We start from the raw sequence: 87,761 nt of genomic DNA, 5'->3' as shown, positions 1-87,761 counted from the left end.
CCCCCGCCCCTCTCCCGCAAGCGGGAGAGGGGAGAAACACCACGCCCCCCTTCCCGCCGACGCTCTTCCGATGAGGACCGCATGACCGACCTGTCCACGCCTACCGTCGAGTCGCTGAGCGCCGCGTCGTTGCCGCGCCCGGCGGCATTGCCTTTCACCATCGAGGCAGCCACCGCCGGGGAACCGCTGATCGAAGCACTGCCGCGCCTGCGCGCCGAGGTCGAGGCCCAACTGCGCACCACCGGCGGCGTGCTGTTCCGCTCGTTCGCCGTCGACGGTGCCGAAGGCTTTCGGGCCTTCGCCGCCGCCTTCGGGCATCCGCTGCTGAGCTACGAGTTCGGCTCGACCCCACGCAGCAAGGTGACGGGCGGCATCTATACCTCGACCGAGTACCCTGCACACCAGTCGATCCCGCTGCACAACGAGCAGGCCTATACGCGCGAATGGCCGATGAAGATCTGGTTCTATTGCGAACGGGCTGCGCCGCAGGGCGGCGAAACGCCGATTGCCGACAGCCGCGCGATCTACCGCGCGATCGATGCCGGCACACGGGAGCGTTTTGCCACGCGGGGGCTTTGCTACGTGCGCAATTTCGGCAACGGCATGGACGTGCCCTGGCAACAGGTGTTCAACACCGAGGACCGCCGCGAGGTCGAAGCCTACTGCGCGCGGCATGGCATCGTCTGCGAATGGAAGGACGACGGCGAGCTGCGTACGCGCCAGCGGGTGCAGGGCATCGCCCATCATCCGCATACCGGCGATCCGGTGTGGTTCAACCAGGCCCACCTGTTCCACCTGTCGGCGCTGGCGCCCGAGATGCGCGAGGTGCTGCTCGATACCGTCGGCGAAGAAGACCTGCCGCGCAACGTCTACTACGGTGACGGCGCGCCGATTGCCGACGAGGAACTCGACGCGGTCCGTGCGGTGCTGGACGCGCACAAGATCGTGTTTCCCTGGCGCGAGGGCGATGTGCTGATGCTCGACAACATGCTGACTGCGCACGCGCGGGAACCGTTCAGCGGACCGCGCAAGGTGGTGGTGGCGATGGCAGAGCCCCACGGCATGTCCACCTAGCGAGACCGGGCCGGCCACCGAGCCGGCCCTGAATCACTAACCAGCGCCTACTTCAGGTCCGCGAACTTGCGCCCCTGCGCCACGAGGTCCTCGAGCAGCCTGGCCGGCTTGAAGTCGGCGCCGAAGCTGTCCTCGTAGCGCCGCAGCGTCTCCAGCACCTTGTCGAGTCCGATGGTGTCGGCATAGAACATCGGGCCGCCGCGGTAGACCGGCCAGCCATAACCGTTGACCCAGATCACGTCGATGTCCGAGGCGCGGATCGCCTTGCCCTCCTCCAGGATCCTGGCGCCCTCGTTGATCATCGGATAGATGCAGCGCTCCAGGATCTCCTGCTCCGAGACGACCCGGCTGGTTCGGCCCTGCTTCGCCGCGAAATCGCGGATCACTTGCTCGACCACCGGCGAGGGCCTGGCGTTGCGCTTCTCGTCATAGTCGTAGTAGCCGGCGCCGGTCTTCTGGCCGCGCCGGTCCATTTCGCAGAGGATCTCGCGCAGCGTCGAGCTGCTCGACTTTTCCCTGATCCAGCCGAGATCCAGGCCGGCCAGATCGCTCATCGCGAACGGCCCCATCGGGAAGCCGAAGTCGTACAGCACGCGATCGACGTCCCACGGCAGCGCGCCTTCCAGCACCAGCTTCTGGGCCTCGCGCTGCCGCTGCGCCAGCATCCGGTTGCCGACGAACCCCGGGCAGACTCCCACCAGCGCGGCGATCTTGCCGATCTTGCGGGCCAGTTCCATCGAGGTGCGGATCACCGGCTTGGCGGTCTTCGCGCCCCGCACTACCTCCAGCAGCTTCATCACGTTGGCCGGCGAGAAGAAATGCAGGCCAATGACGGCCTCGGGCCGCGACGTGGCGGCGGCGATCTCGTCGACGTCCAGTGCCGAGGTATTGGTCGCGAGGATCGCGCCCGGCTTCGCGATGCGGTCCAGCCTGCCGAACACGTCCTTCTTGACATCCATGGTCTCGAACACGGCCTCGATCACCAGATCGGCATCGGCCAGGCTCTCCATCTCCAGCGTCGGCGTCAGCAGCGCCATGCGGCGCTCGATGTCGGTGGCGGTGATGCGGCCCTTCTTCGCCGTGTTCTCGTAGTTGGTGCGGATCGTGCGGACCCCGCGGTCCAGCGCCTGCTGCGAGGTCTCGACGATGGTGACCGGATAACCGGCGTTCAGGAAGTTCATCGCGATGCCGCCGCCCATCGTGCCGGCGCCGATGATGCCGACCTGCTTGACCGGCAGCAGCGGCGTATCGGCACCGATATCGGGCAACTGCCAGACCTGGCGCGAGGCGAAGAAATAGTAGCGCTGCGCCGCCGACTGCGTGCCGTTCAGCAGCTCGACGAACATTGCGCGCTCGCGCTTGAGCCCCTCGTCGAACGGCAGCTCGACCGCCGCCTCGATGCAGCGGATGTTGTATTCGGGCGCATCGAAGCCGCGGAACCGGCGTGCGTTGGCGCGGCGGAACTCGGCGAAGATCTCCGGCCTGCCGCGCGCTGGGGCGATCTTGTCGTCGAGATCGCGAACCTTGCGCAGCGGCCGGCCTTCGGCCACCACCTGCCGGGCGAACGCGATCGCATCGGCGCGCAGGCTGGCGTCGTCCGTCAGCAGATCGACCAGCCCCATCTCGGCCGCGGCCGGCGCGGGCACATGGGTGCCCGAGGTGACCATTTCCAGCGCCTTCTCGACGCCCACGATGCGGGGCAGCCGCTGTGTGCCGCCCGCGCCCGGCAACAGGCCGAGATTGACTTCGGGCAGGCCGCATTTGGCCGAGCGCGCCGCGACGCGGTAGTGGCAGACGAGCGCCACTTCGAGTCCGCCGCCGAGCGCCGTCCCGTGGATGGCGGCGATCACCGGCTTCGGTGCGTTCTCGATGGCCGCCTGCACCTCGGGCAGCGACGGGCCGGTCGGCGGCTTGCCGAACTCGGTGATATCGGCGCCTGCGATAAAGGTCTTGCCGGCGCAGATCAGCACGATGGCCTTGACCGCGTCATTGGCGACGGCCTGCTGCACGCCCGCCAGGATGCCGGCGCGGACATTGGCCGACAGCGCGTTGACCGGCGGCGAGTCGATCGTCAGCACGGCAATGCCGGCGTCCACGGTGAGGTCGGTGACCGGATTGATGGTCGTCATCGGTTTGTCTCCATTGAAGCGAAAGCGAATTTGGGTTCGGGATCGGCAACGCCGTGCGGATCGCCGGCAGTTAGCCGGTCCGGTCGCTGACGTCGCGGGCGATCGCCAGGAAGCGATCCAGCTCGTCGCGGATGCGCTTCTTGTTGTATTTGCCGACGCTGGTCTTCGGAATGTCGCGCGTGATCGCCACCAGCTTCGGCAGCATCCATTTGGTAATGCGGCCCGTGTCGACACCGTGGGTCTTCAGGAAGTCGATCACCGCATATTCGTCGGCCTCGAAGCCGGTACGCACGCTGACCAGCGCCATCGGCCGCTCGCCCCAGACCGGGTCGGGCACGCCGACCACGGTAGCCTCCTGCACGAAGTCGGCCATCGCGATCAGGTTCTCCAGCAGCACGGTCGGCACCATCTCGGCGCCGCTGCGGATCACGTCCTTGATGCGGTCCGCGATCGTGATGTAGCCGTGCGCATCGACCTTGGCCAGATCGCCGGTATGCAGCCAGCCGCCCCGCCACAGCTCGGCGCTTTTCTCGGGGTCGCGAAAGTATCGTTCGGTGGTCCACGGTGCGCGCACGACGATTTCGCCGACGGTCTGGTCGTCGCGCGGCACCGGATGGCCGTCGTCGCCCACGACCTCGACATCGACGCCGAGGATCGGCAGACCCGCCTTGACCAGCAGCGCATCGGTCTGCTCGCGGTCCAGGTCGACCAGATCCTTCTTGATGAATGAGGTGACGATGGTCGGGGCGGTTTCGGTCATGCCATAGCCGGAGCTCATCCGGAACGACGGGATCAGCGCTTCCAGCTTCTTCTTCAGACCGAGCGGCAGCGCGCCGCCGCCGACATTGACGCGCACCAGGCTGCTCAGGTCGTACTTGTGCAGATCGGGGTATTCCAGCAGCATCGCCGCGATGGTGGCGACGATGCCGACCGACGTCACCTTTTCGCGCTCGACCAGTTCACAGAACCCCTGCACGGTGAAGGTGCCGTGCAGCACGACCTTCTGCGCACTGTAGACCGCGATAAAGGGCGCGCCCCAGGCGTGGATGTGGTACATCGGCGTATTGAGCAGCGGCACCGCCGATTCGCCGAGCCGCACACCGAGGCCGTCCTCGATATCGATCGACGGCGTGTTGGCGATGGCGATCTGCGCCATCACATGCACCGTCATCAGATAGAGCTGACGGTGCGTGAAGGTCGCGCCCTTGGGCTGGCCCGTGGTGCCGGTGGTGTAGCACAGCGTCGCGTTGACGTCCTCGTGCAGGGCCGGCCAGTCGAACTGCTCGGGCTGCCGTGCCAGCAGATCCTCGTAGTGGATCAGATTGGCGATGCGCGTTTCGGGGAGACCGGGCTTGTCCGACAGGTAGACGAAACGCTCGACGACGTCCTTGATATGGTCGTAGATGCCCTCGACCAGCGGCAGCAGCGTGTCGTCGAAGAACAGCACCCGGTCCTGCGCATGGCGGATCGTGTAGACGATATGCTCGGGCGACAGGCGGACGTTGACCGGGTGTAGCGTCGCGCCGATGCCCGGCACGCCGAAGTACAACTCGAGATGACGGTGCGTGTTCAGCGCCATGGTGGCGATGCGGTCGCCCGGCTCCCCCGGCGTTCCCGCCACGACGCCGAGCTCGGACGACAGCGCGTTCGCCAGCTGACAGACACGGCGATACCACTGGTCCCAGGTAAAGCGGAAATACTCGCCGCTGAGGTGATTGCGGTAGACGACGCCGATCTGGTCGGGATACATCCGCACCGGCCGCCGCATGATGGTGGTCAACAGCAGCGGATAGTGGGTGCTGAACTCGGGATAGGTTCTCGCTTCCATCTCGTCTCCTGGTTCGTCGTTCTTATCCTTTGTCCTTCTCCCGTGTCGCGCTCGCGGGAGAGGGGGAGCAAACAGTCGCGCAAGCGTCAGCGTCCGGGCTCGGCAGCCGCCAATCACGACGTCATCGGGTCGCCCTGGTTCGGCGGCAACGGGCCGGGCCGCCGTCGCGGGTCCTTCATCGCCAGGGCCATCGCGAATGCCAGGCACTTGACCGCAATGGCCAATGCGAACACCAGCCAGAAGCGCACGCCCTGCGCCAGCATGCCGCCCAGCACCGGGCCGATCGCCATCATGGCGTAGGTGCCGGTGCCCGCGACCGCGAGCAGCATCGGCCGGTCCTTGCGTGCGCCGAATTCCATCACCAGGTTGTCGGCCGAGATGAAGAAGCCGCCGAAGCCCGCGCCCAGTCCGCAGAAGGCCAGCACGAACCAGCCCAGCGAGCCGCAGCACAGCAGCAGCGCGGTAGCGGCGATCCATAGCGCGATGCTGGCCAGAAATACCAGCCGGTAGCCGTGGCGGTCGGCAAGCCGGCCCCACAGCAGATTGCTGGCCGTCTGCGCCAGCAGATAGGCCAGGCTCAGATAGCCGAGGGTCGCGCCGGAGAGGTCGATATGCTGGCCGGCATAGATTGCATAGAACGGCATCGCCATCATGCCGAGCGCCACCAGCGCGCGGGCGACGAAGAAGCGGACGAAATCTGGCTGCGCCCGCAGCAGCGCCGGCACTTCGCCGATGCGGCGCCGAAAGCCGATCGGCAGCCGGACATCCTGCAAGGCGGGCTCGCGCATGCCGGCCAGCGCCGAGATGCCGAGGCTGGTCAGCACGAAGGCGGCCAGGAAGGTCGCGGCGTAGCCGTTGCCCAGCACGTCGTTGCCCACCAGATAGCGGCCGCCGAGCCATGCCACCGCCGCCGCGGTCAGCCCGCCGAAGAAGTTGCGCAGCGCACTGAGGCCGCCGCGGCGATGCAGCGGAATGATCTTCGAGGTCAGGTATTGAAAGGCGACGTTCTGCACGCCGTTGAGCAGCCCGAACAGCAGCAGGAAGACGGCCGCGGCCGTCAGTGCCGCCGCACCGGACAACCACAGCGCCGACAGCGCAAGCCCCAGCACTTGCAGCCGTACCAGCCAGCCGACGCGGTACAGCATCGGCATCACCTGTTGCCGATGCTCGATCAGCGTCGCGCCCCACAGCGACGACGCGGCCATGCCGGCGTACTGGGCCGACAGCACCAGACCGACGGTCAGCTTCGACCCGGACAGCAGGTATAGATAGGCCGGCACAAAGGTCGGCGCGGTGACCAGCCGGAAACCGGTCATGCCCAGCATGCCGTGGGCCAGGAAGGCCATCGCATTGCGGCGAAAGTGCCGCGACACATGATCCCGATAGCCGCGCTCGGCCTCGTCGTCCGCATCGCACGCAAGACCGCCGGCACCGGCGGCGGCGTCGGCGGCTGCGCGCGCGGACGACAGCGCGGGCCTCATGTCCGCTCCGGCTCCGCACGCACGCCGGTCGGCGCGGCCGAGGCGTACTGTTGCAACGCGTGCTCCAGCGCGACCCGCTCCAGCGACAGCAGCTCCATCACCGCGGCGAGCCACGGCGGACGCTCGCAGGCACAGACCGAAACCGGCGTATCGAGGTCGGAATGCTGCGAGGCCAGCATGGCGAAGCTCGACGCATAGCCCGGCGGACGCACGTCATTGGCGAGCTCCGCAATCGCGAAGGGGTCGGGGGGCGCCAGCTGGTTCCGGTCCGGCACGGGAATATAGGGACTGCGCGCGGTACTGCCACCGCCGGCCAGGCCCGGGCCGTCACGGACGATGGCGCCACGCACCTCGTCGGGACGCGCCCCCGCCAGCAGCAGCGCGACATAGCCGCCGATGCCGCGGCCGGCCACCGTGCAGGGCCCGAGATGGGCCAGCGCGATGTCGGCATCGGCCATCAGGAATTCGCAGCTGTAGCCGCCGCCGCGCGGCAGCTCGGACGCGCCGTGACCGGTGAAGTCCAGCGCGTGGACGGGGCCGGGCCAGCTTGCGTACTCCGCCGGCAGCGTGGCCGGCGAGCGCTCGCCGAGCCCGTGCAGCAACAACAGTGGATGACCGTCGCCATCCTTGAGCCGATGCAGCGCGAGCTGCAGTCGATGGTGGCGCAGATAGTGGGTCGAGGACATGGTCATGCGCCGAAGGTCATGCGCCAAAAAACTGCAGAATGCGGCTCGCCGTTTCCTGCGGCCGTTCGATATGGATGAAGTGGCCGACGTCCTGCATGCGATGCACCTCGGTCGTCGTCGGGAAAAACGGCATCAGATCGTCGGCGGTCGCATCCCATCCCATCGGTTCCTTCTCCGAGCCGAAGATCGCCAGCATCGGAATCGGGAAGCCGGGCAGCCTGTCGGTCATCCAGCGCACACGCATCGGTCCGAAGCCGCCCACGCCGATGGCGGGATCCAGCTTCCAGCGCCAGCCCTGCGCGTCGCGGCGCGCGCCGTGCGAGGCGATATAGCACAGCCATTCGTGGCTCAGACGCGGATTCATCCGGGCCCGCCGGCTCGCCAGCTCCTCCAGCGTGCCGGGGCGACGTTCCAGTTCTGCGCTGCGCCGGCGGGCATCGAGCCAGCGCGCGATCACCGGGCCGGTCAGCGAAGACTTGCGCTCGCGCACCGCGCTGTCGGCATGCGGGCTGCGAAACGGCAGGCCGTCGATGGCCGCAAACCGTGTGAACCGGTGCGGCAACGCCTGGATCGCCTGCACCAGCAGCGAGCCGCCCTTGCTGTGGCCGACCGCGAGCAAGGGCGCCCGCGTGATCGAATCCGCCACGGCAAGCATGTCGCGCACGTCGGCGACCCAGTTGTAGAGATCCGCGTGATCGGAATCGCCGTGTCCGCGATGGTCGTAGGAGACCACGCGATATCCGGCGTCGGCCAGCAGCGGCGCGAATCCATCGAAGGTACGGGCAAAATCCAGCGCTCCATGGACCAGCAGTACGGGCGGCGCATCGGGCTCGCCCCATTCGTAGACGGCCAGCCGGAGGCCGCTGGCATCGACCCAGCCGCGGCGGTCGGGCGCACGGGCGCCGGGGAAGGTCCACACCGCTTCGTCCGTCGAAGCCTCGCTGGTCTGCATGTCTCCACCTCGAGCCGGCCTGGCACCGCGTGCCGCCGGCCTGTTTCGTAATCCTGGTATGTTCCCGGCGATCCTAGCACAAGGCCGCCTCTCCGCCATATTGCCTTCTTTGCTGCGCTGCGTGCGGCATAGCCTGTATGCGCCGTTTGCATGGTCGATGCCGTTTTCGTAAATGGCGTATTGACGATGGCCGGCGCACGCTTGTATAACGGCCCTGCACGCCCTTGATTGCCGCATTCGGCATGACGCGGCGCACGGTACCAGCAAAGACGACGGCCCGCAGAGGCCGGCCACCGCGACAGGAGACCACCGTGGAAGACCTGGAGACGTTCCGGCAGCAGACGCACACCTGGCTGCAGGACAATTGCCCGCCCGAGATGCGGCAGCCGGTGCAGGACGACGAGGACATCTGCTGGGGCGGACGCAAGTTCCGCTTCCGCTCGGAGGCGCAGCGCCAGTGGCTCGAACGGATGGCCGAGCGCGGCTGGACCGTGCCCGAGTGGCCGCGCGAATACGGTGGCGGCGGCCTGAGCCGCGAGCAGGCCAAGGTCCTGCGCGAGGAAATGCAGCGGCTCGGCTGCCGGGTGCCGCTGCAGAGCTTCGGCATCTCGATGCTCGGACCGGCCTTGCTGAAGTACGGCACCGAGGCACAGAAGCGCGAGCACCTGCCGAAGATTGCGCGCGGCGAGATCCGCTGGTGCCAGGGCTATTCCGAGCCGAACGCCGGCTCCGATCTGGCGGCGCTGCAGACCCGCGCCGAAGACCGCGGCGACCACTTCGTCGTCAACGGCCAGAAGATCTGGACCTCGTATGCCGACAAGGCCGACTGGATCTTCTGCCTGGTGCGCACCGATTTCTCCGCGCAGAAGCACACCGGCATCAGCTTCCTGCTGTTCGACATGGAGACGCCCGGCGTCAGCACCCGCCCGATCGTGCTGATCTCCGGCAAGTCGCCGTTCTGCGAGACCTTCTTCGACGACGTGGTGGTGCCGCGCGACCAGCTGGTCGGCGAGCTCAACGGCGGCTGGGAGATCGCCAAGTATCTGCTGACCCATGAGCGCGACATGATCAGCGCGATCGGCAGCCGCGGCTTCCGCCAGCCGCTGGGGCGCCATGCCGCCAAGGCGATCGGCACCGATGCGGCCGGCCGGCTCGACGATCCGATGCTGCGCGCGCAACTGGCCCGCTTCGAGATCGACGAGGCCGCCTTCGGCTTCGCCGGCGAGCGGGTGCGCGATCTGGCCAGACAGGGCGAAGGCATCGCCGCCTTCTCGTCGGTGCTGAAGTACTACGGCGCCGAGCTCAACAAGCGGCGCTACGAACTCCTGATGTCGATCGGCGGCAGCGATGCGCTCGAATGGGAAAGCGAGCGCAGCCATCAGGGCGCCACGGCGCGCGCGTGGCTGCGCACCAAGGCCAATTCGATCGAGGGCGGCACCAGCGAGGTCCAGCTGAACATCGTCGCCAAGCGGATCCTCGGCCTGCCCGGGGCCTGACGCCCTTCCCTCCCTTTACCGTGCCGCGGCCGCGCGATCGCTCGGCTCGCCGGCTACCTTCGCGGACACCGACATGGCCATCGTATTGAACGACACCCAGGACATGCTGCGCGACAGCGCGCTGACCTTCCTGCGCGAGAACGCGCCGATCTCCGCGCTGCGCGCGATGCGCGACAGCGGCGACCCGATCGGCTTTTCGCGCGAGCTGTGGCAACGCTTTGCCGATCTTGGCCTGGCCGGCGTGCTGGTGCCTGAAGCCTACGGGGGCAGCGGACTCGGCGTGGTCGAGGCCGGCGTCATCATGGAGGCGATCGGCCGCACGCTGGCGCCCTCGCCCCTTCTTTCGACCGCGGTGCTCGGCGCCTCGCTGCTGACGCACTACGGCAGCGATGCGCAACGCGACGCGCTGCTGCCCGCGATCGCCGGCGGCAGGCACCTGATCGCGCTGGCGCTCGACGAAGCGGGCAAGCATCGCCCATTCCGCCTGAACACGCGCGCCGTCCCGCATGCCGGCGGCTACCGGATCGACGGCACCAAGCAGCTGGTCGTCGACGGGCACGTCGCCGATACGCTGATCGTCGCGGCGCGCACCGCCGATGCCAGGCCGGACCAGCGCGACGATGCCGACGACACGCAAGGCATCACGCTGCTGCTGGTGCCGCGCACCACGCCGGGCGTGCGGATCGAACGGGTGGTATTGGCCGACGCCACGCAGGCCGCGCGCATCGTCTTCGACGGCGTGCAGGTGCCGGCGGACGCGGTATTGGGCGAGGTGGAGGCCGGCGGCGCCATGCTGGAGCGCGTGCTCGACATCGGCCGGGCGGTGCTGTCGTCCGAACTGCTCGGCATCGCCGACGAGGCCTTCGCGCGCACGCTGGCTTATCTGAAGGAGCGCCGCCAGTTCGGCAAGATCATCGGCGAATTCCAGGCCCTGCAGCATCGCGCCGCGCATCTGTTCACCGAGCTTGAGCTGACACGCGCCATCGTGCTGCGCTGCCAGCAACGGCTCGACGAGTCCGCGGCGGACGGCCCCGAGCCGCTGGTGTCGGCCGCCAAGGCGAAGGCCGGCAAGACCGCGACGCTGGCCGTACAGGAAGGCGTGCAGATGCACGGCGGCATCGGCATGACCGACGAGTTCGAGATCGGCTTCTTCATGAAGCGCGCGCGCACCGCGCAGGAGTGGCTCGGCGACGCGAACTTCCACGCCGATCGCTGGGCCCGGCTGCGCGGCTACTGACCACCAACATGGGCCGCGCCGCGGCCCGCCCCCCCGGGAAATTCACTAGAACACAGGGCGTCCTTCCGGGTTGTCATCGCTTAGAACGATGAGTATGCTGGGATCGCGACCGGCGCAAAGCCGGTCCCTGCATCGTTCCCGCACAAAAACTGCATTCCGCGTGCCGAAATACCGCCACAGGCAATGACCTGCGGACGGAAACAGGAGACAGCATGGCCGGAGCATCAGCAGAAATCGTGTCGCCGGTATCCCCGCCGGCGTTGTCGCGCCCGGCAACCGGCGCCACCTGCCACGCGAGGCAGCCATGAGCGCCTACCTGATGCGCCGGCTGCTGGCGCTGCTTCCGACGCTGCTGTTCGCCAGCATGATCGTGTTCTCCATCGTGCGGCTGGTGCCGGGCGACGTGGTCGACCTGATGCTGAGCCAGAACGACATCAGCGCCGACGTGCGCAGCCGCGAGGAACTGATGCAGCTGCTGGGCCTCGACCGGCCGATGTGGCAGCAATACCTGCACTGGATCGGCAATATCGTGCTGCACGGCGATCTCGGCGTGTCGCTGTGGCAGGGCGAGCCGGTGCTGAAGATGGTGATGGCGCGCATCCCGGTGACGCTGTCGCTGGGCGCGATTGCGCTGGTGGTCGCGTTGTCGGTGGCGCTGCCGATCGGCGTTCTCGCGGCGATCCGGCAGGACAGCGCGGCGGACTACGTGGCGCGCTCGTTCTCGATCCTGATGCTCGCGGTGCCGAGTTTCTGGCTGGGCACGATGGTGATGGTGTTTCCGTCGGTCTGGTGGGGCTGGTCACCGGAGGTTCGCTACGTGCCCTTCCGTGAGAATCCGCTGCAGCATCTGCAGCAGATGCTGGTGCCGGCGATCGTGCTCGGCATGGCATTGTCGGCGATCACGATGCGCATGACCCGCACGATGATGCTCGAGGTGCTGCGCCAGGACTACATCCGCACCGCGTGGGCCAAGGGGCTGAACGAGCGGATGGTGATCCTGCGGCATGCGCTGCGCAACGCGCTGATCCCGGTGGTGACGCTGGTTGGCCTGCAGGCGCCGCTGCTGATCGGCGGCGCGGTGATCATCGAGCAGATCTTCGCGCTGCCGGGCATGGGGCTGCTGCTGCTCGACGCGGTGCATCAACGCGACTATCCGGTGATCACCGGCGTCTTTCTGGTGGTCGGCGTGGCGGTAATGCTGATCAATCTGCTGGTCGACCTGAGCTACGGATTGTTCGATCCGAAAGTGAGGCATCGCTGATGGCACGTTCCGCGACTCCCCTGACCCCTGTCACGCCAGTTGCTGCGGACGCAGCGGCGGTCGCAGCAACCTCGGCATCGGCGTCCGCAGCAGCATCGGCAGCGCCGCGCCACTGGCCCGGCTTCGGCCTGCTGCGCCGCCTGTTCCGCGACAAGCCGCTCGGCGCCGCCGGCGCGGTGATCTGCGCGATCTTCCTGTTCTGCGGCGTCTTCGCCGATGTGCTGGCGCCTTACGGCGTCAACGAGATCAGCATGCTGCATCGGCTGCAGCCGCCGTCGTGGGCGCACCCGTTCGGCACCGACAACCTCGGCCGCGACATGCTGTCGCGCTGCCTGTACGGCGCCCAGCTGTCCGTGGTGATCGGCCTGTCGGCCGCGACGCTCGCCACCGCGGTATCGGTGCTGCTCGGCATCCTGACCGGCTATCTCGGCGGCAAGTTCGACCTGGTGGTGCAGCGCTTCGTCGATGCGTGGATGAGCTTTCCCGATCTGGTGATCCTGATCGTGGTGGTGTCGGTGCTCGGGCCGGGCAGCTGGCAGATCGTGGTGACGCTGGGCCTGCTGCTCGGCATCGGCGGCTCCCGGATCGTGCGCAGCGCGGTGGTGTCGGTGCGCGAGAACATGTACGTCCATGCGGCGCAGTCGATGGGCGCGTCGACGCCGCGCATCCTGTGGCGCCACATCCTGCCCAACGTGCTGCCGCCGGTGATCGTGCTGTTCACCACGCGCGTCGGCACCGCGATCCTCGCCGAGTCGGGACTGTCTTTCCTTGGGCTGGGCGTGCCGCCGCCCGCGCCGACCTGGGGCGGCATGCTGTCCGGCGACGGCCGCACCTTCATGTTCCAGGGCCCGTGGCTGGCGCTGGCGCCCGGCGCCTGCCTGACCGTGGTGGTCTACGCGATCAACGTCTACGGCGATGCGCTGCGCGACCTGCTGGACCCGCGCATGCGGGGCACCCGGTAATTGGCACCAGTTGCTCCTACCCGATAGCGCGGCACGGATCCATCCCAGACAAGAACAGAGACAGGAGACAGCGATGATCGACAACGACAAGGCGGTCCACCACGCGGCAAAACGGGGAGCGGCCCTCGCCGCAGGTGTCGCGCTCGCCGTGGCTGCCGGCGGCGCCCTCGCGCAAGCGGAGGCGCCGAAGTACGGCGGCACCGTGGAGATCGGCTCGGTCTATCCGACCATCTCGGCGCTGTCGTGGGACCTCGCCGACTGGAACTGGAAGCAGAACTACGACACCGGCCAGGTCTACGAGCAGCTGTTCGTCGCCGACCTCAGCAAGGCCAAGCGCAACGGCGGCAAGTACGCCTTCCAGGCCGATGCCTGGCTGCCCGAGGACGCGATCCGCGGCGAGCTGGCCGAGTCCTGGAAGTGGATCGACCCGCTGACGCTGGAAATCAAGCTGCGCAAGGGGGTCAAGTTCCCCGCCAAGCCCGGCGTGATGGAGGAGCGTGAGCTGGTCGCCGAGGACGTGGTATTCAGCTACGGCCGGCAGGAAGCCAGCGCCAAGAAGATCCCGACCTATTTCGATCACGTCAGCAAGGTCGAGGCGCGCGACAAGCACACCGTGCTGTTCCGCTTCAAGGAGTTCAACGCCGAGTGGGACTACCGCTTCGGCTGGGGCTACTACTCGGGGATCATGCCCAAGGAAGTCGCCACCGCTGGCGCCGCCAACTGGAAGAACGTCAACGGTACGGGCCCGTTCACGCTGACGCAGTTCGTGCAGGGCAACGCCAGCACCTACACGAAGAATCCGCAGTACTGGGACAGCGAGCGCATCGGCAACAAGGACTACAAGCTGCCCTTCGTCGACAAGGTGGTGCTGCGCACGATCAAGGACGAGGCCACGCGCAACACCATGCTGCGCACCGGCAAGATCGACATCATGGAGGGCCTGCGCTGGACCGCGGTCGACGAGCTCAAGCGCAGCGCGCCGCAGCTGCAGTGGTCGCGCTGGCTGTCGTACACCGGCCAGTATCTGGCGATGCGGGTCGATACCAAGCCGTTCAACGATATCCGCGTCCGCCGCGCGCTGAACATGGCGGTCAACAAGCAGGAGATCGTCAAGCAGTACTACGGCGGCAATGCGGAGCTGTTCGCCTATCCGCAGCATCCAGACTATGGCGGCTACTTCGAGCCGCTCAGCGCGATGCCGGACAACGTCAAGGAGCTGTTCACCTACAACCCCGACAAGGCGCGCAAGCTGCTGGCCGAAGCCGGCTATCCGAAGGGCTTTACCTTCAAAGTCCAGGTGTGCGCCTGCAACCCGGACCATATGGAGCTGCTGCCGCTGATCGGCGCCTATCTGGAACAGGTCGGCGTGCGCATCCAGATCCAGCCGATGGAATACGGCGCGTTCCTGTCGGCGATGACGACCAAGACCAACGCCCCGGGCTATCTGATGAACAACGGCCATACCAATCCGACCACGACGATCCGCAAGAGCTTCGTCAGCGGTCAGGTGTGGAACGCCTCGCAGTGGAGCGATCCGAAGTTCGACAAGAAGGTCGAGGAGGCCTTCGAGCTGCGGGACGTCGGCAAGCGGCAGGAAGCGCTGCGCGCGCTGACGCGCGAGATCGTCGCGCAGGCGCCGTATATCTGGCTGCCGACGCAGTACGTCTATACGGCCTGGTGGCCGTGGGTCAAGAACTACGGCGGCGAGCTGCGCGCCGGCGCGGTGCGGCCCGGGCCGATCTATGCCCGCCTGTGGATCGACCAGGAGATGAAGAAGAAGATGGGTTTCTGACCGCTCCCGCGCCAACCCCCGCATCCATAGGAGGCAGCGATGACGCAGCCCATCCTGCAGGTCCGCAACCTGACCACGCGCTTTCGCACCGACCGCGGCGTGGTCACCGCGGTCGATCAGGTCTCGTTCGACGTGGCGCCCGGCGAAACGCTCGCCATCGTCGGCGAATCCGGCTCGGGCAAGAGCGTGACCGCGCTGTCGATCCTCGGCCTGATCCCGCGTCCGCCCGGCTCGATCGACGAAGGCGAGATCCTGTTCGACGGCCAGGACCTGCTGAAGCTCGACGCCGACGCGATGCGCGCGATTCGCGGCAATCGCATCGCGATGATCTTCCAGGAGCCGATGTCGTCGATGAATCCGGCGCTGACGATCGGCAAGCAGATCGCCGAGCCGATCCAGCTGCATCAGAAGCTGCCGTGGAAGACCGCGCTCGGCATGGCCGCCGACCTGCTCGGCCAGGTGCAGATCCCCGAGCCAGCCAGCCGTCTCAATGCCTATCCGCACCAGTTCTCCGGCGGCATGCGGCAGCGCGCGATGATCGCGATGGCGCTGGCCTGCAAGCCGCAGCTGATCATCGCCGACGAGCCGACCACCGCGCTCGACGTCACGGTGCAGGCGCAGATTCTCGATCTGCTGAAGGACCTGGCGCAGCGGCTCGGCACCGCGCTGATCCTCATCACGCACGATCTTGGCGTCGTGGCGCGCTACGCCGATCGCGTCGCGGTGATGTACGGCGGGCGCCTGGTCGAGACGGCGTCGGCCGACGATCTGTACCGCGACCCACGCCATCCCTACACCCGCGGGCTGATGGCCTGCGTGCCGCGGCTCGATGGCGACACCAGCCAGGCGCTGGTGCCGATCGACGGCCAACCGCCGGACCTGACCGGGCTGGGCCCGGGCTGCGCCTTTCAGCCGCGCTGCGCGCTGGCCCAGCCGCAATGCCGGGTCACCCGCCCCGCGCTGCGGATGGCCGCCGACAACCGTGGCGGTCCGGTTCATCTGAATGCGTGCCTGCTGCAGGAGACGCCATGACAGCCACCGCTGCGCTCGAGATGCCATCCGCGAACCACACCGACTTGAAGGGCAACGGCGTGCCTGGGGCCGCGCCGACTCCGGCACCGCGCCCGCGCACCATCGGGCCCGAAATCCTGCGCGTCGAAGACTTGAAGGTGCATTTCCCCGTGACGCGCGGCGTCGTGTTCAAGCGCCAGGTGGGCTCGGTCAAGGCCGTCGACGGCGTGTCGTTCACGCTGCGCCAGGGCGAGACGCTTGGCCTCGTTGGTGAGAGCGGCTGCGGCAAGTCGACCACGGGACTGGCGATCCTGAAGATGCTGGCGGCCAGCGGCGGGCGCATCGACTATGACGGCACCGATCTGGCCCGGATGACGCGCGCGCAGGAGAAGCATTTCCGCCGCAGCGTGCAGATGGTCTACCAGGATCCGTTCGGCTCGCTGAACCCGCGCATGAAGGTGCGCGACATCGTCGCCGAGCCGCTCGAGATCCACGGCATGGCCGGCGATCGCGCGGCCACGCGCTCGCGCGTCGGCGAGCTGCTGGAGATGGTCGGGCTGCTGCCGTATATGGCGGACCGCTATCCGCACGAGTTCTCCGGCGGGCAGCGCCAGCGCATCGGCATCGCGCGTGCGCTGGCGCTCAAGCCCGGCGTGATCGTCTGCGACGAGCCGGTGTCGGCGCTCGACGTCTCGATCCAGGCGCAGGTCGTCAACGTCTTCATGGACCTGCAGCGGCGGCTCGGGCTGTCGTATCTGTTCATCGCGCACGACCTGGCGGTGGTGCGCCATATCAGCGACCGCATCGCGGTGATGTACCTGGGCCGCATCGTCGAGATCGCCGACCGCGACGCGCTCTATGCGCAGCCGCGGCACCCGTACACGCAGGCGCTGCTGTCGGCGGTGCCGGTGGCGAGCGTCGAGGCCGAACGGCAGCGCAAACGCATCGTGCTGCGCGGCGAGGTTCCGAGCCCGATGCATCCGCCGTCGGGCTGCCGTTTCCACACGCGTTGTCCGGTGGCGATGGAGCGCTGCAAGTCGCAGGAGCCGGCGCTGCGCGACAGCGGCAACGGGCAGATGGTGGCGTGCCATCTGTACGAACAGGCGGCCTGATCGTTCCTCGCCACGCCGGAATTGCCGCTATGCCGGCGACAGGATCCCCATCAGCAGCGGCCGCACGAACAGGTCGGCCGCGTTGTCGGCCGAGGCGTCGCGCACCCAGCGCCGCAGCTCGACCGCGGCATTGATCATGCCGTTGATCTGCAGCGCCGCGATCGCCTGATCCATCGGCCGGATCGACCCGTCCTGCATGCCCTGCACCAGGAACCGCACGAAGCGCGCCGACAGCCGGTTCATCGTCAGCATCTTCTCCTTGCGCATTTCCTCGGGCAAGGCGCCGTAGATGGTCAGCCGCAGCAGCGGCCCCTGGCTGGAGAACTGGTAATGCACCAGCGCGCGCGTGGCCGCGCACAACTTGTCCCAGCCGGTGCCCGGGCCGTTCTCGACCAGCGTCTGCGTGCTGCGTATCACATCGAACATCCGGTCGAAGCAGGCGGCGATCAGGTCGTCCTTGTTTTCGTTGTGGTGGTAGAACGAGCCCTTGGTCAGATTGAGCCGCGCCGAGATGCGGTCGGCCGAGGCGCCGCGATAGCCCTGCTCGTTCAGCAGTTCGGTGGCGGCGCGCAGGAAGGCCTGCTGCGTGGTCTCGGGCTGCTCCAGGCAAGGCAGCAGCGCGGCGGTATCGAGCGTCGCGTGCCAACGCGCCGCGCGCGAGCCGATGCCATGCAGCAGCAGATCGATCACCGACTCGGCGACCTTGGGATAGTCCTCGGGCTCGTAGCGCTCGATCCAGACCATCGCGCCGGTCGCCAGCGACAGCAGCAGGTGAGCGCGCGCGCTCAGCACGCTGCGCTCTGCCGCGTCGACCGGGGCCCGCTCGCGCAGCAGCTGGCGGATGCGGCGGAACATGTCGTTGTACGCGCTGAACGCGACCTCGGCGTGGCTGTCTGGCAGCGTGCGGATCTCGCGGAAGCTCATCAGCTCCGGGCGTTCGCCGGTGGCGGTCAACGCCAAGCGCGCGAAGAACAGGCGGATAAAGGCCGCCACCCGTTCGCCGGGCGTCGCCTCCCCGCTGGCCTGCGCCGCGATGCCGACCATCTCGTCGATGGTCCGCAACAGGCAGGCGACCACCAGGTCTTCCTTCTTGCGGTAGTAGTAGGTGATGCTGTTGGTGCTCAGGCCGACGTCCTGCGCGACGTCCGACAGCGTGGTGCCGCGCACGCCCTTGCGATTGAAGCGCATCGCGGCCGCATCGAGAATGGTCTCGCGCTTCTCGACATAGCGGCGCGTCGGGCGGGCTTCGACAGGGTCCTTGAGCATGGAAGGGGTGCGTGGGCGGTCGATCGGTCGGCGGATTATAGCGGGCGGGGTGGCGGCTCATGGCGGGATGCAGACCACCCCCTCTCCCCGGCCCTCTCCCCCTGAGGGGGAGAGGGAGAACACAGTGCGTGTGCTGTCGTGACGCTGGCGGTTTGCCCCCCTTGGGGGAGAGGGAGAACACAGTGCGTGCGCTGTCGTGACGCTGGCGGTTTGCTCCCCTCTCCCGCTCGCGGGAGAGGGGCCGGGGGAGAGGGCACCGGCGCTTGCCCTCGCGAAGACGCTCAATCGAGCCCCCTGCCCCCACGAAACCCATCCCTCAGATCGCGCTTGAGCACCTTGCCGATCGCGCTGCGCGGCAGCTGCGCGCACAGCTCCAGCGCGGCCAGACGCTGCGTCTTGCCGACCTGCGCATTGACCCATTCGCGCAATGTCTCTGCATCCACCGCCGCGCCTTCGCGCAACACCACGAAGGCCACCGGCGTCTCGCCCCAGCTTTGCGACGGCACGCCGACCACCGCGCATTCGACCACGTCGGCATGCTGTTGCAGCACCGCTTCCAGGTCGCTCGGATAGATGTTGAAGCCGCCGCTGATGATCATGTCCTTCTTGCGGTCCATCAGGGTCAGGAAGCCATCCTCGTCGAAGCGACCGACATCGCCCGTGCGGATGAAACGCTTGCCGGTGGCGTCGTACCACTCGGCGGCCGCGGTCTTGTCCGGCTGCTTGTGATAGCCGGCCATGATGGTGTTCGAATGCCCCACCACCTCGCCGATCTGGCCCACCGGCACCTCGTTGCCTTCGTCGTCGATCAGACGGATGTCATGTCCCTCCATCGGCTTGCCGACCGTATGCAGCTTGTCGGGAAACTCGTGCGCGGCCAGCACGCAGCTGCCGCCGCCTTCGGTCATGCCGTAGTACTCGACCAGCCCGCCCGGCCAGCGGCGCAGGATGTCGGCCTTCAGCGCGGCGGACAGCGGCGCGCTGGTCGAGAACTTCATCCGGAACGACGACAGGTCGTAGCGATCGAAATCCTCGCGCGCCAGCAGCCGCTGGTATTGCACCGGCACCAGCATCGCGTGCGTGACGCGGTGCCGCTCGGCCAGTTCGAGGTAGCGCTGCGCGTCGAACTTCGGCATCAGCACCACGGTGCCGCCGAGCGCGAGGGTCGGGATGAAGCTGACCAGCGTGGTGTTCGAATACAGCGGCGTGGCGATCAGCGTCACCGCGTCGGGCCCGTAGCCGCCGCTCTCGTGCGTGCGCCGAATCTGGTTCCAGCGCAGCGCGTGATCGTGCACGATGCCCTTGGGCGCGCCCGTGGTGCCGGACGAATAGATGATGTTGAAGACCTGCCCGTCTCGCAGCGGCATCTCGCGCGGCCGGCTGCCGGTTGGTGCCAGCCATTGCTCGAACGCGTTGCCGGTCGGCGCGCCCCGCAGACCGATGCGCGGCGCCGTGGCTTCGATGCCGGCGCCCTGCAAGGCATCGAGCACCGGCGCGTCGACGAACAGCAGCCTCGCATCCGAGTCGGCGATCATGCCGTCCAGCGCCTGCGGCGTCGATGACGGCGCCAGCGGCGCGATGGCGACGCCGGCGCGCAGCCCACCAAGAAACACCGCCGCATACTCGATCGACGCCGCGGCGCAGATCGCCAGCGCATCGCCCGGCTGCAGGCCATCGCGCTGCAGGGCCGCCGCCACGCGGTCGACCAGCGCGTCGAACTCGCGATACGACAGGCTGTCGCGGTCGTCGATGACGGCGGGATGCTCGGGACGGGCGTTGGCGTGGGCACGGACGCAGTCGGCGAGATTGCCGAGCGGCTGGTCCAGCAGGGATGCGATCTGCATGGCGGAATGTCTCCTGGCGAGGGATGCAGCGACGCGCGCAAGGCAGGCGCGTCGGCCGACTCATTTTTCTAAAAATATCGCTCTCATTGTATTCGGGATGCCGCGCACGCGCGTACACGCTGACGAAGCCAGCCTTTGTCATACCCGAAGCCTGAATCCGGCGCTGCGGCGGTCGGCGCCCGGACGTCGCCCGGAGCTCCATCCCCTACTTGATCCGCTGCTTCTCCAGCTTGCGCGCCAGCGTGCGGCGATGCATGCCGAGCCGGCGTGCCGCCTCGGAGATATTGAAGCCGGTCGCGGCCAGCGTCTCGTGGATGTGTTCCCATTCGAGCGTCTTGATCGAAGTGGGACGGCCGGTAACCTCGACGTCCACATCGCCGGTGGCGCGCTCGAAGGCGGCCTCGATGTCGTCGGTGGTCGAAGGCTTGGCCAGATAGTGGCAGGCGCCGAGTTTGACCGCCTCGACGGCGGTGGCGATGCTGGCATAGCCGGTCAGCACCACGATCAGCATGTCGGCATCGTGGGCATGCAGCGCCTGCACGCAGGCCAGGCCCGAGGCCTCGCCCTTGAGCTTCAGGTCCACCACCGCATAGCCGGGCGAATGCTCCTTCAGCAGTTCGTTCATGCCTTCGAGGCTGGTCGCATGCAGGACCTGGTAGCCGCGCCGTTCGAACGAGCGGCGCAACGTGCGGGCAAAGGCCGCATCGTCCTCGACGATCATCAGCACGCGGCCCTCCGTGGCGGGTTCGTCGGCCGCAGCGGTGTTGTGCTCGGGATCATTTGGCTGCATCTTCGGCCTCCTCTTCCAGCGTGATTGCCGCCAGCGGCAGCTTCATCGTCACCATCGCCCCGCCCTGCGGACGGTTGTGCGCGGACACGCTGCCGCCCAGCGTGCGGGCGACGTTGACGACCAGGAACAAACCCAGTCCGCCGCCCGGCCGGCCCTTGCTCGACTGATAGGGCTTGCCCAGCCGCTCCAGCATCTGCGGCGCAAAACCGGGGCCTTCGTCGAGCACCGACAGCACCAGCGTATCATCCTCGCGCCGCACGTCGAGACCGACCCAGCGCGGCGAGGCTTCCAGCGCGTTGTCGAGTACGTTGCAGACCATCTGCTTGATGGCCGAGTCCGACAGGATCGGCAGGTCCTGGCCGAAGCGGTATTCGTAGGAGAACTCGCCGACCGGCCGCGTCGCGCGCCATTCGGCGACCAGATCGTCGACGAAACGGCGCACCGTGGTTTCCGTCAGCGCCTCGCCGCGCGCCTCGCCCGCCGACAGCAGGATGCCGCTGACGATCGACTTGCAGCGCTGCACCTGCGTCTGCATTTCGCCGAGTTCCTGCAGCAGTTCCGGATCTTTCGAGAACGGCTCCATGCGCCGCCAGTCCGACAGGATCACCGCCAGCGTGGCGAGCGGGGTGCCCAGTTCGTGCGCGGCACCCGAGGCCAGCAGGCCCATGCGGACGATGTGCTCCTCCTCGGCGGCGCGCTGGCGCAGATCGGCCAGATGCTCGTCGCGGGCGCGCAGATTGCGCATGATCCGCGTGATGAAGACCACCAGCAGCGCCGCGTTCAGCACGAAGCAGATCAGCATGCCCTGGATATAAAGGCTGCTCAGCCCCTGCTCGTGATCCGGCGGCAGCGCCAGCGGCTTGCCCACCAGCGCCAGGCCCGCGAAGCACGAGGCCGTGACGACGACGATGACCCAGATCGACCACGCCTGCAGCAGCACCGCGCCAAGGATCACCTGCAGCAGGTACAGAAAGACGAACGGATTGGAGGCGCCGCCGCTCAGATACAGCAGCGCGGTCAGCATGCCGATATCGACCAGCAGCGCGACGAACAGCTGCGTCTGCGAGACCGCGGCGACGAAGCGCAGCCGCAGCAGGCTCAGCGCGTTGAAGGCGATCAGACCGAGCAGCACCGCCAGCATCTGATTGACCGGCAGCGGTACGTCGAGGCCAAAGTGCACCACGCTGATGGTGGCGACCTGGCCGAGCACCGCGATCCAGCGCAGCTCGATCAGCTGCTCCATGTTCTTGCGGGCGGTGGCGTCGAGCGTGCGTTCGCCGCGCCGTTCGGGGGCCGGGGCGCCCTTGGAAGCGGCCAGCGCGGCGCCGGCGGCCTTCGGAGGGGAATCGGTGGAAAGAGGCATCGTCAGGGTCGAAGCGGGATCGAAGCGGCGGGCGGCCCGAGGGCCACTGTCCGCCTGCATCGCAGGTCAATCAAGGGCAGCGCCGAGCGGCATGCCCCGCATTGTCCCTCATCGGCCGCGGCGCAGCCGAAGTTCCTCGCGGCCGACGTACCAGGCGGCGCCCAGCACCATCAGCGCCAACCCGTACCAGGTCAGCGCATAGACCAGATGGCTGTTGTGGAAGGTCACCACGGTCAGCCCGCCGACCGGCCAGCGGCGCGGCGCGTCGGGCGTGCCTGGCACGCTGGAAGTCTCCTGCGGACCGGCATCGGCATCGATGAAGTAAGGCGCGACCCGCTCGAGTCCGCGCGCGGCGGCGATGGCCTGCACATCGCGCGAATACCAGCGCTCCGTTGCGGGATCGTTGCTGCGCAGGAAGCCGCCGCCGGGCTGGCTGATGCGCAGCAGCCCGGTGACCGTGGTCTCTCCCGCCGGCTCGTTGACCGCACGGGTCTCGCGCCCGCGGTACTCCTGCGGCACGAAACCGCGGTTGATCAGCACCACGGTGCCGTCGCGCATCCGCATCGGTGTCATCACCCAGAAGCCGCCGCCGAGCGAGGTGGCGGCCTGCACCAGCGTCTCGCGCTCGTGCAGGAAGATCCCGGTCACGCGGACGTGCCGGTATTCGTCGGCCGCGGCGCTGATCAGCGGCCAGCGCTCCGGCGCCGGCGCGTCGACCGGCGGCGCATGCACGCGCGCCTCGACGCGTTCGATCAGATCGAGCTTCCAGGCGCGGCGTTCGACCTGCCAGGTGCCCAAAGAAAACAGCCCGGCGAAAGCCAGTACCGCCAGCAGCGCCAGCACCGCGAGGGTGGCCGGGCTGCGGGGAACGGGCTTGCGATCCGGGCTGTGTTTTACAGGTCGAGGCGAGGTCAAGGCATCGATTTCATGTCGTGCGTCATCGTCGGCATCATGTTCGTGTTCATGTGATACATGACCCAGAGCGAGCCTGCCAACGTGATGACCACCAGCACGATCGTGAAGATCAGTGCCAGCATGTTCCAGCCGCCTTCCGACTTGGTGTTCATGTGCAGGAAGTAGATCATGTGGACCACGATCTGCACGGCGGCAAAGCCCAGAATCACCAGCGCGGTGGTGTTCTGGTTGTCGATGACCTTGCCCATTACCAGCCAGAACGGGATCGCCGTCAGGATCACCGACAGCACGAAGCCGATCACATAGCTCTTGAGGGTGCCATGCGCGGCGCCGTCGTCGTGATCGTGGTGATCGTCGTGACCATGGCCGTGATCGCCGTGATGGCCGGCCTTGCCCTGGTCGGCCAGGTTCGAGAACGAATAGTCGTGGGCGCTCATACCATGACTCCCATCAGATAGACGAAGGTGAACACGCCGATCCAGACCACATCCAGAAAGTGCCAGAACAGAGACAGGCACATCAGGCGGCGCTTGTTGGCCGCGATCAGGCCGTGCTTGTTCAGCTGGAACATCAGCGTGATCAGCCAGATGATGCCGAAGGTCACGTGCAGGCCGTGGGTGCCGACCAGCGTGAAGAACGACGACAGGAACGCGCTGCGCTGCGGCACCGCGCCTTCATGGATCAGGTGCGAGAACTCGTACAGTTCGAGGCCGACGAAGGCCGCGCCCAGCAGGCCGGTGATGGCCAGCCACACCATCGTGCCCTTGAGCTTGTTGCGCTGCATCTCCAGCATCGCGAAGCCGTAGGTGATCGACGACAGCAGCAGCATCGACGTGTTCAGCGCCACCAGCGGCAGGTCGAACAGGTCGGCGCCCGACGGGCCGGCCGCATAGCTGCGGCCGAGCACGCCATGCACGGCGAACAGGCAGGCGAAGATGAGGCAGTCGCTCATCAGGTACAGCCAGAAGCCCAGCATCGTACCGTTCTGCGGATGATGCTCGGTCGGCAGGTAGAAGCGCAGCTCGTTGGAGCCGCCGCGGACCGGCGCGCCGCTGGCGCCGGCCGGTTGGGTTGCGATGGTGTCAAGCATGTTGTGCAAGCAGGCGGGTGCGTTCTTCCTCGGTGCGGACCACGTGCTCCGCCGGGATGTAGTAATCACGCTGATAGTTGAAGGTGTGGCCGATCGCGACCGCCAGCAGGGCGATGAACGAGACGGCGGCCGGCAGCCACATGTGCCAGATCAGCGCGAAGCCCAGGACCGTCGACAGGCCGGCGAGGATGATGCCCGCACCGGTGTTCTTCGGCATGTGGATCGGCAGGAAGCCCTTCTGCGGACGCTGGTAGCCGCGGTCCTTCATCTGCCACCAGGCGTCGTTGTCGTGCACCACCGGCGTGAACGCGAAGTTGTACGCGGGCGGCGGCGACGAGGTCGACCATTCCAGCGTGCGGCCATCCCACGGATCGCCGGTCACGTCGCGCAGCTGCGCGCGGCGCTTGAAGCTGACCACCAGCTGGATCAGGAAGGCGGCGATGCCGATCGCGATCAGGAACGCACCGAAGGCGGCGACCTGGAACCAGATCTGCAGCGACGGATCGGTGAAGTGGCTGACGCGGCGGGTCACGCCCATCAGGCCCAGCACGTACAGCGGCATGAACGCGGCATAGAAACCGACCAGCCAGAACCAGAACGACACCTTGCCCCAGAATTCGTCGAGCTTGAAGCCGAACGCCTTCGGAAACCAGTAGTTGATGCCGGCGAACAGGCCGAACAGCACGCCACCGATGATCACGTTGTGGAAGTGGGCAATCAGGAACAGGCTGTTATGCAGCACGAAGTCGGCGGGCGGCACGGCGAGCAGCACGCCGGTCATGCCGCCGATCACGAAGGTCACCATGAAGCCAACCGTCCACAGCATCGGCACTTCGAAGCGGATGCGGCCGCGGTACATCGTGAACAGCCAGTTGAAGATCTTCGCCCCGGTCGGGATCGAGATGATCATCGTCGTGATCCCGAAGAACGAGTTGACGCTGGCACCCGACCCCATCGTGAAGAAGTGGTGCAGCCAGACCAGGTACGACAGCACCGTGATCACGACCGTCGCATAGACCATCGACGCATAGCCGAACAGGCGCTTGCGGCAGAAGGTCGACACCACTTCCGAGAAGATGCCGAACGCCGGCAGGATCAGGATGTACACCTCGGGGTGGCCCCAGATCCAGATCAGGTTCACGTACATCATCGGGTTGCCGCCGAAGTCGTTCGTGAAGAAGTTGGTGCCGACGTAGCGGTCCAGCGACAGCAGCGCGAGCACGGCCGTCAGCACCGGGAAGGCGGCGACGATCAGCACGTTGGTGCAGAGCGAGGTCCACGTGAAGACCGGCATCTTCATCATCGTCATGCCCGGGGCGCGCATCTTGACGATGGTCACGAGCAGGTTGACGCCGGAGAGCAGTGTGCCGATCCCCGCTATCTGCAAGGCCCAGATGTAGTAATCCACCCCCACGTCCGGACTCTGCAGGATGCCGGACAGCGGCGGATAGGCCAGCCAGCCCGTCTTGGCGAATTCGCCGACGAACAGCGACACCATCACCAGCACGGCGCCGGCGGTGGTCATCCAGAAGCTGAAGTTGTTCAGGAACGGGAAGGCCACGTCGCGCGCGCCGATCTGCAGCGGCACCACGTAGTTCATCAGGCCCGTGACCAGCGGCATCGCCACGAAGAAGATCATGATCACGCCGTGGGCGGTGAAGATCTGGTCGTAGTGATGCGGCGGCAGATAGCCCATGTTGTCGCCGAAGGCGATCGCCTGCTGCAGACGCATCATGATCGCGTCGGCGAAGCCGCGCAGCAGCATCACCAGACCGAGCACGATGTACATGATGCCGATCTTCTTGTGGTCGATGCTGGTGAACCACTCGTGCCACAGGTAGCCCCAGGCGCGGAAGTACGTCAGCGCGCCCAGAAGCGTCAGGCCGCCGAGCACGACCGCCGCGAAGGTGGCGATCAGGATGGGCTCGTGAAGCGGGATCGCCTCCCAGGAGAGACGGCCGAAAATGAGCTTGGTGAGGTCAAAACTGTCAAGCATGCTGGTCAACGCCGGCTACAGCGCGTTGTGTAAGAGGAAGCTGGGGAAGCGTCACGGCGGCGGATTCGCCGGCCGGCGCAAAGGTGGACGCCGCGGGGCCGAAGGCACCGGAACCGTCCGGATCGGCGACCGTGCACATGCCGCCGACATAGCTGCGCACCGGCGCATCCTGCAGGCCCAGGCGGGCGCGGGTGGCCGGGTCGAGCGTGGCGACGTTGAAGGCGCCGGGCTTGCCCTGGCCGCCCTGCTCGTCGATCGCCATCATTTCGTTCATGCACATGCGGTTCGCTTCGACGCAGCGGTTCAGGATCTTGTCGTACAGACCCTTGTCCACGCTGGCGTAGTAGCGCACCGGTTCGCGTTCGCTCGGCTGTTCCAGCTTCAGATAGTCCTCGCGCGTCAGGGTCTGGCCGCTGGCCTTCGCCTTGGCAATCCAGGCATCGAAGCCCTGCTCGTCCAGGCCGTGGAACTTGAAGCGCATGCCCGAGAAGCCGGCGCCGCTGTAGTTGGCCGACAGGCCCTCGTACTCGCCCGGCTTGTTGATCACGGCGTGCAGCTTGGTCTCCATGCCCGGCATGGCGTAGATCTGCCCTGCCAGCGCCGGCACGAAGAAGGAGTTCATGACCGTCGAGGCGGTGATCTTGAACTGGATCGGGCGGTCGACCGGCGCCGCCATCTCATTGACCGTGGCGATACCGTGCTCCGGATAGAAGAACAGCCACTTCCAGTCCAGCGCCACCACTTCCACCGTCAACGGCTTGACGTTGGTCGGCAGCGAGCGCTTGGCGTCGATCCGCTCCAGCGGCCGGTACGGGTCCAGCGCATGGGTGCTGACCCAGGTGATCGCGCCCAGCGCGATGATGATCAGCAGCGGCGCCGACCAGATCACCAGTTCCAGCGTCGTGGAATGGTCCCAGTCGGGCGAGTAGGTGGCGTTCTTGTTCGACGCCCGATACCGCCAGGCGAAGAACAGCGTCAGCGCGATCACCGGGACGATGATCAGCAGCATCAGCGCCGTGGAGATGTATATTAGGTTACGTTGCTGTACCGCAATGTCACCCGAGGGAGACAACAACACAGCATTACAACCTGTCAATAGGGTAATGGCGGGCAGCAAAATCAACCCGCGAATGGTATTAATGAGGGGCATTGCCGGCAGAGGAAATAGCGTAGCCGTCTTTGGGGAGACTGGTACTACGAATGCTTCGGGTGCGACGGACGCAGCTTTTACAACCGAGGCGAAATGTACTCTATTCGGCAAGCGCGGAGAATTGGACATTTTGTCCCAATGGTCGCGGCGCCTGGCGGGCGCGTCCGTCCGGCGTAGCGCTATCCTGATTTAGCGAGGAAGCATGTCGAGTATCACGCACGATTCGCAAGCGCCTTTCCCTTCACTCGCCACCAGCGACGACCGACCGCATTCGCCGGTCGCCCCGAGCGAGATCGCCACCGGCGTCGTCATCGGCCGGGCCTCCGAGTACTTCGACTTCTTCGTCTACGGCATCGCCTCGGTGCTGGTCTTCCCGTCGGTGTTCTTCCCGTTCGTCGGGCGGCTGGAAGGGACACTCTACGCCTTCACCATCTTTGCGTTCGCCTTTATCGGCCGCCCGCTGGGCACCGCGCTGTTCATGGCGATCCAGCGACGGTGGGGCCGCGGCGTCAAGCTGACCGCCGCGCTGTTCCTGCTCGGCTGCTCGACGGTGGGCATCGCCTTCCTGCCCGGCTATGCCTCGCTGGGCCAGAACGCCATCGTGATGCTGGCGGTCTTCCGCTTCCTGCAAGGGGTGGCCTTCGGCGGCTCCTGGGACGGCCTGCCCTCGCTGCTGGCGCTGAACGCGCCACCCGACCGGCGCGGCTGGTACGCGATGCTGGGCCAGCTGGGCGCGCCGATCGGCTTCCTGGTCGCCAGCGGCCTGTTCCTGTACCTGCACGCCAACCTGGCGGCGGACGACTTCCTGAATTGGGGCTGGCGCTATCCGTTCTACGTGGCCTTCGCCATCAACGTGGTCGCGCTGTTCGCCCGGCTGCGGCTGGTGGTGACCGAGGAATACACCCGGCTGCTGGAGGAAGGCGAGCTGGAGCCGATCAGCACCCGCGAGATGGTGCGCGGCCAGGGCTACAACATCTTCATCGGCGCCTTCGCCTCGCTGGCGAGCTACGCGCTGTTCCACCTGGTGACGGTGTTCCCGCTGTCGTGGCTGGCGCTGCAGGCCACCCAGGGGGTCAACAGTGTGCTGAAGGTGCAGATCGCCGGCGCGCTGGTCGGCATCGTCGGCACCATCCTGTCGGGCTGGATCGCCGACCGCATCGGCCGACGCACCACGCTGGGCCTGCTGGCCACATTGATCGGCGTGTTCAGCCTGTTCACGCCGATGCTGCTCGGCGGCGGCGAGGCGGCGCAGGACCTGTTCATCCTGATCGGCTTCCTGCTGCTCGGCCTGTCCTACGGCCAGGCCTCCGGTACCGTGACCTCGAACTTCGAACGGCGCTTCCGCTATACCGGCGCGGCGCTGACCTCGGACTTCGCCTGGCTGTTCGGCGCGGCCTTCGCGCCCCTGGTCGCCCTCGGCCTGTCGGTCAAGTTCGGCCTGGTCGCGGTCAGCATCTATCTGCTGTCCGGTGTCGCGTGCACGATGCTGGCGCTGCGCATCAACCGCGCGCTCGAAACGCGCGACTGACGACCCGCCACCGAGACGGGCGCGGCGGCGCGAGCCGCCGCGCCGCTCCTCCCAGCCCCCTTCCGGCCTGCCGGCCGTGCCGGGGCGCCACAGCTCTCTCGCCCCGGCGCTCGCCGCTATATATATAGCGGCGGGTCCGCGGCGCCCCCGTGGCCGGGGCGCCGGCATTGGCAAACGCCTTGTCCGCCAGCACAATCTCCCTGTCGCCACTCTCGCTTCACACCATGCCACTCCTGGCAGAACATCACGACTGTTCCGGCTGGCACGGCGAAATGGCCGAGCGCATCGGCGCGTTCGACTGGTCCACCACCGAGCTTGGCCCGATCGACGGCTGGAGCCCCAGCCTGTGCGCCGCGGTCCGGCTTCTGCTTGCCTCGCCGGTGCCGATGGTGATGTTGTGGGGCCGACAGGGCTACATGATCTACAACGATGCCTACGCCGTGTTCGCCGGCGGCCGGCATCCATATCTGCTCGGCTGCCCGGTGGAACTGGGGTGGCCCGAAGTGGCCGACTTCAACCGGCACGTGATGCAGACCTGCCTCGCCGGCGGCACGCTGTCCTTCCGCGACAAGGAACTGGTGCTGCTGCGCAACGGACGTCCCGAGGACGTCTGGATGGACCTCTATTACAGTCCGGTCGCCAATGACGACGGCGTTCCGGCCGGCGTGCTGGCGGTGGTGGTCGAGACCACCGAACGCGTGCTGACCGAGCGCTGGCGGCAGGAAGCCGAGACCGCGCTGCAGCAGGCCAACGAACGGCTGCAACTGGCGCTCAACACCGGCGCGGTGCTCGGCACCTGGGTCTGGGACATCGCCTCGGACACCTTGACCGGCGACGAACGCTTCGCGCGGACCTTCTCGGTCGGGCTGGCGCAAGCGATCCGGGGCGTGCCTCGCGAAATCATCAACGCCGTGATCCACCCGGACGACATCGAGGAGCTGGCCCGCCTGACCGACGAGGCGATCCGCACCGGCGCGCCGTTCCGTGCCGAATACCGGATCCGGCGCGCGCACGACAGCTATCTCTGGGTCCAGGCCAACGGCCAGTGCGAATTCGACTCGCATGGCGAGCCCTACCGCTTCCCGGGCGTGCTGATCGACATCGACGAGCGCAAGCTGGCCGAGCAGGCACTGCGGCAGCTGACAGAGACGCTGGAAAAGCGCGTCGCGGACGCGATCGCGGCGCGCGCGCTGGCCGAGGGCCAGTTGCGACAGGCCCAAAAGATGGAGGCGATCGGCAACCTGACCGGCGGCATCGCTCACGACTTCAACAACGTGCTGCAGGTCATCAGCGGCAATCTGCAGATGCTCGCCGCCGAAGCCGGCGACAACCCGATCGCGCAGGGCCGCATCGCCACCGCCGCCAACGCGGTGCGCCGCGGCGCCAAGCTGGCCTCCCATCTGCTGGCCTTCGCGCGCCGCCAGCCGCTGTCGCCGGCGGTGATCCACCCCGGCCGGCTGATCGGCGGCATGGCGGAGATCCTGCATCGCGCGCTGGGCGAGGCGATCAAGGTCGAAACGCTGACGCCCGGCGATCTGTGGAACGTCAAGGCCGACCGCAACCAGCTCGAGAACGCGCTGCTGAACCTGGCCATCAACAGCCGCGACGCCATGCGGGGCGGCGGCACGCTGACGATCTCGGCCGGCAACGTCGTGCTCGACGGTGTGCCGTCGTCCGACGCGGACACCTGGACCGCCAACGCGCCGGAGCGGCCGGTCGGCGACTACGTGGTCTTCCGGGTGGCCGACACCGGCACCGGCATGACCGCCGACGTGCTGGAACACGCCTTCGAACCGTTCTTCACCACCAAGGCGGATGGCCACGGCACCGGCCTGGGCCTGAGCATGGTGTTCGGCTTCGTCAGGCAGAGCGGCGGCCATATCGCGATCCACAGCACGGTCGGCCGCGGCACCACGGTGCAGATGTTCTTTCCCCGCTGCCTCGAAGCGGAGACGCCCGAGGCCGCCGAGCAGGAGCCCGCGCCGGTTGGCGGCGGGGAGACGATCCTGGTGGTCGAGGACGATCCCGATGTGCGCATCACCGCCGTCGAGATGCTGGCCCAGCTCGGCTATCGTGTGCGCATCGCCCCCAATGGCGACGCCGCCTGGTCGCTGATCGACAGCGGCATCGGCATCGATCTGCTGTTCACCGACGTGATCATGCCGGGCACGATCAAGGGCGGCGAACTGGCGCGTCGCGCGGCGCAGCGCCAGCCGCCGATTCCGGTGCTGTTCGCCTCCGGCTACACGCGCGACGAAATCTTCCACCTCGGCAAGCTCGACCACGGCGTGACGCTGCTGAACAAACCCTATCGGCGCGACGATCTGGCCCGGGCGGTGCGGGCCGTGCTGGACGCGCATCGCCGCAACAGCGGTCCGACGCCGGTCCAGCTCTCCCCGTCTGTGCGGGATGGTGTGGCCGCTGCCGTCCTGCTGGTCGAGGACGACGTGCCGTCGCGCGAGGCGATGCAGGAAGTGCTGCAGGGTTTCGGTCTCGATTGCGCCGCGGCGGGCTCGGCGGAAGAAGCGCTGCAGATCGCGGGCGCGCGGCGCTTCGATGTGCTGCTGACCGATATCACGCTGCCCGGCATGGCTGGCGACGCGCTCGCGGTGGCGCTGCGCGCCCAGCAACCGCATATCGACGTGGTGCTGATGACCGGCTATGGCGCCGGTGCCGATCTGCAGGAGCCGATCGCCGGCGCGCGCGTGCTGGGCAAGCCGATCGATCTGTCGACGCTGCGGCGCGAACTCGGACCGTGGATGGGTGATATCGAAGCGGTGCAATAACGGCGCAACCGCCGGCATCCTGCCGCGACCTAGCGCGGCGGCGGCCGCCGCTTGTACCAGGCATAGCCCGGCTCGACATCGGCCGCTCCGGGATGCCCGACGCTATACGGATTCTCCGACACCATCGTCACGAACCCGACCGGCTCCCCGGCGCGCTGCCGCGCCCGCAGCGCCTCGCAACGCGCCAGCACGGCGGCCAGCTGATCCGAGCCGTAATCCTCTGCATGCGCGGTCGGCACGCCGTCGGCACGCCGTCGGGGTCGTAGGTGGTCCAATAGACTTTGTACATACCGCTCTTGCGGTGGAAACGTCGCGCGCCGGGTCCGCTTGCAAGCGGCACCGCATGCCGAATCTTCGACGGCAATGAGTGCGTTGTCATGCTGCGGTGCGTCCAGCGTAGCGCGCGTGTTCGGATTCGTGCCGGCACTATCGAAAGGCGCGAAGTCCCCTCGCCTTCGATTCGAGGACCGGATGTAACGAGAGCGCCGGGAAGCTAAGATCGGCCGTTGTGCTTGTTGGCACGCATGAATGCGAAAAGGGCGCTTATTAGGCGCCCTTTTCAAATCCCAGCCCCGGAGTCTGAGCACTGACTGTTTGGCACCCCCACTTGCGCGGGTCGTGGCCAGGAGAAGACCTTGCCGGGGATTACTTGGCGAGTATAGCAGGACGAAAATTCCCCATGCAAGGCTTCTACCCTGCGCTCCAGCGTACGTTCTCGGCGACCCGGCTGCATGCCTACCACGATGGCGAACCCGATCCGCCGAAGCTCGACATCACCGCCCGCTATGCGCACAACATGGATGTCGCGATGCGTTTGTCTCCCGCGCTGCATGTGTTGGAGGTATCGCTGCGCAACGCCATGCACAACGCATTTTCGGCCAAGTATGGAACCGGAAGGTGGTACGAAAGGGCGGCATTGCTGGGCCACAAGCAGATCGGCCAGATTGCCGTGGCCAGGACCAACCTGCATAAAGCGCAAAAGACCGAAACGCCGGATCGGCTCATTGCCGAGCTGACGATGGGGTTTTGGGTAGGCTTGTTTGGGGGCTACTACGAGCCCTACTGACGCGCGAATCCGGAGTTGCTAAAAGCGATCTTTCCGCATGCACCCCGCTATCTGCGGCAACGCAACGCAATCAGTGCGCTCCTGCAACCGTTAAGGACCTTGCGCAACCGCGTGTCCCATTGGGAGCGCGTGGCACATTTGCCGGACTTGGCGCAACGAAAGCAGGAAATTGACCGCGTCGTTCGCTCGCTTTGCCCGGCGGCAGCTTGCCTGCTGACGCACTCCGACCCATTTGAGGGAGCACTCGCTCCTGCGGCATTGAACGCATGGCGGACGAAGGTGCAGCCTTGCTTCGAGCCGGAGCAATAAATCATTACCGTTCGTACGAACACTTCGCGCGGAAGCGTGAGCTCACGACGCACTAACTCCTCCAATTGTGAACGACTGCAAAGAGTGCGCTTCGAGTCATGACATTGCCGTAAGCGGCACCTAGAATCCACCCGCACGCTGCGACCTATCGGACGTCGCCCCCGCGTGTCCGTGCGGCGCGCCACATTCAAATCGGGAGAAGGATCCATGCACTTCAAGCGCCCCCTTGCCGAGGCCTTCGGCACGTTCTGGCTCGTATTCGGCGGCTGCGGCTCGGCCGTTCTGGCCGCCGCCTTTCCGCACCTGGGCATCGGCTTTGCCGGCGTCTCGCTGGCCTTCGGCCTGACCGTGCTGACCATGGCCTATGCGGTCGGTCCGGTGTCGGGATGCCACCTGAATCCGGCCGTGACGGTCGGCCTGGCGACCGCGGGCCGCTTCCCGTGGAAGGAAGCGCCGGTCTATATCGTGGCGCAGGTGATCGGCGGCGCGCTCGCAGCGCTGGTGCTGCTGCAGCTGATGGACGCCAAGCCGGGCTTTGACGTTACCGTCAGCGGCCTGGCCGCCAATGGCTTCGACGCCGGCTCGCCGTCGGGCTTCGGCATGATGCCGGTGTTCGCCACCGAGGTGCTGGCCACCTTCTTCTTCGTGCTGATCATCCTGGGTGCGACGTCGCAACGCGCACACGGCGCGCTGGCGCCGCTGGCGATCGGCCTGTGCCTGACGCTGATTCACCTGGTCACGATCCCGGTGTCGAACACCTCGGTCAACCCGGCCCGCTCGACCGGCCCGGCGCTGATGGTCGGCGGCATGGCCATGCATCAGCTGTGGCTGTTCTGGGTGGCGCCGATCGTCGGTGCCATCGCCGCCGGCGTGGTCGGCCGCGTGCTGTACACCGACGACGAATAAGCGACAGGGCCAGCGACAGAGATAGAGCAACAGAAACGGCCCGGCGCCATATGCCGCCGGGCCATTCACCGCCAGCTTCAGGCTGCCAGGCGCTGCTCGCGCCTGGCGACGATTTCGGCCCAGGCCGGCTCCAGGTCCACGTGACCGACGAAGCCGCCAGCCGACTTCACTTCCCCTTCCGCCTCGATCCCATGCGCGAAGCGCACCGCCGGATCGTCCTGCAGTTGCCGATAGAGCCGGTCCAGGTTCGGATAGTCGGCACGGTTCACCACCCCGTGATAGTCCGTCCAGCGCGCAATGCCGGCGAAGTAGGCATCGACCACCGTGCGCCGATCGCCGAGCAGCCACGGACGATCGCCGAGCATCGCGTCCAGCTGCGCATGCGCCTTCTTGACCTTGGTCGTGCCGTATTCACGCAGCACCGCCTTGGTGGTGTCGTCGCTGGCGTGTTCATACAGATGCCACAGCGGCACGAAGGCGTTGAAGAACGTCGTGTTCAGGTAAGCCAGCATCTGATTGAGCCGGTCGAATTCCGGCGTCCCCTGGGCAAAGCCGATCGACGCCTCGATGCCCCGTGCGCCGATCCAGTTCATGATGGCCATGCTTTCCGTCACGATCGCGCCGGCATCGGTGGCCAACGCCGGCGTTTCGCCCACCGGGTTGATGCGGCGGAAGGCTTCGCTGGTGACAACCGCAGGCATTTCGATCCGGCTCAGCCGATACGGCTGACCGAGCCATTCCAGCGCGACGATGGAACCGAACGAGCAGCCCGACGGGACGCCATAGAAAAGGATGGGGGTCATTGTGTTTCTCCGATCAAAGGGCCCGAACGCCGGGCCGACGGAGAGACTATAGATTTGTGGACATTGAAGCGGTAGTCGGTAAAAATTCAACGCAACGTCCATATTCATGGACTTTGATATGGGTTGCCGCCGACTTCGATGCTGAATCTGAACGACCTTTCCCTGTTTGTCGCCGCCGTGGAACATGGCGGCTTTGCGGCCGCCTCGCGGCAGCTCGGCATTCCGAAGTCGACGCTAAGCAAGCGCGTGGCCGAACTCGAGCAGCGGCTGGAGGCGCGGCTGATCCACCGGAGCTCCCGCAGCTTCACGCTGACCGATGTCGGCCGCGCCTTCCACGAGCACGCGCGCGCCGCGCTGATCGAGGCCGAGGCCGCGCATGACGTGGTGCGCCAGCGCGCCGCCGAGCCAAGCGGCACGGTGCGGCTGACTACCTCGGTGCCGGTCGCGCAGCAGACGTTGGCGCCGCGGCTGCCCGAGCTGGCGATCGCTTACCCCAGGCTGCATATCCAGCTGGACGTGTCCGACCGCTTCGTCGATGTCGCGCAGGAGGGCTACGACCTCGCAATCCGCAGCCATTTCACGCCGCTGCCTGACTCCGAGCTGGTGCAGCGGCTGCTGTCGACGGAGCCCATCATCCTCGTCGCCGCACCACGCTATCTCGACGCCGCCGGTCCCTTGCAGACGCCCGAGGCGCTGGCCAGCCACGACGCGCTGCTGACCGGTCCGATGGCGACAAGCTGGCGGCTGGACCGCAATGGCGAGACGGTCACCGTCAATCCGCGCCGACGCATGACCGCCAACGAATCGACCGCGCTGCTGAGCGCGGCCGTGGCCGGTCTGGGCGTGGGCTGCCTGCCGTTGTCGGTCTGCCGCGCGGCCCTGCAGCGCGGCGAGGTGGTGCGCGTACTGCCCGACTGGACCGCGGGCCGCGTGATGACCTCGATCGTGATGCCGCATCGGCGAGGACAGCTGCCGGCGGTACGGGCAGTGGTCGAATTTCTGGTCGAATGCTTTGCCGAGGAGTGAGCTGGACCGATCGGTTTGCCCGTCTCTCTTCTTCTCTTCCTTCTTCTCCCGACTCCCCGCCTCCGCTCAAGTTTTCCCGCCAATTGCCGTTGTCTGACATCGACCCCCGAAGCAATCGTCAGCGAAGGGGCGGCAACACAAAAGCGAACAGAGCGAAATTGCATCTGCGCGCGGCCCGTCCGCGCGCTTTTCGTTTCGCCGCGATTCAATGTCCATCAGGTAGAAGAAATGAAAAACTTGGGAATAGGGGCGCGCCTTGGCATCGGCTTTGGCGTGGTATTGCTGCTGTCCACGCTGATGACCGGACTAGGCGTCCTGCGGCTGCAGCAGGTTGCGGAACGCACGCATGACATGATGCAGCAGCCGCTGGCGAAGGAACGGCTGGTCAGCGACTGGTACCGCTACATGCATACCAGCGTGCGCCGCACCACCGCGGTGGCCAAAAGCTCGGACCCGACGCTCGGCGCGTTCTTCGCGAACGAGACCAAGGCCTCGGTCAAGGCGATTGCCGATCTGCGCGACAAGATCGAGCCGATGCTGACCACCGATGCGGAAAAGCAGGCCTTCCAGACCATCCTGCGCGTGCGCGACCCGTACAACAACTCGCGGGACAAGATCACCAAGCTCAAGCAGGAAGGCCTGACCGACGAAGCGAATGCCGTGCTGGAGAAGGAATTCGTGCCGGCCGGCGACGCCTACCTCGGCGAAATCCAGAAGCTGCTGGACATCCAGCGCGCCAGCATCGACGCCACCGCGCGCGACATCCAGGTCGTCTACCAGACCGCGCGCAGCCGCCTGATCGCGCTGGGCGTGCTGGTGCTGGGCATCGGCATCGCGTTCTCGATCTGGCTGACCCGCGGCATCACGCGTCCGCTGCATCGCGCGGTGAACATCGCCCGTACCGTTGCCGCCGGCGACCTCAGCGCCCGCATCGACGTCGACAGCAAGGATGAGACCGGCCAGCTGCTGCAGGCCCTCGCCGAGATGAACGGCAATCTGCTGCGCATCGTCAACGAGGTGCGCGTCGGCACCGAAGCCATCGCGACGGGCACCAGCCAGATCGCCAGCGGCAACACCGACCTGTCGCAACGTACCGAGGAGCAGGCCGCCTCGCTGCAGGAGACGGCCTCGAGCATGGAGCAGCTGACCAGCATCGTTCGCCAGAACGCCGACAACGCCAAGCAGGCCAGCCGGCTGGCGGTCGACGCCTCCGACATCGCGGTCAAGGGCGGCAATGTGGTCGGCCAGGTGGTGGACACCATGGACGAGATCCACGGCGCGTCGAAGAAGGTCACCGACATCATCGCGGTGATCGAGAGCATCGCCTTCCAGACCAATATCCTGGCGCTGAACGCCGCGGTCGAAGCCGCGCGCGCCGGCGAACAGGGCCGCGGCTTCGCGGTGGTTGCCGGCGAGGTGCGCAGCCTCGCGCAGCGCAGCGCCACCGCGGCCAAGGAGATCAAGTCGCTGATCGATGCTTCGGCCGAGCGCGTCGAGAAGGGGTCGCAGCTGGTCTCCGAAGCGGGCCAGACCATGGACGAGATCGTCGGCGCGGTCAAGCGCGTCACCGACATCATGGGCGAAATCAGCGCGGCCTCGGCCGAGCAGAGCGCCGGCATCGAGCAGGTGAACCAGGCGGTCTCGCAGATGGACACCGTGACGCAGCAGAACGCCGCGCTGGTGGAGCAGGCCGCTGCAGCGGCGGGCTCGCTGGAGGAGCAGGCGCAGCGCCTGAAGCAGGCGGTGTCGACGTTCCGCCTCGGTGCGGCGCAGTTGGCGGCATAACCTCCGCGGGGAACCGGTCGTCCCGCCTACGGGGGACGACCGGGAACAACGTCATGAATACGGGCCGCAATGCGGCCCGTATTCGCTTCTATCGATCGGCGATATCAGCCGCGATCAGCCGTCTACCACCGCCAGCGCGCGCCCAGATTTCCGAATATCGCGTCGCGCTGATTGCCGTCCAGATTGGTCGTATAGCCGACCGTCGCATACAGCGCGCTGTGCCTGCCAAGATTTGCCGCGACGCCGGCGCCAATCTGTCCCGCGGTACCGCGCACGCTCGTGCCGATCGTCGTGGCTCCGAAGTGCGCCTCGTCGCTGCCGCCAAAGGCGCGCAGCAGATTCACGCGCAGCCACGGTTGCCACTGCACGCCGCGCGACTCGAACGACGTTTCGAGACGCGCGCCGAGGCGGCCGAGCCAGCCGCTGGTGCCCTGGAACGACACCGTCGAGATGCCGTCGTCCAGCGAGTCGACCCAGACGCGCTGCCAGATCAATTGCGCTTGCGGCTCCAGCGTCCAGCGGGCCGACAGCGCCAGCGGAACACCCGTCTCCAATGAGGCGGCCAATGCCTTGCCGTCGGTCTCCGCCCCAATGCCGCGGTGCGAACGGGGATCGATCGTCAGCTTGCTGCCCTGAATCACCGCGTCGGTGTACCAGCCGCCGGGGCCCACATGCGTCCAGTAACCGCCCACGCTGTACGCGTCGACGGTCAGCCGGCCAGCGCTGTAATCGGAGAATCCCAAGGCATTGCCGCTGACGTCGCCACGGGCGCGTGCATAGCCGAAGTAGGCGCCATAGTGGTTGCGATGGCCGTCCGGTGCCGCATCCGCGTAGAGATCGTGGCCGACTTGCAGCCCAACCATGTTGCCGTCGAAGCGGGACCGTGCCTCGCCTCCTTGCCGTGCCTCGTTGTGGCCGCCCCAGACGCGTCCCCAGGCGGCGGCTACCCGGCCCTTCTCGGCCAGCAGGGACTGGCGCCCCTGGCGATCATGGAAGGTGCCGAGCTGTTCGATACCGAGTTGGCGCACAACTGCAGGAAGCTCGGCATAGACGGGCACTTCCATGCGGTACAGCGGAATCGGGTCCGCGCCGGCCGCAGGCGCCAGCGGCAGTGGCGGCGTGCCGGGCGCTGCCTGCGGCGGTTGCGAAGGCGGCGGCGGCGGCGGTTCGGGCTGTCCGGGTGCCGGTGCTGGTGCCGGCGCGGGTGCGGGCGCAGGCGCCGGTTGTGGCGGCAGGCTGGAACGCAGATACCAGTTGTCGCCAGTGCCTGCGCTGACCCCGCCCCTGAACAGATAGTAGGTATAAGCACCGGCGCTCAGCGACCCGCCGGCCAGGGCGAAACTGCCAGCGCTGGTCGTCGCGCCATTGGTGGCAAGCACGACCGGAATGCCGTCGCCGCTTGTCAACGCGCCAAGTCCGCCGACATTGGTCACGCCAATGGTCGTGGTGCCGCTGCCGGTGCCCTGCGAGATGGCGAGGGAATCGGACGGGGACCCATCGCCCCCGAGCGCGGTCTGCACGAGCAGGCGTCCCTCGTTGCCGGTGTAGTTGCCGGCGATGGTCAAACGATCGTTGGTGTTGTTGCCTCCGCCGGTCAGATCGATGGTGCCCGCATTGGTGACATTGACCAGTCCGCCGCTATTGGCGCTGGCAATCGTGCTGGCCCCGATGCCGCCTGCCGACAGCCGGCTGGTGGCGTCGATCGACAGCGTGCCGGCACTGGCACTGCCGTCGCCGAGCGTCAACGCCGGATCGATGGTCAGCGCACTGGCATTGGTCAACGCCAGCGTCTCGAAATTGCGGAGCCGGCCGGCACCGGTCAGGATCGTGTTGTCCAGCGTCAGGCTGTCCTCGCCAAGACCGCCGTCCATCGCATTGAGGTTGGCCAGATGGGTATCGCGCAGATTGCGCAGAATCGCGGTATCGGTGCCGCCGCCGAGCGAGACCTGGCCACCGATCGTGCCGCCGCCGTCCCAGGTAAATCGGTCGGTGCCGGTCCCGGTGAAATAGCCCTGCCCGATCGTGCCGCCGGTAACGGTGGCAACGTTGTTGCCATTGCCGAAATCGACCACGCCGCCGACGCTGCCGCCCGACATGATCAGCGTATCGTTGTTGCCCCAGGCAATGATGTCCCGATCGACGGTGCCGCCGGACATCCGCATCACGTTGTTGCCGATATTCAGATCGATCATGCCGATGCGGCCGCCGGTCATCGTGGCGAAATCGCCGTTGGAAAACACGTCGACGATATGGCCATCCGACATCGTGAAGTTGTCCACGCCGTCGGCGGTGCGAATGGCGCCGCGCACCGTGCCGCCGCGCATATCGAAATTGTCCGCGCCATTATTGGTCTGCACCGCGGTGCCGACGCCGGCGATATTGCCGGTATTGACGATGGTCACACCGACGTTCGGCGCGCTGCCGGCCGTGGCGATAGCCGTGCCCGCCGTCGCGGTGATATCGCCGCTATTGACGATGGTGGCCGCGCCGCCGAGCTCGATGCCGCGCGTCCCGCCGACGATGGTGCCGGCGTTGTCGATGCTGACCGGTCCACCGGTCGTCACCACCGCACGGCCCGGCTCGCTGGAAATCGTGGCGCCGGCAGCGTTGGTCAGCGTGGAGTTGGCCCCGAGCGAAACGCCGACGCCGGCCGTCCCTGTGGCGGCCACGCTGCCCTGGTTGGCAACGCGGCTTTGCGCGCCGACCGCAACGGCGGCGGTGTCACCGACGGCAATGCCCCCGCCGGGAACGACATTGACGGTGACGTCGGTGCTGCCTGTCGCAGACACGACAGGCGTGATTTCAGGATTGGGAGTGCCGGTGCCGCACGTGGCGGTCTGCCCGGTGGCTGGATTGAGGATATCGCATGCAGCCAGCGCGGCATCGGGCCGCATCATTGACAACATGAAAACCACTGGCGTCAGCCCGTTCGCCCGAAGCCAATGTTGGACCGCGACCGCTATTGGCCGTAATTGCATGGAAGCCCCCTGTTCGTAAGCAATTCTTATTCATCACATGCCAGGAGGATTAATAGTGCATAAGCCTGCTCATCGCCAGCCTCGGGTATTTCGACTTTTCTTTTTCCGGATTAAGAAATATTGAAAACGGACACGCCGCATCGGCGCGCAATGCTTGTCAAAACTACCCACGGCGTTGCCGGACAAAGCCGTTATCACCGGCCCCTTGAACCGTGGCGCAGATCGTGCGTGGCTCGAAGCCGCAGCCAATCGGACTGGCTGCAACTGGTAACCGGAGGATCTGCAATGAGCATCTTTGGCGAAATCCTGAACAGGCTGCGCGGCAAGGCGCGGCCAGAGCCTTCCACGCAGGCGCAGCAGCCGCAAACCGGCACCGCGGGGCAGCCGCAGACCGGCGCTTCCGGCCAGACGCAGACGGCTGCGCCGCCGGCCACGGCACCGGTCACCGCGGGCGTTGGTGCCGGCGGTGCGGGCACCGCAGGGGCGGCGGCCGGCGGGACGGCCACCACAGCGTCCCAGGCGCCGCTATCCGAGGTCGACGTGGAGAAAATCCTCGATGACCTGGCGCAGCAGAGCGGCCAGAAGCTGAACTGGCGCACCTCGATCGTCGACACGATGAAGGCGCTCGGGCTCGACAGCAGCCTGGAGCATCGCAAGGAGCTCGCGCGCGAGCTGCAGTACAACGGCGACATGAATGACTCGGCCGCCATGAACACGTGGCTGCACAAGCGCGTGATGCAGGAACTGGCCCGGAACGGCGGCAAACTGCCGCCGGAATTGCGCGATTAACGCCGCGCTGCAGTCGGAAGGAAAACGGGCCGCGTTGTCGGCCCGTTCGACTTACGACGAGCGCTTACGACGAGCGCTTACGACCAGCGCGTGTCGGGATCGAGCGGATAGACCGGGCGCGCCACGCGCTGGAACGGGAAGCGCTCGTAGCGCGAGCTGGTCACGCCCTCGCCGTCGCATTCGACCACGGCGCGTGCGATCGGTACGAACACCGGCCGGCAGTACATGCGCGACTTCAGCAGCAGGAAACGCGCGCGATGCGGGTCCACGCCGATATGCGTGAATATGCCGAGATCCCAATGCTCCTGCGGCGTTTCGACGATCACGATCTGCGCCGCGCCGATATCGAGCAGGGCGCTGCGTCCCATGCGGATGCGCTGCCCGGTATAGGTCGGACCGCTGATCACGTATTCGCCGTCGCCGAGCGCGGCGACCTTGCCGGTCAGCGGTTTCGATTGCGGGTAGATGCCGAGCTGGGTCAAGGCCACCTTGTCGCCGACCGGCAGCGTCACCGTGGCGCCAACGCCGGCGGCTACCAATGCCGCCACCGCTTCCTGATCGCACACCGGGCCGACCGCAATGCCTGTCAGGCCCTGCGCCAGGGCTTCGTGCAGCACGGCCATGTTGTCGCAAGTGCCGCCGGACATGCAGTTGTCGCCGTGATCGAGCAACAGCACCGGGCCCTGGCCCGGCGCGTCGGCGAGCTCGGCGGCACGCGCGATGGACTTGGCCAGCGGCTCGCTGTCGTAGACGAAGCCGGCGCGATCGTCCCAGATCTGTTGGGCGATGCGCTGCGCGACCGCGTCGGCCGCTGCTGCGTCGCCGTCGCCGACGACGATCACGCTCAGGCATGGCGCAGCGATATCGGCCAGGCCGAAGCCGGCCAGCACCGACACCCCCAGCATGCCTTCCGCCTCCGCCTGCTTTGCCAGCGCCACCGCGCGCTGCATCGCGCCCTCATCGGTGCGGCTGCACAGCGTATGGGTCAGCAGCGGCAAGCGGCGCCAGGCGACCACCGGCCTGGTGCGGCCCGCGATATGGTCCAGCAGCAGCCGGCCGGCATGCTCGCCTGTCTCGTACATGTCCACGTGCGGATAGGTCTTGAAGCTGACCGCCACGTCGACATGGTCGATCAGCCTCTGCGTGATGTTGCCGTGCAGGTCCAGCGCGACAGCGATCGGCGCGTCGGGCAGCACCGCCCGCAGCCGCTCGAGCAGGTCGCCCTCGCCGTCGTCGCTGTTCTCGGCCACCATCGCGCCGTGCAGGTCCAGCATCACCGCATCGCAGCCCGGCGCGGCCTCGACGATCGCGTCGCACAGCGCGGTATAGGCCTGCGCCGCGACGCGGCCGCTCGGATTGGCGCCGGCGATGACCGGAACGACGATCTCCGCGCCAGCGGCCTCGGCAAGATCGATAAAGGCGCCGGCCGCAGTGCGCGTGCCCCGCGCGGCGCGGTAGCCGTCCTCGCCATAACGCGGATCGAACGACGCCAGCGGCGTGGGCACCGGCGAGAAGGTATTGGTCTCGTGGTTCAGGCGGGCGATCAGGATTTTCATCGCGTCAGTCCGGTTGATGCGGCGGTGGGTCGGGGCCGTGTCAGGCAGAGAGGTCAGCGCCGCCGCGCGGCATCGAGCATCGCGTGCAGCAGCACGTTGGCGCCCGCTTCCAGATGCTCGGGGCGCGCGTCCTCGATCTCGTTATGGCTGATGCCATCCTTGCAGGGCACGAAGATCATCGCGGTCGGCGCGACGCGGGCCAGATAGACGGCATCGTGACCGGCGCCGCTGACCACTTCCATCGCCGACAGCCCCAGCTGCGCAGCGCCGTCGCGCACGGCCTGCACCAGCCGCGGCTCGAAGGGCTGCGGCGGGAAGTAGACGACCTGCCTGACATCGATGTCGATGCCCGAGCGTTCAGACAGCGCTGCGCAGGCCCGATGCAGGGCGGCGTCCATCGCGGACAGCACGGTGTCGTCGGCCGCGCGCAGGTCCACCGTCATCGACACGCGTCCGGGGATCACGTTGCGCGAATCGGGATGAACCGACAGGCAGCCGACCGTGCCGCGTCCGTGCGGAGGATGGTCCAGCGCGATGCGATTGACGATGCCGACCAGTTCGGACGCCGCCAGCAGCGCGTCGCGCCGCAGCGCCATCGGCGTCGGGCCGGCATGCGCCTCCATGCCGGTCAGCACCACGTCATACCAGCGTTGTCCCAGCGCGCCGGTGACCACGCCGATCACCGTGTCGTTCGCTTCGAGCACCGGCCCCTGTTCGATATGGGCTTCGAAATAGGCGCCCACCGCGCGGCCGCCCACCGGTTCCGCACCCGCATAGCCGATCTCGCGCAGCGCATCGCCGACCCGGACACCATCGCGGTCCGTCTGCGCCAGCACGTGGTCGAGCGCGAACTCGCCGATGAAGGCGCCCGAGCCCATCATCACCGGCACGAAGCGCGAGCCTTCCTCGTTGGTCCACACCGCGACCTCGAGCGGCGCCTCGGTGACAATGCCGGCGTCGGCCAGCGTGCGCAACACCTCGAGGCCGGCCAGCACGCCGTAGTTGCCGTCGAACTTGCCGCCGGTCGGCTGCGTATCGATATGGCTGCCGGTCATCACCGGCGGCAGCGTGTCATCGCGGCCGGGCCGGCGGGCGAAGATATTGCCGATCGCATCGACGCGTACCGTGCAGCCGATCGCCTTGGCCTCGGCGACGAAGAAATCGCGGCCCTGTCTGTCGAGGTCGGTCAGCGCGAGCCGGCAGACGCCGCCCTTGGGCGTCGCGCCGATCTGTGCGAGCCGCATCAGTGCGTCCCACAGGCGCGCGCCGTCGATGCGCAGCGTGGCGGTGCCGGCCTGCGTGGTTGTGGTGGGGGTGTCTTCTGCCATGTCCGTCGACTTGCTACGAGTTCGAGATTCCGTGATTCCGTGATTGCGCTGTATCGCCATGCCGCGATTCCGCCATTTCATTCAAGTCGCCAGACCTACGCCAAGGTAGCGGTCCTTGACCGCCTCGTCCGCGATGAACTCGGCGTTGCTGCCGGTGTAGACCACCGCGCCCTGCTCGATGATCACGTGCCGGTCCGCCAGCTGCGTGCAGACTTCCAGGTTCTGTTCGACCAGCAGGATCGGCACGCCGGCCGCGCGGATCGCCTTCAACTGCGCGACGATCTCCTCGACGATCACCGGCGCCAGCCCTTCCACCGGTTCGTCCAGCATCAGCAGGCGGGGATGATTCATCAGCGCACGGGCAATGGCCAACATCTGCTGCTCGCCGCCCGAGAGGTTGGCGCCGCTGTTGCGGCGGCGCTCGCGCAGGCGCGGGAATATCTGGTACACATCGTGGAGTTGCCACGGCGAATCGCGGCGGGCACCGAGCTTGAGATTCTCCTCGACGGTCAGCAGCTTGAAGATGCCGCGATGCTCGGGCACGAAGCAAAGCCCCTGCGCGGCAATGCGATGCGGCGGCAGTCCGGCGATATCGTTGCCGCGAAACAGCACGCGGCCACCGCGCGGCGGCACCACGCCGGCGATCGCCTTCAGCGTGGTCGACTTGCCGGCGCCGTTGCGTCCCAGCAGCGTGACCAGTTCGCCCTCGCCCACCGCGAGCGACACGCCCTGCAGCACGTGGCTCTTGCCGTAGTAGCCGTGGATGCCTTGCACATCGAGCATCGTCATCGCTGGCCTCCGGTGATCATGTTGCCCAGATAGGCGGCGCGCACGCGTGGGTCGCCGCGGACGCTGTCCGGCGGGCCTTCCATCAGCACCTTGCCCTGCTGCATCACCGTGATGGTGTCGGAGATGTCCATCACGATGTCCATATTGTGTTCGATCAGCACGACGGTATGGTCCTCGGCCAGCCCGCGGATCAGCCGCTTCATCGCACCGAGATCGTCGACCCCCATGCCCGAGGTCGGCTCGTCGAGGAAGATCGCGCGCGGCCGCGCGGCCAGCGCCATGCCGACTTCGAGCCGGCGTTGCTGACCGTGCGACAGCGCACCGGCCACCGCATCGGCGACGCGGGTCAGCTCCAGCCGCTGCAGCACACGCTCGACGGTGTCGGTACAAGCGAGCTCGCCCACCGGCCGGCGCCAGCAGTTCATCGCGCGCCGCGGCTGCGTGCCGAGCGCCGCCAGCCGCAGGTTCTCGCGCACCGACAGGTTGGGGAACAGGCTGGTGACCTGGAACGAGCGCGCGATGCCGCGCTGCACGCGCTGATAGTCGGTCTCGCCGGTGACGTCGTGACCGTCGAACACGATGCGTCCGCTGGTGACGCTGCGCGTGCCGGTCAGCATATGGAACAGCGTGGTCTTGCCGGCGCCGTTCGGCCCGATCACCGAATGCACGGTGCCCGGCATCACGCGCAGGTCCACGCCGCCAAGCGCCATGAACTTGCCGTACTGCTTGACCACGCCGGTGGCCTCGAGGATCGGGGCGGTCATGCGCGTTCCTCCCGCGTGGCGACCACTTCCGCGGCGGCTTCCGTGTCGGGGCCGATCGCGGCCGGCTCGCGGCGGATGCCGCGCAGCCGCAGCCAGATCGTCGTGCCCAGTCCCCACAGGCCGCGCTGCATGAACAGGCTGACCGCGATCAGCAGGAAGCCCAGCAGCATCAGCCAGCGCGGCCACAGCGTCGACAGCCAGTCGGCCAGCAACACATAGAACGCCGCGCCGAGCACCGAGGCGAACACGTTGGCGGTGCCGCCGATCACCGTCATGATGAGGATCATCTCGCTGACGTGGTAATCGATATTGGCCAGCGGCGCGATGCCGGTCAGCATCGCGTGCAGGCCGCCTGCCAGGCCCGTCACCGCACCCGAGATCACGAAGGCCAGCAGCTTGAATGCCTTGACGTTGTAGCCGACCGCGAGCGCGCGCTCCTCGTTGTCGCGGATCGCCAGCAGCGTGCGGCCGAACACCGAATCGGTGACGCGCAGCACCAGGAAGAACACCAGCAGGAACAGCACCGCGACGAAGCCGTAGAACTGCCACGGCGAGGCGAGCGACAGCAGTTCGCGGCCGGCAATCGACAGCGCGGGGCGGGGAATGTCCAGCAGGCCGTTGTCGCCGCCAGTCAGCGACGGCACCGAATAGGCCAGGAAATAGAACATCTGCGAGAACGCCAGCGTCAGCATCACGAAGTAGGTGCCGCGCTGCCGGATCGAGAACCAGCCGACCAGCGCCGCCGCGACCGCGCCGATGGCGATCGCCAGGGCCAGCGACAGCGGCACGGGCAGCGCGATGCGGGTCAGGGCCAGCCCCAGCGAATAGCTGCCCAGACCGAAGAAGATGCCCTGGCCGAACGACAGCAGGCCGGTATAGCCCAGCAGCAGATTGCAGGCCATCACGGCCATGGCGTAGATCAGCACCTCGGTCGCCAGCGTGCCGGAGCGCAGCGTGAGCGGCAGCAGCAGCGTGACGGCCAGCGCCAGCCACCAGAATCGATACGCCATCAGCCCCTCCCCAGCAGGCCGTGCGGGCGCAGCAGCAGCACCGCGGCCATCGCGACATAGATCATCAGCCGCGCGCCCTCGGGCCACAGCGTGCTCATCAGGCTTTGCACGACGCCGACCAGCAGGCCGCCGATCAGCGCGCCGGTGAAGCTGCCCATGCCGCCGACCACCACGACGATGAAGGCCACGCCCAGCGCCTCGACCCCCATGAAGGGTTCGGCGCCGCGGATCGGCGCGGCCAGCACGCCGGCGATCGCGGCGGTTGCCGCGCCGAGCGCGAACATCAGGCTGAACAAGCGGAACACGTTGATGCCGAGCAGCGACACCATCTCGGTCGACTCGCTGCCGGCACGCACCGCGCTGCCCAGCCGCGTGCCTTCCAGCAGCCACCACAGCGCCACCGCCAGCAGCGCGGTGAAGGCGATCACGAACAGCCGGTACTTCGGATAGATGAAGTCGCCCCACATCACCACACCCTGCAGCGCGTCGGGCGGCGGCACATCGACGCCCAGCGGGCCCCAGCCGACGATGATCAGCTCCTGCACCGCGAGCGCGAGGCCGACCGTCACCAGGATATGGAACTCATGGGGCTGAGCGTAGACCTGGCGCAGCATCACGCGCTCGATCAGCCAGGCGAGTGCGGCGATCACCAGCGGGGCGAGCACCAGTGCCGCCCAGAAGTTCATGCCGAGCTGCAGCGCCTGGAAGCACAGATAGGCGCCGAGCGCGTAGAAGGCACCGTGCGCGAAATTGACGAAGCGCAGCAGGCCGAAGACGATCGACAGGCCGACGGCCAGCAGGAAATACAGCATGCCGATGCCGATGCCGTTGATGACCTGCAACAGGTAGACGTTCATGAAGCGCTTTTCGCTTTTGCTGTCGCGTTGGATAGCGCCCTCAGACCACCGAAAGGCGCAACTTTCTCCCTCTCCCCCTCAGGGGGAGAGGGTTGGGGAGAGGGGGTGGTTTCAAACCGCGACGGCATGATCACCGCCCCATGCCCTCTCCCCCGCCCCTCTCCCGCGAGCGGGAGAGGGGAGAAACCAAGCAGGATCGCTTACGCCATCTTGCACTGGGTCTGCTCGGGCGGCAGGAAGGCCTTGCCGACGCTGATCACGTCGGCGTAGTCGTCCTTGTCCTTCATCTTGCCCTTGGCCTTGCCCTTGAGCAGGTAGTAGTTCTTCAGCACCTGGTGGTCGGCGGCGCGGATTTCCTCGGGGCCGGTCAGGCCTTCGTACTTGAGCCCTTCCATCGCCGCGATCACGGCCTTGGGGTCGGCGCTGCCGGCCTTGACCATCGCGTCGAGCATCAGCTTGGTGCAGATGTACGAGCCGGCCAGGCTGTAGTTGGGATTGGACTTGAACGTGGTCTTGCAGCGCTGCACCAGATCGCGGTTCAGCGGCGTATCGACGCCGTGCCAGTATTGCGCGCCGAAATAGACCCCGTCGCACAGGTCCGCACCGAGCGATTCGAACTGCTCCAGCCCGGACGCCCACGCCAGCAGGATCGTGGTGTTCTTCTTCATGCCGAAGCTGACCGCCTGGCGCAGCGTGTCGGCCGATTGCGAGCCGAAGTTCAGGATCAGCAGCACGTCGGGCTTGGCCGCGATCGCATTGGTCAGATAGCCGCTGAATTCCTTCTCGTTGAGCGCGTGGTAGCTGTTGCCGACGTGCTCGATGCCCTTCTCCTTGAAGATGTTCTTGGCGGCCGACAGCAGGCCCTCGCCGAACACGTATTGCGGCGTGATGGTGTACCAGCGCTTCGCCTTGGGCATCGACTCGATCAGCGGCCGAACGGTGCGCTCGATCGCGCCGTAGGTCGGCACCGACCAGCGGAAGGTCGCGCGATTGCAGTCCTTGCCGGTGATTTCGTCGGCGCCGGCGGTGGTGACGAAGACCCCGCCGAACTTCTCGGCCTCCTTGCCCATCGCCAGCGATTCCGACGACAGGATGCCGCCGGCGAAGTAGCGCGCATTCTTCTGCTGCGCCAGCTCCTGCATCTTGCGCACCGCGGTGGCGGGCTTGCCTTCGGTGTCGAGCACGCTGTAGCGCAACGGCTTGCCGAGCACCTTGCCGTACTGCTCGACGATCAGCTTCATGCCGAGGTCTGCGAACTTGCCGTTGGCCGCGAACGGGCCGGACATCGGTACCGGGCAACCAAGTTCGATCGCGTCGTCGGCGGCCAGCACGGCGCCGGCACGCAGCAGGGAAGCGGGAACGGCGGCCAGCGCGCCGAGTTTGAGCACGTCACGACGATTCAAAGCTCACTCCTTGGATCTGTGGGGTCCATCGAAAGGGAAGGTCCGGCACGCGACAGGATCGCAACAGCGCTACAGCAAGAATCGAACCCGTTTATTCTATTTATACGTATAAACTGGTTGAAGGCATCATAGGAGCCGGTTTGCGCGACTGTCAATGAAGCGCCGGTCAGGGTTTACCTGCGCCCGCGGACGCGAACCGGATGCGCGATGGCGGTGCCGCGCGCACCGCGATGGACCGCCGCGCGAACTGCACTGCGCCGGCGCAGCGCATGCCGCACCGGCACGGCGTTCAAACGAAAGGAAGGACAATCCATGGTGACGTTTCGCGGCGCGAAGGCGCCGGCTCTGGCGATTCGCAAACAGAAGCGCGCCGATCTGGTCGCAGAGGAACTGAAGCGCCTGATCACCGAGCGCGATCTGAAGCCGGGCGACAAGCTGCCGCAGGAGATCAAGCTGCAGCAGACCTTCGGCGTCAGCAAGAGCACGATTCGCGAAGCGCTGAAGTCGCTCGAGGTGCAGGGGCTGATCAGCGTCAGCACCGGCCCGGCCGGCGGCGGCACCATCGTCGAGGTGCCGCTCGATCGCACCTTCCAGCTGATGCAGAACTATCTGTTCTTCAAGGACGTCGGCATCGCGGACGTCTATACGGTGCGCCGGCTGCTCGAGCCGGAGCTGGCCGCCGGCGCAGTACCGCATCTGACCGAAGACGACTTCCGCGCGCTCGAACACACGATCGACCTGTGCGACCCCACCTCGGCCTCGGCCGCCGCGCTGCTGGACCAGCGCCAGGAGGATCTGAGCTTTCACGACATCCTGGCCGCCGCCAATCCGAATCCGATGCTCCGTTTCTGCTGCGAGCTGATCAACGAGATGCTGCGGCAGCTGGTGGTGTTCGGCAACGACACGCCGGCCTGCGAGCACGAGAAGTTCGGTGCGTCGAATGTCCGCTTCCACAAGAAGATCGTGGCGGCGGCCCGCGCGCGCGATGCCGAGCAGGTCCGCAAGCTGATGGCCGCGCATATGCAGGACTGCACGCGCCATATCACACGGATGAACGGGCGCGTGCATGGGCGCCTGGTGCTCGATTCGGAGCTGCCGCGACGGTCGCTGGTGGTAAAGCCACGGGATCGGGAGCCTTCCGAGACGTCTTGAGCGAAACGATGCCCCGTTGTTTTTATGGAATGGTGCACGACTTCAACATCGCTGCGTCCGCATTGGCGCGCCGTTCCCTGGCTGCCGGTGCCGTGCGACAATCGCCGCCCATCTCCCCTCGATCTTCATACCGACACGATGAAGCAATCTGCAGAAGTCAGCGGACACGACGTCACGGGAACGCGCGAGGCACGGACCCCGTGGACTGACCTCGATGAGCAGGGAACGGACCTGACGGTCGAGGATTTTCTGACCACGATGCTGACGCAGCTGGTCAATGCGCTGCGCCGGACCGTGACCCAGCCCTATGCGGAGCAGTTCGAATTGACCGTGCCGGAATGGCGACTGTTGGCGTTGCTGGCGCATGCCAAAGAATTGCCCTTTGCCGAACTGGTGGTCCAGTCGACCTCGGACAAGGCCCTGGTCAGCCGGACCCTGCGGTTGCTGGAGCAGCGCCGACTGGTGATGCTGACCTCCGCTGGCAAAACACCGCGCAAGAAGTTGATCTGCAGAATCACGAACGAAGGCATGGCCCTGCACGATCAGGTAATTCCACTGGCGCGACGCCATCAGGCCGCCGTGCTGCGGCTATTGGACACCGGCGAGCGCGAGGCGCTGTATCGCGCGCTGAGGCGGTTGCATACGCAATGTGTGATGGGTGCCGGCCTGGACGGAGGCTCGTCCGGGGCCGGAAAAGCGCACTGAGGAGACATGGAGGCCGCGATTGCGGTCTCGCTGGCTGCGGCTCCGGCTCGGTTGCCTCTGTGCCGGAGCCGGATCGAGCGCCGGCCGGCATGCCGGCCGTGCAACGTCATGCGGACGTGTCTTCAAAGACGTCGGACAGCGTGTCGGCACGGAGCAATCGCGCACCCCACGCACTGATTTGCGCCTCGGTCGCGGCTTCGATTCTTGTCAGAACGTACGCCGGCAATTCGCCAAAGCGCTCGATCAGCAGCGTCTTGAGCAGCAGAGCCTCTCCCTCCAACCTTCCTTCAAGCCTGCCTTCAATACGTCCCTTCTCCCTTCCCGCTTCCTCGTATTGGCGCTCCCACACCTTGAAGCTCTCAGCCAGTTTCATCTTCAGCTCCGATGTGTGATGGGTGTCGGCCTGGACGAAGGCTCGTCCGGGGCCGGCAAAGCCCACTGAGCAGACATGGAGGCCGCGATTGCGGCCTCCATGTCTGCGGCTCCGGCTCGGTTGCCTCTGTGCCGGAGCCGGATCGAGCGCCGGCCGGCATGCCGGCCGTGCAACGTCATGCGGACGTGTCTTCAAAGACGTCGGACAGCGTGTCGGCACGGAGCAATCGCGCACCCCACGCGCTGATTTGCGCCTCGGTCGCGGCTTCGATTCTTGTCAGAACGTACGCCGGCAATTCGCCAAAGCGCTCGATCAGCAGCGTCTTGAGCAGCAGCGCCTCGCCCTCCAACCTGCCCTCCAACCTGCCCTCCAACCTTCCTTCAAGCCTGCCTTCAATACGTCCCTTCTCCCTTCCTGCTTCCTCGTATTGGCGCTCCCACACCTTGAAGCTCTCAGCCAGTTTCATTTTCAGCTCCGTGAAGTTTTTCACCATCGGTATGACCAGCGTGTTGCCACTGCGACGACCGATCAGCTCAGGCAGAACGTTGAGAAACGTCCGCGTCAATTCAGGGTCCTCGCCCTTCAGTATCTCGGCCAGTTCGTCCAGCAACGCCTCAACCTCCCCCCGGCTTACCGCCTCCTCCAACTGCATCAGCACGGCGACCGGGTTGCGCATCGCGCGCAACTGATCCTTGTTGAACCGTCCGCTGTCGAGCAGCAGATATTTAAACTTGGGCAGGTACTCGCCGACAAGACCGGGCACCGAGGGCAGCATCGCCGCAATGTCGGTGGGCGCGTCCCACGGAACATCGCCGTTGTACAGAACGATCGGTAGCACCGGCGGAATGCCATTGCGAGGCTTCACATATTGATTACGAATCAGGTTCTGATAAAACAGCCCAAGGTAGGCCATCATCCGCACCGGCATGCCGTAGTCGACCGTGCTCTGGAACTCCATCATCAGATATAGGTAAACCCAATCGTCGTCACCGGCACGGACACGCCACACAAGATCGTTGGCGCGCTGGCGCAGGTCGTCCGAGACATATTGGCAAGCGACGTTTTCCAGCGTGCTGAAGTCCAGCCGCTGAAGCCATCGGTCCGGGATGAAGCCCGAGACCAGTTTGCGGACCATCCCGGGCGAGGAGAATAACTGTTTGTAGCTGGCGTCTTCGAGTTGAACCATGGCGAAACATCGGGAATGTCGAAGCCGACATCTTTCCCGGCATGGCCCGTCGCGGCTTCACAGAAGGACACGCATTTTGCGTTTCATGCCGCCGTGGTCCGACATTGAGAATCGTCTGAGCGGCAGGCCGCCCTGGCCGCCAGCAAGCGCGAACGAAATCGCCGACACTATCCGGCGTTGCAGCAGAACCTCAATCGGCATGCCGCCGGGCTGACCGGCGATGCAAAGGCCCCCAACTCGAAGGAGACATCATGAGCCAAAAGAAAGCCATCCTCGTCATCGGTGCCGGCGACGCGACCGGCGGTGCAATCGCACGACGCTTTGCGCGCGAGGGCTATATCGCCTGCGTGACGCGGCGCAATGCCGACAAGCTCGCGCCGCTGGTTCAGCAGATCGAAGCCGAGGGCGGCATCGCGCATGCGTTTGGCTCGGACGCGCGCAAGGAAGAGGAGATGGCCAGCCTCGTCCAGCAGATCGAAGCCAACATCGCGCCGATCGAGGTGGCGGTGTTCAATATCGGCGCGAACGTCCGCTTCGATGTCGTCGACACGACGGCCCGGGTCTATTTCAAGGTCTGGGAGATGGCCTGCTTCGCGGGCTTCCTGATGGGCCGCGAGACGGCGCGCGTGATGGTACCGCGCGGCCGCGGCTCGATCTTCTTTACCGGGGCGACGGCCAGCCTGCGCGGTCGCGCCGGATTCGCGGCGTTCGCCGGGGCCAAGCACGGCCTGCGCGCGTTGGCCCAGTCGATGGCGAAGGAGCTGGGGCCGCAGGGCATCCATGTCGCCCATCCGATCATCGACGGGGCCATCGACACGGCCTTCATCCGCGAGAACTTCCCCGAGCGCTATGCGCTGAAGGATCGCGACGGCATCCTGAATCCCGAGCATATCGCCGACGCCTACTGGATGCTGCACCAGCAGCCGCGGGACGCATGGACGCACGAGCTCGATCTGCGGCCGTGGATCGAGGCGTGGTGATTGGCTGGGTCGCTGGTCCCCGCCTGCGCGCGGACCAGCGACTGACGCAGCGCGTACCGCTCAGCGTCCCCGGTCGAACATCCCGGCCAGACGTTCGAACGTCAACTGCTCGGCCTCCTGGACGATGCGGTCGATCAGCGTCTTGACGCTCGGGATATCGTGAATCAGCCCGGCAACCATGCCGCAGCTCCATGCCCCCGCCTCGACATCGCCCTCGACCATCACCTTCGGATAGATGCCTGCAACCTGGTCGTAGATATCCGAGATCTTCAGATCGGCGCCCTTCTCGCGCTCGATCTCGAGCAGACGCTCGACGCCGCCATTGTTCAGCACCCGCTCGGTATTGCGCAGCGCCCGCATGATCAGCCGCGTATCGAGCTCGCTCGCCTCGACGATCGCCTGCTTGACGTTGATGTGAACCGGCGCTTCTTCGGTCGCCAGGAAGCGCGTGCCCATATTAATGCCGTCGGCGCCCAGCGCCAGCGCGGCCACCAGGCTGCGGCCATCCGCCATGCCGCCGGAAGCCACGAACGGAATCTTCAGCGTCTCCGCGGCCCCCGGCAGCAGGATCATGTTCGGCACGTCGTCCTCGCCCGGATGGCCGCCGCATTCGAAACCGTCGACACTGGCCGCATCGCAGCCGATCTTCTCCGCCTTCAGCGCGTGGCGCACCGACGTGCATTTGTGAATCACCTTGATGCCGGCCGCCTTCAGTGCCGGCATGTACTGCTCCGGGCTGCGGCCGGCAGTCTCGACGATGCGTACGCCGCCTTCGGCGATGGCAGCGATGTACTCCGCATACGGCGGCTCCGCGAACGTCGGCAGAAAGGTCAGATTGACGCCGAACGGCTGGTCGGTCATCTCGCGGCAACGCGCGATTTCCCTGGCCAGCAGTTCGGGCGTGCGCTGCGTCAGCGCCGTGATGATGCCCAGCCCGCCGGCATTGGAAACGGCCGCTGCCAGATCGGCAAGACCGACGAAATGCATGCCGCCCTGGATGATCGGGTAGCGGATCGAGAACAGTTCCGTGATGCGTGTTTTCATGGGCAAGAAGGCTCCGAATCAGTGAAAAGGCGGCCTCGGTCAGGCGTCGCGCGCCCGCACGATTTCCTCTTCGACGTCGCGCAGGCTGTCCTTGCCGAAGAAGATTTCCTCGTTGACGAAGAAGGTCGGCGCGCCGAAGGCGCCGCGCTCAAAGGCGTGCTGCGTATTGGCCAGCAGCGTCTCCTTGACGGCCGGCTGGTTGATCGCCTCGAGCAGGCCGGCCGCGTCGAGTCCGGCTTCGTTCAAGGCGGTCTCGATCACGGCCGGATCGTCCATCTTCAACCCGCGCTCCCACATCGCGCCGAAGACCGCATCGACATAACGCTCGAAGCTGCCATCATGATTCGCCGCGACCGCGCCCCGCATGATCTGCAGGGTATTGACCGGAAAGTGCGGATTCATTCGAAACGCGGTCAGGCCATGCCGCCTGATAAAGCGCTCCATCTCCAGCCGGCCGTATTCCGGCTTGTTCCGGATTCCCGCAAAGGCCTCCATCGGAGAGCGATTGCCGGTCAGCCGGAACAGGCCGCCAAGCAGAATCGGCACGTATTCGAATTTGATGCCTGTCCGCGCTTCGACAGCAGGAATGACCTTGTGCGCCAGATAGGCGTTGGGACTGCCGAAATCGAACAGGAACTGCACGCTGATGGTACGCATCGGTTGTCTCCACCTCGGATGGTGATATGGCCGGACGATCTCGCCGTCCGGTTCTCCGCAACAATGTACCGTCGCGCCGGTTTTTGGCAAGATTTTCCGCGGTCGTTCCACCATGCAGATCGCAACGACACCCCTGCGACGATCGGCGGGCGACGGCGCTGCGCTATTCGCGGGGCTCTCCGATCGGCGCGCCGCGTTTCGGCACGACCTTCGCCTTGACTACCGAGGTATTGGTCTCCGCCAATTGCGCGACGCGGTCCAGCAACCCATCAAGTTCCTCGATCGAACGCACATACAGCCGCGCGACAAAGCAATCCTCGCCGGTCACCTTGTCGCATTCGCCGATCTCCGGGATTTCGGCAATCAGCTTCTGCACGATATGCAGCTTGCCGGGCATCGGCCGTATGCGAACGATGGCCTGCAGCGGATAACCCAGCGCGGCCGGATCGATATCGATGGTGAAGGCGCGGATGACCTTCCGTTCTTCGAGACGTTTGAGCCGTTCCGACGTGCTCGGCGACGACAGCCCGACGCGAGCGGCCAACTCTTTCAGTGAAATTCGGGCGTCCTCGGCGAGCGCGGCCAGGATGCGTCGATCGACATCGTCCAGCATTTTTTCGATTCCTCGGCAAAGAAGGCGATATGCCTTCCAAATACAGGTAGAGCCGCGATCCTCCCTAACAAAGCCTATAGAATCCGCCCCTACATCGTGCGATTCTAAACACCATTCAGCCTTCAGGAGAAAGACGGTGAATTCCCTACGCGGCACTGCCGAAATGACGGCCTCGATGGTGTTGTCCGGCACCATCGGCTGGTTCGTGGTCAAGTCCGGACAGCCAATCCACGACGTGGTGTTCTGGCGCTGCCTGTTCGGCGCCTTGACGTTGCTCGCGGTCTGCGCGGCCCTGGGCATGCTGCGGCAGCTGACCTGGCGCACGCTGGGCCTGGCGGCGCTGGGCGGCGTCGCCATCGTGATGAACTGGCTGTTGCTGTTTGCCGCCTACCCGCGCGCGTCGATTTCGATCGCGACGGCGGTCTACAACACGCAGCCTTTCATGCTCGTTGCATTGGGCGCGCTGCTGTTCTCCGAGCGGATCACGCTGACCAAGCTGACCTGGCTGCTGATCGCGTTCGCGGGCGTGCTGATGATCGTGCAGGCCAAGCCGGATCACGGGCATGGCGCGACCGACTATCTCGGCGGCATCGCCCTCGCTCTCGGTGCGGCATTCTTCTATGCGGTCGCGGCGATCATCACCAAGCGGCTGTCGGGCGTGCCCCCGCATTTGATCGCACTGATCCAGGCCTGCGTCGGCATGGCGATGCTGGCGCCCTTTGCCAATCTGTCGGACTTCGCGGCCTATGACGGCTCATGGACGATGCTGGTGACGATCGGCGTGGTCCATACCGGGCTGGTCTATATCCTGCTGTACGGCGCGATCCAGAAGCTGTCGACGGCGATGACCGCGGCGCTGTCGTTCATCTATCCGGTCGTGGCGATCGTCGTCGATATGGTGGCCTTCGGGCTGCGGCTCGATTGGGCGCAGTGGGCCGGCGCCGCGGCGATCCTGATTGCGGCGGCGGGCATGACGCTGGGATGGCGGCTGCCGTTCGGGCGCCGGCACGGCGCTGCGACGGCCAAGAGCTGACCCACCCAGCGACATCCAGCCCTCCTGCCATCCCGTTCCGGTATACTTCCGCGCGGGTGCTCACCCTCACGGGGTGGCAGGATTTGCGTCGGTCGGGCCGCCACGCGGCTTTTCCGCGACCGATGCATGCACCACCCTTCTCCAGACCATTCCCCTGGTCGATTCCCCCGTTTCACCGCGCTGTCACGCGGGCTGCCGTTCGCGCCTACCGGTCCTGCGAACCGCCAGCACGCCCGCGTGCGGGGAATTCCATCCGCTTCCATCCCGGTATATCTCCCGCAAGAGGGGCCTCATGGCAATCGTACAAAGAAGACTCTCCAATACGTTCAAGCGCTTTTTCGAGTCGGAAAAGGCTGGCGGCATCCTGCTGATCGTCTGCACCGTCATCTCGCTGATATTGGCCAATTCGGCGCTCGGCGATCCGTACCTCCATATCTGGCATGTGAAAGTCGCGGGTCTCAGCGTCGAGCACTGGATCAATGACGCCCTGATGGCGATCTTCTTCCTGCTGATCGGCCTCGAACTCGAACGCGAGCTGTACAACGGCGAACTGTCCAGCTTCAAGAACGCCCTGCTGCCCATCGTTGCGGCGGCCGGCGGCATTGCCGTTCCCGCACTGATTCACTTCGGATTCAATGGCGGCACGCCGACGCAGGCCGGCATCGGCATCCCGATGGCGACGGACATCGCGTTTGCGCTCGGCGTGCTGGCGCTGCTCGGCAGCCGCGTGCCCGCCTCGCTGAAGATCTTCCTGACCGCGCTTGCCGTGATGGACGACCTTGGCGCCATCATCGTGATCGCGTTGTTCTACACGGCCGAACTGTCGGTCGTTTATCTGGCCGGCGCGCTGGCGGTATTCGGCGTGCTGCTCGTCATGAACCGCGTGCTGCGCGTGATGTCGCTGATCCCGTATCTGCTGGGCGGCGTACTGATGTGGTTCCTGATGCTGAAGTCCGGCGTCCATGCGACCATCGCCGGCGTGCTGCTGGCGTTCGCCATTCCGTTCTCCGCCAGACAGGACGACGAGGCATCGCCGTCGCACCGCCTGGAACATGTTCTGCACCGGCCGGTGGCGTTCGTGATCCTGCCGATCTTTGCGCTGGCCAATACCGGCATCGTCGTCGGCAGCGATTGGGCGCAGGAGCTGGGCTCGTCGAACAGCCTCGGTATCCTGGCCGGTCTGGTGGTCGGCAAACCGCTGGGCATCACGATCCTGAGCTTCCTTGCGGTCGCCATCGGCCTGTGCAAGCTGCCTTTGGATTTGCGCTGGCGCCATGTATTCGGCGCGGGCCTGCTGGGCGGTATCGGCTTCACCATGTCGATCTTCATCACCAACCTCGCCTTTACCGGCGAGCCGGGCGTCATCAACGCGTCGAAGATGGCGATCCTGCTGGCGTCCCTGACCGCGGGCGTGCTCGGCTTCGTCTGGCTGAAGCTGTTCGGCAAGCCGGTGGCGACCGATGTCGATATGGATACGATGGACTTCGAGGCCGATCGCTGAGGGCCCAGAGGGGATGATGCGTCCTGCCCTCTCCCCAACCCTCTCCCGCAAGCGGGAGAGGGAGCCGCGCAGCGGGACACGCGGTTCAGCGATTTGCTCCCCTCTCCCGCATGCGGGAGAGGGGCCGGGGGAGAGGGCAACCCCCACCACAACGCTATCTCGCGTCGTGCGAATGCACCTGCAGCGCCTCCAGAAAGCGCGACACCATGTTGTAAGCCGCGATCGTCGCGGTCAGCTCGACCAGGTGCCGATGCGAGAAGTGCCGCGCGACCTCGGCAAACACCGCCGGTTCGACACGGATATCGCGGGTCATCGCATCGGTGTAGGCGAGTACCGCGCGTTCGACGTCAGTGAAAAGCGCGTGGCGCTGCCACTCCGGCAGCGCATCCAGCTGGGCCTGCGTCATGCCTTCTTTCAGCGCGATCGGCGCATGCTGGTCGGCCTCGTAGGACGCTCCGTTAATGATCGCCACGCGCATGATCACCATTTCGCGCAAGGCCCCGGGCAGGCTCGACTTCTGACGGATGGCGGTCAGATAGGTCAGCCAGCCTTCGGCAACGGGCGGCGAATGCAGCAGCATCTGGTAGAGATGCAGCACGCTGCCGCGCTCGGCGGCAATCCGCTCGGCCAGCGGCTGGATGTCGGGTGCCGACAGATCGGCGTAAGGAATGGCGGCCATATCGAGGTCCTGTCGTGAAGGGATATTCGGGTCTTACTCGGCGACGATCACCTTGCGGCGCACGAGTTCGCCCATCGCCTGCGCGTCCTTGCTGACGCGCGCCGCGAAGGCATCGGGGCTGCTGTTGACGATATCGAACGCATTCTCCGCGAATCGCTTCGCGACCTCCGGATCGTGCATGACCTTCTGCGTCGCGGCCAGCAGCTTGTTGCGGACTTCGGCCGGCAGCCCGTGAGGGGCGACCAGCCCGATCCAGGTCGGATATTCGAAGCCGGGAATCGCTTCGCTCATGGTCGGCACATCGGGCAGCATGGCCGAGCGCTTCGGCGAGCTGACGGCCAGCGCCCGCACCTTGCCCGCCTTGATATGCGGCAGCATCACCGACAAACCCGCAAACGCGTACTGGACATGGCCGCCCAGCAGGTCGGTCAGCAACGGCGCCGCCCCCTTGTACGGGATATGGGTGGTGGCAAGCTGCCTGGCGATCGACAGCTGCGCGCTGTTGACGTGCCCGGCCGACGCCGTCCCGGCCGATCCATAGGACGTGTTCGGATTCGCCTTCAGGTAGGCCACCAGCTGGTCCAGATTATTGGCGGGCAGCCCGTTGTTGACCACCAGCACCTGCGGCGTGGTGACCAGCAGACTGAGGTAATCGAAGGACTTGAAGGTATCGAAACGCAGGTTCTTGACCGTGTAATGGTTCACGGCATGCGAATCCAGCGCCAGCATCAGCGTATAGCCATCGGGCCTCGCGCGCGCCAGATCGGCGGCACCCAGTGATCCGCTGGCGCCCGGCTTGTTCTCGATGACGATGGGCTGTCCGAGTTCACGGCCCAGTGCGCCCGAGATCGTGCGGGCGGTTTGATCGACGGCGCCCCCGGGTGCGAACGGTACGATCAGCCGGATTGGCTGGCTCGGATAGGTCTGGCTCCACGCCGGAACGGCATGCGAGATGGCAGCGGCGGCCAGCGCCGCGGCGCCGAGCAGGCGCCGGGATAGGCGTGTCATCGTTGTCTCCTGTCGTTATCCATGCAAGGCCATCGAGGGCCCTGCGCAATGTCAAAACGCAATGCACACGGCAATGCCATGCCGTCATGCCGCCGCTAGCGGGTGGCGGCAACCAGCCCACCGTCGACGACGATCTCGGTGCCGGTGATATAGCGGCTTTCATCGGCAGCCAGGAACAGCACGGCATGCGCGGTGTCCCAGCCATCGCCCATCCGTTTCATCGGCACCTGCGCATGCCGATGCGCGATGAACGCCTCGGTATCGCCGCCGGCGTACTTGGCCGCCAATCCTTCGATCAGCGGGGTATGCATCAGGCCGGGTACCACGCAGTTCAGGCGGATGTTGTCCGGCGCGTGGATCACCGCCGTGGTGCGCGTGAAATGCATCAGCCCGGCCTTGGCCGCGGCATAGGCGACCTGCGGTTTGCCGACATAACGCAGGCCGGCGACCGACGCAATGTTCACGATGGCGCCTCCGCCCTGCCGCTTCATGATCGGCAGCACGTGCTTGCAGCCAAGAAACGCGCCTTTCAGATTCACCTGCATCTGCGCGTCCCATACCGCTTCGTCCATCTCGATCGGGCCGCCCGGTTGCGACAGGCCGACGTTATTGACCAGGATATCGATCCGGCCATGGCGCGCCATGCATGCCTGCACCGCCCGTTCGACCTGTTCGGCGCGGGTGCTGTCGCAGGCGACGACATCCGCGTCGAAGCCTTCGCCCACAATCAGGTCGCGCGTGCGGATCGCGTGCTCGAGTCGCAGGTCGGTGCCGAACACGCGCGCTCCCTGCCGGGCCATCAGCACCGCCGTGGCGCGGCCGTTGCCCCAGCCTTCGGCGACGGCGCCGCAACCCAGGATCAGCGCCACCTTGCCGTTCAGATCGAGCATCTTGTCTCCATGTGATAGGTCCGCAAAAGCTTGCGCGGCCCATTCTAGGGAGGCTACATTTATTTCGGAAATTCCCTTTGTCTATAGTTTGATAGACCGAAAGAATGAATATCACGCCCCGTCAGCTGCGGATCTTTCTGGCGCTCGCGCAATCGCTGAATTTCAGCCGCACTGCCGAGCAGTTCTTCGTCACGCAACCGTCGCTGAGCAAGACGGTCAAGGAAATGGAGGCGGAGCTCGGCATCGCACTGTTCGAACGCTCGACGCGCAGCGTGCGGCTGACGCCGGCGGGCGAGCAATTGGTGCCGGTGGCGCGGCGCATCGTCGGGGAATTCGATACCGGCCTGCGTCATATGCAGAGCCGCGCGGAACAGGAGGCCCAGCGCTTGTCGATCGCCGCGCTGCCCTCGCTGGCCAACGTGCTGTTGCCTGGTGTCTGCGCAGCGCTCGAACGGCGCTATCCGCATGCGCAGATCGCGGTGCACGACTGCGCCGACCAGGCGGCGGTACAGCGGGTGATCGACTACCAGGTTGACTTCGCGCTCGCCTCGGCCTCGCCGTCGAAGCCCGAACTGGAATTCCGGGAGATCCTGCGTGATCGCTTCGTGTTGCTGGCCGCCGCGGATTGGCCCAGATCGTTGCGCAAGCGGATGCATATGGACGAGCTCGCGGGCCTGCCGCTGATCAGCATGACGGACCGCAGCACGGCGATGAAATACATGAGCGCGGCCTTCCTGCAGCGCGGCGTCCAGTTCCGGCCGAAGCTGCAGCTGGACCAGATCGGCACCATCGCGGGCTTCGTCAAGGAGGGGCTGGGCATCGCCGTCCTGCCCTACCTGGGCATCATGCCGCTGCTGTCGCTCAAGGGGATGCGCGTGGCCGAGATTGTCGACGGACCGGTGCGCTCAGTCGGGTTGGTCAGCCGCAAGACATCGTCGCTGTCCGACATCGCGGCGCAGGCGATGACGGAGGTCGGCATCGTCGCCGACCGGCTGAAGCGGCGGTGGCCGGGCTGGATCTGGCCGCCCGCCGCGTAAGGTGCCCTTGCATCAGCCGCCCTTGCACCAGGGCGGCGACGTGGCCGGCGTCAGCGGTTGAACGCGGCCTGCAGGTCGGCCTGGCTGCTTAGCCCGCTTTGCAGCAGCAGCATCAGCAGAATGCGCGCCTTCGCCGGCTTCAGATCGTCGGCCATGACGGCGCCGGCGTCGAACGTGGTCTTGCCGCCGCCGACGAAGCCGTAGTTCGGCAGCACGCGTCCGTTGTGCACGCGCGTCGAGATCACGACCGGTACGTTCTTCGACAGCGCATATTTGACCGCCTCGAACATCGGCTGATTCATGTTGCCCATGCCCAGCGCCTGCACCACGATGCCCTTGACGCCGCGGTCGACGGCACTGCGCAGGGCCGCCCCATCCGCGCCGCCGTACATCGCCACGATTTCCACTTCGGGCATCTTGTCCGTCCGGATCGGCACGTGCTGGCGGCGCGACGGCGTGCTGACGTAGATCACCCGGTCCGGATACACCTCGCCGATAAAGCCGAAGTCGCCCGAATTGAACGTTTCGACGTTCGCGGTGTGGGTCTTGGTGACATAGCGGGCGGCATTGATCTGGTTGTTCATCGCCAGCATCACGCCCTTGCCTTTCGACTGTTCGTCGACGGCGATGCGCGCGGCATTGAGCAGGTTCCGCGGGCCATCGAAGTCCGGCGACGACGCGTTGCGCTGCGCGCCGATCAGCACCACCGGCTTGTCCGAGCGGACCGTCAGATCCAGCCAGTACGCGGTTTCCTCCAGCGTATCGGTGCCATGCGACACGATGACCCCTGCCACGTCCGGGCGATCCAGCGACGCCTGCACCGCCCTGGTCAGCTGGATCCAGCGCGGCGGATCCATGTAGTCCGACGGCACGTTGGACAGATTGTTGACCTGGATGGTCGCGTACTTGCCGATATCGGGCACCGTGGCAAGCAGGTCGTCGCCCGATATTGCCGGCACCGGCGCTTTCTTGACCGGGTCGATCTTCATGGCGATGGTGCCGCCCGTGGCGATGAACTGCACCACCGGCTTGTCCTGCGCGATGGCGGTGGTGGCCGATGCGAACATCAGCATGCTGAGCAGGGCGCGGCTTGGCTTCATGCGAAGTCTCCTGGGATGTGGTTATCGGAACCGAAGGGTTCGTTGCGCATTGGGCCACATCTTGCCGCCCCACGCCATCCGGTGTTTCCGGAGCGCCGTGCAACACGTCGGCGCCACTGCGCGCGCCGCACGCCGTTCAATGCCAGCGGCTCAGCGCCGTTCGCGTTTCGGTTCCAGATACGGTTCGACCCGCGCCTCCCGCATCGCGTAACCGCTGTCGCCCATCGCCGTTTCGGCGCGCTCGACGCGCAGCACGCCCTCGATCCATACGGTGTCCATCGTGCGGATGCCCTGCAATGGCGCCCTGGCCTGGACGTGAACAACCTGATTGGCCGGGGGCGGCGGCACGTGGATGCACGCGCCGAAGTACGGCACCAGCAGGAACTCCCGGATCGCCTCGCCTTCGCCGCCGAGCGACACCACGAAGCCCGGCAGGCGCACCGGCGAGCCGTCGAGCGACGGTTCGACGGGCGCTTCCTGCCAGTATTGTTTTGCCTTCTCCAGCGCCGCCTTAGCCCGTGGATCGCCATCTTCCATCTGCGCCAGATCGAGACCCTTCAGCGGCGCCAGCGGATCCCATCCTTTGGGCAGCAAGGCGTCCCATTCGATCTCGCGATAGACGGCTGGGGCGGCGGTTGTCGGGGATGTCTTGTGCTCCAGCGATTCGCCGATCGCGTACTTGCGCGGCGCCGCCGATGACGGATGGGCCGATCCGCCATCGCGTCGTATCCACCAGAGGCCCGCAGCGCTCAGCGCGGCCACGCCGCCAGCGCCGAGCAGCCATTTGCGGCGCTGCAAGCTGGTTCGCGTTTCGGTTCCCGTTTGCCTTGTCATGCCTTATGTCCTTGGATTGAGCCCGTCTGCCAGGCTCAGGCGGTAGGCGCGCCATGCGGGCAGCAGGCTCGCTGCAAACCCGGCCAGCACCAGGGCCGCCAGCATCGGCAGTTCCGCCACGCTCGGCCAGGATACCGGCAGCGCCACGCCCAGACGCGCCTCCAGCCAGCCCGCCAGCAGCGCCGAGGTCAGCGAAAGCAGCACCACGCCGGCGACGACGCCCGTCAGCATCAGCATCATGCCTTCGATGGCCAGCAATGCCAGGATGTCGCGCGGCCGCGCCCCGGCCGCTCTGAGGATGGCCAGTTCGCGGCGCCGCTCGCCGAGCGCGGCCAGGATCGACGATGCCAGACCCGCCAGCCCGATCACCGCGACCATCGCCGACACGGCACGCAGTGCGTTCTCGGCGATATCGACCACATCCCACAGCGCGTCGAGCGCCACGCCCGGCAACACCGCCATCAACGGCTCACGCTTGTCCTGGGCGATCTCGCGCTGCAGGGCAAAGACGCGCGAGCGCAGTTTGAGGCCGACCAGCACGGCGGTAACGCTGTCGGGCGTCAGATCGAATCGGCGCAGATGCTCGGGGGCAATCGTGGCGCCGGGCACCCGTGTGCCGCCCTGGAAATCGAGATGAATCGCCTGCATCGCCGCCAGGCCGATATGGATCGTCCGATCGACCGGCGTACCGGTCGGCGCGAGGATGCCGACCACGGTAAAGGGCTTGTCGTCGTGCTCCAGGCGCAGCGCGCCCGGTGCCGCGCCATCGCCGTGCGTCAGCACGATCTGCTGCCCGACGCGATAGCCGAGGCGGCGCGCGACTTCGGCGCCCAGCACTGCATCGAACATGCGGTCGTCCATGCCGTCATGCATCACGCCGAAGGGCCGGCCCTGCGCGAGCCGCAACGCACGGCCGTCGCCATGCCGGAAATGCTCGAAATAGGCGGCCGTGGTGGCCAGCACCGGAAAGCCCCGATGCGAATCGCCGAGCGAAAGCGGGATCGTCCATGCGACCTGCGGATGGGCGGCGAGGCGTTGCACGCTGTCCCAGCTGATGTTGTTGGTCGCGCCGCCGAGCCGGAACACTGCATACAGCACCAGCTGGATCGGGCTGGTGCGGGCGCCGACGATCAGGTCCGTGCCCGACACCGACTGCGCGAAGCTGGCGCGCACCTGATGCCGGACCCGCTCGATGCCCAGCAGCAACGCCGTCGACAACGCGATGGCCAGCACCATCCACACCAGATTGGCCCGGCGGTTCCAGGCGCTGCGCGCGGCGATCGCCATCAGCGCCGTCATGCCGACTCCCCTTCGTCGGCGCCGGGCATCGTAAAGCGCCGGTCGAAGCCCGAGGCCAGGCGTTCGTCGTGGCTGACCATCACCAACCCGGCGCCCGATGCTCGGCACTCCCGCTGCAGCAGCGCCATGAAGGCGGCTTGCCGGGCGGCATCGAGCGCGGACGTGGGCTCGTCTGCGAGGATCAGCGCCGGGCGCCCCAATAGCGCACGTGCTGCCGCCACGCGCTGCTGCTGCCCGACCGACAGCTGCGCTGCAGGCCGCCGCCACAGGCTGGCCGGCATGTCGAGCCGCTCGAGCAGCATGCCGGCAGACTCTTCGGTTCCGCCGGCCTGCTCGCATGCGCGGGCCTTGCGGCTCGCCGAAAAGCGGCACGGCAGCAGCACGTTATCGAGCACGGACAGATAAGGCAGCAGATTCAGCTGCTGAAAGATGATGCCGATATGGTCGGCGCGAAAGCGGTCGCGGCGCGCGGCCGGCAGCGTTGTCAGGTCGGTACCGGCGACCCGGATGGTGCCTTGCCGAGGCGCCACCACGCCGGCCAGCAGCGACAGCAGCGTGGTCTTGCCGCTGCCGCTTGGGCCGGACACGAACAGATGCTCGCCGCGCGCCAGTTCGAACGATGGCAGCGACAGCGCACCGCCATCGCGTCCGGGCCAGCGAAAGACGATGTCCTTGGCGGCGACAAGCGGCTCGCCTCGATTCGCTTGTGAAGTTGCACCAGCCATCGGCCTCACCAACGCAGGCGCGACTGTGCCGGCGTCAGCGTCGCGCCCGACTGGCGCTTGTCGGCGGCAAGCTGCGCGGCGATCCGATTCGCGCCGGGGAACAGACGGAACACGCGCACCTCGATGGCACGCAGTGCCTCGGGACGTGCGCAGCGGAAACGGTAGTCGGCATCGAGATCCGCATGCTGGTGCTCGGCCTGCGGCTTGCCCCGCGGGGCGTCGCCCTCGCCGGTCAAGCCGTGGTGCAGCGCGCCGAAATGGACCTGCGCGGCTTCGAAGCGGCAATCCGCCTCGGGAGAAGGAAGGAACAGCGCCGCGCCATCGCGCAGGCCGGCGATCGCCTGGTGGACCTTCTGCCGCTCGGCGTCGGTCCGCGGCAGGCGTTCGAAGCCGAACACATTGTCGAGCGGCGATGCCAGCGCGATCGACAGCACGTGCCCTTCAACCGCGACATCGAGCGTGGCCTGTCCATGAACGTGCGGTTCGGCGGCCTGGGCGGCGGGACCGGCGGCGGACATCGCGGCGAAAGCGATGGCCAACAGCGGGCGCGAGAGTAGCGAATACATGGGTCGATCGTCCTTCTGCGATGCTGCCCGTTCACCGGACAGGGAGGAAAGACAGCACGCCCGGCGGCGCGCATGGATCGGAAAATGATAACTTATTATCAGTAGCGAGCCCGCTCGCGGCGCTCGGCGCCCGCCGACACCGCTATCGGGACGGCGCCAGAACGGACGCATCGATCGCGTCCAACGTGGGGCAGCCCGTCAGTGCCATCGCAATTTCCAGCTCGGTCTGCAGCAGCGTCAGCATATGCGCGACGCCCGGCATGCCGCCCACCGCCAGCGCGTGGAGCACCGGCTGCCCGAGCAGCACCGCCGTCGCGCCCGAAGCGATCGCCTTGACGATATCCGTTCCGCGTCGGATCCCGCCATCCAGCAATACGGGCACCCTGCCGCCGACTTGCGCCGCGATGGCGGGCAGGCAGTCGATGGTCGCCGGTACGGTGTCCAGCGTTCGCCCGCCATGGTTGGATACCACGATGCCGGCGACCCCGGCGCGCAGTGCGGGCTCGACATCCCGCGGGTTGAGCAGCCCCTTGACCAGCACCGGCAGCGACGTCTGCCGACACAGGGCTTCGATATCGCGCCATGTCGGCGCGTTCTTCAGCATGCCGCGAAAGACCGGGCTGCCGTGGCTGGCGCTGACCGGCGCGACCGGCGGATAGCCGGCGAGATTCACGGCGGTGATGTCGTCGGGCAAGCGGAATCCCGCCCGCTGCTCGATATTGCGCACGCCGCTGACCGCCGCGTCGATCGTCACGACGATGGCCTTGTAGCCGGCCTGCTCCGCGCGGCGCACCAGATCGAGCGTGTCCTGCGTTCGCGGCTGAAAATACAGCTGGAACCACAGCGGCACCGTCGACGCCCGCGCAAGGTCCTCGAGCGTGACGCTCGACTGCGTACTGACCGTCATCCACGTGCGCGTCAGCGACGCCGCCTGCACGGTCGCCAGTTCGCCGTCGGGATGCACCAGCCGATGGAAGGCCGTCGGCGCAATCAGGATCGGATGGTCCAGCACCTCGCCGAACAGCGTACGACGTGCCGATGCCTGCGACATGTCGACCAGCGCCCTCGGCAACAGCCGAAGACGCTCGAAGGCCGCGCCGTTCTCGTGCTGGGTGATGCCATCCGCGGCGGCGCCGGCGACATAGGCGCGAACGCCGGGCTCCATCCGTTCGTGGAACCGCCGCTCATAGTCGCGCAGCGAGACGGTATCGGCAGGGATTTGCCAGCGTGTCACAGCTCGGCCCACCGACGCAGCAGGTTGTGATAGTGATTGACCAGGGCCAGCACCGCGTCCTTGTCATCGCCCAGTTGCTTGCGGATCTCGATGATCGCGAGATCGAGTTCGTAGAGCATGCGGCGCTGACCGTCGTCCTTGACCATCGACTGCGCCCAGAAGAACGAGGCCCAGCGCGTGCCCCGCGTGACCGGCGTCACCTTGTGCAGCGACGAGGCGGGATAGAGCACCAGATGTCCGGCGGGCAGCTTGACCGTGTGGGAACCGTAGAGGTCCTCGATCACCAGCTCGCCGCCGTCGTACTCGTCGGGATCGGACAGGAACAGCGTGCTGGACACGTCCGCGCGAATCCGCATGCCGCCTGTCCCCGGCACGGTGCGGATCGCATTGTCGACATGGGTGCCGAAGGTCATCTCGCTGTCGTAGCGATTGAACATCGGCGGCATCACGCGCAAAGGCAGCGCGGCCGAATGATAGGTAGGGTGGCGCCCCAATGCCGTCAGCACGAGCTCGCCAAGCTCGCGCGCCTCGGCGCTGTCGACCGGGATCTGCAGGTTGTGCTTGGACTTCGCGGCCAGATCGCCGGCAGTCACGCGCCCGTCGACCCATTGCGAGCGCTCCAGGCGTTCCCGGCAGTACCGGATTTCTTCGGGGGTGAGCACATCGGGAATCTGGACCAGCATGGCAGCGATAGCGAGAGGACAAGGCAGCGGGCGGCGGAAGTCCCGATTCTAGCGGCTTCCCAAAAAGCCGAAGGGGCCGCAGACTGCCGGCCCCTTCGTTTCCGCTTAGAACGTCATGCCGACGTTCAGCAGGAACGTCCTGCGCGAGGTGGGCACCGCGCGCACGGCGCCGAACGAGGACTGATAGTTCAGATGGTCCGTCAGGTTGTAGCCGTTCAGCGAAATCCGGTACTTGCCCACCTTGTACGCGATCATCGCGTCCAGCGAGAAGTTGTCCGGCATCTTGGCCGTGTTCGCCGAATCGGCCCAGTAGCCGGTGGCGTACTGCAGGCCGCCGCCGATGGTCAGCTTGCCCGGCACCGGCAGCAGCGTATGGGGGATGTCATAGGCGGTCCACAGCGTGACGTTGTGGCGCGACACGCCCGGCGCCGCATTGCCGACGATGGCGCCATTGGTGGCCGAGGTCACCTCGCCGCTCAGGTAGGCATAGGCGACATTGGCGGTCCAGCCGCCGACGATGCGGCCGCTCAGGCCCACTTCCACGCCGCGGATCTTGCGGCCTTCGCCCGAATCGGAGAAGCCGTTGGTGATGTCGCCGGTCACCGGATCGACCGTGTAGGCGTTGGCCTTCTTGGTCTGGAAGATCGCGCCGGTCAGGCCCAGCCGCTTGTCGAGGAAATCGACCTTGGCGCCCACCTCGATGGTGTCCGAACGCTCGGGCTCGTTGCCGACGCCGTTCTGCGGCACTTCCGACGCCACGCCGCCGACCGCCACCGCGATATCGGTGCCCACCGGCCGGTAAGTGCGCGAGAACGAGGTGTAGAACATCGCGTCCTTGGTCGGCTCCCAGATCGCGCTGATGGCCGGGCTCAGCTTTTTCGAATCGGCCTTGCCGCCCAGCGTCGAGGCGCTGGTGGAGAATTCGCTCTGGAAGTAGTCCCAGCGCAGGCTGCCCAGCAGCGAGAACTTGTCGTTCAGCCAGACGCGGTCGTTGATGAACACGCCGACATTGGTCGCATTGGCGTCGCGCGTGTTGGCGTACGCCACCGTCGCGTTCGGGCTGTTGTCGAAAACCGGATTGACGACGGTCTGGTTGTTGTTGCGGCCGGTCCAGGTACCCATGCTGCGATGGTCGCGCTGGTAGATCGTATCGAGGCCGACCATCGCCTTGTGGCGCAGGCTGCCGGTCATGAACTCGCCCCTGGCGCTCAGCACGTTCTGCACACCCCAGCCATGCTGCAGGTACGTCATGCCGCCGCCGGCGCCGTACGACAGGGCGACGTTGCCCCCAGCCAGCAGCCTCTGGAGATTGGCGTAGCTGACTGCGGCGGGATTGGTCGCCGAGAAGTCGCGCTCGTAGTAGCTGAAGCGCGTGTCGTTGCTGATCGTGATGCCGTTGTCGAGCTTCGTCTTGAAGTTCGACGACACCACGTGCGCGTCGGTCCTGTCACGGTCGGTATTGCGCACGTAGGAGGTCGACGACGAGATGCCCGGCACGCCGTACTCGGTCAGCGGACGGTAGATGCCATCGGCGCCCTGCGCGACCGGAACGCCGAAGTCCGGCGCGCCGGTGCGGCGCAGATACGAATAGTTCAGATGCCATTCGGTGCTGGTGCCCAGCCCGGTACCGAAATCGATGGCAAGACCGCGGCGATCGTCGCCGACGTGGGCGCGATCGGCAACTCGGCCATTCTGGAACATGCCGTTGATGCGCAGCGCCGAGGTGTCGTTCAGGCGGAAGTTGCTGTCGACCGTGGTGCGATAGGTGTCTTCCGTGGCGAAACCCTGATCGATGCTGGTGCTGGTATGCAGGTTCGCCTTCTTGGTGGTCTGATTGATCAGGCCGCCGACATTGCCCACGCCGAAGCTTTCGCCCGACGGTCCCTTGATGACCTCGACGCTTTCGGTATTGAACGCATCGCGCTTGTAGGCGCCGAAATCGCGCAGGCCGTCGACGTAGATGTCGCCCTTGGCGGACAGGCCGCGGATGCGGAACTGGTCGCCGCTCTGGCCGCCGTTGCCCTCGCCCGTCGAGATCGTGATGCCGGGCACGTTCTTCAGGATCTGCTCGAGCGAGGTAGCGTGCTGCTGCTCGATGACCTCCTGCGGCACCACGTTGATCGTCTTCGGCGTTTCCCGCACCGTGTCCGGCAGGCGCGAGATGCCGAGCGGCGCGTCATTGGTGTTCTGGATGGCGTCGCCCGAGACCGTGACCTGCGGCAGCACGTTGCCGCCGGTCCTGGCCGTGCCCGCAGCCTTGTCCCCGTCCGCCGTGGCTTGCGCGTGGGCGGCGAGCGGAATCGTCGAGACAGAGATGACCAGACCCGCGGAAGCGCCTGACACCAGCAGGCGGATGGCGTTCGCTATTTTTCTTTGCTGCACGGAGGACTCCAGAGAAGGACAACGGACATGACGTGCTGCCGAGCCTTCGCTGGAAACAAGAAGCACCCTCCCCGTCAAAGAGGTGAACACCGCATTTCGACGCTCGCCAGGGAACGGCAGGCATCGGCACCCGTCAAAATGCGAATGATTACTATTTGATGTTGCCGGCGTTTGTTGATTTGTGGCGGACTATTGCAGCCAGGGATCCGTTGACACAATTCGCCACAATCGCGCCTGCGCCGGTGGTTCCGGCCCGCGCCCCCGTCGCCGCGCCTAGTTCGGCAGCTCGATAACGGCCCGCAGGCCCCCTTCGGACCGGTTCTGCAGCGTGACGTCGCCGCCGTGGGCACGGATGCAGGAACGGGCGATCGCCAGGCCAAGACCGAGGCCCCCGGTATCCGAACGGCGCGCGGAATCCAGCCGGGTGAACGGTTCGAATACCCGTTCGAGATGGTCGGGATCGATCCCGGGCCCCTCGTCTTCGACTTCGATGCGCAAGGTGTTGCGGACCTTGTCGGTCACCACACGGATACCGACCTGCCCGTAGCGTGCGGCGTTGTCGATGATGTTGCCCAGCCCCCGCTTCAGATGCACGGGGCGGCAACGATAGAACATCCCGGGATCCGGCGGCGATGCGCAGTGCACTTCGCGCCCCTGGATCGTCTGCTGGTCGACGATTTCCTGGATCAGCTCGTCGAGCCGGACGTCCTGCGTGGGCTCCTGCAGCGCATCGTCGCGCGCGAACTGCAGCGCGCCTTCGACCATGACGCTCATGTCGTCCAGCGTCTTGATCATGGCGTCGCGCAACTCGACATCGTCGATCAGTTCGGCCCGGATGCGCAGCGAGGTCAGCGGCGTGCGCAGGTCATGCCCGATGGCCGCGAACATCTGCGTGCGCCCGTTGACGAAGCGGGTCAGGCTCTCCTGCATGTCGTTGAACGCCTGCGTGATTTCGCGCACGCCGCTGAGCCCGTCGGGCGGAGGAAGAATGACCCGCTCGCCGCGGCTGACGCGCTTCGAAGCCTCGGTCAGCAGCCGCAGCGGACGCATGATGCGGCGTCCGAACAGCAGGGCGATCAGCGCCGTGGGCAGCATGCCGACCAGCAGCGAGAAGGTCAGCACACGGGACCAGTGCGCCGGCACCATCGTCGGCCAGTGCCGGCTGCGCAGCCAGCGCCCGTCGGTCAGCTTGACTTCCACATCCAGTGCCCGCGGGTGCGACCCGTTGAACGCGTGCTCCAGCCAGTTGCCGCCGCGTGGACTGCCCCGCTCGGGCTCGGCTTGCTGCAGGCGGACGTGAACCGGCACATTCGGAGCCACATCGAGCAGACTGCGCAGGCGCTGCGCGATCGCGCGCTCCTGCTCGCCCATGCCGAACGGATCCGGCATGGCATGGGCGGCGACCTGAAACGTCGAATCGGGCAGGCTGATGTCCTCGAGCAAGGCATCGGCATCGGCGGACCGGCTGGCCAGCCGATAGGCGGAAAGGATGCGCGTCTCGATGGTCCGGACCGACAGGGGATGGAGCGTGGCATTGTCCGCACGCCACCACGACAGCGCGACCACGGCGAAGACATGGGCAACCAGCATCGCCAGCAGCCACAGGGCCACGAGCTGGCCCGACAGGCTGCGCGGAAACCATTTCATGATGGCAGGACCGACACCTTGGTCGCCAACAGGTAACCGTCGCCGCGGACGGTCTTGAGCATGCCGGGATGGCGTGGATCGGCTTCCAGTTTCTTGCGCAGCCGGCTGACCTGGCTGTCGATGCTGCGGTCGAACGTCATCGTGCCCGAGCGCTGCGTCATGTCCAGCAGCTGGCTGCGGCTCAGTACCCGGTTGGCGTTCTCGACCAGCGCCCGCAGCAGATGAAACTCCGCGGTGCTCAGCGGCACCTCCTCGTCGCGCGGATTGCGCAGCGCCCGTGTCCGCGTATCGAAGGTCCAGCCGCAGAAGGTGAAGCGGTATTCCCGGGGCGCCGGCACCTCGCTCGGCTCGCGCGTTTCCGGCACGCGATTGCGGCGCAGCACGCTGCGAATGCGCGCGACCAGCTCACGCGGATCGAAGGGCTTGACCACATAGTCGGCGGCGCCGATCTCCAGACCGGCGATCCGGTCGGCCTGCTCCGTCACGGCGGTCAACAGGATCACCGGCGTTCCCACGTGCTCGGCCACATAGCGGCACAGCGACAAACCGTCTTCGCCGGGGAGCATGATGTCCAGAATGATCAGGCTGAACCGGCGCTCTTCCAGGCGCTGGCGCATCGCCTTGCCGTCGGCCACGGCTTCTACGTCGAAATCGAAGCGCCTGATATAGGTCGACAACGGATCACGTATGTCCTTGTGATCGTCGACGATCAGGATGCTGGGACGGGGCTCCATTGTGCTCACACTGCTACCAATAAACGAGAATCGTTATCGTATTCTACAGTGAGAGGCTAGCGCTCCGCCCGGCCCCTCCAGGTCTCCCACTTCAGCGTCAGCCCGATGCCAAGGTCACGCAGCGGGCGCGGCGGCAGATAGTTGGCGGTGCCCTGGACCAGGAAATCGTCGGTCAGTGGATGGCGCTCTCCCAGCGCCAGATCGGCGATCAGCATGCCGGCCGCGGTGTGGCGCACCACGCCTGAGCCGTTGCAGCACGACACCGCATAAACGTGGTCGGCGACCTGACCAAACGCCGGCGCGTGGTTCTGCGAGATGGCAAGCCAGCCCATCCAGAAATGCGCCAGTTCGATAGCGCCCAGCTGGGGAAAGCGCCGCAGCAGCAGCTGTCGGTGCATCGCCGCGGCCGCTGCGCGTCTGTGCTCGGTGGTCCTGAGCGTCGGCGAATACTCGAAGCCCTGCCGGATCATCAGGCGCCGGTCCGGCGTGAGGCGAAGCGTCGAACCGGCGACACCGTGCGCCGGCGTGATGCCCCAACTGCTGTCCGAACCCAGCAGGGCCAATTGGGCATCGTTCAACGGCTCGCTCAGGCTGGCGAACAGCAGCATCGGCACCTGCCGCTCACGGTAGATGCCGAACGACTGCGAGAAGGCGTTGACGGCGAGGATCGCCTTGCCGAAGCGGATTCGGCCGTGTTCGGTCCGGACGAACTGCGCGGCCCCGTCGAATTGCGCCTCGACTACCGGCGACCGTTCGAACAGCCGGACCTGCGGCGGCAGACTGTCCGCCAACCCGCGGACGAGCGCGGCCGGATTCATCAGCCACGTTCCCGGCGTATGAATGGCGGCGGCGTAATAGCCAGTGCCCAGGCGTTCCTGCAGGGCGGGGCGCGGCAGCCATTGATAGGGCTCGCCCCACGCATCGAGATTGGCGGCATAGGCCCTGAGCGAACGGTCGGCGCCTTCGCTGGTGACGGCCGCGTGATAGCGGCCATCCTGCCGCCAGCCGCATTCGATGCCATGCTCGGCGATCAGCCGGTCCAGTGCCGCGATGGCGAACCGGTTGACGCGAATCGCATCGCGCCCTCTACCGATCGATGCCGGCGAACTCTCCGGCGCGTGCGGCAGATCGATGGCGAAGCCGGAATTCCTGCCCGAGGCGTTCTCGCCGACGACGCCGGCTTCGACCACGGCGATGGATGCATGGGGCTGTTGCTCGGCCAGTCGACGCGCGGCGGCCAGCCCGGCATAGCCCGCGCCGATGATGACCCAGTCGGCATCCCACTCCCCCGTCAGCGACGGCGTCGGTGGGCGCGGCGGCAGCAAGGCGCTCCAGCCATTGGTGCGGTCGTCGTTGGGGAGGGGGTGTACGCGGTGCGGCATGCGAGAGCGGCCTTCCAGGGTCGGCGTCGTGGCAAAGCCCGCACTATAGCGGCACCGCGCCGGAGATAGCGCGCCGACCCACGTGTGAGCGACGTGCGACACGCCGTCGCACACCGGCCGCCGCGCTTGCCCCGCCTCGGCATTTCGTTCTAAACTTTCACAAATTACTGAAAATTCAAAACAGACAAACATGCAACTCTCGCCCCTGGTCCAGCGCTTCGTCCTCCATTTCGGCGAAATGGGGAGCCGCTGGGGCATCAACCGCACCGTCGGCCAGATCTACGCCCTGCTGTTTACCGCGGCGCGCCCGCTGAATGCCGACGAGATCGCCGAGTCGCTCGGGTTTTCCCGTTCCAACGTCAGCATCGGCCTGAAGGAACTGGAGTCGTGGAACCTGGTACGGCTTTCGCATCAGCCCGGCGACCGCCGCGAATATTTCTCGGCGCCGGACGATGTCTGGGCGATCTTCAGGACGCTGGCCGAGGAGCGCCGCCGGCGCGAGATCGACCCCACTTTGTCGATGTTGCGGGAAGTTCAGCTCGAAAGGCCGAGCCATCCCGACGACAAGCACGCCCAGCGGCGCATGCAGGAGATGTACGAGCTGATCCTGCTGGTGACCGGCTGGTTCAGCGATATCCAGAAGCTCGATGTCGCCACGCTGGAAAAATTGATGCGACTCGGCTCCCGCGTGACTAAGCTGCTGGAAGTGAAGGACAAGCTATCCGGGGCCCTTGGCGGCAAACCCGCCGAAGGCAAGCGCAAGCCGGCTCGCACCCAGAAGGAGTAGTGCCCCATGTTGTCGTCGCTCGACCCGATCCTGCTGGCGCGGATCCAGTTCGCCGCCAATATCACCTTCCACATCCTGTTCCCCACCATCAGCATCGCGCTCGGCTGGGTGCTGCTGTTCTTCAAGCTGCGCTACGGCAAGACCGGCGACGAACGCTGGATGGCGGCCTACCGCTTCTGGGTCAAGGTGTTCGCGCTGACCTTCGCGCTGGGGGTGGTCAGCGGCATCACGATGAGCTTCCAGTTCGGCACCAACTGGCCGGGCTATATGGAGACGGTCGGCAACATCGCCGGACCGCTGCTCGCCTACGAGGTGCTGACGGCGTTCTTCCTGGAAGCGACCTTCCTCGGCATCATGCTGTTCGGCATGCGGCGCGTCAGCAATCGCACGCACACCATCGCGACGCTGCTGGTGGCCGGCGGCACCACGCTGTCGGCGTTCTGGATCCTGGCGCTGAACTCGTGGATGCAGACGCCGGCCGGCTTCGAGATGATCGACGGCAAGGCGCACGTGGTGAGCTGGCTGCAGGTGATCTTCAACCCATCGTTCCCGTTCCGCCTGACCCATATGCTGATCGCCTCGGGGCTGACGGTGTCGTTCCTGCTGGCCGGCATCTCGGCCTACCGCTGGCTGCGCAACGACCGCTCGCCCGAGGTCCGCTCGACCATGCGCACCGGCGTGATGGTGGCCGCGGTGCTGATCCCGCTGCAGATCGTGGTCGGCGACCTGCATGGCCTCAATACGCTGGAACACCAGCCGGCCAAGATCGCGGCAATGGAGGGCATCTGGACCACGGGCAAGAGCGTCCCGGCGGTGCTGTTCGGCTGGCCCAATGCGTTGACGCAGAGCACCGACTGGGAGATCTCGATCCCGAAGCTCGCGTCGTTCTATCTGACCCACACCTTCGACGGCGAGGTCAAGGGCATCGACGCCTTCCCCGGCAAGCATCCGCCGGTGGCCCCGGTGTTCTTCGCCTTCCGCATCATGGTCGGCATCGGCATGCTGATGCTACTGGTCTCGTGGCTCGCGGCCTGGCAGTTCAAGCGCCGCGGCGAGCCGTCCCGGGGCGTGGCGCGCATGCTGCTGGCCATGACCTTCTCGGGCTGGATCGCGCTGGTCGCGGGCTGGTACGTCACCGAGATCGGGCGGCAGCCCTACCTGGTCTACGGCGTGCTGACCACCGCCGAGGCCGCCTCCGACGTGCCGGCGACGATGGTCGGCTCGACGCTGGTGATGTACCTGGCGCTGTATCTGCTGCTGATTGCCGCCTATATCTCGGTGGTGTTCTATCTGGCCCGCCGCGCCGGCACCGATCCGGCTATCGACGAGCCGGAAATCGAAACCCCTCAACCCGTCATCGGCGGCAAGCCACGGAGCGCGCAATGACCGACCTGTCCCAACCCGCCGGCTGGATGCCGCTGGTCTTCCTGGCCCTGATGGGGCTGTCGATGCTGATCTACGTGATCCTGGACGGCTACGACCTGGGCGTCGGCGTGCTGCTGCGGCGCGCCGACGATGCCGACAAGGACACCATGATCGCGTCGATCGGCCCGTTCTGGGATGCCAACGAAACGTGGCTGGTGCTCGGCGTCGGCCTGCTGCTGACCGCCTTCCCGATGGCGCACGGCGTGATCCTGACCAACCTGTACCTGCCGGTCGCGCTGATGCTCGCCGGGCTGATCCTGCGCGGCGTGGCCTTCGACTTCCGCGTCAAGGCGCGCGCGCACCACAAGCCGTGGTGGAACTGGGCCTTCTATGGCGGCTCGCTGCTGGCCTCGTTCTCGCAGGGCCTGATGCTGGGCCTCTACATCACCGGCTTCGAATACGGCTGGCTCGACCTGCTGTTCGCGGTGGTGGTGGGCCTGTGCCTGGTGGCGGGCTACTGCCTGCTCGGCGCCAGCTGGCTGATCATGAAGACCAGCGGCAGCCTGCAGGCGCGGGCGATCTACTGGGCGCGGCGCAGCCTGTGGCTGACCGGCGTGGGCGTGGCGGCCATCTCGGTGGTGACGCCGCTGGTCAGCGAACGGATCTTCGACAAGTGGTTCTCGCTGCCGAACATCATCCTGCTGGCGCCGATTCCCTTGATCACCGTCGCGCTGTTCGTGATCATCGACCGGATGCTGCGCCGCATGGGACCGCTGCAGAAGGCCGGCAACGACCGCTGGGCCTGGGTGCCCTTCGTCGGCACCGCGGTGATCTTCCTGATGGCCTTCAACGGCCTGGCCTACAGCCTGTTCCCCTACCTGGTGGTCGACCGGCTCGACATCTGGCAGGCCGCCAGCGCGCCCGAATCGCTGGCCGTGATCCTGATCGGCGCGGTGATCGTGCTGCCGACCATCCTGGGCTACACGATCTATGCCTACCGCGTGTTCTGGGGCAAGGCCACCGACCTTCGTTACTATTAGGCTGTCCGACCGGCGCTGCAGGGCGCCGGTCGGACGCTGAAACGGCGCCGCGCGCAGCGCCGATCCCACTGAAGGCGGCACGAGGTCGGGCAGGCATGAAGGGCAGTGAAGGAAGCAGGCAGGGGCTGAACGCAACGGCAGCGGGTCGGGGCAACGTGGTCCGGCGCGTGCGCGAACAGGCCGGCGCGCATGTGCGCGCGCTGACCCGCAGCAACTCCGGCCTGACGCTGGACTACGACAATCCCCCGGGAGATCCGGGCCTGTTCGGGCCCGACGCGGTCTGCTGGCGCGTGCATGGCGACTTTCCCGCGATGCTGGCCGGCGGCGTCAGCGCGCTGCTGATGCAGACGATGCACCCGCTGGCGCTGGCCGGCGTCTGGGACCACTCCACCTTCCGTACCGACATGCAGGGCCGCCTGGGCCGCACGGCGCAGTTCATCGCCGGCACCACCTATGGCAACCGCGCCGACGCGATGCGCCTGATCGAACGCGTGCGCCGCATCCACGCCGGCGTGGCCGGCACCGCCCCCGACGGCCGCCCCTATGCCGCCAGCGACCCCGCGCTGCTGACCTGGGTCCATGTGGCCGAGGTCTCGAGCTTTCTGGCCGCCTATCTGCGCTATGTCCGCCCGTTGTCCCACGCCGAACAGGATCGCTATTACGACGAGGTGGCCCTGGTCGCCGAGCTGCTGGGTGCGACCGAGGTGCCGCGTTCGCGCGAGCAGATCGCGGCGTATCTGGACAGGATGCGCCCGCAATTGCTGGTCACCGAGCGCACCCATGAAGTGGTGCGGCTGGTGATGCGGATGCCGGTCGCCAATCCGCTGCTGGTGCCGGCGGTACGGATCATGGCCGACGCCGGCATCGCGCTGCTGCCGGAGTGGGTCCGGCGCGAGCTCGGATTGGCCGGGGCGAGCGTCAGCGCGCTGCGGCGCCCGCTGTCGCTGGCGGGCATGCGCGTGCTGGCGCCGACGCTGCGCTGGTCGCTGGGCGGCGGGCTGGCGGCCCGTGCCCGCCGCCGCGCCGCTACAGCACCGCGCTGAAGCGGCGGCGCACCTGACTCCCAAGGCACCGGCAACACCTACTGCAGCGTCAGTCCCGACTGCTTGACCAGCTTCTCGGTACGCGGAATCTCCGCATCGACCATCGCGCGGAAATCGGCCACGCTGCCGCCGCGCGGCTCGGCGCCCGTCGCGGCCAGCTTGTCGCGGAAGGCGGGGTCCTGCAGTTGCCGGTTGATCGAGGCATTGAGCTTGTCCACGATCTCGGCCGGCGTGCCCTTGGGCGCAACGATGCCGTACCAGGGCGCGATGTCATAGCCCGGATAGCCCTGCTCCGCGATGGTCGGCACATCGGGCGCCATCGCCGAGCGTTTCGCGTTCGACACGCCCAGCGCCCTGAGCTTGCCGGCCTTGACGTACGGCAGCCCCGTCATGATGGTGTCGAAGTACATCGACACCTGGCCCGACAGCAGGGCCGGGATCGCTTCGCCCGCGCCCTTGTATGGCACGTGCACGATGTCGATGCCGGCCATCGCCTTGAGCATTTCGCCGGCCATATGCGAGGTGGTGCCGGCACCGAACGACGCATAGGTCAGTTTGCCGGGATTGGCCTTCGCGTACGCCACCATTTCCGGGAGTGTCCTGAACGGCAGCGACGGATGCGACAGCAGGATATTGGGCGTGTAGGCCACCACCGCGACCTTCTCGAAGGCGTCGGGGTCATAGCTCAGCTTCTTGTACAGAAAACGGTTGGTCACCATCGACGCGGGCCCGGACATCAGCAGCGTATAGCCGTCGCCCGGCGCGCGCGCCACGGCCTCGCAGCCGATCATCGCGGCGGCACCGGGCTTGTTCTCGATCACGAAGCTCTGGCCGTACTCCTTGCCCAGCGCCTGCCCGAGTTGACGCGTGATCAGGTCGGTGGCGGCGCCGGGGTTGAACGGCACCACGATCTTGACCGGCTGCCGCGGCCATGCAGAGTCGGCATGGCTCCACGACGATGCGGCAAGGATGGCAAGCGCGGCGACGGCAACGCCGGCGCGGAGAAGACGGGAACGTAGTGGCATCGACAGACCTCTTTGAGCGAAAGACGGACGGATGGATGGATGCGTGGCAACGGCGATCGCCGCCACGCGCATGGGCAACACACCGCAACTGCCGTGCCATGCGAACCACCGGCGAAATACGCTGAAAAACACCGCGATGCGGACGCGTGTCTCCCGCCGGCGCCATCGGCATGGCGCCAGTTCCTCTGTTGCATCACGGTGCACCATCCTGGTCGAGGTAGTTCACCGTATTGCCGCTTCATGCTCAGCGACGTGGCACGGCGCAACGCTCCGAATCAAGGCAAGAGGAAGGAGAAGCCGGCGCCGCGGCGGTACGCCGTGGCAGCGTCAGCGACAGCCCGGCCCCGACGATCAGGGCGATGCCGGCCATCGCCATGCCGTCCGGCCAGCGGCCGAACCACCACGCGCTGTAGACCAGCGCCAGCAGCAGATGGAAGTAGTTCAGCGGCGCCAGCGTCGAGGCCGGCGCGCGTTGCAGCGCCAGGATCAGCAGCACCTGGGCCAGCGCACTCATGAAGCCCATCGCCAGGATCGTCAGCCAGTCGACCAGATCCGGCCACACCGCGGGCAGGAAGAACGGTGCCGGCAGGCCGGTTGCGATCATGCAGATGACCGCGGCGAAGCCGTACTGCACCGTCGCATCGACCTTGCCGGCCATGCGCCGCGTCAGCAATTGCAGCAGCGCGTATCCGAGCATGGCGGCCACCATCAGCGCCGTGCCGATCCACGATAGCTGCCCGCCCGGCCGCACGATCAGCAGCATGCCGGCAAAGCCGGTCGCCACCGCCAGCCACTGACGCGCGCCGACCCGCTCGGCCAGCAACCAGGGCGACAGCGCCACCACCACCAGCGGCGCCATGAAGTAGATCGCGGTGGCCTCGGCCAGCGGCATCCACAACAGCGCGGTCATGAAGCAGGTGCCCATGACCGCCAGCATCAGGCCGCGCACCAACAGCAAGCCGCGATGGGGCGTGCGCCAGAAGCGCAGCCGCCCCGCGTTTGCCAGCATCGCGATCGCCACGGTGCAGGTCGCCGCATAACGCACCGCGTTGAGGAAGGGCGCCGGATAGCGGCCGACCAGATGCTTGGCGGTCGCATCGACCGTGGCGAACAGCATCACCACGCAGAGGAACAGCAGGCCCCCGCGCCACCAGCCGGCGCCGTTGTCGCGGACCAGCGCGGCGGCCCTCACGTGCCCGCCCGTGCCACCATGGCGCCGAGCAGCACGTTCGCTCCGGCTTCCAGATGTTCGGGCCTGGCGTCTTCGATCTCGTTGTGGCTGATGCCGTCCTTGCAAGGCACGAAGATCATCGCGGTGGGCGCGACGGTGGCCATGTAGACCGCGTCATGCCCGGCGCCGGTGACGATGTCCTGATGCCGGTAGCCGCGCGCCTGGGCTTCGTTGCGCACGTGGGCGATCAGTTCCGGCGCGAACGGCGTCGGCGGGAAATACTGCACGTCACGTACATCGACCTCCAGCGGCGTGCCGGTGGTGGTACCGGCGGCCAGCGCGGCGCACGCGGCGCGAAAGCGCGCGTCCATCTCGGCCAGGCGGTCTGCGTCCTCGTGCCGCAGGTCCACGGTGAAGGTCACTGCGCCGGGAATCACGTTGCGCGAGGCCGGATGGACGTTGACCACGCCGACCGTGCCACGTCCGTGCGGCGCGAAATCGTTGGCGATGCGCACCACCTGCTGCATCAGGAAGGTGGCGCCGTACAGCGCATCGCGCCGCAGCGGCATCGGCGTCGGCCCCGCATGGGCTTCCATGCCGGTCACGGTCACGTCGTACCAGCGCAGGCCCAGCGAGCCCGTCACCACGCCGATCACGTTGTCGGCAGCTTCCAGGATCGGGCCCTGTTCGATATGGGCCTCGAAATAGGCCCCGACCTGGCGCCCCCCGACCTCGGCGGTTCCCGCGTAGCCGATCGCCCGCAACTCGTCCTCGACGCGTTTGCCGTCGCGGTCGGTTGCATCCAGCGCCGTCTGCAACGGAAAGATGCCGGCGAACACGCCGGAGCCCATCATCACCGGCACGAAGCGCGTGCCTTCCTCGTTGGTCCAGATCGCGACCTCGATCGGCGCCTCGGTGTCGATGCCGAGATCGTTCAGCGTGCGCACGACCTCGAGCCCGGCCAGCACGCCGAAGCAGCCGTCGAACTTGCCGCCGGTGGGCTGCGTGTCGATATGGCTGCCGGTCATCACCGGCGGCAGCGCGTCGTTGCGGCCGGCGCGACGGCCGAAGATGTTGCCCACCTTGTCGACCGTCACGGTCAGGCCCGCCTCGCGCATCCAGCCGGTCACCAGGTCGCGCCCCTGCCCGTCCAGCGCAGTCAGCGCCAGCCGCGCGTTGCCGCCCTTGGGCGTCGCGCCGATGCGCGCCAGCTCCATCAGCGATTGCCACAGGCGTTCGCCGTCGATCTTCAGTGTCGTCATCGTGATCTCCTCGGGAAGCGGTGCTCAGGCCATCGCGGGCGCAAAACCCGACAGGAAGGCGTCCAGCGCGAGGCCGATGGCCTCGACCTCGTAGCCGCCCTCCTGCACTACGACCGTCGGCAGGCCCAGCGCGTGGATGCGCTCGCCGATGCCGCGGTAGCCGTCCATGCCGACGGCGAGCACGCTGATCGGGTCATCCACATAGGTATCGAAGCCCAGCGACAGCACCAGCGCCTGCGGCCGGTAGTCGCGCAGCGCATCGAGCGCGCTGTCGAGCGCCGCCAGAAAGCCGGCATCCCCGGTACCGTGCGGCAGCGGAAAGTTCAGGTTGTAGCCGTAGCCGGCGCCGTAGCCGCGTTCGTTGGCATAGCCGGTATAGAACGGGTAGTAGCCGGCGGGATCGGCATGCAGCGAGATCGTCATCACGTCCGAGCGCTGATAGAAGATCTGCTGCGTGCCGTCGCCGTGATGCGCGTCGACGTCGAGCACCGCCACCTTGCCGAAGCGCTTGAGCAGCCCCTGCGCGGCGATCGCGGCGTTGTTGACGTAGCAGAAGCCGGCGGCGCGGTCGCTGTGGGCGTGATGTCCGGAGGGCCGGCACAGCGCGTAGGCCATGGCGTTGCCCTGGTGCTGCCCGCAGACATGGTCGGCCGCCGCCACCGCGCTGTGCGCCGAGCGCAGGATCGACTGCCAGCTGTGCGGGCCGAGCGGGCAGCTCAGATCGCCGAGGTAATAGCCGGCCTGCGCGATCACCGAGTCGGTGGGGCAATCGGGTCGGCGATGCTGGTCGAGCTTGCCGTTGTGGTACGGCGAGAGGTTGGGCAGCACTTCGATGCCGGGCTCGAAACCGGGGCGCGCAAGGGCCTGCCATTTGTCGTAGGCCTGCGCCAGGAAGTCGAGATAGGCGGCACTGTGCACCGTCTCGAGGGGCGCGCGGCCATAGTCGGGCGCGACCGCGAGGTCGATGCCGCGCGCGGCGAGCGCCGACTGCAGCGCGGCGGCGCGTGCGGGCACGTCGGTCGGCTCGCACAGCCGGCCCGCGCGCATGAACTGGCGCGGCTGATGGAGCAACTGGTCATCCGAGAAGAAGGCACGCATGTCGTAGTAGTCGGTGTTGGCGGCGGTCGGCCGTCATGGTTTGCGCCTGCCGGCGCTACGGGTTCAGGCGGCGGGCTCCGTCTGGCGCGCCAGCGCCGCGGCGCGCATCTGCGACAGCGTCATGCCGGGCGCGATGCCGTCGGGGTCGTAGCGCAATTCGAGCAGCGCGGGCAGCCGCTGCGTATTGGCGAATTCGACCGCGCGCGCAAACGCCGGTCCGAACTCGGCGTCGCTCTGCACCACTTCGCCGTGGCCGCGATAGGCGCGCACCAGCTCGCTGAAGTCCGGGTTATCGAAGCTCAGCGCGATGGTGCGGCCGGGGAACTCCCGCTCCTGGTGGGCGCGGATGGTGCCCCACATGCCGTTGTTGAACACCAGCACGACGATGCCGAGGCGGTACTGCATCGCCACGCCCAGCTCCTGCAGGTTCATCTGGAAGCAGCCGTCGCCGGCATAGCAGACCACGGTACGGTCCGGGTATTCGAGCTTGGCCGAGATCGCCGCCGGCAGGCCGTAGCCCATCGATCCCACGGTTGGCGCGAGGCTGGTGCCGACGCCCTGGAAGCGGTGATAGGCATGCGCAAACAGCGCGTAGTTGCCCGCGCCCACCGTGATGCAGGCATCGGCCGGCACGTGGTCGCGCACATGGCAGGCGACGGCATTCAGATTCAGCGGGCCCGGTGCGGGCGCCGGCTCCTGCTGCGCCAGGTATTCGCCGCGCGCGGCACCGGTCGCGCTGGCCCACGCCGGTGCGGCCGCCGGACGCAGCGTGTCGACCGCCTGCGCGAACGACACCACGTCGGCGACGATCGGCAGCGTGGGTTGGAACACGCGGCCCAGCTCATTGGCATCCGGATAGACATGCACCAGCCGCTGGCGCGGCAACGGGCTTTCCACCAGCGTGTAGCCCTCCGTGGTCGCTTCGCCCATGCGCGTGCCGACGGCGATCAGCAGGTCCGCCTCGCGGATGCGCGCGCGCAGCGCCTCGCTCATGCCCCAGCCCACATGGCCGGCGAAGTTCGGATGATGGTTGTCGAAGCATTCGAGCCGGCGCCAGGCCGCGCCTACCGGCAACGCGAAGCGCTCGGCGAAGGCTTCGATCTGGCGCATCGACTCGGGCGTCCAGCGGGAGCCGCCGACCAGCAGGAACGGCCGCTGTGCTTCGGCAAGCAAGGTGGTCAGCGACGCCAATGCCGTCGGCGTTGGGGCCGCATACGCACGCTGGTAACGCGGCAGGTCGGGCACGGCGGCCTTGCCCCACAGCGTGTCCTCCGGCAGCGCCAGCACCACCGGACCGGGCCGGCCGCTGGTGGCCACCGCGAAGGCGCGCGCGATGAATTCGGGGATGCGATCGGTGCGGTCGATCTGCGCGACCCACTTGGCCATCTCGCCGAACATGCGGCGATAGTCGATCTCCTGGAACGCCTCGCGCTCGATGAAGTCGTTGCCGACCTGGCCGACGAACAGGATCATCGGCGTCGAGTCCTGATAGGCCGTATGCACGGCAATGCTGGCGTTGGTCGCCCCGGGACCGCGCGTCACGAAGCAGATGCCCGGTTCGCCAGTCATCTTGCCGTAGGCCTCGGCCATATAGCCCGCGCCGCTTTCCTGGCGGCAGACCACCGGCTGGATCGCGTCCTGATGGTCGTAGAGCGCGTCGATGCACGGCAGGTAGCTCTCGCCGGGCACCAGGAACACGCGCTTGACGCCATGGATGCGCAGCTGCTGCACCAGGATCTGGCCGCCGTTGCGTTCGCGCAGCGATTGGCCGTTGGCGGCCCCGTTCTGGATCGATGCATTTGTCATGGATTGGCTCCGTGCGCCGCGGAGCATGACGCCGATGCCGTGCCCGCCGCCGCCTTGATCTCGATCTCGACGAACACGCATTCCCCTTCGTGCGCGTTGATCACGTTGTGCTCGACGCCCGCTGGTCGCGAATACGCGCGGCCGGCGACCAGCTGGCTGGTGACCTCGCCTTGCGGCGTCTGCAGCAGCAGCGGGCCGGTCGTCATCGGCACCACCACGTAGTCGTAACCGTGCCGGTGAAAGCCGGTCTCCGCGCCGGGCGCGAAGCGCCATTCGGTGACGATCACGCGCTCGTTGTCGACCTGCACGGTCGGTACGGCCTGGGGTCTGCTCATATTGGGGCTCGCAGTGGAATCGATGGTGCCGCGCCCCGGGCAAGGTCGGGGCGCGAAGCGTGGCGATGCGACATCAGCGGTCGATGCCGCCCATGCACAGGTATTTGATTTCGAGATAGTCCTCGATGCCGTATCGGGAGCCTTCGCGGCCCAGGCCCGATTGCTTGACTCCGCCGAACGGCGCCACCTCGTTCGAGATCAGGCCGGTGTTGATGCCGACCATGCCGTATTCCAGCGCTTCCGCGACGCGCCAGATGCGGCCGATATCGCGGCTGTAGAAGTACGAGGCCAGGCCGAATTCGGTGTCGTTGGCCATGCCGACCACCTCGTCGTCGGTATGAAAGCGGAACAGCGGCGCCAGCGGGCCGAAGGTCTCCTCCTTCGCCACCCGCATCGCCGGTGTCACGTCGGCCAGCACGGTCGGCTCGAAGAAGGTGCCGCCCATCGGATGCCGCTTGCCGCCGGCCAGCACGCGCGCGCCCTTGTCCAGCGCGTCGGCGATATGCGACTCCACCTTGGCCACCGCGTCCTCGTTGATCAACGGACCCTGCAGCACGCCCGGCTCGACGCCTGGGCCGACCTTGAGCTGCGCCACCGCCGCGACCAGCTTGCGGGCGAAGGCGTCATAGACCTTGTCGTGGACATACAGGCGGTTCGCGCAGACGCAGGTCTGGCCGGCATTGCGGTACTTCGAGGCGATGGCGCCCTCCACCGCCGCATCGAGGTCCGCATCGTCGAACACGATGAACGGGGCGTTGCCGCCGAGCTCTAGCGACAGCTTCTTGATGGTGTCGGCGGACTGGCGCATCAGGATGCGGCCGACCTCGGTCGAACCGGTGAAGGTCAGCTTGCGCACCACCGGATTGGCCGTCAGCTCGCCGCCGATCGCCACCGCGTCGCCAGTCACGACGCTGAACACCCCGGCGGGCACGCCGGCGCGCTCTGCGAGTACCGCCAGTGCCAGCGCCGACAGCGGCGTGTCCTCGGCAGGCTTGAGCACCATCGTGCAGCCGGCCGCCAGCGCGGGCCCGACCTTGCGCGTGATCATTGCCAGCGGGAAATTCCACGGCGTGATGGCCGCGCAGACGCCGACCGGCTCCTTGACCACCACCAGCCGGCGGTCGGCCATCGGGGAGGCCAGCACATCGCCGCTGACGCGCTTGCCTTCCTCGGCGAACCATTCGAGGAACGAGGCGGCGTACACCACCTCGCCCTTCGCCTCGGCCAGCGGCTTGCCCTGCTCGGTGGTCATCAGCAAGGCCAGATCGTCGGCATGCGCCAGCATCAGCTCGTGCCATTTGCGCAGGATCTGGCCGCGTTCGCGAGCCGTGCGGCGGCGCCATTCGATCTGCGCGACGCGCGCGGCCTCGATGGCGCGCCGCGTCTCGGCCGCGCCCATCATCGGCACCTTGCCGATCGGCGCACCGGTGGCGGGATTGGTGACGACGAAGGATTCGCCGCGATCGGCGTCGACCCATGCGCCGCCGATCAGGGCCTGCGCACGCAGCAGGCCGGTATCGTTCAATTGCATCAGGAGCTCCGGGGAAATGGGGGCGGCTATCGATCAGCGGACCAATCAGCGGACCAATCAGCGGACCAGCACGTCGGCGAGGATGTCGAGGCCCTCGTCCATTACCGCATCGGGAATGGTCAGCGGGAACAGGAAGCGGATCACGTTGCCGTGCACGCCGCAGGACAGCAGCAGCAAGCCCTTTTCCAGCGCGCGGTTCTGTACCTCGCGGGTGAAATCGGCGTCCGGACTGCCATCGGCCTTCTGGAATTCGACGGCGACCATCGCGCCCAGCCCGCGCACCTCGGCAATCTGCGGCACGCGCGGGCGCAGGCTGTGCAGGCGGTCCATCAGCCGTTCGCCAAGGGCGGCGCCGCGGGCGATCAGCTTCTCTTCCTCCAGCACCTCGAGCACCGCGAGCGCCGAGGCCACCGCCAGCGGATTGCCGGCATAGGTGCCGCCGAGCCCGCCGGGCGCCGGCGCGTCCATGATCTCGGCACGGCCGCACACCGCCGACAGCGGCATGCCGCCGGCCAGGCTCTTGGCCATCGTGGTCATGTCCGGTGCGACGCCGTAATGCTCCATCGCGAACAGCTTGCCGGTGCGGCCGAAGCCGGTCTGCACTTCGTCGGCGATCAGCAGGATGCCGTGCTCGTCGCAGAGCATGCGCAGCGCCTTGACGAAGGCGTCGGGCGCGACATTGAAGCCACCCTCGCCCTGCACCGGCTCGAAGATGATGGCCGCGACGCGCTTTGGA

Annotated in this window: 76 protein-coding genes (1 of these 76 only partly in view); 25 read left to right on the top strand and 51 right to left on the bottom strand. The window is 66.8% G+C overall.

Annotation, left to right across the window (positions count from 1 at the left end):
- The first annotated feature begins 81 nt into the window (after positions 1-81).
- Entirely contained in the window at positions 82-1,074 is a 993-nt protein-coding gene (locus J5T34_RS18230) for a TauD/TfdA family dioxygenase (RefSeq protein WP_208581467.1), read from the top strand.
- A gap of 47 nt (positions 1,075-1,121) precedes the next feature.
- Here J5T34_RS18230 and J5T34_RS18225 read toward each other — a convergent pair whose 3' ends face one another.
- The 5 genes from J5T34_RS18225 to J5T34_RS18205 form a co-directional block, all read right to left on the bottom strand.
- Positions 1,122-3,203 (bottom strand): 3-hydroxyacyl-CoA dehydrogenase NAD-binding domain-containing protein, encoded by a 2,082-nt coding sequence (locus J5T34_RS18225; protein WP_208581465.1) that lies wholly within the window; start codon positions 3,201-3,203, stop codon positions 1,122-1,124.
- A 70-nt stretch (positions 3,204-3,273) separates the two neighbouring features.
- Positions 3,274-5,031: a long-chain-fatty-acid--CoA ligase gene (locus tag J5T34_RS18220; RefSeq protein ID WP_208581463.1), complete on the bottom strand. Its 1,758-nt coding sequence runs from the start codon at positions 5,029-5,031 to the stop codon at positions 3,274-3,276.
- Positions 5,032-5,144: 113 nt separating this feature from the next.
- A complete protein-coding gene (locus tag J5T34_RS18215) occupies positions 5,145-6,512 on the bottom strand; it encodes an MFS transporter (RefSeq protein ID WP_208581461.1) in 1,368 nt (455 codons plus the stop codon).
- A complete protein-coding gene (locus J5T34_RS18210) occupies positions 6,509-7,198 on the bottom strand; it encodes an alpha/beta fold hydrolase (protein WP_208581459.1) in 690 nt (229 codons plus the stop codon). The genes J5T34_RS18215 and J5T34_RS18210 overlap by 4 nt, the downstream gene beginning before the upstream one ends.
- Before the next feature lie 16 nt (positions 7,199-7,214).
- Positions 7,215-8,150, bottom strand: a complete 936-nt coding sequence (locus J5T34_RS18205; RefSeq protein WP_208581457.1) for an alpha/beta fold hydrolase — start codon at positions 8,148-8,150, stop codon at positions 7,215-7,217.
- Between the two features lie 311 nt (positions 8,151-8,461).
- On the opposite strand from J5T34_RS18205, the gene J5T34_RS18200 reads away from it, so the two are divergent.
- From J5T34_RS18200 to J5T34_RS18170, 7 genes are all read left to right on the top strand, one after another.
- Entirely contained in the window at positions 8,462-9,646 is a 1,185-nt protein-coding gene (locus J5T34_RS18200; protein WP_208581455.1) for an acyl-CoA dehydrogenase family protein, read from the top strand.
- 73 nt (positions 9,647-9,719) lie between these two features.
- Positions 9,720-10,883: an acyl-CoA dehydrogenase family protein gene (locus tag J5T34_RS18195; RefSeq protein ID WP_208581453.1), complete on the top strand. Its 1,164-nt coding sequence runs from the start codon at positions 9,720-9,722 to the stop codon at positions 10,881-10,883.
- 304 nt (positions 10,884-11,187) lie between these two features.
- Positions 11,188-12,144 (top strand): ABC transporter permease, encoded by a 957-nt coding sequence (locus J5T34_RS18190; protein ID WP_174105037.1) that lies wholly within the window; start codon positions 11,188-11,190, stop codon positions 12,142-12,144.
- 128 nt (positions 12,145-12,272) lie between these two features.
- Positions 12,273-13,106, top strand: coding sequence for an ABC transporter permease (locus J5T34_RS18185; RefSeq protein WP_208581500.1), 834 nt, complete (start codon positions 12,273-12,275; stop codon positions 13,104-13,106).
- 73 nt (positions 13,107-13,179) lie between these two features.
- Complete coding sequence (locus J5T34_RS18180) at positions 13,180-14,898, top strand: ABC transporter substrate-binding protein (RefSeq protein WP_208581450.1); 1,719 nt, start codon at positions 13,180-13,182, stop codon at positions 14,896-14,898.
- A 39-nt stretch (positions 14,899-14,937) separates the two neighbouring features.
- A complete protein-coding gene (locus J5T34_RS18175) occupies positions 14,938-15,930 on the top strand; it encodes an ABC transporter ATP-binding protein (RefSeq protein ID WP_208581448.1) in 993 nt (330 codons plus the stop codon).
- Positions 15,927-17,021, top strand: a complete 1,095-nt coding sequence (locus J5T34_RS18170) for an ABC transporter ATP-binding protein (protein WP_244259031.1) — start codon at positions 15,927-15,929, stop codon at positions 17,019-17,021. The genes J5T34_RS18175 and J5T34_RS18170 overlap by 4 nt, the downstream gene beginning before the upstream one ends.
- Before the next feature lie 27 nt (positions 17,022-17,048).
- Here J5T34_RS18170 and J5T34_RS18165 read toward each other — a convergent pair whose 3' ends face one another.
- The 9 genes from J5T34_RS18165 to cyoA all read right to left on the bottom strand — a co-directional run bounded on the left by J5T34_RS18165 (position 17,049) and on the right by cyoA (position 27,435).
- Complete coding sequence (locus tag J5T34_RS18165; protein WP_208581446.1) at positions 17,049-18,287, bottom strand: TetR/AcrR family transcriptional regulator; 1,239 nt, start codon at positions 18,285-18,287, stop codon at positions 17,049-17,051.
- Positions 18,288-18,568: 281 nt separating this feature from the next.
- Positions 18,569-20,131, bottom strand: coding sequence for a class I adenylate-forming enzyme family protein (locus J5T34_RS18160; protein WP_208581444.1), 1,563 nt, complete (start codon positions 20,129-20,131; stop codon positions 18,569-18,571).
- Positions 20,132-20,336: 205 nt separating this feature from the next.
- Positions 20,337-20,921 (bottom strand): response regulator transcription factor, encoded by a 585-nt coding sequence (locus J5T34_RS18155; RefSeq protein WP_208581442.1) that lies wholly within the window; start codon positions 20,919-20,921, stop codon positions 20,337-20,339.
- Positions 20,908-22,284 (bottom strand): ATP-binding protein, encoded by a 1,377-nt coding sequence (locus J5T34_RS18150; protein ID WP_208581440.1) that lies wholly within the window; start codon positions 22,282-22,284, stop codon positions 20,908-20,910. Before J5T34_RS18150 ends, J5T34_RS18155 begins: the two co-directional genes overlap by 14 nt.
- A gap of 108 nt (positions 22,285-22,392) precedes the next feature.
- A complete protein-coding gene (locus J5T34_RS18145; protein ID WP_432207681.1) occupies positions 22,393-23,199 on the bottom strand; it encodes an SURF1 family protein in 807 nt (268 codons plus the stop codon).
- The gene (gene cyoD, locus J5T34_RS18140; RefSeq protein WP_174106308.1) at positions 23,196-23,636 is read right to left on the bottom strand and encodes a cytochrome o ubiquinol oxidase subunit IV; all 441 of its coding nucleotides are present in this window, start codon (positions 23,634-23,636) and stop codon (positions 23,196-23,198) included. Before cyoD ends, J5T34_RS18145 begins: the two co-directional genes overlap by 4 nt.
- Positions 23,633-24,289: a cytochrome o ubiquinol oxidase subunit III gene (cyoC, locus tag J5T34_RS18135; RefSeq protein ID WP_006577860.1), complete on the bottom strand. Its 657-nt coding sequence runs from the start codon at positions 24,287-24,289 to the stop codon at positions 23,633-23,635. The genes cyoD and cyoC overlap by 4 nt, the downstream gene beginning before the upstream one ends.
- On the bottom strand, positions 24,282-26,285 hold the full coding sequence (gene cyoB, locus J5T34_RS18130; RefSeq protein ID WP_208581438.1) for a cytochrome o ubiquinol oxidase subunit I: 2,004 nt from the start codon (positions 26,283-26,285) through the stop codon (positions 24,282-24,284). Before cyoB ends, cyoC begins: the two co-directional genes overlap by 8 nt.
- Positions 26,278-27,435 (bottom strand): ubiquinol oxidase subunit II, encoded by a 1,158-nt coding sequence (cyoA, locus tag J5T34_RS18125; RefSeq protein WP_174106445.1) that lies wholly within the window; start codon positions 27,433-27,435, stop codon positions 26,278-26,280. Before cyoA ends, cyoB begins: the two co-directional genes overlap by 8 nt.
- A 202-nt stretch (positions 27,436-27,637) precedes the next feature.
- On the opposite strand from cyoA, the gene J5T34_RS18120 reads away from it, so the two are divergent.
- Positions 27,638-28,963 carry an MFS transporter gene (locus J5T34_RS18120; RefSeq protein ID WP_208581436.1) on the top strand — a complete coding sequence of 442 codons (1,326 nt, stop codon included), beginning with the start codon at positions 27,638-27,640 and terminating at the stop codon, positions 28,961-28,963.
- Positions 28,964-29,187: 224 nt separating this feature from the next.
- Entirely contained in the window at positions 29,188-31,749 is a 2,562-nt protein-coding gene (locus tag J5T34_RS18115) for a hybrid sensor histidine kinase/response regulator (RefSeq protein ID WP_208581434.1), read from the top strand.
- A 29-nt stretch (positions 31,750-31,778) separates the two neighbouring features.
- Here J5T34_RS18115 and J5T34_RS18110 read toward each other — a convergent pair whose 3' ends face one another.
- Positions 31,779-31,988, bottom strand: a complete 210-nt coding sequence (locus J5T34_RS18110) for a hypothetical protein (protein WP_208581432.1) — start codon at positions 31,986-31,988, stop codon at positions 31,779-31,781.
- Between the two features lie 440 nt (positions 31,989-32,428).
- Here J5T34_RS18110 and J5T34_RS18105 point away from each other — a divergent pair, with 440 nt between their 5' ends.
- Positions 32,429-32,815: a hypothetical protein gene (locus J5T34_RS18105; protein WP_208581430.1), complete on the top strand. Its 387-nt coding sequence runs from the start codon at positions 32,429-32,431 to the stop codon at positions 32,813-32,815.
- A 516-nt stretch (positions 32,816-33,331) separates the two neighbouring features.
- A complete protein-coding gene (gene aqpZ, locus J5T34_RS18100; protein WP_208581428.1) occupies positions 33,332-34,030 on the top strand; it encodes an aquaporin Z in 699 nt (232 codons plus the stop codon).
- A gap of 77 nt (positions 34,031-34,107) precedes the next feature.
- Here the strand turns inward: aqpZ and J5T34_RS18095 are convergent, their stop codons facing one another.
- Positions 34,108-34,833, bottom strand: a complete 726-nt coding sequence (locus J5T34_RS18095) for a glutathione S-transferase family protein (protein WP_208581426.1) — start codon at positions 34,831-34,833, stop codon at positions 34,108-34,110.
- Between the two features lie 138 nt (positions 34,834-34,971).
- On the opposite strand from J5T34_RS18095, the gene J5T34_RS18090 reads away from it, so the two are divergent.
- Together J5T34_RS18090 and J5T34_RS18085 are read left to right on the top strand one after the other, a co-directional pair.
- Positions 34,972-35,859, top strand: a complete 888-nt coding sequence (locus J5T34_RS18090) for a LysR substrate-binding domain-containing protein (protein ID WP_208581425.1) — start codon at positions 34,972-34,974, stop codon at positions 35,857-35,859.
- Between the two features lie 228 nt (positions 35,860-36,087).
- A complete protein-coding gene (locus J5T34_RS18085) occupies positions 36,088-37,644 on the top strand; it encodes a methyl-accepting chemotaxis protein (protein WP_208581422.1) in 1,557 nt (518 codons plus the stop codon).
- 122 nt (positions 37,645-37,766) lie between these two features.
- On the opposite strand, the gene J5T34_RS18080 is transcribed toward J5T34_RS18085, so the two are convergent.
- Positions 37,767-40,433, bottom strand: coding sequence for an autotransporter outer membrane beta-barrel domain-containing protein (locus J5T34_RS18080; RefSeq protein ID WP_208581420.1), 2,667 nt, complete (start codon positions 40,431-40,433; stop codon positions 37,767-37,769).
- Between the two features lie 474 nt (positions 40,434-40,907).
- Here J5T34_RS18080 and J5T34_RS18075 point away from each other — a divergent pair, with 474 nt between their 5' ends.
- The gene (locus tag J5T34_RS18075; protein WP_208581418.1) at positions 40,908-41,411 is read left to right on the top strand and encodes a DUF3597 domain-containing protein; all 504 of its coding nucleotides are present in this window, start codon (positions 40,908-40,910) and stop codon (positions 41,409-41,411) included.
- 77 nt (positions 41,412-41,488) lie between these two features.
- On the opposite strand, the gene J5T34_RS18070 is transcribed toward J5T34_RS18075, so the two are convergent.
- From J5T34_RS18070 to J5T34_RS18040, 7 genes are all read right to left on the bottom strand, one after another.
- Positions 41,489-42,967 (bottom strand): M81 family metallopeptidase, encoded by a 1,479-nt coding sequence (locus J5T34_RS18070; protein WP_208581416.1) that lies wholly within the window; start codon positions 42,965-42,967, stop codon positions 41,489-41,491.
- Between the two features lie 53 nt (positions 42,968-43,020).
- The gene (locus tag J5T34_RS18065) at positions 43,021-44,295 is read right to left on the bottom strand and encodes a Zn-dependent hydrolase (RefSeq protein WP_208581414.1); all 1,275 of its coding nucleotides are present in this window, start codon (positions 44,293-44,295) and stop codon (positions 43,021-43,023) included.
- Between the two features lie 81 nt (positions 44,296-44,376).
- The gene (locus J5T34_RS18060) at positions 44,377-45,078 is read right to left on the bottom strand and encodes an ABC transporter ATP-binding protein (protein WP_208581495.1); all 702 of its coding nucleotides are present in this window, start codon (positions 45,076-45,078) and stop codon (positions 44,377-44,379) included.
- Between the two features lie 2 nt (positions 45,079-45,080).
- Complete coding sequence (locus J5T34_RS18055; RefSeq protein WP_208581412.1) at positions 45,081-45,848, bottom strand: ABC transporter ATP-binding protein; 768 nt, start codon at positions 45,846-45,848, stop codon at positions 45,081-45,083.
- A complete protein-coding gene (locus tag J5T34_RS18050; RefSeq protein ID WP_208581410.1) occupies positions 45,845-46,858 on the bottom strand; it encodes a branched-chain amino acid ABC transporter permease in 1,014 nt (337 codons plus the stop codon). The genes J5T34_RS18055 and J5T34_RS18050 overlap by 4 nt, the downstream gene beginning before the upstream one ends.
- Complete coding sequence (locus tag J5T34_RS18045; RefSeq protein ID WP_208581408.1) at positions 46,858-47,715, bottom strand: branched-chain amino acid ABC transporter permease; 858 nt, start codon at positions 47,713-47,715, stop codon at positions 46,858-46,860. Before J5T34_RS18045 ends, J5T34_RS18050 begins: the two co-directional genes overlap by 1 nt.
- A gap of 200 nt (positions 47,716-47,915) precedes the next feature.
- Positions 47,916-49,118 carry an ABC transporter substrate-binding protein gene (locus J5T34_RS18040; protein ID WP_208581406.1) on the bottom strand — a complete coding sequence of 401 codons (1,203 nt, stop codon included), beginning with the start codon at positions 49,116-49,118 and terminating at the stop codon, positions 47,916-47,918.
- A 312-nt stretch (positions 49,119-49,430) separates the two neighbouring features.
- Between J5T34_RS18040 and J5T34_RS18035 the strand changes: the two genes are divergently transcribed.
- On the top strand, positions 49,431-50,270 hold the full coding sequence (locus J5T34_RS18035) for a FadR/GntR family transcriptional regulator (protein WP_208581404.1): 840 nt from the start codon (positions 49,431-49,433) through the stop codon (positions 50,268-50,270).
- A gap of 138 nt (positions 50,271-50,408) precedes the next feature.
- The gene (locus J5T34_RS18030; RefSeq protein ID WP_208581403.1) at positions 50,409-50,975 is read left to right on the top strand and encodes a MarR family winged helix-turn-helix transcriptional regulator; all 567 of its coding nucleotides are present in this window, start codon (positions 50,409-50,411) and stop codon (positions 50,973-50,975) included.
- Between the two features lie 106 nt (positions 50,976-51,081).
- On the opposite strand, the gene J5T34_RS18025 is transcribed toward J5T34_RS18030, so the two are convergent.
- Both J5T34_RS18025 and J5T34_RS18020 read right to left on the bottom strand, forming a co-directional pair.
- A complete protein-coding gene (locus J5T34_RS18025; RefSeq protein WP_208581400.1) occupies positions 51,082-51,348 on the bottom strand; it encodes a hypothetical protein in 267 nt (88 codons plus the stop codon).
- Positions 51,349-51,523: 175 nt separating this feature from the next.
- On the bottom strand, positions 51,524-52,534 hold the full coding sequence (locus tag J5T34_RS18020) for an Rpn family recombination-promoting nuclease/putative transposase (protein ID WP_208581398.1): 1,011 nt from the start codon (positions 52,532-52,534) through the stop codon (positions 51,524-51,526).
- A gap of 251 nt (positions 52,535-52,785) precedes the next feature.
- On the opposite strand from J5T34_RS18020, the gene J5T34_RS18015 reads away from it, so the two are divergent.
- On the top strand, positions 52,786-53,514 hold the full coding sequence (locus J5T34_RS18015; RefSeq protein WP_208581396.1) for an SDR family oxidoreductase: 729 nt from the start codon (positions 52,786-52,788) through the stop codon (positions 53,512-53,514).
- A gap of 60 nt (positions 53,515-53,574) precedes the next feature.
- Here J5T34_RS18015 and J5T34_RS18010 read toward each other — a convergent pair whose 3' ends face one another.
- The 3 genes from J5T34_RS18010 to J5T34_RS18000 all read right to left on the bottom strand — a co-directional run bounded on the left by J5T34_RS18010 (position 53,575) and on the right by J5T34_RS18000 (position 55,828).
- Positions 53,575-54,558, bottom strand: a complete 984-nt coding sequence (locus J5T34_RS18010) for an NAD(P)H-dependent flavin oxidoreductase (RefSeq protein ID WP_208581394.1) — start codon at positions 54,556-54,558, stop codon at positions 53,575-53,577.
- A 39-nt stretch (positions 54,559-54,597) separates the two neighbouring features.
- Positions 54,598-55,215, bottom strand: coding sequence for a 2-hydroxychromene-2-carboxylate isomerase (locus J5T34_RS18005; protein ID WP_208581392.1), 618 nt, complete (start codon positions 55,213-55,215; stop codon positions 54,598-54,600).
- A gap of 163 nt (positions 55,216-55,378) precedes the next feature.
- The gene (locus tag J5T34_RS18000) at positions 55,379-55,828 is read right to left on the bottom strand and encodes an Lrp/AsnC family transcriptional regulator (RefSeq protein WP_208581493.1); all 450 of its coding nucleotides are present in this window, start codon (positions 55,826-55,828) and stop codon (positions 55,379-55,381) included.
- A 163-nt stretch (positions 55,829-55,991) separates the two neighbouring features.
- Between J5T34_RS18000 and J5T34_RS17995 the strand changes: the two genes are divergently transcribed.
- Together J5T34_RS17995 and nhaA are read left to right on the top strand one after the other, a co-directional pair.
- Positions 55,992-56,861, top strand: coding sequence for a DMT family transporter (locus J5T34_RS17995; protein WP_208581391.1), 870 nt, complete (start codon positions 55,992-55,994; stop codon positions 56,859-56,861).
- Positions 56,862-57,153: 292 nt separating this feature from the next.
- Positions 57,154-58,362 carry a Na+/H+ antiporter NhaA gene (gene nhaA / locus J5T34_RS17990; RefSeq protein WP_208581389.1) on the top strand — a complete coding sequence of 403 codons (1,209 nt, stop codon included), beginning with the start codon at positions 57,154-57,156 and terminating at the stop codon, positions 58,360-58,362.
- Positions 58,363-58,516: 154 nt separating this feature from the next.
- Here nhaA and J5T34_RS17985 read toward each other — a convergent pair whose 3' ends face one another.
- The 3 genes from J5T34_RS17985 to J5T34_RS17975 form a co-directional block, all read right to left on the bottom strand.
- Positions 58,517-59,041, bottom strand: a complete 525-nt coding sequence (locus J5T34_RS17985; protein ID WP_208581387.1) for a carboxymuconolactone decarboxylase family protein — start codon at positions 59,039-59,041, stop codon at positions 58,517-58,519.
- A 33-nt stretch (positions 59,042-59,074) separates the two neighbouring features.
- Positions 59,075-60,049 (bottom strand): Bug family tripartite tricarboxylate transporter substrate binding protein, encoded by a 975-nt coding sequence (locus J5T34_RS17980; RefSeq protein WP_208581385.1) that lies wholly within the window; start codon positions 60,047-60,049, stop codon positions 59,075-59,077.
- 95 nt (positions 60,050-60,144) lie between these two features.
- Positions 60,145-60,939: an SDR family NAD(P)-dependent oxidoreductase gene (locus tag J5T34_RS17975; RefSeq protein ID WP_208581383.1), complete on the bottom strand. Its 795-nt coding sequence runs from the start codon at positions 60,937-60,939 to the stop codon at positions 60,145-60,147.
- Positions 60,940-61,043: 104 nt separating this feature from the next.
- Between J5T34_RS17975 and J5T34_RS17970 the strand changes: the two genes are divergently transcribed.
- On the top strand, positions 61,044-61,976 hold the full coding sequence (locus J5T34_RS17970) for a LysR family transcriptional regulator (RefSeq protein ID WP_208581380.1): 933 nt from the start codon (positions 61,044-61,046) through the stop codon (positions 61,974-61,976).
- 50 nt (positions 61,977-62,026) lie between these two features.
- On the opposite strand, the gene J5T34_RS17965 is transcribed toward J5T34_RS17970, so the two are convergent.
- The 11 genes from J5T34_RS17965 to J5T34_RS17915 form a co-directional block, all read right to left on the bottom strand.
- Entirely contained in the window at positions 62,027-63,076 is a 1,050-nt protein-coding gene (locus J5T34_RS17965; protein WP_208581378.1) for an asparaginase, read from the bottom strand.
- 150 nt (positions 63,077-63,226) lie between these two features.
- Positions 63,227-63,910: a DUF3299 domain-containing protein gene (locus tag J5T34_RS17960; RefSeq protein ID WP_244259030.1), complete on the bottom strand. Its 684-nt coding sequence runs from the start codon at positions 63,908-63,910 to the stop codon at positions 63,227-63,229.
- Positions 63,911-63,913: 3 nt separating this feature from the next.
- On the bottom strand, positions 63,914-65,209 hold the full coding sequence (locus tag J5T34_RS17955; protein ID WP_208581376.1) for an ABC transporter permease: 1,296 nt from the start codon (positions 65,207-65,209) through the stop codon (positions 63,914-63,916).
- Positions 65,206-65,934 (bottom strand): ABC transporter ATP-binding protein, encoded by a 729-nt coding sequence (locus J5T34_RS17950; RefSeq protein ID WP_208581374.1) that lies wholly within the window; start codon positions 65,932-65,934, stop codon positions 65,206-65,208. Before J5T34_RS17950 ends, J5T34_RS17955 begins: the two co-directional genes overlap by 4 nt.
- Before the next feature lie 5 nt (positions 65,935-65,939).
- Complete coding sequence (locus tag J5T34_RS17945; RefSeq protein ID WP_208581372.1) at positions 65,940-66,500, bottom strand: DUF2796 domain-containing protein; 561 nt, start codon at positions 66,498-66,500, stop codon at positions 65,940-65,942.
- A gap of 142 nt (positions 66,501-66,642) precedes the next feature.
- Positions 66,643-67,734, bottom strand: coding sequence for an alpha-hydroxy acid oxidase (locus J5T34_RS17940; protein ID WP_208581370.1), 1,092 nt, complete (start codon positions 67,732-67,734; stop codon positions 66,643-66,645).
- The gene (locus tag J5T34_RS17935) at positions 67,731-68,417 is read right to left on the bottom strand and encodes a Fe2+-dependent dioxygenase (RefSeq protein WP_208581368.1); all 687 of its coding nucleotides are present in this window, start codon (positions 68,415-68,417) and stop codon (positions 67,731-67,733) included. Before J5T34_RS17935 ends, J5T34_RS17940 begins: the two co-directional genes overlap by 4 nt.
- 105 nt (positions 68,418-68,522) lie before the next feature.
- Complete coding sequence (locus J5T34_RS17930) at positions 68,523-70,799, bottom strand: TonB-dependent receptor (protein WP_208581366.1); 2,277 nt, start codon at positions 70,797-70,799, stop codon at positions 68,523-68,525.
- 273 nt (positions 70,800-71,072) lie between these two features.
- Complete coding sequence (locus J5T34_RS17925; protein ID WP_208581364.1) at positions 71,073-72,446, bottom strand: ATP-binding protein; 1,374 nt, start codon at positions 72,444-72,446, stop codon at positions 71,073-71,075.
- Entirely contained in the window at positions 72,443-73,180 is a 738-nt protein-coding gene (locus J5T34_RS17920) for a response regulator (protein WP_208581362.1), read from the bottom strand. The genes J5T34_RS17925 and J5T34_RS17920 overlap by 4 nt, the downstream gene beginning before the upstream one ends.
- 56 nt (positions 73,181-73,236) lie before the next feature.
- Positions 73,237-74,754 (bottom strand): NAD(P)/FAD-dependent oxidoreductase, encoded by a 1,518-nt coding sequence (locus J5T34_RS17915; RefSeq protein ID WP_244259029.1) that lies wholly within the window; start codon positions 74,752-74,754, stop codon positions 73,237-73,239.
- On the opposite strand from J5T34_RS17915, the gene J5T34_RS17910 reads away from it, so the two are divergent.
- The 4 genes from J5T34_RS17910 to J5T34_RS17895 all read left to right on the top strand — a co-directional run bounded on the left by J5T34_RS17910 (position 74,753) and on the right by J5T34_RS17895 (position 78,797).
- Positions 74,753-75,349: a GbsR/MarR family transcriptional regulator gene (locus J5T34_RS17910; protein WP_208581360.1), complete on the top strand. Its 597-nt coding sequence runs from the start codon at positions 74,753-74,755 to the stop codon at positions 75,347-75,349. The genes J5T34_RS17915 and J5T34_RS17910 overlap by 2 nt on opposite strands.
- 6 nt (positions 75,350-75,355) lie before the next feature.
- Positions 75,356-76,735, top strand: coding sequence for a cytochrome ubiquinol oxidase subunit I (locus J5T34_RS17905; RefSeq protein ID WP_208581358.1), 1,380 nt, complete (start codon positions 75,356-75,358; stop codon positions 76,733-76,735).
- On the top strand, positions 76,732-77,754 hold the full coding sequence (locus tag J5T34_RS17900; protein ID WP_208581355.1) for a cytochrome d ubiquinol oxidase subunit II: 1,023 nt from the start codon (positions 76,732-76,734) through the stop codon (positions 77,752-77,754). Before J5T34_RS17905 ends, J5T34_RS17900 begins: the two co-directional genes overlap by 4 nt.
- Positions 77,755-77,849: 95 nt before the next feature.
- On the top strand, positions 77,850-78,797 hold the full coding sequence (locus J5T34_RS17895; RefSeq protein WP_208581353.1) for an oxygenase MpaB family protein: 948 nt from the start codon (positions 77,850-77,852) through the stop codon (positions 78,795-78,797).
- A gap of 38 nt (positions 78,798-78,835) precedes the next feature.
- Here J5T34_RS17895 and J5T34_RS17890 read toward each other — a convergent pair whose 3' ends face one another.
- From J5T34_RS17890 to J5T34_RS17855, 8 genes are all read right to left on the bottom strand, one after another.
- Entirely contained in the window at positions 78,836-79,822 is a 987-nt protein-coding gene (locus J5T34_RS17890; RefSeq protein WP_208581351.1) for a Bug family tripartite tricarboxylate transporter substrate binding protein, read from the bottom strand.
- Positions 79,823-80,066: 244 nt separating this feature from the next.
- Positions 80,067-81,014, bottom strand: coding sequence for a DMT family transporter (locus J5T34_RS17885; protein WP_347880667.1), 948 nt, complete (start codon positions 81,012-81,014; stop codon positions 80,067-80,069).
- The gene (locus J5T34_RS17880) at positions 81,011-82,255 is read right to left on the bottom strand and encodes a Zn-dependent hydrolase (RefSeq protein WP_208581349.1); all 1,245 of its coding nucleotides are present in this window, start codon (positions 82,253-82,255) and stop codon (positions 81,011-81,013) included. Before J5T34_RS17880 ends, J5T34_RS17885 begins: the two co-directional genes overlap by 4 nt.
- 24 nt (positions 82,256-82,279) lie before the next feature.
- Positions 82,280-83,353, bottom strand: coding sequence for a histone deacetylase family protein (locus J5T34_RS17875; protein WP_208581347.1), 1,074 nt, complete (start codon positions 83,351-83,353; stop codon positions 82,280-82,282).
- Positions 83,354-83,416: 63 nt separating this feature from the next.
- Positions 83,417-85,159, bottom strand: a complete 1,743-nt coding sequence (locus tag J5T34_RS17870; RefSeq protein ID WP_208581345.1) for a thiamine pyrophosphate-binding protein — start codon at positions 85,157-85,159, stop codon at positions 83,417-83,419.
- Entirely contained in the window at positions 85,156-85,494 is a 339-nt protein-coding gene (locus J5T34_RS17865; RefSeq protein WP_208581343.1) for a cupin domain-containing protein, read from the bottom strand. The genes J5T34_RS17870 and J5T34_RS17865 overlap by 4 nt, the downstream gene beginning before the upstream one ends.
- Positions 85,495-85,567: 73 nt before the next feature.
- Positions 85,568-87,025, bottom strand: coding sequence for an NADP-dependent succinate-semialdehyde dehydrogenase (gene gabD, locus J5T34_RS17860; RefSeq protein ID WP_208581341.1), 1,458 nt, complete (start codon positions 87,023-87,025; stop codon positions 85,568-85,570).
- A gap of 57 nt (positions 87,026-87,082) precedes the next feature.
- A protein-coding gene (locus J5T34_RS17855) for a 4-aminobutyrate--2-oxoglutarate transaminase (RefSeq protein ID WP_208581339.1) crosses the window boundary here: on the bottom strand, positions 87,083-87,761 show its 3' portion. The gene runs 584 nt beyond the window's last position; 679 of the gene's 1,263 nt are visible here — the last part of the coding sequence; the start codon falls outside the window, past its right edge; its stop codon occupies positions 87,083-87,085.

It is taken from the genome of Cupriavidus gilardii (assembly GCF_017598945.1).
GTDB classification, from domain to species: domain Bacteria; phylum Pseudomonadota; class Gammaproteobacteria; order Burkholderiales; family Burkholderiaceae; genus Cupriavidus; species Cupriavidus gilardii_E.
The sequence above is the reverse complement of the archived record's forward strand: the minus strand, read 5'-3'. Positions and strand labels throughout refer to the sequence as shown.

Excerpts from the sequence above, each read along its gene's own strand:
- J5T34_RS17935 (WP_208581368.1), bottom strand. The coding sequence starts at position 68,417 with ATGCTGGTCCAGATTCCCGATGTGCTCACCCCCGAAGAAATCCGGTAC.
- gabD (WP_208581341.1), bottom strand. The coding sequence starts at position 87,025 with ATGCAATTGAACGATACCGGCCTGCTGCGTGCGCAGGCCCTGATCGGC.
- J5T34_RS18005 (WP_208581392.1), bottom strand. The coding sequence starts at position 55,215 with ATGCGTACCATCAGCGTGCAGTTCCTGTTCGATTTCGGCAGTCCCAAC.
- J5T34_RS17950 (WP_208581374.1), bottom strand. The coding sequence starts at position 65,934 with ATGGCTGGTGCAACTTCACAAGCGAATCGAGGCGAGCCGCTTGTCGCC.
- J5T34_RS18015 (WP_208581396.1), top strand. The coding sequence starts at position 52,786 with ATGAGCCAAAAGAAAGCCATCCTCGTCATCGGTGCCGGCGACGCGACC.
- J5T34_RS18010 (WP_208581394.1), bottom strand. The coding sequence starts at position 54,558 with ATGAAAACACGCATCACGGAACTGTTCTCGATCCGCTACCCGATCATC.
- J5T34_RS17895 (WP_208581353.1), top strand. The coding sequence starts at position 77,850 with ATGAAGGGCAGTGAAGGAAGCAGGCAGGGGCTGAACGCAACGGCAGCG.
- J5T34_RS18105 (WP_208581430.1), top strand. The coding sequence starts at position 32,429 with ATGCAAGGCTTCTACCCTGCGCTCCAGCGTACGTTCTCGGCGACCCGG.
- J5T34_RS17865 (WP_208581343.1), bottom strand. The coding sequence starts at position 85,494 with ATGAGCAGACCCCAGGCCGTACCGACCGTGCAGGTCGACAACGAGCGC.
- J5T34_RS17905 (WP_208581358.1), top strand. The coding sequence starts at position 75,356 with ATGTTGTCGTCGCTCGACCCGATCCTGCTGGCGCGGATCCAGTTCGCC.
- J5T34_RS18030 (WP_208581403.1), top strand. The coding sequence starts at position 50,409 with ATGAAGCAATCTGCAGAAGTCAGCGGACACGACGTCACGGGAACGCGC.
- J5T34_RS18165 (WP_208581446.1), bottom strand. The coding sequence starts at position 18,287 with ATGCTCAAGGACCCTGTCGAAGCCCGCCCGACGCGCCGCTATGTCGAG.
- J5T34_RS17915 (WP_244259029.1), bottom strand. The coding sequence starts at position 74,754 with ATGTTTGTCTGTTTTGAATTTTCAGTAATTTGTGAAAGTTTAGAACGA.
- J5T34_RS17945 (WP_208581372.1), bottom strand. The coding sequence starts at position 66,500 with ATGTATTCGCTACTCTCGCGCCCGCTGTTGGCCATCGCTTTCGCCGCG.
- J5T34_RS18210 (WP_208581459.1), bottom strand. The coding sequence starts at position 7,198 with ATGTCCTCGACCCACTATCTGCGCCACCATCGACTGCAGCTCGCGCTG.
- nhaA (WP_208581389.1), top strand. The coding sequence starts at position 57,154 with ATGGCAATCGTACAAAGAAGACTCTCCAATACGTTCAAGCGCTTTTTC.
- J5T34_RS18055 (WP_208581412.1), bottom strand. The coding sequence starts at position 45,848 with ATGACCGCCCCGATCCTCGAGGCCACCGGCGTGGTCAAGCAGTACGGC.
- J5T34_RS18190 (WP_174105037.1), top strand. The coding sequence starts at position 11,188 with ATGAGCGCCTACCTGATGCGCCGGCTGCTGGCGCTGCTTCCGACGCTG.
- J5T34_RS17900 (WP_208581355.1), top strand. The coding sequence starts at position 76,732 with ATGACCGACCTGTCCCAACCCGCCGGCTGGATGCCGCTGGTCTTCCTG.
- J5T34_RS18195 (WP_208581453.1), top strand. The coding sequence starts at position 9,720 with ATGGCCATCGTATTGAACGACACCCAGGACATGCTGCGCGACAGCGCG.
- J5T34_RS18045 (WP_208581408.1), bottom strand. The coding sequence starts at position 47,715 with ATGAACGTCTACCTGTTGCAGGTCATCAACGGCATCGGCATCGGCATG.
- J5T34_RS18070 (WP_208581416.1), bottom strand. The coding sequence starts at position 42,967 with ATGAAAATCCTGATCGCCCGCCTGAACCACGAGACCAATACCTTCTCG.
- cyoA (WP_174106445.1), bottom strand. The coding sequence starts at position 27,435 with ATGCCCCTCATTAATACCATTCGCGGGTTGATTTTGCTGCCCGCCATT.
- J5T34_RS18000 (WP_208581493.1), bottom strand. The coding sequence starts at position 55,828 with ATGCTGGACGATGTCGATCGACGCATCCTGGCCGCGCTCGCCGAGGAC.
- J5T34_RS17875 (WP_208581347.1), bottom strand. The coding sequence starts at position 83,353 with ATGCGTGCCTTCTTCTCGGATGACCAGTTGCTCCATCAGCCGCGCCAG.
- J5T34_RS17870 (WP_208581345.1), bottom strand. The coding sequence starts at position 85,159 with ATGACAAATGCATCGATCCAGAACGGGGCCGCCAACGGCCAATCGCTG.
- J5T34_RS17920 (WP_208581362.1), bottom strand. The coding sequence starts at position 73,180 with ATGGAGCCCCGTCCCAGCATCCTGATCGTCGACGATCACAAGGACATA.
- J5T34_RS18060 (WP_208581495.1), bottom strand. The coding sequence starts at position 45,078 with ATGCTCGATGTGCAAGGCATCCACGGCTACTACGGCAAGAGCCACGTG.
- J5T34_RS17985 (WP_208581387.1), bottom strand. The coding sequence starts at position 59,041 with ATGGCCGCCATTCCTTACGCCGATCTGTCGGCACCCGACATCCAGCCG.
- J5T34_RS18205 (WP_208581457.1), bottom strand. The coding sequence starts at position 8,150 with ATGCAGACCAGCGAGGCTTCGACGGACGAAGCGGTGTGGACCTTCCCC.
- J5T34_RS18025 (WP_208581400.1), bottom strand. The coding sequence starts at position 51,348 with ATGAAACTGGCTGAGAGCTTCAAGGTGTGGGAGCGCCAATACGAGGAA.
- J5T34_RS18180 (WP_208581450.1), top strand. The coding sequence starts at position 13,180 with ATGATCGACAACGACAAGGCGGTCCACCACGCGGCAAAACGGGGAGCG.
- J5T34_RS18225 (WP_208581465.1), bottom strand. The coding sequence starts at position 3,203 with ATGACGACCATCAATCCGGTCACCGACCTCACCGTGGACGCCGGCATT.
- J5T34_RS17960 (WP_244259030.1), bottom strand. The coding sequence starts at position 63,910 with ATGACAAGGCAAACGGGAACCGAAACGCGAACCAGCTTGCAGCGCCGC.
- J5T34_RS17980 (WP_208581385.1), bottom strand. The coding sequence starts at position 60,049 with ATGACACGCCTATCCCGGCGCCTGCTCGGCGCCGCGGCGCTGGCCGCC.
- J5T34_RS18170 (WP_244259031.1), top strand. The coding sequence starts at position 15,927 with ATGACAGCCACCGCTGCGCTCGAGATGCCATCCGCGAACCACACCGAC.
- J5T34_RS18020 (WP_208581398.1), bottom strand. The coding sequence starts at position 52,534 with ATGGTTCAACTCGAAGACGCCAGCTACAAACAGTTATTCTCCTCGCCC.
- J5T34_RS18090 (WP_208581425.1), top strand. The coding sequence starts at position 34,972 with ATGCTGAATCTGAACGACCTTTCCCTGTTTGTCGCCGCCGTGGAACAT.
- J5T34_RS18065 (WP_208581414.1), bottom strand. The coding sequence starts at position 44,295 with ATGGCAGAAGACACCCCCACCACAACCACGCAGGCCGGCACCGCCACG.
- J5T34_RS18175 (WP_208581448.1), top strand. The coding sequence starts at position 14,938 with ATGACGCAGCCCATCCTGCAGGTCCGCAACCTGACCACGCGCTTTCGC.
- J5T34_RS18230 (WP_208581467.1), top strand. The coding sequence starts at position 82 with ATGACCGACCTGTCCACGCCTACCGTCGAGTCGCTGAGCGCCGCGTCG.
- J5T34_RS17975 (WP_208581383.1), bottom strand. The coding sequence starts at position 60,939 with ATGCTCGATCTGAACGGCAAGGTGGCGCTGATCCTGGGTTGCGGCGCC.
- cyoC (WP_006577860.1), bottom strand. The coding sequence starts at position 24,289 with ATGCTTGACACCATCGCAACCCAACCGGCCGGCGCCAGCGGCGCGCCG.
- J5T34_RS18160 (WP_208581444.1), bottom strand. The coding sequence starts at position 20,131 with ATGCAGATCGCATCCCTGCTGGACCAGCCGCTCGGCAATCTCGCCGAC.
- J5T34_RS18220 (WP_208581463.1), bottom strand. The coding sequence starts at position 5,031 with ATGGAAGCGAGAACCTATCCCGAGTTCAGCACCCACTATCCGCTGCTG.
- J5T34_RS17880 (WP_208581349.1), bottom strand. The coding sequence starts at position 82,255 with ATGACGACACTGAAGATCGACGGCGAACGCCTGTGGCAATCGCTGATG.
- J5T34_RS18150 (WP_208581440.1), bottom strand. The coding sequence starts at position 22,284 with ATGCCTCTTTCCACCGATTCCCCTCCGAAGGCCGCCGGCGCCGCGCTG.
- J5T34_RS18050 (WP_208581410.1), bottom strand. The coding sequence starts at position 46,858 with ATGGCGTATCGATTCTGGTGGCTGGCGCTGGCCGTCACGCTGCTGCTG.
- cyoB (WP_208581438.1), bottom strand. The coding sequence starts at position 26,285 with ATGCTTGACAGTTTTGACCTCACCAAGCTCATTTTCGGCCGTCTCTCC.
- J5T34_RS18155 (WP_208581442.1), bottom strand. The coding sequence starts at position 20,921 with ATGCAGCCAAATGATCCCGAGCACAACACCGCTGCGGCCGACGAACCC.
- J5T34_RS17995 (WP_208581391.1), top strand. The coding sequence starts at position 55,992 with ATGACGGCCTCGATGGTGTTGTCCGGCACCATCGGCTGGTTCGTGGTC.
- J5T34_RS18215 (WP_208581461.1), bottom strand. The coding sequence starts at position 6,512 with ATGAGGCCCGCGCTGTCGTCCGCGCGCGCAGCCGCCGACGCCGCCGCC.
- J5T34_RS17910 (WP_208581360.1), top strand. The coding sequence starts at position 74,753 with ATGCAACTCTCGCCCCTGGTCCAGCGCTTCGTCCTCCATTTCGGCGAA.
- J5T34_RS18115 (WP_208581434.1), top strand. The coding sequence starts at position 29,188 with ATGCCACTCCTGGCAGAACATCACGACTGTTCCGGCTGGCACGGCGAA.
- J5T34_RS17965 (WP_208581378.1), bottom strand. The coding sequence starts at position 63,076 with ATGAAGCCAAGCCGCGCCCTGCTCAGCATGCTGATGTTCGCATCGGCC.
- J5T34_RS18035 (WP_208581404.1), top strand. The coding sequence starts at position 49,431 with ATGGTGACGTTTCGCGGCGCGAAGGCGCCGGCTCTGGCGATTCGCAAA.
- J5T34_RS17890 (WP_208581351.1), bottom strand. The coding sequence starts at position 79,822 with ATGCCACTACGTTCCCGTCTTCTCCGCGCCGGCGTTGCCGTCGCCGCG.
- J5T34_RS18075 (WP_208581418.1), top strand. The coding sequence starts at position 40,908 with ATGAGCATCTTTGGCGAAATCCTGAACAGGCTGCGCGGCAAGGCGCGG.
- aqpZ (WP_208581428.1), top strand. The coding sequence starts at position 33,332 with ATGCACTTCAAGCGCCCCCTTGCCGAGGCCTTCGGCACGTTCTGGCTC.
- J5T34_RS18095 (WP_208581426.1), bottom strand. The coding sequence starts at position 34,833 with ATGACCCCCATCCTTTTCTATGGCGTCCCGTCGGGCTGCTCGTTCGGT.
- J5T34_RS18085 (WP_208581422.1), top strand. The coding sequence starts at position 36,088 with ATGAAAAACTTGGGAATAGGGGCGCGCCTTGGCATCGGCTTTGGCGTG.
- J5T34_RS17970 (WP_208581380.1), top strand. The coding sequence starts at position 61,044 with ATGAATATCACGCCCCGTCAGCTGCGGATCTTTCTGGCGCTCGCGCAA.
- cyoD (WP_174106308.1), bottom strand. The coding sequence starts at position 23,636 with ATGAGCGCCCACGACTATTCGTTCTCGAACCTGGCCGACCAGGGCAAG.
- J5T34_RS18120 (WP_208581436.1), top strand. The coding sequence starts at position 27,638 with ATGTCGAGTATCACGCACGATTCGCAAGCGCCTTTCCCTTCACTCGCC.
- J5T34_RS17955 (WP_208581376.1), bottom strand. The coding sequence starts at position 65,209 with ATGACGGCGCTGATGGCGATCGCCGCGCGCAGCGCCTGGAACCGCCGG.
- J5T34_RS17925 (WP_208581364.1), bottom strand. The coding sequence starts at position 72,446 with ATGAAATGGTTTCCGCGCAGCCTGTCGGGCCAGCTCGTGGCCCTGTGG.